113 protein-coding genes, 1 tRNA gene and 1 other RNA gene (2 of these 115 running past the window's edge) are annotated in these 113,678 nt (G+C 61.6%); 69 read left to right on the top strand and 46 right to left on the bottom strand.

Going from position 1 to position 113,678, the window contains the following annotated elements:
* The 3 genes from FFI94_RS01550 to FFI94_RS01560 all read right to left on the bottom strand — a co-directional run.
* Window positions 1–1,197, bottom strand: the 5' portion of a protein-coding gene (locus FFI94_RS01550; RefSeq protein ID WP_138871437.1) for a cytochrome P450. Its footprint begins 87 nt before the window's first position; the window shows 1,197 of its 1,284 coding nt (coding positions 1–1,197); the start codon lies at window positions 1,195–1,197; its stop codon lies off the left edge, out of view.
* A gap of 96 nt (window positions 1,198–1,293) precedes the next feature.
* Window positions 1,294–2,451 carry a thiolase C-terminal domain-containing protein gene (locus tag FFI94_RS01555; RefSeq protein ID WP_138871438.1) on the bottom strand — a complete coding sequence of 386 codons (1,158 nt, stop codon included), beginning with the start codon at window positions 2,449–2,451 and terminating at the stop codon, window positions 1,294–1,296.
* The gene (locus FFI94_RS01560; RefSeq protein WP_260683798.1) at window positions 2,448–2,861 is read right to left on the bottom strand and encodes a Zn-ribbon domain-containing OB-fold protein; all 414 of its coding nucleotides are present in this window, start codon (window positions 2,859–2,861) and stop codon (window positions 2,448–2,450) included. The genes FFI94_RS01555 and FFI94_RS01560 overlap by 4 nt, the downstream gene beginning before the upstream one ends.
* Window positions 2,862–3,305: 444 nt before the next feature.
* Between FFI94_RS01560 and FFI94_RS01565 the strand changes: the two genes are divergently transcribed.
* The 4 genes from FFI94_RS01565 to FFI94_RS01575 all read left to right on the top strand — a co-directional run bounded on the left by FFI94_RS01565 (window position 3,306) and on the right by FFI94_RS01575 (window position 5,935).
* On the top strand, window positions 3,306–3,863 hold the full coding sequence (locus tag FFI94_RS01565) for a MaoC family dehydratase N-terminal domain-containing protein (RefSeq protein WP_221937733.1): 558 nt from the start codon (window positions 3,306–3,308) through the stop codon (window positions 3,861–3,863).
* Window positions 3,844–4,155, top strand: coding sequence for a MaoC/PaaZ C-terminal domain-containing protein (locus tag FFI94_RS34000; RefSeq protein ID WP_260684451.1), 312 nt, complete (start codon window positions 3,844–3,846; stop codon window positions 4,153–4,155). Before FFI94_RS01565 ends, FFI94_RS34000 begins: the two co-directional genes overlap by 20 nt.
* Before the next feature lie 84 nt (window positions 4,156–4,239).
* Window positions 4,240–5,151, top strand: a complete 912-nt coding sequence (locus FFI94_RS01570) for an SDR family NAD(P)-dependent oxidoreductase (RefSeq protein WP_138871440.1) — start codon at window positions 4,240–4,242, stop codon at window positions 5,149–5,151.
* Window positions 5,152–5,275: 124 nt separating this feature from the next.
* On the top strand, window positions 5,276–5,935 hold the full coding sequence (locus FFI94_RS01575) for a TetR/AcrR family transcriptional regulator (RefSeq protein ID WP_185993106.1): 660 nt from the start codon (window positions 5,276–5,278) through the stop codon (window positions 5,933–5,935).
* A gap of 175 nt (window positions 5,936–6,110) precedes the next feature.
* Here the strand turns inward: FFI94_RS01575 and FFI94_RS01580 are convergent, their stop codons facing one another.
* Window positions 6,111–6,539, bottom strand: coding sequence for a MarR family winged helix-turn-helix transcriptional regulator (locus FFI94_RS01580; protein WP_138871442.1), 429 nt, complete (start codon window positions 6,537–6,539; stop codon window positions 6,111–6,113).
* A gap of 61 nt (window positions 6,540–6,600) precedes the next feature.
* Between FFI94_RS01580 and FFI94_RS01585 the strand changes: the two genes are divergently transcribed.
* From FFI94_RS01585 to FFI94_RS01600, 4 genes are all read left to right on the top strand, one after another.
* Window positions 6,601–6,972, top strand: a complete 372-nt coding sequence (locus FFI94_RS01585) for a VOC family protein (RefSeq protein ID WP_221937735.1) — start codon at window positions 6,601–6,603, stop codon at window positions 6,970–6,972.
* Window positions 6,973–7,116: 144 nt separating this feature from the next.
* A complete protein-coding gene (locus tag FFI94_RS01590; RefSeq protein ID WP_138871443.1) occupies window positions 7,117–7,800 on the top strand; it encodes a YceI family protein in 684 nt (227 codons plus the stop codon).
* A 110-nt stretch (window positions 7,801–7,910) separates the two neighbouring features.
* Window positions 7,911–8,261: a YidH family protein gene (locus tag FFI94_RS01595; RefSeq protein WP_138871444.1), complete on the top strand. Its 351-nt coding sequence runs from the start codon at window positions 7,911–7,913 to the stop codon at window positions 8,259–8,261.
* Between the two features lies 1 nt (window position 8,262).
* Window positions 8,263–8,625, top strand: coding sequence for a DUF202 domain-containing protein (locus FFI94_RS01600; RefSeq protein WP_138871445.1), 363 nt, complete (start codon window positions 8,263–8,265; stop codon window positions 8,623–8,625).
* Here the strand turns inward: FFI94_RS01600 and FFI94_RS01605 are convergent.
* Window positions 8,597–9,532 (bottom strand): sterol desaturase family protein, encoded by a 936-nt coding sequence (locus tag FFI94_RS01605; protein ID WP_138871446.1) that lies wholly within the window; start codon window positions 9,530–9,532, stop codon window positions 8,597–8,599. The two genes, FFI94_RS01600 and FFI94_RS01605, sit on opposite strands and share 29 nt — an antisense overlap.
* A gap of 111 nt (window positions 9,533–9,643) precedes the next feature.
* Here FFI94_RS01605 and FFI94_RS01610 point away from each other — a divergent pair, with 111 nt between their 5' ends.
* Window positions 9,644–10,099 (top strand): Rrf2 family transcriptional regulator, encoded by a 456-nt coding sequence (locus tag FFI94_RS01610; RefSeq protein WP_138871447.1) that lies wholly within the window; start codon window positions 9,644–9,646, stop codon window positions 10,097–10,099.
* Between the two features lie 59 nt (window positions 10,100–10,158).
* On the opposite strand, the gene FFI94_RS01615 is transcribed toward FFI94_RS01610, so the two are convergent.
* Entirely contained in the window at window positions 10,159–11,271 is a 1,113-nt protein-coding gene (locus tag FFI94_RS01615) for a GGDEF domain-containing protein (RefSeq protein ID WP_138871448.1), read from the bottom strand.
* Between the two features lie 242 nt (window positions 11,272–11,513).
* Between FFI94_RS01615 and FFI94_RS01620 the strand changes: the two genes are divergently transcribed.
* The 5 genes from FFI94_RS01620 to FFI94_RS01640 all read left to right on the top strand — a co-directional run bounded on the left by FFI94_RS01620 (window position 11,514) and on the right by FFI94_RS01640 (window position 19,139).
* Window positions 11,514–12,128 (top strand): TetR/AcrR family transcriptional regulator, encoded by a 615-nt coding sequence (locus FFI94_RS01620; RefSeq protein ID WP_138871449.1) that lies wholly within the window; start codon window positions 11,514–11,516, stop codon window positions 12,126–12,128.
* Between the two features lie 55 nt (window positions 12,129–12,183).
* A complete protein-coding gene (locus tag FFI94_RS01625; RefSeq protein ID WP_138871450.1) occupies window positions 12,184–14,532 on the top strand; it encodes an MMPL family transporter in 2,349 nt (782 codons plus the stop codon).
* A 131-nt stretch (window positions 14,533–14,663) separates the two neighbouring features.
* Window positions 14,664–16,397, top strand: a complete 1,734-nt coding sequence (locus tag FFI94_RS01630) for an ABC transporter ATP-binding protein (protein ID WP_138871451.1) — start codon at window positions 14,664–14,666, stop codon at window positions 16,395–16,397.
* A complete protein-coding gene (locus tag FFI94_RS01635; RefSeq protein ID WP_138871452.1) occupies window positions 16,394–18,325 on the top strand; it encodes an ABC transporter ATP-binding protein in 1,932 nt (643 codons plus the stop codon). Before FFI94_RS01630 ends, FFI94_RS01635 begins: the two co-directional genes overlap by 4 nt.
* 70 nt (window positions 18,326–18,395) lie before the next feature.
* Window positions 18,396–19,139: an IclR family transcriptional regulator gene (locus FFI94_RS01640; RefSeq protein WP_138871453.1), complete on the top strand. Its 744-nt coding sequence runs from the start codon at window positions 18,396–18,398 to the stop codon at window positions 19,137–19,139.
* Window positions 19,140–19,144: 5 nt separating this feature from the next.
* Here the strand turns inward: FFI94_RS01640 and FFI94_RS01645 are convergent, their stop codons facing one another.
* Window positions 19,145–20,326 (bottom strand): multidrug effflux MFS transporter, encoded by a 1,182-nt coding sequence (locus FFI94_RS01645; protein ID WP_138871454.1) that lies wholly within the window; start codon window positions 20,324–20,326, stop codon window positions 19,145–19,147.
* Window positions 20,327–20,333: 7 nt separating this feature from the next.
* On the bottom strand, window positions 20,334–21,185 hold the full coding sequence (locus FFI94_RS01650; protein WP_021342530.1) for an alpha/beta fold hydrolase: 852 nt from the start codon (window positions 21,183–21,185) through the stop codon (window positions 20,334–20,336).
* A gap of 101 nt (window positions 21,186–21,286) precedes the next feature.
* On the opposite strand from FFI94_RS01650, the gene FFI94_RS01655 reads away from it, so the two are divergent.
* From FFI94_RS01655 to FFI94_RS01725, 15 genes are all read left to right on the top strand, one after another.
* A complete protein-coding gene (locus FFI94_RS01655; protein WP_007731639.1) occupies window positions 21,287–21,772 on the top strand; it encodes a MaoC family dehydratase N-terminal domain-containing protein in 486 nt (161 codons plus the stop codon).
* Window positions 21,769–22,167, top strand: coding sequence for an acyl dehydratase (locus FFI94_RS01660; protein WP_138871455.1), 399 nt, complete (start codon window positions 21,769–21,771; stop codon window positions 22,165–22,167). Before FFI94_RS01655 ends, FFI94_RS01660 begins: the two co-directional genes overlap by 4 nt.
* Before the next feature lie 81 nt (window positions 22,168–22,248).
* Window positions 22,249–23,538 carry an aromatic ring-hydroxylating dioxygenase subunit alpha gene (locus FFI94_RS01665; RefSeq protein ID WP_138871456.1) on the top strand — a complete coding sequence of 430 codons (1,290 nt, stop codon included), beginning with the start codon at window positions 22,249–22,251 and terminating at the stop codon, window positions 23,536–23,538.
* A 122-nt stretch (window positions 23,539–23,660) separates the two neighbouring features.
* Window positions 23,661–25,004, top strand: coding sequence for a M20 family metallopeptidase (locus FFI94_RS01670; RefSeq protein WP_138871457.1), 1,344 nt, complete (start codon window positions 23,661–23,663; stop codon window positions 25,002–25,004).
* Window positions 25,004–25,960 (top strand): catechol 1,2-dioxygenase, encoded by a 957-nt coding sequence (locus FFI94_RS01675; protein ID WP_138871458.1) that lies wholly within the window; start codon window positions 25,004–25,006, stop codon window positions 25,958–25,960. The genes FFI94_RS01670 and FFI94_RS01675 overlap by 1 nt, the downstream gene beginning before the upstream one ends.
* A gap of 30 nt (window positions 25,961–25,990) precedes the next feature.
* Window positions 25,991–26,863, top strand: a complete 873-nt coding sequence (locus FFI94_RS01680) for an alpha/beta fold hydrolase (protein ID WP_019746500.1) — start codon at window positions 25,991–25,993, stop codon at window positions 26,861–26,863.
* Window positions 26,864–26,972: 109 nt separating this feature from the next.
* The gene (locus FFI94_RS01685) at window positions 26,973–27,929 is read left to right on the top strand and encodes an NAD(P)-dependent oxidoreductase (protein WP_138871459.1); all 957 of its coding nucleotides are present in this window, start codon (window positions 26,973–26,975) and stop codon (window positions 27,927–27,929) included.
* Between the two features lie 204 nt (window positions 27,930–28,133).
* Window positions 28,134–29,117 (top strand): ABC transporter substrate-binding protein, encoded by a 984-nt coding sequence (locus tag FFI94_RS01690; RefSeq protein WP_138871460.1) that lies wholly within the window; start codon window positions 28,134–28,136, stop codon window positions 29,115–29,117.
* Window positions 29,114–29,977 (top strand): ABC transporter ATP-binding protein, encoded by an 864-nt coding sequence (locus FFI94_RS01695; RefSeq protein ID WP_221937736.1) that lies wholly within the window; start codon window positions 29,114–29,116, stop codon window positions 29,975–29,977. The genes FFI94_RS01690 and FFI94_RS01695 overlap by 4 nt, the downstream gene beginning before the upstream one ends.
* Window positions 29,974–30,810: an ABC transporter permease gene (locus FFI94_RS01700; protein ID WP_138871461.1), complete on the top strand. Its 837-nt coding sequence runs from the start codon at window positions 29,974–29,976 to the stop codon at window positions 30,808–30,810. The genes FFI94_RS01695 and FFI94_RS01700 overlap by 4 nt, the downstream gene beginning before the upstream one ends.
* Before the next feature lie 13 nt (window positions 30,811–30,823).
* Entirely contained in the window at window positions 30,824–31,609 is a 786-nt protein-coding gene (locus FFI94_RS01705) for a class II aldolase/adducin family protein (RefSeq protein WP_138871462.1), read from the top strand.
* Between the two features lie 150 nt (window positions 31,610–31,759).
* A complete protein-coding gene (locus tag FFI94_RS01710) occupies window positions 31,760–32,770 on the top strand; it encodes an NAD(P)/FAD-dependent oxidoreductase (RefSeq protein WP_138871463.1) in 1,011 nt (336 codons plus the stop codon).
* Window positions 32,771–32,773: 3 nt separating this feature from the next.
* Window positions 32,774–33,094: a DUF362 domain-containing protein gene (locus tag FFI94_RS01715; protein ID WP_138871464.1), complete on the top strand. Its 321-nt coding sequence runs from the start codon at window positions 32,774–32,776 to the stop codon at window positions 33,092–33,094.
* On the top strand, window positions 33,094–33,918 hold the full coding sequence (locus tag FFI94_RS01720) for an alpha/beta fold hydrolase (RefSeq protein ID WP_138871465.1): 825 nt from the start codon (window positions 33,094–33,096) through the stop codon (window positions 33,916–33,918). Before FFI94_RS01715 ends, FFI94_RS01720 begins: the two co-directional genes overlap by 1 nt.
* Before the next feature lie 166 nt (window positions 33,919–34,084).
* On the top strand, window positions 34,085–35,002 hold the full coding sequence (locus FFI94_RS01725) for an IclR family transcriptional regulator (protein WP_138871466.1): 918 nt from the start codon (window positions 34,085–34,087) through the stop codon (window positions 35,000–35,002).
* Between the two features lie 11 nt (window positions 35,003–35,013).
* Here the strand turns inward: FFI94_RS01725 and FFI94_RS01730 are convergent, their stop codons facing one another.
* The 5 genes from FFI94_RS01730 to FFI94_RS01750 form a co-directional block, all read right to left on the bottom strand.
* On the bottom strand, window positions 35,014–36,537 hold the full coding sequence (locus FFI94_RS01730) for an AMP-binding protein (protein ID WP_138871467.1): 1,524 nt from the start codon (window positions 36,535–36,537) through the stop codon (window positions 35,014–35,016).
* Between the two features lie 15 nt (window positions 36,538–36,552).
* Window positions 36,553–37,500, bottom strand: coding sequence for a zinc-binding alcohol dehydrogenase family protein (locus FFI94_RS01735; RefSeq protein WP_138871468.1), 948 nt, complete (start codon window positions 37,498–37,500; stop codon window positions 36,553–36,555).
* A 50-nt stretch (window positions 37,501–37,550) separates the two neighbouring features.
* On the bottom strand, window positions 37,551–39,887 hold the full coding sequence (locus FFI94_RS01740; protein WP_260683806.1) for a CoA transferase: 2,337 nt from the start codon (window positions 39,885–39,887) through the stop codon (window positions 37,551–37,553).
* Window positions 39,888–40,005: 118 nt separating this feature from the next.
* Window positions 40,006–40,977, bottom strand: a complete 972-nt coding sequence (locus FFI94_RS01745; RefSeq protein ID WP_007731596.1) for an ABC transporter substrate-binding protein — start codon at window positions 40,975–40,977, stop codon at window positions 40,006–40,008.
* Between the two features lie 27 nt (window positions 40,978–41,004).
* On the bottom strand, window positions 41,005–41,796 hold the full coding sequence (locus tag FFI94_RS01750; protein ID WP_138871470.1) for an enoyl-CoA hydratase/isomerase family protein: 792 nt from the start codon (window positions 41,794–41,796) through the stop codon (window positions 41,005–41,007).
* A 213-nt stretch (window positions 41,797–42,009) separates the two neighbouring features.
* Here FFI94_RS01750 and tgt point away from each other — a divergent pair, with 213 nt between their 5' ends.
* Window positions 42,010–43,299: a tRNA guanosine(34) transglycosylase Tgt gene (tgt, locus tag FFI94_RS01755; protein WP_138871471.1), complete on the top strand. Its 1,290-nt coding sequence runs from the start codon at window positions 42,010–42,012 to the stop codon at window positions 43,297–43,299.
* On the opposite strand, the gene FFI94_RS01760 is transcribed toward tgt, so the two are convergent.
* Window positions 43,290–44,015 (bottom strand): queuosine precursor transporter, encoded by a 726-nt coding sequence (locus tag FFI94_RS01760; protein WP_138871472.1) that lies wholly within the window; start codon window positions 44,013–44,015, stop codon window positions 43,290–43,292. The genes tgt and FFI94_RS01760 overlap by 10 nt on opposite strands.
* A 125-nt stretch (window positions 44,016–44,140) precedes the next feature.
* Complete coding sequence (locus FFI94_RS01765) at window positions 44,141–45,136, bottom strand: hypothetical protein (protein ID WP_138871473.1); 996 nt, start codon at window positions 45,134–45,136, stop codon at window positions 44,141–44,143.
* Window positions 45,137–45,269: 133 nt separating this feature from the next.
* Between FFI94_RS01765 and FFI94_RS01770 the strand changes: the two genes are divergently transcribed.
* On the top strand, window positions 45,270–45,836 hold the full coding sequence (locus FFI94_RS01770) for a DUF4190 domain-containing protein (protein ID WP_138871474.1): 567 nt from the start codon (window positions 45,270–45,272) through the stop codon (window positions 45,834–45,836).
* On the opposite strand, the gene FFI94_RS01775 is transcribed toward FFI94_RS01770, so the two are convergent.
* The 6 genes from FFI94_RS01775 to FFI94_RS01800 form a co-directional block, all read right to left on the bottom strand.
* Complete coding sequence (locus FFI94_RS01775; RefSeq protein WP_138871475.1) at window positions 45,833–46,624, bottom strand: EAL domain-containing protein; 792 nt, start codon at window positions 46,622–46,624, stop codon at window positions 45,833–45,835. The two genes, FFI94_RS01770 and FFI94_RS01775, sit on opposite strands and share 4 nt — an antisense overlap.
* A 177-nt stretch (window positions 46,625–46,801) precedes the next feature.
* Window positions 46,802–47,755, bottom strand: coding sequence for a tRNA glutamyl-Q(34) synthetase GluQRS (gluQRS, locus tag FFI94_RS01780; protein WP_138871476.1), 954 nt, complete (start codon window positions 47,753–47,755; stop codon window positions 46,802–46,804).
* Window positions 47,733–48,338: a TetR/AcrR family transcriptional regulator gene (locus tag FFI94_RS01785; protein ID WP_138871477.1), complete on the bottom strand. Its 606-nt coding sequence runs from the start codon at window positions 48,336–48,338 to the stop codon at window positions 47,733–47,735. Before FFI94_RS01785 ends, gluQRS begins: the two co-directional genes overlap by 23 nt.
* A 52-nt stretch (window positions 48,339–48,390) precedes the next feature.
* Window positions 48,391–48,951 (bottom strand): TIGR03086 family metal-binding protein, encoded by a 561-nt coding sequence (locus FFI94_RS01790; protein WP_138871478.1) that lies wholly within the window; start codon window positions 48,949–48,951, stop codon window positions 48,391–48,393.
* Entirely contained in the window at window positions 48,948–49,766 is an 819-nt protein-coding gene (locus tag FFI94_RS01795; protein ID WP_138871479.1) for a helix-turn-helix domain-containing protein, read from the bottom strand. Before FFI94_RS01795 ends, FFI94_RS01790 begins: the two co-directional genes overlap by 4 nt.
* Window positions 49,767–49,816: 50 nt before the next feature.
* Window positions 49,817–50,491: a response regulator transcription factor gene (locus FFI94_RS01800; protein ID WP_138871480.1), complete on the bottom strand. Its 675-nt coding sequence runs from the start codon at window positions 50,489–50,491 to the stop codon at window positions 49,817–49,819.
* A gap of 152 nt (window positions 50,492–50,643) precedes the next feature.
* On the opposite strand from FFI94_RS01800, the gene FFI94_RS01805 reads away from it, so the two are divergent.
* Both FFI94_RS01805 and FFI94_RS33530 read left to right on the top strand, forming a co-directional pair.
* Complete coding sequence (locus FFI94_RS01805; protein ID WP_138871481.1) at window positions 50,644–50,949, top strand: DUF6191 domain-containing protein; 306 nt, start codon at window positions 50,644–50,646, stop codon at window positions 50,947–50,949.
* 400 nt (window positions 50,950–51,349) lie between these two features.
* Window positions 51,350–51,517 carry a hypothetical protein gene (locus FFI94_RS33530; protein ID WP_185993107.1) on the top strand — a complete coding sequence of 56 codons (168 nt, stop codon included), beginning with the start codon at window positions 51,350–51,352 and terminating at the stop codon, window positions 51,515–51,517.
* 150 nt (window positions 51,518–51,667) lie between these two features.
* Here the strand turns inward: FFI94_RS33530 and FFI94_RS01810 are convergent, their stop codons facing one another.
* From FFI94_RS01810 to FFI94_RS01855, 10 genes are all read right to left on the bottom strand, one after another.
* Window positions 51,668–53,167 carry a terminase large subunit domain-containing protein gene (locus tag FFI94_RS01810; RefSeq protein WP_138871482.1) on the bottom strand — a complete coding sequence of 500 codons (1,500 nt, stop codon included), beginning with the start codon at window positions 53,165–53,167 and terminating at the stop codon, window positions 51,668–51,670.
* Window positions 53,164–53,679, bottom strand: coding sequence for a hypothetical protein (locus tag FFI94_RS01815; RefSeq protein ID WP_260683808.1), 516 nt, complete (start codon window positions 53,677–53,679; stop codon window positions 53,164–53,166). Before FFI94_RS01815 ends, FFI94_RS01810 begins: the two co-directional genes overlap by 4 nt.
* 2 nt (window positions 53,680–53,681) lie before the next feature.
* Window positions 53,682–54,563, bottom strand: a complete 882-nt coding sequence (locus tag FFI94_RS01820) for a phage major capsid protein (RefSeq protein ID WP_138871483.1) — start codon at window positions 54,561–54,563, stop codon at window positions 53,682–53,684.
* Between the two features lie 283 nt (window positions 54,564–54,846).
* Complete coding sequence (locus tag FFI94_RS01825; RefSeq protein ID WP_138871484.1) at window positions 54,847–55,308, bottom strand: hypothetical protein; 462 nt, start codon at window positions 55,306–55,308, stop codon at window positions 54,847–54,849.
* Window positions 55,301–55,489 (bottom strand): hypothetical protein, encoded by a 189-nt coding sequence (locus tag FFI94_RS01830; RefSeq protein WP_138871485.1) that lies wholly within the window; start codon window positions 55,487–55,489, stop codon window positions 55,301–55,303. Before FFI94_RS01830 ends, FFI94_RS01825 begins: the two co-directional genes overlap by 8 nt.
* On the bottom strand, window positions 55,486–55,671 hold the full coding sequence (locus FFI94_RS01835) for a hypothetical protein (RefSeq protein WP_138871486.1): 186 nt from the start codon (window positions 55,669–55,671) through the stop codon (window positions 55,486–55,488). Before FFI94_RS01835 ends, FFI94_RS01830 begins: the two co-directional genes overlap by 4 nt.
* Window positions 55,668–56,192, bottom strand: a complete 525-nt coding sequence (locus FFI94_RS01840; RefSeq protein WP_138871487.1) for a hypothetical protein — start codon at window positions 56,190–56,192, stop codon at window positions 55,668–55,670. Before FFI94_RS01840 ends, FFI94_RS01835 begins: the two co-directional genes overlap by 4 nt.
* Entirely contained in the window at window positions 56,189–57,337 is a 1,149-nt protein-coding gene (locus FFI94_RS01845) for an AAA family ATPase (protein WP_138871488.1), read from the bottom strand. The genes FFI94_RS01840 and FFI94_RS01845 overlap by 4 nt, the downstream gene beginning before the upstream one ends.
* A 277-nt stretch (window positions 57,338–57,614) precedes the next feature.
* Complete coding sequence (locus tag FFI94_RS01850; RefSeq protein ID WP_138871489.1) at window positions 57,615–58,028, bottom strand: hypothetical protein; 414 nt, start codon at window positions 58,026–58,028, stop codon at window positions 57,615–57,617.
* A gap of 76 nt (window positions 58,029–58,104) precedes the next feature.
* A complete protein-coding gene (locus tag FFI94_RS01855; protein ID WP_138871490.1) occupies window positions 58,105–58,311 on the bottom strand; it encodes a helix-turn-helix domain-containing protein in 207 nt (68 codons plus the stop codon).
* 103 nt (window positions 58,312–58,414) lie between these two features.
* Between FFI94_RS01855 and FFI94_RS01860 the strand changes: the two genes are divergently transcribed.
* Together FFI94_RS01860 and FFI94_RS01865 are read left to right on the top strand one after the other, a co-directional pair.
* Entirely contained in the window at window positions 58,415–58,819 is a 405-nt protein-coding gene (locus tag FFI94_RS01860; RefSeq protein WP_138871491.1) for a helix-turn-helix domain-containing protein, read from the top strand.
* Window positions 58,806–60,023: a tyrosine-type recombinase/integrase gene (locus FFI94_RS01865; protein WP_138871492.1), complete on the top strand. Its 1,218-nt coding sequence runs from the start codon at window positions 58,806–58,808 to the stop codon at window positions 60,021–60,023. Before FFI94_RS01860 ends, FFI94_RS01865 begins: the two co-directional genes overlap by 14 nt.
* An 80-nt stretch (window positions 60,024–60,103) precedes the next feature.
* On the opposite strand, the gene FFI94_RS01870 is transcribed toward FFI94_RS01865, so the two are convergent.
* Window positions 60,104–60,191 (bottom strand) — tRNA-Ser (locus tag FFI94_RS01870).
* Window positions 60,192–60,326: 135 nt separating this feature from the next.
* On the opposite strand from FFI94_RS01870, the gene ffs reads away from it, so the two are divergent.
* The 4 genes from ffs (at window position 60,327) to FFI94_RS01890 (ending at window position 63,798) form a co-directional block, all read left to right on the top strand.
* Window positions 60,327–60,426: signal recognition particle sRNA small type (gene ffs / locus FFI94_RS01875), an RNA gene on the top strand.
* Between the two features lie 42 nt (window positions 60,427–60,468).
* Complete coding sequence (locus FFI94_RS01880; RefSeq protein WP_138871493.1) at window positions 60,469–61,761, top strand: aminotransferase class I/II-fold pyridoxal phosphate-dependent enzyme; 1,293 nt, start codon at window positions 60,469–60,471, stop codon at window positions 61,759–61,761.
* Between the two features lie 99 nt (window positions 61,762–61,860).
* Window positions 61,861–63,204: a glycosyltransferase 87 family protein gene (locus FFI94_RS01885; protein WP_138871494.1), complete on the top strand. Its 1,344-nt coding sequence runs from the start codon at window positions 61,861–61,863 to the stop codon at window positions 63,202–63,204.
* An 18-nt stretch (window positions 63,205–63,222) separates the two neighbouring features.
* Window positions 63,223–63,798 carry an HhH-GPD-type base excision DNA repair protein gene (locus tag FFI94_RS01890; RefSeq protein WP_138871495.1) on the top strand — a complete coding sequence of 192 codons (576 nt, stop codon included), beginning with the start codon at window positions 63,223–63,225 and terminating at the stop codon, window positions 63,796–63,798.
* Here the strand turns inward: FFI94_RS01890 and FFI94_RS01895 are convergent, their stop codons facing one another.
* Window positions 63,799–64,707, bottom strand: a complete 909-nt coding sequence (locus tag FFI94_RS01895) for a LysR family transcriptional regulator (protein WP_138871496.1) — start codon at window positions 64,705–64,707, stop codon at window positions 63,799–63,801.
* A 101-nt stretch (window positions 64,708–64,808) separates the two neighbouring features.
* On the opposite strand from FFI94_RS01895, the gene FFI94_RS01900 reads away from it, so the two are divergent.
* Entirely contained in the window at window positions 64,809–65,861 is a 1,053-nt protein-coding gene (locus tag FFI94_RS01900; RefSeq protein WP_138871497.1) for a YeiH family protein, read from the top strand.
* A 6-nt stretch (window positions 65,862–65,867) separates the two neighbouring features.
* On the opposite strand, the gene FFI94_RS01905 is transcribed toward FFI94_RS01900, so the two are convergent.
* Complete coding sequence (locus FFI94_RS01905) at window positions 65,868–66,896, bottom strand: AraC family transcriptional regulator (protein ID WP_138871498.1); 1,029 nt, start codon at window positions 66,894–66,896, stop codon at window positions 65,868–65,870.
* A 204-nt stretch (window positions 66,897–67,100) separates the two neighbouring features.
* Here FFI94_RS01905 and FFI94_RS01910 point away from each other — a divergent pair, with 204 nt between their 5' ends.
* From FFI94_RS01910 to FFI94_RS01930, 5 genes are all read left to right on the top strand, one after another.
* Window positions 67,101–68,075, top strand: a complete 975-nt coding sequence (locus tag FFI94_RS01910) for a quinone oxidoreductase (protein WP_138871499.1) — start codon at window positions 67,101–67,103, stop codon at window positions 68,073–68,075.
* Window positions 68,076–68,101: 26 nt separating this feature from the next.
* Window positions 68,102–68,992 (top strand): TauD/TfdA family dioxygenase, encoded by an 891-nt coding sequence (locus FFI94_RS01915; RefSeq protein WP_138871500.1) that lies wholly within the window; start codon window positions 68,102–68,104, stop codon window positions 68,990–68,992.
* Window positions 68,993–69,048: 56 nt separating this feature from the next.
* Window positions 69,049–70,101: a 3-keto-5-aminohexanoate cleavage protein gene (locus FFI94_RS01920; protein ID WP_138871501.1), complete on the top strand. Its 1,053-nt coding sequence runs from the start codon at window positions 69,049–69,051 to the stop codon at window positions 70,099–70,101.
* Window positions 70,102–70,270: 169 nt separating this feature from the next.
* Entirely contained in the window at window positions 70,271–71,617 is a 1,347-nt protein-coding gene (locus tag FFI94_RS01925; RefSeq protein WP_138871502.1) for an MFS transporter, read from the top strand.
* A complete protein-coding gene (locus tag FFI94_RS01930; protein WP_138871503.1) occupies window positions 71,614–72,189 on the top strand; it encodes an alpha/beta hydrolase in 576 nt (191 codons plus the stop codon). Before FFI94_RS01925 ends, FFI94_RS01930 begins: the two co-directional genes overlap by 4 nt.
* Window positions 72,190–72,458: 269 nt before the next feature.
* Here the strand turns inward: FFI94_RS01930 and FFI94_RS01935 are convergent, their stop codons facing one another.
* Window positions 72,459–73,403: an alpha/beta fold hydrolase gene (locus tag FFI94_RS01935; RefSeq protein ID WP_138871504.1), complete on the bottom strand. Its 945-nt coding sequence runs from the start codon at window positions 73,401–73,403 to the stop codon at window positions 72,459–72,461.
* Between the two features lie 117 nt (window positions 73,404–73,520).
* On the opposite strand from FFI94_RS01935, the gene FFI94_RS01940 reads away from it, so the two are divergent.
* Window positions 73,521–74,120 (top strand): TetR/AcrR family transcriptional regulator, encoded by a 600-nt coding sequence (locus tag FFI94_RS01940; protein WP_138871505.1) that lies wholly within the window; start codon window positions 73,521–73,523, stop codon window positions 74,118–74,120.
* 128 nt (window positions 74,121–74,248) lie between these two features.
* Here the strand turns inward: FFI94_RS01940 and FFI94_RS01945 are convergent, their stop codons facing one another.
* Window positions 74,249–75,556 (bottom strand): ammonium transporter, encoded by a 1,308-nt coding sequence (locus tag FFI94_RS01945; RefSeq protein ID WP_185993108.1) that lies wholly within the window; start codon window positions 75,554–75,556, stop codon window positions 74,249–74,251.
* 163 nt (window positions 75,557–75,719) lie between these two features.
* Between FFI94_RS01945 and FFI94_RS01950 the strand changes: the two genes are divergently transcribed.
* The 4 genes from FFI94_RS01950 (at window position 75,720) to FFI94_RS01965 (ending at window position 83,451) form a co-directional block, all read left to right on the top strand.
* Window positions 75,720–77,942 carry a DNA polymerase III subunit gamma and tau gene (locus FFI94_RS01950; protein ID WP_138871507.1) on the top strand — a complete coding sequence of 741 codons (2,223 nt, stop codon included), beginning with the start codon at window positions 75,720–75,722 and terminating at the stop codon, window positions 77,940–77,942.
* Between the two features lie 68 nt (window positions 77,943–78,010).
* Window positions 78,011–79,732 carry a glycoside hydrolase family 5 protein gene (locus tag FFI94_RS01955; protein WP_185993109.1) on the top strand — a complete coding sequence of 574 codons (1,722 nt, stop codon included), beginning with the start codon at window positions 78,011–78,013 and terminating at the stop codon, window positions 79,730–79,732.
* A gap of 336 nt (window positions 79,733–80,068) precedes the next feature.
* A complete protein-coding gene (locus FFI94_RS01960; protein ID WP_138871509.1) occupies window positions 80,069–81,283 on the top strand; it encodes an acetyl-CoA C-acetyltransferase in 1,215 nt (404 codons plus the stop codon).
* A gap of 44 nt (window positions 81,284–81,327) precedes the next feature.
* On the top strand, window positions 81,328–83,451 hold the full coding sequence (locus tag FFI94_RS01965; RefSeq protein ID WP_138873553.1) for a 3-hydroxyacyl-CoA dehydrogenase NAD-binding domain-containing protein: 2,124 nt from the start codon (window positions 81,328–81,330) through the stop codon (window positions 83,449–83,451).
* A gap of 95 nt (window positions 83,452–83,546) precedes the next feature.
* On the opposite strand, the gene FFI94_RS01970 is transcribed toward FFI94_RS01965, so the two are convergent.
* Window positions 83,547–84,848: a class I SAM-dependent methyltransferase gene (locus FFI94_RS01970; protein WP_138871510.1), complete on the bottom strand. Its 1,302-nt coding sequence runs from the start codon at window positions 84,846–84,848 to the stop codon at window positions 83,547–83,549.
* A complete protein-coding gene (locus FFI94_RS01975; protein WP_138873554.1) occupies window positions 84,845–86,290 on the bottom strand; it encodes an FAD-binding oxidoreductase in 1,446 nt (481 codons plus the stop codon). Before FFI94_RS01975 ends, FFI94_RS01970 begins: the two co-directional genes overlap by 4 nt.
* A 261-nt stretch (window positions 86,291–86,551) precedes the next feature.
* Here FFI94_RS01975 and FFI94_RS01980 point away from each other — a divergent pair, with 261 nt between their 5' ends.
* A complete protein-coding gene (locus FFI94_RS01980; RefSeq protein ID WP_092805784.1) occupies window positions 86,552–86,986 on the top strand; it encodes an SRPBCC family protein in 435 nt (144 codons plus the stop codon).
* Window positions 86,987–86,994: 8 nt separating this feature from the next.
* Here FFI94_RS01980 and FFI94_RS01985 read toward each other — a convergent pair whose 3' ends face one another.
* From FFI94_RS01985 to FFI94_RS01995, 3 genes are all read right to left on the bottom strand, one after another.
* The gene (locus tag FFI94_RS01985) at window positions 86,995–88,473 is read right to left on the bottom strand and encodes an alpha/beta hydrolase (RefSeq protein WP_138871511.1); all 1,479 of its coding nucleotides are present in this window, start codon (window positions 88,471–88,473) and stop codon (window positions 86,995–86,997) included.
* A 6-nt stretch (window positions 88,474–88,479) separates the two neighbouring features.
* The gene (locus FFI94_RS01990; RefSeq protein ID WP_138871512.1) at window positions 88,480–88,704 is read right to left on the bottom strand and encodes a hypothetical protein; all 225 of its coding nucleotides are present in this window, start codon (window positions 88,702–88,704) and stop codon (window positions 88,480–88,482) included.
* An 84-nt stretch (window positions 88,705–88,788) separates the two neighbouring features.
* Window positions 88,789–89,550 (bottom strand): Rv3717 family N-acetylmuramoyl-L-alanine amidase, encoded by a 762-nt coding sequence (locus FFI94_RS01995; RefSeq protein ID WP_260683809.1) that lies wholly within the window; start codon window positions 89,548–89,550, stop codon window positions 88,789–88,791.
* Window positions 89,551–89,671: 121 nt separating this feature from the next.
* Here FFI94_RS01995 and FFI94_RS02000 point away from each other — a divergent pair, with 121 nt between their 5' ends.
* From FFI94_RS02000 to FFI94_RS02015, 4 genes are all read left to right on the top strand, one after another.
* Entirely contained in the window at window positions 89,672–90,010 is a 339-nt protein-coding gene (locus tag FFI94_RS02000; RefSeq protein WP_033235869.1) for a YbaB/EbfC family nucleoid-associated protein, read from the top strand.
* Between the two features lie 12 nt (window positions 90,011–90,022).
* Window positions 90,023–90,643: a recombination mediator RecR gene (recR, locus tag FFI94_RS02005; RefSeq protein ID WP_033235870.1), complete on the top strand. Its 621-nt coding sequence runs from the start codon at window positions 90,023–90,025 to the stop codon at window positions 90,641–90,643.
* A complete protein-coding gene (locus tag FFI94_RS02010; protein ID WP_138871513.1) occupies window positions 90,643–91,203 on the top strand; it encodes a TetR/AcrR family transcriptional regulator in 561 nt (186 codons plus the stop codon). The genes recR and FFI94_RS02010 overlap by 1 nt, the downstream gene beginning before the upstream one ends.
* A gap of 85 nt (window positions 91,204–91,288) precedes the next feature.
* Window positions 91,289–92,731 carry an MFS transporter gene (locus FFI94_RS02015; protein WP_138871514.1) on the top strand — a complete coding sequence of 481 codons (1,443 nt, stop codon included), beginning with the start codon at window positions 91,289–91,291 and terminating at the stop codon, window positions 92,729–92,731.
* Here FFI94_RS02015 and FFI94_RS02020 read toward each other — a convergent pair.
* Window positions 92,721–93,311 (bottom strand): TetR/AcrR family transcriptional regulator, encoded by a 591-nt coding sequence (locus FFI94_RS02020; protein WP_138871515.1) that lies wholly within the window; start codon window positions 93,309–93,311, stop codon window positions 92,721–92,723. The genes FFI94_RS02015 and FFI94_RS02020 overlap by 11 nt on opposite strands.
* Window positions 93,312–93,490: 179 nt before the next feature.
* Here FFI94_RS02020 and FFI94_RS02025 point away from each other — a divergent pair, with 179 nt between their 5' ends.
* Genes FFI94_RS02025 through FFI94_RS02085 form a run of 13 tightly spaced genes read left to right on the top strand, consistent with a single transcriptional unit; the run spans window position 93,491 to window position 107,633 of the window.
* Window positions 93,491–94,045: a MaoC family dehydratase N-terminal domain-containing protein gene (locus FFI94_RS02025; RefSeq protein WP_138871516.1), complete on the top strand. Its 555-nt coding sequence runs from the start codon at window positions 93,491–93,493 to the stop codon at window positions 94,043–94,045.
* The gene (locus FFI94_RS02030) at window positions 94,042–94,506 is read left to right on the top strand and encodes a Zn-ribbon domain-containing OB-fold protein (RefSeq protein ID WP_260683810.1); all 465 of its coding nucleotides are present in this window, start codon (window positions 94,042–94,044) and stop codon (window positions 94,504–94,506) included. The genes FFI94_RS02025 and FFI94_RS02030 overlap by 4 nt, the downstream gene beginning before the upstream one ends.
* Before the next feature lie 2 nt (window positions 94,507–94,508).
* Window positions 94,509–94,919, top strand: coding sequence for a MaoC/PaaZ C-terminal domain-containing protein (locus tag FFI94_RS02035; RefSeq protein ID WP_138871517.1), 411 nt, complete (start codon window positions 94,509–94,511; stop codon window positions 94,917–94,919).
* Complete coding sequence (locus FFI94_RS02040) at window positions 94,916–96,097, top strand: lipid-transfer protein (protein ID WP_138871518.1); 1,182 nt, start codon at window positions 94,916–94,918, stop codon at window positions 96,095–96,097. The genes FFI94_RS02035 and FFI94_RS02040 overlap by 4 nt, the downstream gene beginning before the upstream one ends.
* A 32-nt stretch (window positions 96,098–96,129) precedes the next feature.
* Window positions 96,130–97,338 (top strand): DegT/DnrJ/EryC1/StrS aminotransferase family protein, encoded by a 1,209-nt coding sequence (locus tag FFI94_RS02045; protein ID WP_138871519.1) that lies wholly within the window; start codon window positions 96,130–96,132, stop codon window positions 97,336–97,338.
* Window position 97,339: 1 nt separating this feature from the next.
* Window positions 97,340–98,194, top strand: a complete 855-nt coding sequence (locus FFI94_RS02050; RefSeq protein WP_138871520.1) for an SDR family NAD(P)-dependent oxidoreductase — start codon at window positions 97,340–97,342, stop codon at window positions 98,192–98,194.
* Complete coding sequence (locus tag FFI94_RS02055; protein WP_138871521.1) at window positions 98,191–99,321, top strand: steroid 3-ketoacyl-CoA thiolase; 1,131 nt, start codon at window positions 98,191–98,193, stop codon at window positions 99,319–99,321. Before FFI94_RS02050 ends, FFI94_RS02055 begins: the two co-directional genes overlap by 4 nt.
* Window positions 99,322–99,356: 35 nt before the next feature.
* Window positions 99,357–101,564, top strand: a complete 2,208-nt coding sequence (locus tag FFI94_RS02060; protein WP_138871522.1) for an acyl-CoA dehydrogenase — start codon at window positions 99,357–99,359, stop codon at window positions 101,562–101,564.
* 23 nt (window positions 101,565–101,587) lie between these two features.
* On the top strand, window positions 101,588–102,793 hold the full coding sequence (locus FFI94_RS02065) for an acyl-CoA dehydrogenase family protein (protein ID WP_138871523.1): 1,206 nt from the start codon (window positions 101,588–101,590) through the stop codon (window positions 102,791–102,793).
* A gap of 1 nt (window position 102,794) precedes the next feature.
* Window positions 102,795–103,916, top strand: a complete 1,122-nt coding sequence (locus tag FFI94_RS02070; RefSeq protein WP_138871524.1) for an acyl-CoA dehydrogenase family protein — start codon at window positions 102,795–102,797, stop codon at window positions 103,914–103,916.
* Window positions 103,913–104,983: an NADP-dependent oxidoreductase gene (locus FFI94_RS02075; protein WP_138871525.1), complete on the top strand. Its 1,071-nt coding sequence runs from the start codon at window positions 103,913–103,915 to the stop codon at window positions 104,981–104,983. The genes FFI94_RS02070 and FFI94_RS02075 overlap by 4 nt, the downstream gene beginning before the upstream one ends.
* A 57-nt stretch (window positions 104,984–105,040) precedes the next feature.
* Window positions 105,041–105,964, top strand: coding sequence for an SDR family NAD(P)-dependent oxidoreductase (locus FFI94_RS02080; RefSeq protein ID WP_138871526.1), 924 nt, complete (start codon window positions 105,041–105,043; stop codon window positions 105,962–105,964).
* Window positions 105,965–105,974: 10 nt separating this feature from the next.
* Entirely contained in the window at window positions 105,975–107,633 is a 1,659-nt protein-coding gene (locus FFI94_RS02085; RefSeq protein WP_138871527.1) for an AMP-binding protein, read from the top strand.
* A 51-nt stretch (window positions 107,634–107,684) separates the two neighbouring features.
* Here the strand turns inward: FFI94_RS02085 and FFI94_RS02090 are convergent, their stop codons facing one another.
* On the bottom strand, window positions 107,685–108,620 hold the full coding sequence (locus FFI94_RS02090) for a 3-oxoacyl-ACP reductase (protein WP_138871528.1): 936 nt from the start codon (window positions 108,618–108,620) through the stop codon (window positions 107,685–107,687).
* A complete protein-coding gene (locus FFI94_RS02095; RefSeq protein ID WP_138871529.1) occupies window positions 108,613–110,760 on the bottom strand; it encodes an acyl-CoA dehydrogenase in 2,148 nt (715 codons plus the stop codon). The genes FFI94_RS02090 and FFI94_RS02095 overlap by 8 nt, the downstream gene beginning before the upstream one ends.
* Before the next feature lie 170 nt (window positions 110,761–110,930).
* On the opposite strand from FFI94_RS02095, the gene FFI94_RS02100 reads away from it, so the two are divergent.
* The gene (locus FFI94_RS02100) at window positions 110,931–112,094 is read left to right on the top strand and encodes a low temperature requirement protein A (protein ID WP_138871530.1); all 1,164 of its coding nucleotides are present in this window, start codon (window positions 110,931–110,933) and stop codon (window positions 112,092–112,094) included.
* A gap of 21 nt (window positions 112,095–112,115) precedes the next feature.
* On the opposite strand, the gene FFI94_RS02105 is transcribed toward FFI94_RS02100, so the two are convergent.
* Together FFI94_RS02105 and FFI94_RS02110 are read right to left on the bottom strand one after the other, a co-directional pair.
* Window positions 112,116–112,829, bottom strand: a complete 714-nt coding sequence (locus FFI94_RS02105; protein WP_138871531.1) for a type 1 glutamine amidotransferase — start codon at window positions 112,827–112,829, stop codon at window positions 112,116–112,118.
* Window positions 112,822–113,678: the 3' portion of a Mur ligase family protein gene (locus FFI94_RS02110; protein WP_138871532.1), read on the bottom strand. The gene runs 397 nt beyond the window's last position; the window shows 857 of its 1,254 coding nt (coding positions 398–1,254); the start codon falls outside the window, past its right edge — the gene reads right to left on this strand; the stop codon is at window positions 112,822–112,824. The genes FFI94_RS02105 and FFI94_RS02110 overlap by 8 nt, the downstream gene beginning before the upstream one ends.

Below are 113,678 nucleotides of genomic sequence, written 5' to 3' on the forward strand. Positions count from 1 at the left end.
GGTGAGAATCTGCGAGTACAGTGCTCGCAGTTGGGCTTTGGCGACCATGTGGCCGAGGCAGTAGTGGACACCGCCGCCACCGAAGGCAACATGGTTGTTGTTGGGGCTGCGCTGCAGGTCGAACCGATGAGGATCGTCGAAGGTGTCCTCGTCACGGTTTCCTGAGCAGTAGAACATGACGACCTTGTCGCCCCTGGCGATCTGGGTTCCACCCAGTTCGATGTCCGCAGTTGCTGTTCGCGCAAATTCCTGGACGGGCGAGGCGTGGCGAATGAACTCCTCGATCGACTGGGCGATGCGGCCGTCGAAGTCTTCGGTCAGCCATCGCTTCTGGTCCGGATTCTTGGCCAGTGACATGGCGGTGTGGCTGGTGGTCTGCTTGGTGGTGTCGTTTCCGGCGACACTGAGCAGGAGCATCATGGCAGTGACGTCCGACTCGGAGAGCGGTTTGCCGTCGAATTCGGTGTTGGCCAATGCCGTGGCGATGTCGTTGGCCGGGTTTTTGCGACGGAAATCGACCAGGTCGTTGCCGATCTGCGCCAAGATCTCGATCTGCTGCACGGTGAACTCGACCGGTGACATCCCCTCGGGGCACACGTCGGGGTCAGCGGCACCGACAAGGTTGTCGCCGGCCTTCGCGAAGTCTTGGACCAAGCTCTCGGGGACGCCGACGAGATCGGCGATCGTGAGCATCGGCAGCTTCGACGCGACTTCGGTGACAAAGTCGAACTCGCCCGCGCCGACTACTCGGTCGACGATTTGTTCGGCACGTTCTTCGATCTTGTCGCGCAGACGCTTGACTGCCTTCGGCGTGAACCCGGAGCTGATGATCTGGCGGAATCGAGTGTGATCGGGCGGATCCATCATCACGAAGTTCTGTCCCCCGTACATTTCCGGATCTTTTGGCGCGAACCCCACCCCCCGCCACTTGAGCTGATCGGAGCTGAAGATTTCGTGGTTCTGACTGACGAACGCGATATCTGCACTCTTGACCACTGCCCAGAACCCTGGCTCGCCGTGGTCGGGTTTGAAATGCGGGCGGTCCAGAGGCTTGTGCCAGCTCACCTGAGCATTCTTGCGCAGCCATTCGAATGTCTTGTCCCGCTCGGCAAATGGCCGACTCCAGAACTCGACGCTGGTGATATCGATGTCCGGCGCCGTCAGCGGGTGCTCGGTGGATGGAATTGAGGTGGTCATCCAGGTGCCTTTCTGTGGCTCCAGCGGGGGGTGGGTTGTTCAGTCGACGAAGTTCCTACTCGTCAGGGTGCAGCAGTCGGCTAGCCGAAGATCGCTCTACGGACGTCGGTTCGAGAGAACCAAACTGCCGGCGGCGCCGAAGTAGTACCCGACTCCCTGAACGAAGCTGATTTCGACTCCCGGAACCTGCTCACACGCTTCCCCGCGTAGTTGGCGCACCGCCTCCTGGATGGCGAACATCCCGTACATACCGCTGTGGCTGTAGGACATTCCACCGCCGTTGGTGTTCATCGGAAGTCGGCCGCCCTTGGACGTATGTCCTTCGGCGACAAAGTCTCCCGATTCGCCGAAGCCGACAAACCCGAGATCCTCGAGCATGTACAGCGGGACGTGGGCGAAGGCGTCGTACGCCATCAGATGGTCGACGTCGTCATGGGTGATTCCCGCGGTTGCGAAGGCCTCGGCGCCCGCGCGACGGAATCCACCGAACGATCCGGGGTCTTGCATCTGTGAAACCAATGTAGATTCGGAGGCTTCACCGGATCCGAGAAGGTAGAGATGCCGATCGGATCCCGGCATGTCTGCTGCCCGTTCTGCACTGGTGAGGATCAAGGCGCCGCCGCCGTCGGTTTGCACACAGCACATGTCGCGGGTGAACGGGTACGCCACGCGTGGAGCAGCCAGCACTTCGTCCACCGACATTGGCTTGCGGCGGAAAGCCCGGGGATTGTCGAGCGCCCAGTTGCGCTGCGAAACGACCAGTTCAGCCATGTGCTCGACGGTCATTCCGCGCTCGTGTAGAAAGCGCAGGGCCGGAAGCGTGAAGGTTGAATACGGCATGGTTGCGCCGTAGACAGTCTCGAACTGACCGGTCATGGAGTTCAAACCCAGCGGCCATGGTGGTACGCCGATGCGGGACCTGCCGGACTCTCCGTGTGTCACGAGAATAACGTCAGCGGCTCCCGAAGCAATGGCGGCTGCGGCGTGACGTACATGAAGCATGAAACTGCAGCCGCCGACGCCTGTTCCGTCCAGCCAGCGAGGGGTTATACCGAGATGGTGAGTGACCTCGAAGGGTCCTAGTCCGGTGGTGGCGACGCCGTCGATGTCCGCGGGTGTGAGGCCGGCGTCGGCCATTGCGTTGCGGGCGGCGTTGGCATGTAGATCGAGGACAGACATGTCCGGCAAGACGCCAATGTCGGTGGTCTCCGACGCGCCGACGATCGCAATGTTTCCGTTGTGCATTGATGTCATCGGGCCGACTCCTGCAACGGCGTGAACATTGGGAGTTTCAGGTCTCCACGTTCGACGAACGTGACTTCGAGCTGTAGGTCGAGCGGAAGGTTCTCCGGGGTGGGATCCACGCCGATCACGTTGCTCATCAGGTGGGGTCCCTCCTCGAGTTCGACCAGGGCGACGACGATGGGAGTCTCGGCGTCGAATGGTGGAGTCGGTCGATAGTTGATCACGTACGACAGCAGTCGGCCTCGGCCACTGACCGGGGTCCACACCACGTCATCGGAGTTGCAATACGGACAGAAGGGGCGTGGATAGAAGTAGTGCTGGGTGCACGACTGGCATTGTTGAATGGTGAGTTCCTCCCGCTGTGCACCCTCCCAATAGGGAGTGGTGGCTGGGGTCGGAACCGGTACAGGCCCTGTCAAGGGACAGTCCTTTCGTCGGGTGGCTCTGCGATGGGTCATCAAGGCTCTCAACGGGATACGTTCCGTTAAGTTCGTTTTGACGGATATGTTCCGTAACGTTCTTTTGAAAGGAACGCGTTCCGTTGCGTTGCTTCAACGGAATACCTTCCGTTACGTCTTTTTTTGACCCGAACGAGTTCTGGGTAGTTCGCTTAAACGGAACGCGTTCTGTCACGATCAGAGTGATCCAGTTCATGTCGGATGTCAAGGTCTGGTCAAAAAGTCTGAAAAATCCGATTAATGACTTTCGGTACGAGGCTTGCCAACTACATACGTAACGTGTTCTCTTTAAGTGTAGTAAGTTGTTGGACAAGGCTTTCCGCCTGTCGAGCGGAATTGCGCAAACCGTCCGGTAACCCCGCTTCGCTCCCGCAAATATCTACTTGGATGGAATTGAGGTCCTACATGCCGATCGATAGCTCACTCGTCGGGCTCACCAGCAAGCCTGTTTGGAAGACGTGGACGTCGACAGACGCACTGCTGTACGCCCTGGGCGTCGGAGCCGGTCAGGCCGACCCGCTCGACGAGCTGGAGTTCACCACGGAAAACAGTGAGGGCATTGCGCAGAAGGTTCTCCCGACGTTCGCCAATGTCGTGTTCTCCGGCGGCGGAGACGGACCCGCACTGCCCGACGATGTCGACTACAGCAAGCTCCTGCATGCGTCGCAGTCGTTCAACCTGACGGGCCCGCTCCCGACCGACGGTCGCGTGGAAACCACTCGCACGATCACCGGCGTATACGACAAGGGATCCGGTGCCTTGCTCACGATGGAAATCGTCGCCCGCGACTCTGCCGGCCAGGTAGTGGGAACCCATCGAGTCCGGGTCGTTCTTCCGAGGTTACGGAGGGTTCGGCGGCGATCGCGGGCCGTCAACCACCTGGGAACTGCCGACCCACAAGCCGGATCACGTTGTCACGCAAACAACTCGACCGGACCAGGCGCTGCTCTACCGACTCAGTGACGACCGGAATCCCCTGCATTCGGACCCGACCTTCAGCGCGCGCGGCGGGTTTTCCACCCCGATCCTGCACGGCATGTGCACCTATGGCTACGTCGGTCGGGCACTCCTGCACGCTGTGGCCGATTCGGATCCGACACGTTTCACGGGGATGTCGGGGCGGTTCACCAAGCCTCTGTTGCCCGGACAGACAATCACGACCTCGATCTGGGTTGACGGTAGCGGTGTTCGGTTCCGGACGGTCGACGACATCGGCGACGTGATCATCGACCACGGCACCGCCACCATCCACTGACGGCACCGTCTTAATCCAACTAACACCCAACCCCGTTACAGACTCGCCGCGATGTTTGTCGTGGCATGAACAAAGGAAAGATTCATGGGTTCACTCGAAGGTCGCGTAGCGATCGTGACCGGCGGCGGCCGCGGCATCGGCGCGTCGATCAGCAGATTGTTCGCCGCCGAAGGCGCAAAACTTGTCATCAACGACCTCGGCTCGTCTACAGACGGTCATGGCGGGGACCAAGGGCCGGCGCGTGATATCGCTGCCGAAATCGTTGCCGGCGGCGGCGAAGCCGTTTCGGACGGCGGCGACATCGCCGATGTCGCGACCGGTCAACGCCTGGTCGATCTCGCTCTGGAGCACTACGGCAAGCTGGACATCGTTGTCAACGTCGCGGGAATTTTGCGTGACAAGATGATCTTCAACCTCCCGGAAGAAGACTGGGATGCAGTCATCCGAGTCCATCTGCGTGGACACTTCAGCACCATCAAGCCGGCGGCAGCCTATTGGCGAGCGCAGCGAAACCCGGAAGGCCAGTACCGCATCATCAACTTCACCTCCGATTCCGCGTTGCAAGGGTCGCCGGGCCAGCCGAACTACGCCGCAGCCAAGATGGGCATTATCGGCTTGACTGCGTCCACGGCCAACGCTCTCGCGCGATACGGCGTTACGGTCAACGCTATCGCTCCGGGCGCCGTCACCCGTCTGACGCAAACCGTGCCCGAGGAGAAGAGTATGGGCGGTGGCCTCGACGACTCCGTCTCGCCGGACAACATCGCGCCCATCGTCGCGTACCTTGCCGGTACGAGTTCCGATTGGCTGTCGGGCCGCACGATCGGCGCCATGGGCTACGACGTCAAACTGTGGAACAACCCCGAGATCGTCTCCACGGTCACCTCCGACGGACCGTGGAACCTCGACGACCTGGCCGCAAAGGTGGAGAAGGACTTCCGTCCGCTGGCTGACGGTCTGCACCCGTCCATCTTCATGGCACAGGTCCCGTCCTGACTCGTGAGTGCCGGATGAAGGGGAAGACGCTGCCCTGAGGGCGTGCCCTGCTGTCGATGCAGGGACGATATCGTGGAGGCTGACGGGACCGCGTCAGTTTCGGTACACGATGGGGGAAGCCTGGATGGCCGCAGTGAAAGTGAATGGCCGCACAGCTGAGGCCAAGGCATTCCGTGTCGAGCGCGTCGTGAAAGCGACTCGTGAGTTGGCAACTGCAGGTGGCTACGACGCCGTGCAGATGCGGGAGGTCGCTCGCGTTGCGCAAACCGCCCTGTCGACGCTGTACAAGTACTACGCGTCCAAAGACGAGCTGATCACTGCAGCCATTCAGTCGGAACTGCATTCCCTGGCTGATGACCTACTCCGCCGTCCGCCGCGGCAGCGGACGGCGGAGGGGCGGGCCGGAGAGGTCTTCGTCCGGGCATTCTTGGGGATGGTCCGAGATCCGGGGTTCGCCCACGCTGCGATGTCCGTGCACAAAACGCTGCGCGAGTACGACCCCGATCGCGGCGAGCGTCCCACGGAAGGTGACCAGATAGCGCAATGGTCTATGCCCTTCACCCGTATTGCTGCGGCTCAGGCATGGGGCCCCGATCATCGTTCCACGCCGATGCAGTCACGCACACTGAGCATGTTGGAGAACCTGTGGGGCGCCAGCGTTGTCGGGTGGCTGAATGGGGACACGTCAGTCGACGAAGTGAAGCGGCGTCTTCGTTTAGCCGCGAAGCGCTTGCTTATCTCGGATCCTGCTGTCCCGAACGGTAATTCGTCAGAGAGTAACTGATCGTCCCCCGGCTTCACTCGAAGTCGGATTTCGGAAGTCGTTGCAACGCAGATGGTTCAGTTCGGGGACTGAAGATCACGCAGGCGCTCGGCTGGGGTATCCCAGCCGAGCGCCTTTCTTTATCTGTAGGCGGGAGTTCAGTTGCGGACCCGAGTGCCGACGAAGTGGCGTTCGGCTAGTCCAGTTCGGCAAGTGCGCGCGTCATGGCATCGAGGTCCTTTCGCAATGCGTTTCGTCGTTGGGTGCTCAACGCGCTCAGCATTCGCTCCTCGATCGACGCGACAGCCTCGGACGCGTCGGTCAAGCGCCGGACCCCTACCCCGGTCAGCGTGAGGCGTTGGTCGCGACCAGTCCCGGTGACCTCGACCAGGTTCGCCTCCTTCAACCCCGCCAACAGTTGATGGGTTGCCTGACGGCTGACGAATACGCCCCGGGCAAGGTCGGCGTTCGACAATCCCGGCCGTTGGGCGAGTAGCTCGAGGCTCGCGTACTGGGAGACGGTCAGGTTATGTGCTCGTAGCTGTGCGTCCATAGCTGCTCGTAGGGCCGAGGTCACTCGCTTGAGCGAGTAACCGATCGATGTTTCGACGTCCACTTGACTCATGTCAATATCTTGACATACCTTAAACATTGTCAAGATATTGACGAGCGAATGGAGAAACGACATGATGAATCCCACGGTGAGCGGTCCGAGCTTTCTGGCTCTTCAGGTACGAGACATCGATGCCGCTGCCGAGTTCTACGAGTCGAAGTTGGGCCTGGTTCGCGCCCCGCAATCCCCGCCAGGCGCGGTTGTGTTCGCGACGACGCCGGTTGCGTTCGCAGTCCGAAATCCACTGCCGGGTACCGACCTCGACAGTGGCCAGCCAGGTTTGGGCGTGGCGCTGTGGCTCGCGTGCGACGACGCGGAGGGTTTGCATGCCCGACTTGCGGCCGACGGCGTCAGTATCCTGACCGAACCGTTCGACGGCCCGTTCGGGCGAACTTTCGTCTTTCGCGATCCCGAGGGTTATGCCGTCACGATCCACAACAGTTGATGTCATTCACCGCGAGCACGTCCCCGGGCTCGACAGTTCGCGCATATCCGTCGGCACCTTTGCAGGCAGTGCGGAGCGCATTCACAGAGTTCCCACAGCGCGCAACCCCTGACATCCGTTGAAGCTGCAACTATCGTCGAACGTATGAAAAAGATGTGGTGGATCGGCGGAGCAGTAGTCGTGGTCGTGCTTGCCCTGCTCGTGGGGCCGTGGGCGTACGGGAAGTTCATCGCAGAAGATGACGCTCCCGCAGCCGTGGTGTCTACGGAAGGTGCCGAGGCGGCGTCCGGGTCGATCGACGGTGCTTGGACCGTCGTCGCAGGACAAGGGGACAATCAGACAGCAGCCGGGTACACCGTGCACGAGATTCTCAACGGATCGAGTGTCACTGTCGTAGGTACCACGGGAGAGGTGAGTGGCAATGCGACGATCGACGGTGAAAAGCTCACGGCCGGCGAAGTAACCGTGCAGGTAGCAAGCATCAAGACCGACTCGGATCGACGTGACAGCCAGTTCACGGGCAACGTGATGGACACCAGTACTTACCCGACGGCGACGTTCACGATGGACTCGCCGGTGGATCTGTCGTCGGTGCCGACGGATGGGACAACCGCGACGGTGACGGTGCCTGGCACCCTGACGCTCAAGGGTCAGTCCAAGCCGGTGTCCGTGGACATGACGGTTCTGCACTCCGGTGACTCACTGATCGCGTCGGGTTCCATCCCGGTGACGTGGACCGACTTCGGTGTGGAGCCGCCGTCCCTCGGATTCGTGACTGTCGACGGCAGTGGCAGCGTGGACTTCCTGGTATCGCTCGACCAGTCCTGATCAAACCCGGATGGCGGTACATTTCCGCTACCGGGGAAGATTAAGGACATGAACTTGAATTCGCGGTGCGTGCTCGGGTACGAGTGTTGTCTCGGTGGGCGGTCCCACTAATGCGATTGTGGAAGCCGTTCCGGTCAGGTGAAGACCCGGATCCACGGTTCACGCTCGCGAACGAGCGGACGTATCTGGCTTGGGTACGCACCGCGACGGCGTTCATCGCGTCGGGCGTCGGCCTGGAGGCTTTTGGCGGCGACATCCTGAACGAGAACGTCCGCGCCGGTTTGGCGGCGCTGCTCCTCGTCGGCGGAGCGCTGATCGCCGTCACATCTTTTGTCCACTGGATCAGTGCGGAGCGCGCATTACGTGCCGAACGCTCACTACCGGTGCCTCTCATGGCGCCGGTAGTGGGAATCGTTCTGGTGATCTGCGCGACCGTCCTCGTGGTCGAGGTTGTGAACTAGTTTGACCACCGTAGAGCCGTCCGACGGATTCAGTCCTGCGGACACGGGCGCATTCAGTCCTCCGGACAAGGGATTACAGTCCGAACGCACATCGCTCTCATTCGTACGAACCAGCCTGTCCATTCTCGGGGTGGCCGTGGCGTGCCTGCGCTGGTTGCCGCCGTTCGGTTCGGTGGCGCTGATCGGTCCGGCAATCGCGGCCGTGCTGATTGTTGCGGTCACGATCTACGAGCGACGGTCGAGGTCCGCGCGGCTCGAGCTCTTCGCGCAGGAAAAAGCAACGCCCGCATTGGGTATGGGGGCCGTGCTGGCGGTGAGCCTACTGCTTCTCGCGGCTAGTGGCTTGTGGATTCTGGTGAGCTGAGTTCAGCTTTCGGCGACCACCCGGGCGGCCCGAAAACGTAGCCTGCGCGATCGCGCCACGATGTCGACGCTTTCCAATCTCGGGCAATGGCAGCGTATTCGCGCGTTTGCAGCTTCCAGATGTTGTAGGTGCCGACCGGTGTGGTGAGTCCGTATGTCGGCCGTTGTTTTTCAGCGGTAAAGCTACCGAACATCCGATCCCAGATGATGAGGATTCCGCCGTAGTTGCGGTCTAGATATTCGGCGTCGGATCCGTGGTGAACACGGTGGTGTGATGGCGTGTTGAAGATGAATTCGATGGGGCGCCAGAGTTTTCCGACTCGCTCGGTGTGTACGAAGAACTGGTAGACCAGGCTGACGGAGAAGCCGACGAAGACCATCCACGGCGGAATTCCGAGGAATGGCAACGGTAGCCACATGATGATTTCGCCGCTGTTGTTCCACTTCTGTCGCAGGGCGGTGCTGAAGTTGAAGTATTCGCTCGAGTGATGCGCTTGGTGTGTTGCCCAGATAACTCGAACGCGGTGTGCGATGCGGTGATATGCGTAGTAGAGGACATCGATTCCGAGCAGCAGGATCACCCAGGTGTACCAGGCGCTCGGTGAGAGATGCCACGGTGCGAGATATACCCAGATGGCGGAGTATCCGATCAGGGCAAGCACTTTCCAGAAGGTGCTGGTCGCGATGGAGACCACTCCGAGCAGGACGCTGGTGCGGGCGTCGACGGCGCGGTAGCCGCCCTTCGCGGGGTGCGCTCGGCCATCGGCATGGTCGGGATGATCCTCGAGTGTGCGTGCTGCTGCCCATTCGATCGCCAGGAAGAGGACAAACGCGGGGATGGCCAGGGTCACCGGGTCATGAAGTGGTTCCAGGAGAGACTTCCAAGATTCGAGGAGGGTGTCCCACACGCTATTTGTCCTGTCACTCACGGGTTTGTCGTTACATTATGCATGAGTGTGTAACGATAGGGAAGGTGCATGCTCTTGCACCTTTCCATAGAGGAATGGTAGGAATTCTCGGTGCACATCACCGCGAAGGTGGACTACGCCGTGCGAACGTTGGCGGAACTCGCAGCAGCTGGTCCAGGCCCGGCCAAAGCTGAGTTTCTCGCAACGTCGCAGGTGATCCCCCATAAGTTCCTGGAAGCAGTTCTGTCGGATCTACGACGCGGCGGCCTCGTGATCAGCAAGCGTGGCCCGGAGGGTGGTTACTGGCTTGCCCGTCCCGCGTCGGAGATCACGATCGCCGACGTTATCCGCGCGGTGGAAGGGCCGTTGGCGTCGATCCGCGGCGAGCGGCCCGAGGATGTCGACTACACAGGTCCGGCGTCGCAGCTCAAGGACGTCTGGATAGCGGTCCGCGTCAATCTTCGGGCGGTGCTCGAGAACGTCACGATGGCGGATGTGGCAGACGGCACGCTTCCGGACTTCGTGAATGAGTTGACGGCGGATCCGGGAGCCTGGAAGCGGCGCTGACGTTAGGTGCTGGAAGCGGCGCTGACGTTAGGTGCTGGAAGATGCTAGGTGCCGGCGTCTCATTGCATTCGGTCGGAGCGTGTCATGTCGAGTGGGGCGGTATTGGCGGAGTTCCCGCCGGATGATTTTGCTTCGTACATCAGATGATCGGCATGGACGATCGCGCGTGAGAATGCGGTGTAGTCGAATTGCTCCAGGTGTGGAGTGAACGGCATCGTGGAGGCGCCGATGCTGACTGTCGCCAGGGGTGCGTCTGTTGCTTCGACAACTGCGCGGGGGAGTGTCGCGATGCGTTTGCGTAGTCCGTAGGGGGTTCCGATCATGACGAGCGTGAATTCTTCTCCGCCGGTGCGTGCTGCATATCCGAAGCCGTTGACGTGTTGTTGGAGCCGGTTGCCGGTTCTGATGATGACGGTGTCGCCGACTTCGTGTCCGTAGGCGTCGTTGACGGCTTTGAATTTGTCGATGTCCACGACAGCGACCGCAACGTCGACGCGGTTGGTGTGTGAGATCGACCAGACTCGTTCGGCCATGTCCCACAGTCCGCGCCGGTTGAGGAGGCCGGTTAATGCGTCGACTTTCGATCCGGTGGCGCGGGCGAGTAGTTGTCGCCAGGCGAATTGGATGGTGGCGGGGATGAAGATGACGGCGCACAGGATGACGTCGGTGCGGGCGATGACACCGGCAGCGGGGAGTGTCCCACGAGTGACGGCGAGGATCGCCAGGGAAATGATGAACGTGCAGGAGAAGGCAAGGTGGAAGGCGAGCCATCGAAAGTTGAGGAAGTACGTGAAGTAGGCGCCGGATGCCACGAAGAGCACCGCGCCGAAGAGTGCTGCATCGTGGCTGATGAAGGTGATGATGACGGAAGCAGTTCCGAGATCTGCCCAGATTCCGAAGAGTTTCAGAGCCCGTGACCCGCGAACCTTTCCGAAAAACCAGAGAATTGTGGGGACGAGGTTTGCCGTCGCGAATGCGATGAGCCAGGTGCGGGTGAACTGCCGGTCGGGGCCTTCGCCGCTGATCAGGAACAGATACGCAACCAACGAAAAATTGAGTGAGCAGAACCCGATGGTGAAGTTGACGAGCCGCAGCATTGAACCGGGGCCGTTCTTCGATCCCCACAGCATGGCCGAGGGCGGCACCGGCCAGGTGTGTAGGAGTGAGTCCATGAAATTCCTCAGTCGCTGAATATCGGGTGGTTGATCCGTAGTTGGTTAATCGATGGCAACCGTACTGATCATTGTCTGGTGTGTGCGTGACTTTTGTCGAGGCGGCCCCGAAGTGGGGGTGCGGGCGCTCAGGTGGCCAGATGTGATCTATCGGGCATTGGCGCTCTTGCTGTGTCGCAATCCACAAATCTGCACGACTCTGCAAACTTGCAGAAGTCTGCAAGTTCCGTAACGTGGTTGGAGTGACTACTGAGCCAGGTCTTCGAGACCGCAAGAAGGCGGCGACTCGTTGTGCCCTCAGCAATGCGGCGGCACGACTCGCTCGAGCTCTCGGAATCGAGTGCGTCACCGCCGACGCGATTGCCGCCGAGGCAGGCGTGTCGACGAGGACATTCCACAACTACTTCTCCAGCAAGGAGGAGGCAGTCCTCGCCAGTTTCGAGGAGTCGATCGCCTTGTGGATCGAAGCGCTTGCAGCCCGGCCCGCTGACGAACCCATTCTCGACGTGCTCGAGAACCTTGTGGTCGAAATCGTGAGCGATTCGAGCCCGGGTGTGGAAGAAAAAGTAAACATCTGGATGCTGTCGGATTCCAGTCCTGCTCTCTATCGGGATGCGGCAGAGATGCACCAGCGGATCAACCGTGCGGTCACTCAGGCATTGGCCGAACGTACCGGCACGGATGCCGAACGGGATCTGTACCCGACCCTCCTCCTCGGGGTGGTGGCCGGGGCCTGTAAATCGGTGATGGACATCTGGGCCGGAGGAAAGTCGGAGGCTTCCGGCCCGGAAGAACTTGTCCACGACGCTTTTCGCCAAATTCGAGCAGGAATGCCCGCGCCGCCACCGCGTCGTTAGAGCTCACACGTAATACCTGTCCACGTACACGCACCGAAACAGCAAGGAGCCCGTCGTGGCCACCTATCTTTATCGGATCGGCAAGTTCGCCTACCGGCGAAAAGGCGCGGTCCTGAGCGTTTGGTTGATAATCCTGGTTCTGATGGGCGTCGGGGCTGCGACCCTGTCCGGCCCCACCAAGGACTCCTTCAACATTCCGGGTACTCCCGCGCAGCAGGCTCAAGACCTGATGGCGGAGCGTTTCCCGGACGCCCCCAACGCGATGGAATCGTTGAGTGCCCGATTTGTCCTTCAGGCGCCTGCGGGTACGACGCTGGCCGATCCGGCAAACGTCAAGGCCATGGACGACATGCTCGATCAGATCCGCAAGATCGACACGGTCGCCGACGCGGCCAAGGTCGATCCGGCGACGGCGACTCCGGAACAGGCCGCGAAGGCATTGGTCAATCCGGTTGCCGCCAACGATTCGATGACGGCAATGTTCCAGGAGAAGGCCACTGCTGCCGGCACATCCGAGGCAAAGGCAAGTTCCGACGCCGCCGCACTGTCTCCGCTCAGCGCGGACGGCACGGTCGGATACATCGAGGTGCCCTTTGTCGGTGCTGTCACGGATGCCGATGAGGCGATGCGTGATTCGATCAATGCCGCGGCTGATGTGGCGCGGGCTGAAGGACTCAACGTTCAGGTCAGTGGTACTGCGGCCCAGGAAGCGGAGATGCCCGGTGGGCTCACCGAGTTGATCGGCATTGCGGTCGCTGCTGTTGTTCTTGCCATCACGTTCGGTTCGCTTGTGGCCGCTGGACTTCCGCTGATCACCGCGATCATCGGCATCGCGATCGGCAGCCTCGGCATTACCGTCGCTACGGGCTTCATGGACCTCGGGTCCATGACACCGACGTTGGCGATCATGATCGGTCTGGCAGTGGCGATCGACTACTCGCTGTTCATCATGTCCAGGTTCCGGCATGAATTGACCCTGACCGACGACCGGTCGGAAGCGGCCGGACGAGCAGTGGGAACCGCTGGTTCCGCAGTGGTATTCGCCGGTTTGACGGTCATCATCGCCCTCGTGGCGTTGCGTGTCGTCGGCATTCCGTTCCTCTCGGATATGGGTGCAGCAGCGGCATTTACAGTTCTCATCGCAGTTCTCATCGCATTGACGCTGTTGCCCGCGATCCTGGGTATCTTCGGCCGCAAGGCTTTTGCCGGCAAGATTCCGTTCCTCGGTAAAAAGGCTGAGGAATCCGACGATTCGGGTAAGCCCACGCTGGCTCTGCGCTACATCAGCGCCATCGTGCGACGCCCCCTCGTTCCGCTGATCGGCGGCGTTGTACTTCTGGGTGCTTTGGCTTTGCCGGCAACGGGATTGAGCCTGTCACTGCCGTCGGAGGCGACGGGTGATCCGGCAACAAGTTCACGTCAGGCATACGACTTGATCGACCAGGGCTTCGGCGGCGGTAAGAACGGTCCGCTGCTCGGTGTCATCGACGCGAAGGATGCAGACGTTCCGGCCGGCGAGGCCTTCGAGAAGGTTGTCTCCACGATCTCGGGACTGAATGGCGTTCAGAACGCACAGATTGTCGCCGTCAACACCGCAGGCGATACCGCGCAGATGTTGATCACCCCGACAACCGGTCCTACTGATCCGGCCACCATGGAATTGGTGAGCAGTCTCCGCAGTGCCGAAGCCGGACTGGCCGATTCGATCGGTGTGAGTTACGGAATCACAGGTCAGACTGCGCTAGAGGGCGATATCTCGGATACCTTGCAGGACGCATTGGTGCCCTACCTTGCCGTAGTGGTCGGTCTTGCATTCATCTTGCTGCTCTTGGTGTTCCGCTCGATCCTGGTTCCGCTGACCGCGACGTTGGGCTTCCTGCTCAGTGTGCTCGCGACATTCGGTGCCACGGTCGCGATCTTCCAGCACGGCTGGTTGGGAATTATCTCGAACCCGCAACCGCTCGTGAGTTTCATGCCGATCTTCCTGATCGGTGTGGTGTTCGGCCTCGCGATGGACTACCAGGTGTTCCTCGTGACGCGTATGCGTGAGGAGTACGTCCACGGAGCTAGTGCCAAGCAGGCCGTGACTATCGGCTTCAATCACGGTGCCCGTGTGGTCAGCGCTGCTGCGATCATCATGATCTCCGTGTTCGGCGCCTTCATCGCAGAGCCGAACTCGTTCATCAAGTCGATCGGTTTTGCGCTCGCTGCCGCTGTCTTCTTCGACGCCTTCATCGTTCGTATGGTGATCATCCCGTCGGTCATGGCGCTGCTGGGCGACAAGGCATGGTGGTTGCCGAAGTGGCTCGACAAAATTCTGCCGAACGTCGACATCGAGGGTGAGAAGCTCAGCAAGGCCCTCCGCGACGAGAAGGAAGCGGAACTGCAGTCCACATCCGCTTAGTCAGGTAAGGCTTACCCGCGCGTGCCGCAATCGATTTCAGGTCGGTTGCGGCACGCGCGTTTTCGTGTAATTCCCGTCGACCGAAATAACCAGCGGCACTTGTCGGCAGAGATTGGTAACCTTCGCTCACTATGCTGATCAGGCTGCTGCGCACTTATCTCGAGCCGTATCGTGGCGAACTCACGGGCGTTGTCGTCCTACAGTTTATTTCGACTATGGCTGCCCTTTACCTTCCAAGTCTGAACGCCGACATCATCGACAACGGCGTGACAAAGGGGGATACGGGCTACATCCTGTCCACGGGCGGGGTGATGCTCCTCGTGACGTTGACGCAGATCCTGTGCTCCGTGGGAGCGGTGTACTTCGGCGCTCGTGTTGCCATGGGTATCGGACGCGATCTACGCGCGTCGGTGTTGCATCAGGTCGGCACGTTCTCGGCCCGCGAGGTCGGCTATTTCGGTGCGCCGTCCCTGATCACCAGAAATACCAACGACGTCCAGCAAGTGCAGATGATGGTGGTGATGAGCTGCACCATCCTGGTGATGGCTCCGATCATGTGCGTCGGCGGCATCATCATGGCGCTGCGTCAGGATCTGAACCTGTCCTGGATTCTGGGTATCAGCGTTCCGTTGCTGGCGATTTCGATGGGCTTCCTGATCGCGCGGATGGTTCCCGGATTCCGGCTCATGCAGGGCCGTCTCGACGCGGTCAACCGCGTTCTACGCGAGCAGATCACCGGTATCCGGGTGGTCCGCGCGTTTGTTCGCGAGCCGTCCGAGGTGAAGCGCTTCGGTGTGGCCAACGACGAACTGACCGAAACGGCACTCGGTGTCGGAAAACTGATGGCGGTGATGTTCCCGCTGGTGATGCTGATCAGCAACATCACCAGCGTCGCGGTCATCTGGTTCGGTGGGCATCAGATCGACAGTGGCGCCATGGAGATCGGCTCGCTCACCGCGATGCTCAGCTACATCATGCAGATCCTGATGGCCGTCATGATGGCTACATTCATGGCTGTCATGCTGCCGCGCGCGTCGGTCTGCGCAGAACGTATTTCCGAGGTTCTCGATACCGCGTCCTCGGTCATTCCTCCGGAAAATTCGATTCGGGAACTGAAAACCCCGGGTGTCGTAGAGCTTCGCGGCGCGCAGTTCCAGTTCCCCGGCGCCGAGGAACCGGTATTGCGCGACATCACCTTCCGTGCCGAGCCAGGCAAGACCACTGCGATCATCGGCGGCACCGGATCCGGTAAGACCACGTTGCTCAATCTGATCCCACGACTCATCGACGCCACGTCAGGTTCGGTATCTGTCGGTGGTGTCGACGTCCGCGACATCGACACCGACTTGCTGTGTTCCGTCATCGGACTGGTACCGCAGAGGCCATACCTGTTCTCGGGAACCGTCGCGACCAACCTTCGCTACGGAAACCCCGACGCCACCGATGAGTGGCTGTGGGAATGCCTCGAGGTCGCTCAGGCTGCAGACTTCGTCCGCGCGATGCCGGAAGGCCTGGACACTCCGGTATCTCAGGGCGGTACGACGGTTTCCGGTGGCCAGCGTCAGCGTCTCGCCATTGCGCGGGCTCTGGTGCGTAAGCCGCAGATCTATCTGTTCGACGATTCGTTCTCGGCCCTGGACCTCACAACGGACGCGAGATTGAGGGCGGCGCTGCAGCCCGTTACCCGAGATGCCTGCATTATCGTTGTGGCGCAACGCATTTCCACCATTGTCGAAGCCGATCAGATCATCGTGCTCGACGACGGTGCCATTGTCGGTGTCGGTACCCATGACGAACTGCAAGTCAGTTGTCCCACTTACGGCGAAATTGTCGCCTCTCAGCTAGCCGTACAGGACGCATCATGAGTAATCGACCGAGTTCCTCGCCTCCGATCGGGCCTCCTGGTGGTGGTGATCCCACCAAGAAAGCCATGAATTTCGGCCCGTCGCTGAAGCGTCTGCTTTCTCGGCTCAGCCCAGACAAGCCGGCTGTCATCCTGATTTTTGCACTGGTCACGGTCAGTGTGGTGCTGTCGTCGATCGCCCCGAAGATCCTGGGTAATGCCACCAACCTCATCTTCGACGGGATTATCGGTAAACAGCTTCCCGCCGGAATCACCAAGGACCAAGCCGTGGCTGGTCTGCGCGAGCAGGGCCAGAATCAGTTCGCGGACATGGTGTCCGGCATGAATGTTGTGCCTGGCACCGGGATCGATTTTTCCGAAGTCGGCCGAGTGCTGATGATCGTGCTGCTGCTGTTCGTCTGCGCGTCGCTGTTCAGTTGGTTGCAGGCGTACCTGCTCAACATCGTGGTGCAGCGCACGGTTCGCCGCCTCCGTGAGGACGTCGAGCAGAAGATTCATCGACTTCCGCTGCGCTACTTCGACACTCATGCGCGTGGCGATGTTCTCTCGCGTGTGACCAATGACATCGACAATGTGGCGCAGAGCCTTCAGCAGACTCTCAGTCAGCTGGTGACATCCGTGATGACGGTAATCGCGATCCTCGTGATGATGCTGGTCATCTCGCCGATTCTGGCTTTGATCGCGATCGCGACGGTTCCGCTGTCGATCATCGTCACGGCCGTCATCGCCAAGCGCTCGCAGAAACACTTCGTTGCGCAGTGGAAGAGCACTGGTGGCATCAACGCGCAGGTCGAAGAAGCGTTCACCGGACACGAGTTGGTCAAGGTGTTCGGCCGGCAGAACGAGGTCGAAGAGCGCTTCCGCACGCAGAACGAGAAGCTCTACCAGTCGAGCTTCAAAGCGCAGTTCATCTCCGGTCTGGTCATGCCTGCTGTCATGTTCCTCGGCAATCTGAACTACGTTGCCATCGCTGTCGTCGGCGGTATGCGGGTGGCGTCCGGCACCATGACGCTCGGCGACGTGCAGGCGTTCATCCAGTACTCACGCCAGTTCACCCAACCGCTCACACAGATCGCGTCGATGACCAATCTGCTGCAGTCCGGTGTTGCATCCGCCGAGCGGGTGTTTGCTCTACTCGACCAGGAAGAGCAGTCTGTCGATCCGGCTGACGCTCAGTCGCCGGTCGTGTCCAAGGGCCGGGTCGCATTCGAGGACGTCGCGTTCAGTTACAAGCCGGAACAGCCTCTTATCGAGGATTTGTCGTTGGTGGCCGAGCCCGGTCAGATGGTTGCCATCGTCGGCCCCACCGGTGCTGGTAAGACCACGCTCGTCAACCTGATTCTGCGGTTCTACGAACTCAATTCGGGCCGCATCACTCTCGACGGTATCGATATCGCCAAGATGACGCGCGACGATCTGCGTTCGCGTATCGGCATGGTTCTGCAGGATGCCTGGCTGTTCGGCGGCACGATCCGGGAGAACATCGCGTACGGCAAGCCGGGCGCCACCGAAGAGGAAATTCAGCGCGCCGCCAAGATGAGCTACGTCGACAAGTTCGTGCATTCCCTGCCCGAGGGATACGACACCGTCATCGACGAAGAGGGCAACAACATCAGTGCCGGTGAAAAACAGCTCATCACCATCGCGCGAGCGTTCATCGCGCAACCGGCCATCCTGATCCTCGACGAGGCCACCAGTTCTGTCGACACACGAACGGAGCTGCTGGTTCAGAGTGCCACCGCGGTTCTGCGCAGTGACCGCACAAGTTTTGTCATCGCACACCGTCTTTCGACAATTCGTGATGCAAACCTGATCGTGGTCATGGAAGCCGGCCGCATCGTTGAGCAGGGCAGTCACGAGGAGTTGCTGCTCTCACGTGGTGCGTACTACCGGCTGTACAACAGTCAGTTCGTGGGCGCGGAGATCTAGCGCCTTAGTACACTTGAGCAGACTTGGTCCGCTGGGTGGACCACAATCTGTGTACTGGAGGCGCTCGGCGATGCATTCGTTGCTGGGGAAAGCGCGCCTGATACTCGATTCCTTCGATGCGGATTCGGGTGCGCTGTCGCTGACCGAACTTGCGAATCGAAGTGGTGTTGCGAAGGCGACGGTGCATCGAATAGCCGGTGAACTGGTGTCTCTCGGCCTACTGGAACGGGTCGGCACCAAGTACCGGTTGGGGTTACGGCTCTTCGAACTGGGGCAGTTGGTTCCTCGTCAACGGATTCTGCGCGAGGTGTCCTTGACGTATGTGCAGGATCTTCACGCGGCGACCCGGGAGACGGTTCACCTCGCGATTCGCGACGGCCTCGATGTTCTGTACATCGACAAGATCTCCGGTCATCACGGGGTGGACCTGCCGTCGCGGGTGGCCGGCCGGCTGCCGATGTATGCCACGGCAACCGGCAAGGCGATACTCGCGTACTCACCGGATTCTGTTTTTCGAGCGGTGACAGGCAACGGTTTTGTCGAGTTCACCGATCGGACGGTGAACTCGGAAGACGGGTTACGCAGGCAACTCGACGCTGTTCGTTCGCAGCAGTTGGCGGTCGAGACCGAAGAGGTTCGCCTGGGAACATCGAGTATCGCTGCCCCGATCTTCGGTGGACACGGCGAAGCAGTTGCCGCGATCGGTGTGTCGAGTCCGCGGTACCGAATGGATACCAAGCGTTTTGCGGAACCGTTACGCGCGGCGGCCGAAGGAATCAGCCGGAAGGTATCGGTTCTCGAACGCACGGCCTAACCGTTTTATCGACGCACACAGAGCAGTGCGATCACGCCGAGAACCGAAGCCCCGGTCATGGAGATGGCCACGGCAAGACTGGTGTTGCCGAGAAGGCCGACGATGGGCGCAACCACAGCGGCAGCGCCGAACTGCGCAAATCCGATCAGCGCGGCTGCTGAGCCTGCGGCTTCTCCGTGACGGGACAGTGCAACCGCCGGTGCGTTGGGCATGACAAAACCCGTTGCGCAGAGCATCAGCAGGATGGGGACGGCAAACCCGACGAATCCCCACGAGTCGGTCGCGGCAACAACAACAAACGCAGCGCCGACGGCACTACTGCCCCACATTGCCCAGATCGTGATGGAATTCGGCGACCACCGGCCGAGAAGCACGACGTTGAGCTGGGACGAACCGATCAGAACGACGGCGCCGCCGGCAAAGGCAAATCCGTACGCTGTGGCGCTCAGTCCGAACTGTTCCTGCATCACGTAGGACGACGCGGCGATGTACGACCACAAAACGCCGCGGCCGAGACCGCACACGAGCACCAACACCATGAAGTGGGCATCCTTGCCGAGCGCAATGTAGTTTCGCGCGATGGCGCCGATGCCCTTGCCCGACCGATTCTCGGATGGAAGTGTTTCCGGCAGCGATACTGCCGCGAGTGCGATCATCGCGATGCCCAGGATGAAGAGAGCGAGAAAGACTCCGCGCCACTGTGTTACGGACATCAGTGCCCCGCCGATGGAGGGTGCCAGGATGGGCGCTACGCCCATGACCAACATCAGTCGCGAAAGTACAACTGCCGCATCGTGTCCGGTGAAGAGATCACGAACGATTGCCATCGCGATCACGCCCGTCGCGGCGGCGCCAAAACCTTGAAGGGTTCGCAGCGCAGTGAGGACTTCGATGGACGGAGCAAAGAAGCAGGCCAACGACGCGCCGACGTGAATTACTGTGCCCACGAGCAGGGGACGTCGACGTCCGTAGATGTCGGACAGTGGGCCGATGAGCAACTGGCCGAAAGCCAGACCCAGCAGTGTGCCCGTCAGGGTCAGCTGAACCATCGTGTCCGACGTGCCGAATTCCTGCGTGATCTGTGGCAGCGCAGGAAGATACATGTCGACGGTGAACGGCCCGAGGGCGGTGAGAATTCCGAGAAGCAGTACCAATCGGATCCGTGCACCGCCCGTCGGGGCGATCACCGTTCGTTCAGTTGTGCTGTTGGTCAAGGAAACCCGAAACTACACTGTAGTAGTCGTATGGTCGTTCTTCCTGAAGATGATGCGACGCCTTGTCCATGATGTAGAGATGGCCATGGGGAATCATCCGCGCCAGCATGAGCGGGTAGTCCGGGGTGAGGAATGCGTCGTGCATGCCCCAGGCGAAGAGCGTCGGCGCCTGGATCTGGCCGAGTTCAGCTGTGAGATCCTGCCAATCGCCACGAGGTGAGTCCGCCGAGGCAGCCAGGGCCATTTCTTCGGGGTCGAGACTTTGCTCGTATCGCATCTGGAGAGTTTCGGCGGGCAACTTCGATCCGTCGAACCATTCGAGGCTGGTGATCAAGGTGCGGAGTTTTTCGAGGGTGGGGCCGGTGCCGCCGTAGTAGACGTCGCGGGCGTTGCGGCCACGACGGCCGTCCTCGGGGAGCGGCGCGAGTGGTCCGTAGAAGACGGGCATGCTGCCCGTGATCACCAGGGAGCGAACGCGTTCCGGGTACTTTGCCGCAAGATTGAGCGCTATGGTGCCGCCCCACGAGTTGCAGACGAAGTCTGCGCGTTCGATTCCGAGCTCGTCGAGCAGGGCAACCATCTTGGCGGCGTGGAAGTCCCACATTGGGCCGGTGATGGTGCACTTGTCGGACCGACCGTATTGCAGGAGATCAACGAGAATCGCTCGTCGATCCGAGGCGAAGAGCGGTGCCACCGGCCCGAAGTCGGACCACGCAGTGCAGCCGGGGCCGCCTCCGTGCAGGAAAATCGTGGGGTCGCCCTCGCCGAGGTCGTAGTAATGGAATGTGACGCCATCTGCTTTGGCGTACAAGCTCTTCGGTTGATCAGCCATGGCTATACCTGACCTCGAGGTGAGCGGTATGGGAAGTATCGCGGTCCGGCAGGCGAACCCGGTTCGTGGCTGTGAGACTTCCGAATGCCTAGCGTGCTGGCATGAGAACAGAACTCGAGCACGCGCGTGATCGCGCGGAGGCGATGATTGGTACGCGGGAAACGCGAGAGTTGGGAACGGTGCGTCCGGCGGAGTCGGTTGCGTTTGCGGTTGCCACCGCCGAGACGGACCCCCGGTTTCTCGACCCGGAGCACCCGGCATTTGCCGTCCATCCGATGTATCTGCCTTCGCTTTTGCGAGGACCGCAAGGTGGCTCCGATCGAGAGTACCGAGCAGACGGCATGTTCCGTGACGAAGTGCCGGGCACAGACGGTATCGACGTGCGCTTGATGGCCGGCGGGCAGAGTGTGACGTTCTTGCGACCGGCCCCGCTGGGTGAGGCTGTCGTCGTAGGGCGAGTACTCGATACCGTGACGACCAAGGGCCGGGCTCCGGACGAGTTTCTGCTGCTCTCGGTCACCAAGACTTACCGGGGTGCGCAGTCCGGCGCATTTGCCGAGGTCGTCGAGAAGTTCATCGTCCGATGACCGAAACAGTAGTCGTGGGCACGCCGATCGAATCGGTGACCTTGGTCTGCGATCCGGTTCGGATCCTTCGATTCGGGGCGTCGACGCACAATTCGCACCGTATTCACTACGACGCCTCCTATGCGCAGACGGAGGGGTTGTCCGCACCGGTGGTCATGGCCCAGTTGCAGGGCACGCTGTTCTTTCGTGCCGCGTCACAATTTGCCGGTGGATACGAAGGAGTTGTGTCCGTCTCCTGGCAGAATCGTGCGCCCGCGCCCGTCGGAACCACACTCGAGGTGTCGGGTGAAGTGTCCCAAATCGACAGTGACCAACTAACTTTGGCGTTGCGGGAGCATTCGGACAATGGCGTGCTGTGTGCCGTCGGAACCGCTGTGGTGGTCCGGGTCTGCTGAGCGAACCGAATCCGTTGGCGTAGACCGCAATCTCACCCAAGATCTGTTTCATTCAAACGTTCAGTGTCGAGAGGACTTCACATGACTGGTGTCGAGGCGTCGGAAGCCACGTTCGCGCTGCCCGAGCGGCCACGAGCGGCCGGTCGGCAGGATTGGACGGCATGGCCGGGTTACAACGCAGCCGGCAGCGGATACCGCGGTTACTGGTACCCGGTCACGTGGTCGAACCACATCACCAAAGACCCCAAGAGCTTTACCATCTGTGGTGAAAAGCTGGCGATCATCCGCGACGCAGGCAAGGCATATGCCCTGCACGATCGGTGCCCGCACCGCGGCGTTCCGCTGTCCGAGGGCGATCAGCAGTTCCCGGGAACCGTCAGCTGCCCGTACCACGGCTGGACGTACCAGCTCACCGACGGCAAGCTGGCTGCGGTCATCACCGACGGTCCGGATTCCAAGATCTGCGGCAAGCTGAACGTCCAGACCTATGCGATCGAGGAGCGACTCGGTCTGGTGTGGGTGTACATCCCGATCGCCAACGAGCCGGCGCCGTCCATCGACGACCAGTTGCCGCGTGAGCTGGTGGAGAACAAGGGTATCGTCGGTGGTCGGATTCAGCCCCGAGAAGGCAACTGGCGCTTCGCATGTGAGAACGGTTTCGACGAGGGACATGCGAAGTACCTGCACCGCACCGCATTGTGGCGTCTGTTCAAGCCGATGCCGACGTGGAACATCACGAGCATCGTTCCGGAGGGACGCTGGATTTACCGCGTGCAGGAAGAGGTGTACTGGGAGGCGGAATTCCCGGGCGTGGGAACCTGGACGAACAAGCGGTGGTGGAAGAAGAAGCCGGACGAGACCCAGATTTCGCAGATCGGAAACGTCGGCGCCGGCCTGGATGTCAATCCTGTGATCGCAGCTCAGAACTTCCCCGGTTTTGCTTCACTGTCCATGCCGGGTGTCCTGCGCATCGCGTACCCCAAGTTCATTCACTACGAGTTCTACGTCCCGGTGGACGAAGACAACCACAAGTACGTCGGCCTCATGGTCAACTTTGTTTCCGGCGCAGCAAAATTGGGCTTCTACGCCAAGTACCTCGGCGCGATCCGCTGGCTGTTCCACGGTCAGTTTTCGGGTCAGGATGCGTGGATGGTCGAGGTCACCGACGCGCCGCCGGAGAAGCTGTACCGACCGGACGTGTCGCTGACGACGTGGCGAAATCTGGCAGAGGAAGAGTACGCCGAGAAGATCGCCGACGCGGCCAAGCACACCCCCAAGGCGCCGGTCAGGCCCACCCGAGAGCGCCGGACGCCAACGCCCCGCTCGGCCCCGGTCGCCGACGCTCAGATTCCCACCGGCACCAGCGAATAGGAGAGATACATGTTCAAGATTCTGACGGCTGTCGCTATCGGTGCCGCTGTTGCAGTGGCAGTTCCCAAGCTGTGGCAGATGGCCGGCGAGCGCAGCAATACTCAGGTACATCAGGTCAATCCATGACCACTGCGAGGGCCGACGCTCTCGCAGGCCTAGGCGGCGAGCGCCGGGAATGGGTCGAGCGAGCCTACGCCCATGTCGATCGTGCGCGATTGCGGGATCTCGCCACTTCGGTGGTGAACATTCCCAGCCCGACGGGTGACGAAGCACCGCTGGCCCGCCACATCACGGCGGTCCTGGCAGCGTCGGGCATCGAGGCCCACACAATGGATCTCGATGATCGGCAAGCGAACTCGTGGGGAAGGCTCCGCGGTGACGGGTCCGGACCGGACCTGTTGCTGTATGCGCCGATCGACACCGTCACGACGGGCGATCCGGCGGAAGACCTGCCGTGGGTGGGAAACGAGTTGCGAGCGGATCTGACGCCGCACGCTCAGTTCGACGAGAACTACGTGATCGGATTGGGTGCGTCGAACCCCAAAGGCCACGCCGTCTGCATCGTCGCGGCGGCCGAAGCAATTGCCGCAGCGGGTATTCCGCTCCGCGGCGACCTGGTGCTCGGATTCGGCGCCGGCGGTATGCCGACCAATGCCCGCCCCGGTGTCGGAAACCCCCGACGCAACACCGGCCAGGGCGTCGGCTGCTCGTTCCTCCTGGAACAGGGAGTGTGGGCGGACTGCGCGCTGATCGCCAAGCCCGGCTGGACGGTTTCCTGGGAAGAAGTGGGACTGGCCTGGTTCGAGATCACGGTGCACGGTCTGCACACCTACGTCGGCTCGCGCCACCGGTTGCCGTACCGCAACGCGATTACCGCCGCCGGCGAGGTGGTCGCCAAGTTGGAGGAATGGTTCCCGAAGTACTCGGCGGCGCATCAGGACGGTTTGGTTGCGCCTCAGGGGATCGTTGCCAACATCCGCGGCGGGTGGGAGCGAACAGCGTCGTTCACCCCCGAGCAGGTGCGCCTTACCGTTGATCTGCGGCTCAGCCCGCGGACGACGCCTACCGCAGCCAAGCGTGAACTCAAAGCTGTCGTGGCGGAGATCGCACAATCGCTGGATCTGCAGATCGACGTCGAACAGGTTCTTGCCATCCCCGGTGAGGGTTCCGACCCTCGAATGTGGTTGCGCCGTGCCGCAGTCGACGCGTGGGAGGCTGCCGAAGGAGAGCCGCATCAGGACTTCTTCGACGCCAGTGGAGCCACCGACGCAAACATCCTGCGCAGCCGCGGCATCCCGACGATTCGGGTGGGTATGCCCAAGGTGGTCGACGCACCGTTCGAGGTGGACTTCGCGATGGGGATGAACACTGTGGATCTCGCTGCGGCGGAGAGATTTACGAAGTATCTGATCCGAGTGGCCCTCGACACCGTCACCCGCTCGCTCGAGGAAGTAGGAATCGACTGATGGCGAAGATAGTTCTGGGTATCGGTGCCTCCCACAGCACCTTGATGAACACCCATTGGGAAGAGACGACGCACAAGGCGGAGGCCGAACGCTTCCGGGACGCGCTGTATCTGAGCCGGGAGAAGATCGCGGCGTCGAAACCCGATGTTGTCTTGATTCTCGGCTCCAACCATTTTCGCGGTTTCTGGCTGGATCTGATTCCGGCGTTCACTCTCGGAGTCGGAGAGTGCATTTCCAGTGGCGAGTCAGGAACACCCAAGGGGCCGCAACGGGTCGACGTGGAGTTCGCCAGGCACCTTGCAAACGAGCTGATCGAAGGTGGCCGGTTCGATCTTGCCTACTCGGCGCGATTGCAGATCGATCATGGTCAGTCTCACGCGATTCAGTACCTTCTCGACGGAATCGACGTTCCGATAGTTCCGTTGGTGGTCAACGTATTCGCGCCGCCTCTCCCCACATTCAAGCGATGTGAGGAAGTGGCGAAGGCCCTGCGGGATGCCGTTGCGTCGTATCCGGCGGATACCCGCGTCGTGGTGATCGCGTCCGGCGGATTGTCTCATCGTCTGCCCTGGCCGGACTGGCGTGATCCGCACGGTGAGGACGAGGATTTCATGGTTCAAGCCTGGCTGGACGGCCGGGAGAACTGGTCCGACTACGACGTCCGGCGACGCCAGATCATCCGCGCGGCCGATGCCGCGATCACTCCGGAGTTCGATGACCGAATTCTTGATCTGTTTGCCAGCGGCAAGGCAAGTGAGCTTGCCGAGTTCACGACGCAGCAGATCGAAGACGAGGCGGGCAACGGTGCGCAGGAGTTGCGGACCTGGCTCATGATGGCCGCGATGCTCGACTACGTTCCGGGTGAACGCCTTGCCTACGAAGCGATTCCCGAGTGGCTCACCGGTATGGGTGTCACGATTCTCGATCCAGCTGGAACAGCCAGCGCAACAACATAATCTGCACCTTCAGTAAAGGAAGTTTCTCTGATGACAATCTGGAACGAACTTGCCGGGCTCGATTTCGAGTTGACGACCGTCGACGCCGGCGGTGTGCCCACGCGCTCTCTGCAGGCAGGATCCGGTGACGAGGCCGTGATCTTCCTGCACGGCACCAGCGGACACCTCGAGGCATTTGCACGCAATATTGCACCGCACGCCGAGTCTTACCGGGTTCACGCGATCGACATGCTCGGCCATGGTTACACCGGCAAGCCTGACTACCCGTACGAGATTCCGCGCTACGTCGAGCATTTGGTGAACTACCTCGACGCGGTCGGACTGGACCGTGTGCACTTGGTGGGCGAAAGCCTCGGTGGTTGGGTCGCTGCCTACCTGGCCAGCGAGCAGCCCGAACGTGTTCTGTCGCTGCAGTTGCTGGCAGCAGGTGGAACAGTCGCGAACCCGGTAGTCATGGAGCGCATCAAGACGTCGACCGCGAAGGCCGTCCAGAGCGACGACATCGAATTGACCCGCGCACGTATGCAGTTGCTCATGCATGATCCCGCCGATGCAACCGAGGAGTTGGTTCAGGCTCGTCACCGGATCTACCATCAGCCTGATTTTGTCGCCAACATCCACAACCTTCTTTCCTTGCAGGAGATGGAGGTTCGCCAGCGGAATCTGCTGCGTCCGGATCGAATGGCACTCATCAAGGCGCCGACTCTTGTGGTCTGGGGCCAGGAAAATCCGTTCGGTGATGTTCCGGAAGCGAAGAAGATGGCCGAGGATATTCCGGGCGCTCAGCTCGAACTCTACTCGGAGTGCGGTCACTGGCCGCAGCACGAGCAGGCAGCGAAGTACAACCCGCTGAGCCTCGAGTTCTTGGCAAAGGCATCAGCCAGTGCGAAGGCAGCTATCTGAGAAGTTCCTGCCAAATATACTGCTGCGTAATGGAGCCGGCCTCTCGATCGGGAGGCCGGCTTCCGCGTTTCCGAAGGTAGAGTCATCGTTTTACCGCGAAGGAGTTCTCGTGAAGAAAGTACTTCTGCTGACGGCCGACGCCGACAACGGACTCGGTACCGCAATCCGTGACGCCGTCGGAGGTGAGGCGGAGGTAGTTCGATTATCTGAGCGCACCACGGGGGCGCTCCGTGCGGAGTTGCCGACGTGCGACGTCGTGGTGGGGGACTGGAGTGGTGATCTGCCACTGGGCAAGAAGGAAGCAGAGCTCGGCCGGAATGTGCTCCTTATCCAACAGCCCGGTGCCGGAACCAATTTCATCGATGCGGAAGCCTGGCGCGCCGCCGGAGTTCCGGTGGCGAATACCCCCGGTGCAAACGCGAATTCGGTTGCGGAGTGGGCAGTGCTGGCGGCAGGTGCGTTGTGCCGCTCCATGTTCTGGGCGCACAACGAGGTTACCGATGGTCGGTGGCCACAGGAATCCATCCTGACGCGCGATTGCCGCGATCTGGCGCAGCGCCGGGTCGGCGTCGTAGGTGTCGGTTCGATCGGCCGCCGGTGTGCAGAATTGTTTGCCGCCTTCGGTTGCGACGTCTACGTCACCGCGCGTTCGAGACCGCGTGACACTGTGGCTGCGACGTTCGTGTCACTCGACGAGTTACTGCCTCTCGCGGATGTCCTGGTGCTGGCCGTCCCGCTTACGGAATCAACTCGGGGACTGATCAATTCCCATCGAGTTGCGCAGTTGCCCACCGGAGCGATCGTGGTCAATGTGGCGCGCGGCGCTGTCGTCGACGACGCGGCATTGGCGCGTGCCTTGCGTTCCAGGCATGTCGGCGGCGCTGCCCTCGATGTGTTCGACGTTGAACCACTACCGATTTCGAGCCCGCTCCGTGGATTCGATTCGACCCTCCTGAGCCCGCACGTCGCCGGCGGCAGCGCCGGAGCGCGTGCGTCGATCTACTCGATGACGGCGCAGAATGTCGCCAGTGCGCTGCGCTCGCAGACAATTCGGTGGACATTGTGATTCGGTGGACATTGTGATCGAGGGCCGTGTTACCGCAGTATTTCGGTCCGCACGTTCCTCCAGGTGCAGTGTTTCGCCGAGGTAAGTTCCTGTCCCCGGTCCGCACGGTGGACCCGGTTGGTTCTCGGGTGTAGGTACGCACGGCTAGGTTTGCTCTCCACGACCCGCAACTGCGGCACAGATCACAAACAAAGGTGTGAGTAGATGGCCTCGCTGTCAAAGTTTGGAAGGACTGCTCTTGTTTCGGCTGCGCTGCTGCTGACCGTTGCAACCGGCGCATGCAGCCGCCCGGCGACGCAAAGCACAGCTGATTCCGCCGGAAGTGGACCACTGCGAATCGCAGTCGGAATCGATGCTTCCTACGCTCCGTTCTTCGTGGCGGATCAGGAAGGCATGTTCGACGCCGCCGGTCTGGACGTCGAACTCGTCCAGTTCGGTCGTGGTGGCGAGGCCGTCGACGCACTCTCGACCGGGCAGGTCCAGATCGCCGGTAGCTCCGATACGACAACGATCGCCCAGTTGCGTCAGAATCCGTCGTTGCGTGCGATGTACTCGTACGAGGCGTCCGGTGACTACATCAAGGTCGTGCTGCGTAACGGTGTCGACTCACCGGCTGCGATCAAGAAGATGGGCATCGTCCCGGGTCTCAGCCAGATTTCGACGGACAAGTACCTCGCTGCCAACTCCATTGCCCCCGGTTCGGTCGAGATGATCTCGGCGACCCCGACGGACATGCCCGCACTGCTCAGCCGCGGCGACATCGACGGGTTTGTCCTGTGGGAGCCGTGGCCGGCCACCGCCCTGGATCAGGGGACCGGCCACGTAGTGGCAGTAACCGGAGACTACGGCTGGTTCTATCATCATTGGGCGATCACGACGGCTCCGTGGTTGTCGGCCAACGAAGAGACAGCGCGAACCGTCGCGAAGGTGCTCGACGAGGCAACGCGCAAGGTCGAGTCGGATCCGGGCGTGGCAGCGTCCGCGACCAAGGCGGCTGTGAACGTCAGCGAGGATCAAACTATTGCCGCGGTGGACGAGATCGACTTCGCCGTGGTGAATCTCGAAGCTGCGGATGTCGAGTCGGCACAGTCGATCGTAGATTTCTACAAGTCGATCGGTGTACTCAGCGAACAGCCGGATCTCGAATCGGCAATGCTTCTGGATTGGTACAAGGATGGTGCACAGTGAGTATCGCAACAAGTAATTCAACGTCTAGCTCGGCAAATAGCGCGGGCGCAGGTGGTCCAGGCAAAAAGAACACCGGTGTTGCCATCGACGTGGTCGACCTCGGAATCAGCTTCGGCGCGGCGGAGATCGTCGCCGGAATCGACATGCACGTGCAGCCAGGTGAATTCGTCTGTCTGCTCGGTCCGAGCGGCTGCGGCAAGTCGACGCTGCTGTCGTCCATGGCCGGCTTCGTGGAACCCAGCGCCGGCGAGATCGTGTGCGACGGAGATGTCGTCGACGGTAGTAACCGGCACGCAGGCATGGTGTTTCAGAGCTCCGAAGCGTTGTTCGAATGGATGACCGTGAGCCAGAACGTGGCCTACGGCCCCAGGATGCGTGGAGCGAACCGCAGCGAGCAGGCCGGTATTGCGGCCGAGTACCTCGCGATGGTCGGCTTGCCCCACGCGGGTGCGAAGTTCCCCTCGCAGCTGTCCGGCGGTATGCGGCAACGTGTTCAGATCGCACGAGTTCTTGCCAACCAGCCGTCGTTGGTTCTCATGGACGAGCCGTTCGGTGCGTTGGACGCTCAGACTCGTCAAGTTCTGCAGACCGAACTCGACCGTATCTGGCGGCACACCCGCTGCACCGTGGTATTCGTGACTCACGATATCGACGAGGCGCTGACGTTGGCTGACCGTGTGATCGTGATGTCGGCCGGCCCGCGGGCCCGGATCAAGAGCGTCTACGAGGTCAATGCGGCTCGTCCGCGAGACCGCAACGATCCCGAGGTGATCGAGCTCTACGAGAAGCTGCGAGACGACATTCGGGCAGAAGTGGTTGCGTCGCTGCGGAACCAAGGCATTGAGGAGGACGAGCTGTGACGGCTGTAGTGACCGGTGGTTCAGCCGGCGTGAGAACAGCGAAGGTGGCGCAGACAAAAAAGCGTTCGTCTGCGCGGCGATCCAAGATTGTCAAAGCGACGCTGATGTATGCAGCCTCAGCGGCAATCGGATTGGGCATCTGGTCGTTCCTGGCGTGGTGGTACGGGCCGACCACCATTGCATCACCGGCCGAAGTATGGTCGGCGGCACAGGAACTGTGGGAGAGCGGCGTTCTGTGGTCGTCGATCACCGCATCGGGTCAGCGAATTCTCATCGGCTGGTTCCTGGGTGTCGTGATCGGTGCTCCTGTCGGAATTCTGATGGGCCGCATTGCCATCGTGCGACAGCTCCTCGATCCGTACATCGAGTTCTTCCGGTTCATTCCGCCTATTGCGTTTGTCACTCTCGCCGTCGTGTGGTTCGGCATCGGTGAGACGTCGAAGGTTGTTCTGATCTTCTACACCTCGGTATTCATCGTTACGGTCAGCACGATTGCCGCGACTGTTGCGATCAGCGAGAACAAACTGCAGGCAGCGGCAAATCTTGGTGCCAACAAACTTCAGATCATGAAGACGGTGGTCCTGCCCTCGTCGATCCCCGGCATCGTCACCGGCGCTCGCCTGGCAATGGGCAACAGCTTCCTCACCATCGTGTCGGCGGAGATCGTCGCCGCCGACCAGGGTATCGGTTCGATGATCTGGCAGGCTCGAAACTACGGCCGGATCGACTGGACGTTCGTCGGCATCATCGTCCTGGGCATCATGGGCTTCATCTTCGACCGGATCCTCCGCATTCTGTCCTCACGGTACCTCGCCCGTTACGGCGTCAAATAGTCAGGAGCGCAGCATGAATCACCCGCTGAGCATTGCCGAGCAGGCCGGAATTCCGGGACCGCCCGAGTTCGCCGATATCGAGAGTGAGCGGCGTCGACGCAAGACCGCCGTCATCGGCGGGTATCGGATCCTGTCGAAATTCGGTTTGGACGAGGGAATCTCGGGACATATCACCGCCCGAGACCCGGAAGATCCGGAGACTTTCTGGACTGCGCCGTTCGGGCGGCACTTCTCCCAGGTTCAGCCGGAGGAATTGCTGCATGTGGCGTCGGACGGCACGGTCATTTCCGGAGACGGACCGCTCAACCGGGCAGCGTTTGTCATCCACAGCAAGGTTCACGAGGCTCGTCCCGACGTCATCGGAGCTGTTCACGCTCACGGTTTGAACGGTAAGGCGTTCTCCTCGCTGCACACCCGTCTCACGCCGATCACTCAGGACGCGTGCGCCTTTCACGAGGATCACTCGATCTACGAGGAGTATCACGGGGTGGCGCTGGACGAAGAGGAGGGGATTCGCATCGCGGATGCCCTCGGATCGAACAAGGCCGTGATCCTCACCAACCACGGCCATCTGACCGTCGGAACTTCCGTGGAGAGCGCAGTGTGGTGGTATGTGTCGATGGAGCGGTCGATGCAGGCGGAGCTGACAGCGCGAGCCGCCGGTGATCCGGTTGTCCTGCACGAGAAGATCGCGGCGCAGACCTACGAGGCAGTCGGCACCGAGAAGGTGGGGTGGTTTGCGTACTCGACCATCATCCAGAAGATCGCAGCAGACGAACCCGAGGTATTCGCGCACTGAATTCTTCGCGCACCGAATTCTTGCGAGCATTGGGCCCGTCGACCGAGAGGTCGGCGGGCCCTTTTCGTGGTGTCCCGCAACTGTTACCGAGGTCTGTTGAGCGGACCGGTTTCATTTGCGGGAGTCCGTCGGCGCAATACCGTATCGAGTGTGAACACAACGTCTTCCACGGCGACCGACAACGAGATCGGCGTCGATATTCTGATCATTGGTGCCGGCCCCGCCGGGCTATACGGCGCGTACTACGCAGGCTTCCGCGGCCTCTCGGTTGCCGTGATCGATGCCCTTGCGGAACCGGGGGGACAGGTCAGTGCGATGTACCCGGAGAAGGCGATCCTCGACATCGCAGGATTCCCTTCGGTCAAGGGACGCAACCTCATCGAGGGTTTGATAGCGCAGGCTGCCCCGTTCGATCCGGTGTACCTTCTGGGCATGCAGGCTCGTGAGCTGTCGCATGACGACGACGGCCGGGTGCGCATCACCACCAGCACGGGCCAGGTAGTGGTGGCCGGCGCGGTTGTCATCACCGGCGGCATCGGAACCTTCACCCCACGTCCGTTGGCGAAGGGTTCGGAGTTCATGGATCGGGGGCTGAGTTACTTCGTCCCGGATCTGTCGGCGCACACCGGGAAAGACGTTGTCATCGTCGGTGGCGGCGACAGCGCGTTCGACTGGGCCGTTCACCTGGAACCGATTGCCAAGTCCGTCACCCTGGTTCACCGGCGAGATCGTTTCCGCGCGCACAAATCCACAGTTGCCAAGGTGCAGGAAAGCAGTGTCCAGGTTCTCGTCAACGCCGATGTCTCGGCGGTACGTGGAAACGGGTGGATCGGCGAGGTCGACATCACCCACAAACAAGACAAGAGCACGTCCACGCTACCCGCTCAATCCGTCATCGCAGCATTGGGATTCACGGCCGACCTCGGTCCGATGATGGAGTGGGGAATCGAGATCGACAATCGCCACATCGCGGTGAATACACGGATGGAGACGAATGTTCCGCGTGTGTATGCCGCCGGGGACATCACGGATTATCCCGGCAAGGTCCGCTTGATTGCCGTCGGTTTCGGTGAAGCCGCTACTGCGGTGAACAACGCTGCGGCAGTGCTGGATCCGGAAGCGGAGATCTTCCCTGGACACTCCACCGAACAGGAGGGTTAGGCCATGGCATTTGTCATCGGTGAAGCATGCATCGACTACACGGACCGATCGTGCATGGAAGAATGCCCCGTGGATTGCATCTACGAGGGTGATCGCAAGCTCTACATCAACCCGAACGAATGCATCGACTGCGGCGCTTGCGAATTGGCCTGCCCAGTGGAGGCGATCACCGTCGACCGGAAAGCAGACGCGGATTTCAAGGAAGACAACAAGCGCTTCTTCCTCGAGATCTTGCCTACCCGTAGCGAACCCGTCGGAAATCCGGGTGGTTCGGCAAAGATCGACATCGTCGGCGTCGATACCCCGATGGTTGCGGCGTTCTGATGGCTGACGGCCTGCGACTCGGATACGTGGATTCGTCCTTCGGGCAATTGCATTACGCGCAGCAAGGTTCGGGTGAGGCGATTCTCCTGCTTCATCAGGCGCCCCGGTCGTGGGACGAGTTCCGCGAGCTCATTCCACTCCTTGCCGACGACTTCCGCGTTGTCGCGATGGACATGCCGGGGTACGGCAACAGTGCTCCGGTGCCCGGCCCGCAGACCATCGAGACCTATGCGCGAGGCGCGTGGGAATTGCTCGACACCCTGGGTGTCGATCGAGTCACGGTCATCGGTCACCACACCGGTGCGGCAGTGGCGCTCGAGATGGCGGCATCACGCCCCGAGAGGGTGCACGCTGCCGTGCTCTCGTCGTGCCCGTGGACTGACCGCAACTACCGCGAGGGGCATTCGGGACCCGGTGGGATCGACTGCGTCGACCGGGCCGCAGACGGTAGCCATCTCACCAGGCTGTGGGAGATGCGTCGCCCCTACTACCCCGAACCAGGCACCGCGCTGCTCGACAGGTTCATCCGAGACGCGCTTGCCTACCGGGTAGATCCGGCGGAGGGGCACAAAGCCTGCGCCCGCTATGTCATGGAGGCGAGAATCGGTTCGGTGACTGCGCCGGTTTTGCTGATCGGCGCGCAGAAGGATCCCTTCTCGATGCCTAACGTTGCGCCGTTGCGTGCACACCTGACGGGTGCGCCAGTGGTGGAAACGGAGATCGTCGAATCGGGGACCGTCGCGCTCGTCGAGGAGCACGCTCCGCAGATTGCATCCGCCGTCCGCATGTTTCTGGAGAATTACGCAGGTAGACGCCCCGTGTAAATTCTGCGGGACGGGTTCACTGAGCGGACCGTGTGGCGTGCGTCTCATCGTATGATCACCATAGTGTCGGTTCCGAAAGCACCTGCACCCATCGAGCACCCCGACTGATTCGGTCGCTGTGGCGCTCGGACTGGCAGGCTGTCACAGATCGTTCAGGAGGACACTCATGGCCGCTCCACAACAATCCGTCGGGTTCGGATCAGTTCTGCCCATCGCGCCCAGAACTGCTGCGCCGATCACGGCTGCACCGGCGCAGCCCGCCGGGGAGCTGTCCTCGGTTCTGGGCAAGGCTCGAATGATCTTGGACGCTTTCGACACCGACCACAGTGACCTGTCTCTGACGGAGCTCACTCGGCGCAGTGGGGTCGCGAAAGCGACGGTTCACCGGTTGGCCGGCGAGCTGGTCGAGTGGGGATTGCTCGAGCGCGCAGGAACCAAGTACCGGCTCGGCCTGCGATTGTTCGAGCTGGGCCAATTGGTGCCGCGTCAGCGGATTCTGCGCGACGCGGCGCTGCCGTACATGGAGGACCTGCTGCTGGCGACGCAGGAGACGGTTCACTTTGCGGTTCGTGACGGCATCGACGTCCTCTACATCGAGAAGATCATCGGACACCGCGGGCTCAATCAGCAGTCGCGGGTGGCCGGTCGGCTCCCGCTGTACTGCACCGCCACGGGCAAGATCATCCTTGCCTTCTCCCCGCAATCGGTCTTCGACGAGGTAGTCGAGCAGGGTTTCACCGCCTTGACCAGTCGAACGACGATGTCCGTCAGCGTGCTGCGCCAGCAAACCGAGCGGATGCGTAAGGAACAACTCGCCGTGGAGGTCGAGGAGACACGGCTCGGGTACATGAGCGTCGCAGTGCCGGTGTTCAGCGGCCCGCGCACTCTGGCCGGCGCGTTGTCTGTGACAGCGCCGACGGCTCGCCTCAACGTCAGCCGCATCACCGGGGCCCTGCGTACTGCCGGCGCCGGAATCACCCGAAAACTTCATGCCATGAAGTGCACACATTCACCGAGCGACCCGCTGGCTCTGCGCACGATCTGCAGTCCGGTGATGTGTTCGTTCAACGGTTGCGGCAAGTAGCGAGGCGCGGTCTATCGCCGGGCGCGGAACACGCTCTTCTCGCAGTCCCAGGTGCGTGGGCCGACGCCCCTCTCACGTAGCACTGCTTTCTGTACCTTCCCGGTTTCGGTGAGTGGCAACGTGTCCACGACGTCGATGTACCGGGGAAGTGCAAAGTACGGCAGCTGTTGCTGGGAGAACTCCAGAATCGAAATGGGGTCGAAAGATACTCCGGGGCGCAGTATTACAGCTGCCATGACGTCATCCTCGGCGAGATCCGACGGTACCGGGAAGACGGCAACCTGGCCGACGGACGGATGCAGCGCCAGAACGGTTTCCACTTCGGCGCCGGATATGTTTTCACCGCGGCGCCGAATCACGTCTTTGATGCGATCGACAAATCGGAACCAGCCGTCTGCTTCCCGAATCGCTCTGTCGCCGGTGTGTATCCAACTCTCCGGCGCCGGAATCTCCTCGCCCAGATAGCCCAGTGAACAGGCGCCGGGGATCGTGCTGCGGACCACCAGTTCGCCGGGCTCCCCGTCTGCGGCAGCAGTACCGTCGTTGACGACTGCGGCGTCGTAGCCGCTCATCACCCGGCCCATGTACCCGGCCCGCCGATCTCCCGGAAGCGTGCCGATCACGAGATTGGTTTCGGTACTTCCGAATCCGTCCACGAGTTCAACACCGAATCTCTGGGCAAACGGTTCGATCAGATGAGCCGGCGTTGCGGGGGCAAGTGCCACGTGGGCGCTGTGGTCTCGGTCTTGCGGCGAGGGGTCCGCGTTCATCAACATAGCCACCATCGCGCCCAGCAGGTAGTCGACAGTTGCGCCGATCTCGCGAACTTCGCGCCAATGATTGCGGACCGAAAATCGTTGTCCCAGGACAAAAGTAGACCCGGCCCAGAGGGACTGAACGAAGGCATTGAGAGCATTGGTGTGAAACAGCGGCAGGCAGTTGTACAGCACATCGTCCCCGGTGAGCCCGAGTGAGGCGCCGACGCCTTTGCCCCACTGCAGGAACTGCGCGTGCGGGCATCGGACGCCTCGGGGCAGACCGGTGGTGCCGGAGGTGAAGAGTATCGCGGCCAGGTCGAGCGGATCGAGGGTCTCGGGCTCACAGCCCGGATGCGAACCGGCAGTGGGGACGTATTGTTCACCCATGACCCACACGGTGCCGTCGAATCCGGCTACAGCGCCAGAGTATTCGGGTGAAACCAGGATCCGTTGTACACCAGCCTGTTCGAGTGCGCTGGCAACACTGTCGGCTCGGAGGGCAGTATTGAGTGGGACGACAACCGCACCGATCCACGCGCATCCGAGAACAAGGTCTGCCAGTTCGATCCTGTTGCCGGACAGTGCCGCCACGCGCTCCCCACGGCCGACACCGTGGTTACGGAGATCCGCCCCCATCGACGCTGCACGATCCCGCAATTCGCGGTAGGTGACCGTGATCCCGTCGACGACGAGGGCCGGATGATCCGGACGCTCCAGAGTTCGCTTCCGGATCAAATCCGGAAGCGAGCGCGGAATGGCATGTGCGTCGTGGGGCATGGGTAATTGTATCCCTCAGGGTACGACGACGGCCCGGCCGGCAACCTTGCCCTCACCCATCAACTGCAGTGCCGTTGCGATGTCATCCAGCGGAAACTCCTGCACTGCAACGGAAATCTTGCCTTCGATGAGCAGCCGGATCATTTCAGGTGCCAGTTCGGCTTGCCGGGCAGTCTTGCGAATCATGTTGACGGGCAGGATCCGGACATCGCTGAGCAACCAGTTCGGCAAGTCCAGGGTGAGGCTCTTACCCAAGGTATATCCGATCAGGGCAGCCCGGCCACCGGGGACAACACTCGCCAGAAGGTGCGGCAAGCCGTCGCCGCCAAGCGTGTCGATCACGGCGTCGACGGAAGGCTCGGATCCCAGCACTCCGGCAAGTTCGTCGCCTTGCCCGACGACGGGATGCACACCCTCCGGAAGCAAGGCAGCCTGATCTTCGCGCGGTACAACACCGATTACCTCGGACGCTCCGGCAAGCAGAGCGAACTGTGCTGCCATCGATCCGACAGCGCCGGATGCTCCGGCGACAACAACTCGTTCGCCGGGAGCGACGGCTGCAATGTCGTTGACGGCAACATAGCCGGTTGTGCTGGGCAGGAAGAAGGTTGCGGCGACGGCCGGCGACAGTGCGGGATCAAAGGGTGTGAACGCCTTGTCTGCCGCTACCAGATACTCAGCCCAGCAACCGTTCTTGAACAGGCCGACTCCGCCGCCTCGGACCAGAAGGCGGGTGCCAGGCTCATAGGTGTCGGATTCGATTACCGTCGCCGCTCCGTCTGTTCCACCGATATGTGGCAGGTTCGGCTTGACTCCGAAGTTTCCGCTTGCGACGGTGATGTCGAGATGGCCGAGCGCGGCAGCGTCGATGCGCACGAGCGTCTGACCGGATTCACGTGTGGGAATGTCGATGTCGTCGATGACCGGTGAAGTGCCGAACTGATGGAGTCGGGCCGCGCGCATTGTGTCTCCTAGTAGCGATCTGTGAATGGATGTACTGAATATGAGTGCGGTCAGGACAGGATCGACTGGTCGCGAAGTCCGGCGATCAGTTCGTCGCTGTATCCGAGCACCGACTCGAGGACGTCGTCGGTGTCCGCGCCCAGCACCGGCGCAGCGCGTCGGATCGAGCCGGGTTCGGAGTTCCGGCGAACGGGGATGCCTTCGTGGAGGAATGTTCCGGCGAGGGGATGTTCCTGTGCCGAATAGAAACTGCGTGCCCGAAGATGTGGATCGCTCTCGACCAGGTCGCGTCCGTCCTGGACGGTGCCGGCCGCGATACCCGCCGATTGCAAGCGTTCCATGACGGTTTCGGGTGACAGAGTCCTGGTCCAGTCGGCGATGGCGTCGTCGATACGTTCGTGATCGGCTTGGCGGCTTTCTGCACTCGCGAAGTCAGGATTGCCGATCCATTTCTCTGCTCCGATGATGCGGCACAATGCATTCCATTCCGTGGTATCGCGAACGGCAATCGAGCACCACCGGTCGCTGCCGAGGCACGGGTACACGCCGTGTGGTGCCAGTTCGTGATGGCTGTTGCCGATCGGATCGGGGGACTGTGACCGGGCGGCTCGGAGAACGCTGGTACCCATGTGCGCTGCCATGGCTTCGAGTTGTGACAGGTCTACGTGCTGTCCCCGGCCGGTCCGGTCGCGGTAGTCGAGGGCTGCCAGCATCGCGACGCCGGCTTGCAGTCCGGCGACGATGTCGCCATGGCCGTAGATGACTCCGACAACGTCATCGGCGTTCCAGCCGGTCAGTGCGGTCAAACCGGTACTTGCCGAAACGATGTCGGCATACGACACCCAGTCCTTACGAGGACCGGTGTGACCCATCCCGGACATCGACACGTAGATGATGTCCGGGTTGAGCTCCCGCAGTTGTTCGTAGCCGAGCCCCATCTTGTCCATGACCGACGAGCTGAAATTCTCGACCACGACGTCGGAGTTCCTGATCAGGTCGCGCAGTACCGAAAGGCCCTCTGCGGATCGGGTATCGAGTGTGATGCTGCGCTTGTTGCGGTTGACGTCGTTGAAGTACCCGCTGGTGTTCGGATTGTCGTGCGGTCCACGCGAGAGATGCATGAACGGTGCAAAGCGAGTCGGGTCCGGGCGTCCGATCGATTCGACCTTGATGACCTCGGCGCCGTGGTCGGCAAGGATTCTGGTGCCGTACGGGCCCGCCAACACCCACGTGAGATCCAGGACGCGGACACCTTCGAGGCTGGGCGTGCTGCCACCGCTGAACTCGTGGGTTTCGTTCACTGCCACAGGCGAGGTGGCCTTCAAGAGTTCCTGATGCTGGCCCAACCGGGCAGCCTCGAGCGTTCCGATGCGCCGGCCTTCGGGGAAAGCGAAGCCGAACCCGAGATCGCGGTAGGTACCGTGATCTCCGGTCACGTCGGTGAAGAAGTCCCGGTCGTTGAGTTGCGGGTTACGCAGCAGTTCTTCGGGCCGGTCGACCGCTGCCCACGGCAACTTGCGTGACTGCGCGCTGACCGCGAATTCTTCCTTCGGCCACTTCGCGATGAAGGCGGACAGAACGTCGAAAATGTGTTCCTGATGCGTCTTTCGGTAGACCGCGTCGGACCACTCCGGTTGATCGAGATCGTCCTGAGCATCGTTGTCGATCAGCCAGGCCAACATGCCGTCCCACATGCGGGGGCTACCGCCGAGGCCGCCACCGACATAACCGTCGGCGGCCTGAAACAGTCCGTGCGGAACGAGCGGATGTACCCGGCCCGGACGCGGCGGGACGCGGTCCTCGTGAATGTAGGCAAGAGTGCCCGCTTCCAGCGCGGCGGCAACACATTCCTGAGCGCTGATCTCCAGCAACGGGTTGTGGCCCTTGGATCGCGAACGCAGTCCGAGAAGCACGCCGATTGCGGCATTGATTCCGGCGAGCTGCTCAGCCTGGAGTTCGGGGAGCAGCAGTGGAGGGTGCTCGGGATCGCCGACCTGGGCCATCATCCCGCCGAGTGCCGCGACGGTCAGATTTGTTGCCTTCCAGTCACTTCGCGGTCCGGTAGTGCCGAAGGGTGTCACTCGTACGTGAACGAGAGATCCTCGGTTGTCGCGTAGAGCGCCGGCCGGGCTGCCGTCGAGCAGGACGTCGGCACTGCGCAGCAGTGCTTCGAAAGCGAGGCGATCGTTGCTGTCGTCGATATCGAGGACAACGGACTTCTTGCCCGCATGCCAATGCAAGTACGAATCACCCTGGGACTCGGTGCGACTGGGGTCACCGGTGGGTGGTTCTACCAGAATGACCTCGAAACCCAGCCCGACCAGGATGCGCCCGGCGAATCGCGCAAACGGACTGGAAATCTCTACGACCCGTACCGGGGGATGCACCACAACTACTCCGTTTCAATCGAAAGATATCGCCGAACCGACTGGTGTCGAACGTAGTTCTGCGGGCCGGTGGGCGACATGATTTCGGTCTGCCCACCGGACCCGTTCTCACTCTCGCTCAGGCGGCGTTCTGCTCGAACCATCCCGAGAGGAGGACAGCGGACGGATCGATGTCCGCGGAGATCTTGCCCTGCTCGCGGAAGAATGCAACAAGTTCGTTTGCGCGCTCCACGTCGTCCTCGGTGAATCCGCGTCCACCGAAATCGATTTGGGTCACCCGGTCTGCGGCCTCGGCCGGGTCCATCTGGATAGACGCGGCAATTGCGGTTGCAGCCCGATCCGGATCCGAGTTCACGATTGCCGACGCTTCCGAGATCACCTTGAACACCTTGCCTGCGGTTTCTTCGTTCGCGGACAACCAGTTGTCCGAAGCGATGATCCATTGGGCGTACTTGGCGCCGAAGTCGCCGGTCGTGGCAACAACGCGCCCACCGGTATTGACACTCTGCGTCACCCAGGGGTCGAAGGACAGGAAGCCGTCGATGTCACCGCGCGCCAGCAAAGCAGGCTGTTCGGGCGGGCTTGTGCTCACGAGTGTGACCGTCGTGGGGTCGATGCCGAGACTGGCCAGGTACTGGTTCGTGAAGTAGAGACCGATGCCGGGGAAGACGCCCATGGTCTTGATCGACTTCGGTTCGACGCCGTTCCTCAGTACAACCTGGAAGTACCGGTCGGATTCCTGAAATACGCCCAGCGCCCGCAGGCTCGGATTGGCGGCCATGACGGACAGTGCCGTCGAGTCGGCATTGCCGGAGAGTTCCGAGGTTCCGGCTACGACGTTCTGGGCGCCTGCTGCCCCGCCTTCGGTCTGGATGACCTGGACGTCGAGGCCGGCGGCCTCGAACATGCCCTCGTGGTCGGCGAGGAAAATCGGGGCGTACGACGGGTCTACACCTACCGCGATCCGTACCAGGCCACCACTTTCGGCGGAGTTGTCGGTAGCGGGGCGGGTGCATCCGCTGACGGCGATCGTCAGGGCGGCGAGAGAAGCGACTGCGCCCACCCATTTCTTCTGAAATTTGTTGAGCATGATGGCCTCTCGGTAAAAGGGGAGCTGTCAGTGTCCGGTGAAGGTGGGGGACCGCTTGTCGAGGAATGACTGAAGTCCCTCAGCGGCGTCGTCCGTCTTGATCAGTTCGAGCACGGCTTCGAATTCGAGGTCCAGCGCTTGACCGAGTGGCAACGACATGCCTTCGTCGACAATGCGTTTGATCATTCCGATGGTGGCAGTGGGTTTCGACGCGAGTTCGAGTGCGAGGTCAGCGCAATGTGCATCGAGGTCGGCGTCCGCAACGACGGTGTCGACCAGGCCGATATCGAGTGCATGCTCGGCGCTGAGCCGCTTGCCTTCGATCATGAGCACTTTGGCTCGGTGAGCACCGATGAGGCGTGGAAGTCGTTGGCTGCCACCGGCACCCGGAAATAGCCCAAGTCCGATCTCGGGGAAGCCGATGGTCGCCGACTGCGCCATGATGCGGAAGTCGCAGGCCAACGTCAGTTCTGCTCCGCCGCCGAGTGCGTGCCCGTTGATCTTCGCGACAACAGGTTTGGGAGCCGTCTCGAGGATCCGCTGTACGTCGACCCACGGGCGCATCGCGCGCTGAGTTTCTTCCGTCAGCTCACGCATCACGGTGATGTCCGCACCGGCGACGAAGAACCGTCCCGTGCCTGTCATGACAATGGCGCGGACGGTCTGGTCCGACGCGAGTACCGGCAGTATCTCCAGGAGCTCGGCGATCAGGCTGGGGTTGAACGCGTTGGCTGGAGGTTTGTCGATAGTCACGGTGGCAATCGAGTCTGTGACGTCGACCGTGACGAAGTTGTAGGTCTGGCCGGTCTGTCTCGTCAAGTGAGCTCCTGTCAGCGGGTTGGAGGGGTACAGCGGTCGAGCCGGGGGATGTGTAGGGGGAAGTATGGTGTGGGACTCTCACGTGGCGATACCGCTCGGGTTCGGTCAGTAGACCAGGGCCGGATCGAGCCTCGTGGATTCGGTTGGTGACCGCACGGGATAATTCTTTGCTGTGATCACGGCGATTTTTTCTCCTGTGACAGGATTGAGTCCGTGACTTCTGCAGTTCCGACCCAGCCCGAACCCGCTGTCGACAAGCGTCCCGAGTCGATCTTCACCATAGGGACCAGGCTCGAGGACCGACTCGGACGTACCGGCACCATCCACACACCGCACGGCGACATCGCAACGCCGTCGTTCGTGGCCGTCGGAACCAAGGCGACGGTCAAGGCTGTGCTGCCCGAGTCCATGAAGGAACTCGGCGCGCAGTCGGTGCTCGCCAACGCGTACCACCTGTACCTGCAGCCGGGACCCGACATCGTCGACGAGGCCGGTGGACTGGGCAAGTTCATGAACTGGGACGGACCCACCTTCACGGACAGTGGCGGCTTCCAGGTCATGTCGCTGGGCGTCGGATTCAAGAAGGTACTCGCGATGGAGGCCGTCGGCGTGCAGTCCGACGACGTGATCGCGAAGGGCAAAGAGCGCCTTGCGACGGTCGACGACGAGGGCGTCACGTTCAAATCGCACCTCGACGGCAGCAAGCATCGCTTCACCCCCGAGGTGTCGATGCAGATCCAGCATCAGCTCGGCGCCGACATCATGTTCGCGTTCGACGAACTCACCACGCTGCTCAACACCCGCGGCTACCAGGAGCGATCGGTCGAGCGCACACAGGCGTGGGCGATCCGCTGCATCAACGAACACGAGAAGCTCACCGCCGAACGCGCCGACAAGCCCTACCAGGCTCTCTTCGGCGTGATCCAAGGTGCGCAGTACGAAGATCTGCGTCGCCAAGCCTGCCGCGGCCTCGAATCGATCGAGGGCGAGAACGGCTACGGATTCGACGGTTACGGCATCGGCGGTGCACTCGAGAAGCAGAACCTCGGCACGATTGTGCGTTGGTGCAACGAGGAACTCCCCGAGCACAAGCCGCGTCACATGCTCGGAATCAGCGAACCTGACGACTTCTTCGTCGCAATCGAGAACGGCGCAGACACCTTCGACTGCGTCAATCCGTCGCGTGTCGCGCGCAATGCCGCGATCTACGTCCGCTCCGGCCGGTTCAACATCAACACCAGCCGATTCCGTCGTGACTTCACACCCATCGACGACGAGTGCGACTGCTACACCTGCGCCAACTACACCCGCGCATACATCCATCACCTCTTCAAGGCGAAGGAAATGCTCGCGTCGACGCTCTGCACCATCCACAACGAGCGATTCACCGTGAAGTTGGTCGACGACATCCGAGCCAGCATCGAAGGCGGGTACTTCCACGACTTCAAAGCCGACATGCTCGGAAAGTTCTACGGCCCGAAGGCCCCGCAAACTCAGGTGTAAGTCGGTTCGCGCTTCTTCACGTAGGCGATGACGCGGTAGGTGATCGGCATGACCAGAACCTCGACAAGGGTCTTCCACAAGAAGCCGACCAGCACGTAGTTGATGAAGTCTTCCCACGTACTGATACCGATGACGCCGGCCGCGATGGAACAGAAGATGAGCGTGTCGGCGAATTCACCGACGACGGTCGAGCCGATCAGCCGCGCCCACAGGTGCTTTTCCTGCATGCGCTTCTTCATCATGACCAGAACCAGGGAGTTCAGCAGCTGTCCGACAAGGTAGGCGGCCAAGCCGGCGACCAGGAGTCGGGGAATGACACCGACGACGGTTTCGAGGGCGGCCTGGTTCTCGTAGAACTCCGCCGACGGCAGTTGCACAGCGATCCAGAAACATGCGGCAGCAAGAATCAGTGCACCGAAGCCGAGATAGATCGCGCGCCTTGTGGCTTTGAAGCCGTAGACCTCACTGAGGACGTCACCGAGAACGTACGCGAGTGGGAAGAGGAAGAACCCGCCGTCGGTGATGACGGGCAGAACCTGCAATGGCCCGAGCGAGAACTCGGAATCCGCGAAGAAAGCGACCCCTTTGGTCGCCGCCACATTCGAGATCAGCAGCGTGGCGGTGAACAACGCAACAATCGTCGGGTAGTAACCCGTGCTGACGTGCGCAAATTTGGTCTCTTGAGTCGATGAGTCTTGCTGATCCTGAGCTGTCACGTCCGCAATCCAAGCATCTCAGGGCATCTTGAAGCGAGTTGGCGACCGTCCAGTTGCCCAGAACACAGCAGAAAGCCCGGCGGTTCGACGAGGAACCACCGGGCTTTGCTGTCTTGGTATTGCGATCAGATCGGAGCGACGAACCGGCCCGTGATAACGCGATATGCATAGGTTCCGGCGATCAACGAGATCGGTCCGGTGACGAGCAAGCCCAGTCCGCACAGCAGGGCGCCGACGATGTTGATTCCGATCAGCGTGAGTGTGAGGAGGAGCAGCGGTCCCACATTCTTCGAGATGACACTGGCACTCGACTTAATTGCGGTGACCGGGTCCTGGTTCTGATCGATCACGAATTGCAGAGTGAAATAGGTCAGGAACGCAACGATAATTCCTGGGATGATCAGCAGCACAAAACCGATTCCCGTTGCAATGCTGACCAGAATGCTCGCGAGGATAACCGCGCCCACATTCGAGAACTGGAAAAACGATCCGATGACCGGCTTGTTGCCGTCAACTTCGTGAAGCGCTCCGCGGACGAACGCGGCCTGAATCAGGATGCCGACCACCAGAGAAACAAATGCTCCGATGATGGATAGCGCCGATACGGAGGTCGTCGTGTCGGTGCTGAATCCACCGAACAGCAAATTGATGCCGATCGAGATGACTGCCGCGATCAGTGTGATCCCGACCCAGACCAGCGCGTTGTTCTTGAAGCGCTCCCAGCCGTAGGTCAATGCTGCACCGACAGAAAGCTGGGGTCCACCGAACCCGGCGCCGTAGTCGTTTGCCGGCGGCGGGGGGAAGTATCCACCCTGCGGCGGGACGTTGCCGGGAGGCGGCGGATATCCGCCGGGCGGCGGGTAATTTCCCTGCGGCGGGGGATAGTTGCCCTGCGGGGGCGGGTAATTCCCCTGCGGAGGCGGGTAGTTGCCGGGCGGCGGGTAATTCCCCGGAGGCGGACCGGCAGGAGAGCCTCCCGTCGGCTGGTATCCACCACCGGGAGGTGTGACGGGCGGCGGGTAACTACCAGGCGGCGGTGATTGCGGCTGACTGTACGGATCTTGTGGTGATTTTTTTCCGTCATCCGGATTTTGGTTGGGGTCGTAACCGCCGGTTGTCATTGTTTCCCCTCAGTCGTGAAAAAGGCGCGCTCGAGTGTGACAGTGATTACGACCTTAACTGCCGTGGGCAGCAGATGTTGGTGTCACTTGCGCACTCGTGTGTCGTTGTCACCCGTGGTTTAGGCTGCGTTTCATGACGAGTTCCGGGGAGAACGGCGAGATATCTCCAGATGAATACGTGACAAAACCCGGATATGGCGAGTTTCCCAGCCTCCCGCCAGAAGGCTACGGAGATTCCGCCGGGCAACCGCAGTCGTATTGGGAGGCTCCGGCGACGCCATTGCCCACCGAGCAGTACCCGGGCTACCCACCACCGTCGTACACCCCGACCCCAGAGCCACCAGTGCAGTATCAACAACCGCAGTATCAACAACCAGTGCCATATCAGCAGTTCCAGCAGCCACCGCAATACCAGCAGCCACCGCAGTACGGACCACCCAATCAGTTCGGCGGGTACGTGCAGCCGGTGGGAACGAACGGGTTAGCGATCGCCTCGCTGGTGACGGGGATAGTGGGTGGCTGCTTTTACGGTCTCGGCGCAATTGTCGCGATTATTCTGGGCATCGTCGCGCTCAATCAGATTAAACAAACAGGCCAGCAGGGGCGCGGGCTCGCGATTGCCGGTATTGCGATCGGTGCCTCGATTATCGCCATGTGGGTGATATTCGTGATTTTTATGGTGGCGGTTAATTCCGTCTAACGCCAGCGCCGATGTTGCGCTGGCGATGCGACTGCCAGCGGTGGTTCCTGAATTGCCGTGGTGTGAGCGTCGGCTGGGAGTGGTTTGCCGAAATAGTAGCCCTGGCCTGTAGTGCACCCCGCGCGAATGACGGCTGCGGCTTGGTCGGCAGTCTCGACGCCTTCGGCGATGGACTCCATTCCGAGTTTGTCGGCGATCGCGGCGATGGATTCCATCACGATGAATGCCCGCTCGGACGAGTGCTCCGAATCACTGAGAGCCCAGGTGAGGCTCTGATCGATCTTCAAAATATCGAGTGGCAGTTCCGACAGCGCCGCAAAGGAGGCAAAGCCGGCTCCGAAATCGTCGAGCGCTATCCGGATACCCTCTTTATGCAGCGTCGCCAGCGTCGCGGCGGCATTCTGGCCGACGACGCCGAGTTCGGTGACTTCTACGATGACTTTGTTGTGCGGTGTGCCGGATCGGTCCAGGGTGTCGAGTATTTCTCGCGCAGCTTCGTTGGTCGACAGCTGGCGCGGCGAGAAATTCACCGCAATATTCAACTGGTCATCCCAGTGGGAGATGTGTGCACAGATCAAGTCGAGGGTTTGCAATCCGATGGGAATGATCAAGCCGGACAGTTCGGCCGATCGCATGAAATCTTGCGGTTCGATGACTCCGCGAAGGGGATGGCGCCAGCGGAGGAGGGCTTCGTAGCCGGTGATAATCGAGGTTTCCAGGTGCACCTGGGGTTGGTACAGCACTTCGAATTGATGGTCGTCGAGTGCCTCGCGAAGCTCGCGAACCATGCGGATTCCTTTTCGTTCTGTTCCCGCCCACCGCACTGCTGTGCGGTTGCCCCCAACGGGTGCTTTGGTCATGTCGAGGGCAAGCCCCCGCTTGTAACATGCCCAGGGCTAGCCGTCCTGGTTCCCTTCACCTATGCCGAAACGGTACTTCACTCGGAAGCAATTGCCAATGATTAACTATTGTCCGGATTGCCTGACGGGGTCCACGGGATCTGCACTTGTGAAGATCCAAGGGTCACGCGGAACCTTCTGCGGATCGAAACGATCAGCTAGTTCCATCGGTGAAACCACTTCGCCGGGTTCGGCTAATCCGACGCTCGACGCAATCAGAGTCAGAACTTCGGCTGGGGTGCGGCCGAGGTCGCGTTGATCGGAGAGGGTGACCGCCCCATCCCGTTTGGCCAGACGCTTGCCTTCGGAGTTGAGTGCGAGGGGGACGTGGGCGTAGATCGGCGGTGTGACGCCGAGGAGTGTTGCCAGGTAGGCCTGGCGCGGTGCTGATGTCAGAAGGTCGTCGCCGCGGACAACCTGATCGACATTCTGGGCGCCGTCGTCGACCACTACTGCCAAATTGTAGGCGGGAACTCCGTCGCCGCGGAGTAACACCACATCGTCAACAATTCCGGATACGTTGCCGTGCAACATGTCTCGAACGGTGAATGACGTCGTCTCGGCGCGCAGGCGCAGTGCCGGTTTTCGGCCGGAGGTCAGCTTGTCGGCTTGCTCGGAATGTGTGAGATTCCGGCACGTTCCTGGGTAAGCCCCATCCGGCGCATGGGGTGCGGACGGCGCCTGCTGAATTTCCTTGCGCGTGCAGAAGCAGGGATACGTCAGCCCGCGATCGGTCAATGCGGTGATCGCGTCTGCGTACCGCGGCAGTCGGTGCGACTGTTTGACTACGTCGCCGTCCCAGTCGATGCCGAGCGCTCGCAGATCATCCAGTTGGCGTTCCATGGCTCCTGGCCGCACACGATCCAGATCTTCGACGCGAATGAGAAAATCGCGACCGGTCGTCCGGGCAAACAGCCAGGCAAGGAGGGCTGTACGGAGGTTCCCCAGATGCAGATCGCCGGAAGGGCTCGGTGCAAATCGTCCTGCTCCTGGCACGTCAGCCCACAGATCCGAGAGCATCGTGAATTTCCATGTCGTGGAGGGTGAGCTTTATCTGACTCTCCAGGGCGTACTCGAGATAATGCGGCGGGTACATTCCGGGATTGCCTATCGCGTCGAGTGCCAGTCCGTCGACGGTCGCGAGGAGAAGCGCCGCGCGGGTTTCGGCTTCAGGCAACCTGATTCCGATCAGAACTGCGCAGATGCCGGTGCGAATAGTGAACAGCATTGTCCGGCGAATGTCCGCCAACGATTCGCTGGTGACAGCCCGGATGGCAAATGCGGCCAGAACATGTGCTTCGCGGGTGCGCTGCTCGTCCAAGGGAAGCAACTGTGACAAAGCCTGGAAAAGCACAACGTGAGGATCGGTGCCGGCGGGAGGTCGAGTGAGTCGGCTCAGTATTCGATCGGCCAGAGTGCGCAGAGCGAAGGTGAGCATCTCGTCCTTGGTCGAGAAGTGGTGCTGCACGGCACCGATCGAGACGTCGGCGCGTTTTGCCACCTCGCGGACACTCGCATTCTCGAGTCCCGATTCAGCTGCAACGTCGAAAAGTGCCGTGGCCAGCAAGTCCGGGTTGGTGGCTGATTTCCGACGTTCAGGCATGCGACGGACATTACCCGCGTAACGAAACAATTCGCACGTCAGGGGAGGTTTTTCAGGCGGTTCGACCGAGATATGCAAGGAGTTTGGTTGCCTTGTCGGCATCATCGGCCACCGAAATCTCGGGGCCGCAGACTCCTTGCATACGAATCGAATCGCCTAGGCCGGCGGCAACCTGCGATACCCACTCAACGTCCCTTTCCGGAATCGAGGTGTCGGTGCCGGTCGCGGCTGCGAGGTCCCAGCCGTGCACGACCAGATCGAAGCACAGAAAACCGTCGACGGTGGCTCCGAGGTTGGTTCGGCCGAAATGGCCGTCGTATTCGAGGGTCGACTTTTCCGGATCGTCGAGAATTGCCTGCATCGAATCGCGCACTGCAGCCCAGGCGGCGGACGGGTTGTCGTCGACGGACGGTCCTGGCGCCAGTTCGAGGCCGACGACCTTGACCATGTCGCGTTCGCTGTCGATCACGTGCCGGACCACGTCGCGAGCCGTCCACCCTTCGCACGGAGAGTTGTTGTCCCACCGGTCCTCAGGTACTGCGTCGATCCGCTGGGTGAAACCGGCGGCGAGGTCACGGTAGCGATCTGCGGGGGAGATATCGGCTGTAGTCATGTCACTGATTCTTCAGGATGACGCCGGGACCGCGATTGATTATTTCGGACATTCTCCGAAAACGTGACCACCGAGCCTGGGCCGTGCCAGTCGGGAGCTTCACTACGCAGTAGTTCTGCGGGTGTCATCGACGAAATGCGGCGGCAATCGCGCGAAAGGTGAGCCTGGTCGCTGTATCCCGCGAGGGCGGCGAGTCCGGCGAGGGGAATCGAAGAGCGTCGGCGCGCGAGCGTCATGAACCGCTGCAGTCGCAGGATGGCTCGTAGTGTTGCTGGTCCGTATCCGAATGCGTCATTGCATCGACGCTGCAGCTGCCGGGAAGTGAGGGCTGCATGGTCGGCAAGAGCGTCGACGCTCCACGAGTGGTGAGCCAGCGCTGCGCTGACGGCGGACGCCACCGGATCCGGCGATCGAGTGCTCCGGTTCCAGGACCTGACCATGTCTTCGAGGACGATCACACGCTGAGTGGCTGGAGTATTTTCCAAGCGGTCCAACAGGATTCGTGACGTTCGGCTGCCGGTCAGATCGCTCAGTTCGGCTCGGGCGTTGCGTAGATCCGACGCCGGAATTCTCAGAAGTGGAGCTGCAGAACCCGGGCGGAATCGAACGCCGACCGATTCGGTTCCGGGCGGAAGCGTGAACGACCAAGCCGAGGTTTCGGGGCCGCACACACGGATCCCCACTCCACGAATCCACAGGATGTCCATGCACGCGTCGGGGACAAGAAGGTGTTCGCCCTCGGCGCGGGCAGTCCATCCGCAGACAAGTACGTCAGCCAAGTCCGTCGCGGCGGCTTGTGGCAGGTACCAGCTCATTTCGCGAGCCTAACCAGGACCACCGACACGTCGGATTTCGATGGTTCTTGTCAGTCGATCGGACCGAACCTGTATCCGAATCCGCGCACGGTCTTGATGTACTGGGGATTGGCCGGGTCGGATTCGAGTTTCGAACGCAAACTTTGAATATTGGCGTCGACGGCGCGAGTCTTGCTTGAACTCGTTTCACCCCACACCTTCGCGAGAAGCTGAGGTCGGGAGTAGAGGTGGCCGGGGTGCGTCGACATTTCGAGGAGCAGGCGCAATTCGGTTCGCGTGAGGTCGAGACGTCGACGTCGGATGGTGGCGGTCATGGATCGGCGGTCGATCGTCAACTCGCCGTGGCGCTCTCGCTTGTCCGTCTGTGGGGTGGGTGTACTGCGGAGGAGGCTGGTTATCCGAGAATCGAGGCTACGAGCGTCGAGTGGGTTGATGGCGAAGTCCGACGCGACCTGTGGTGGGGCATCGTCGATGTCTTCCGGGGACTCGACAATCATGATGATCGGAATCTCGCTGCGGAGCCGGATCTGGCGGGCTACTTCGAAGCCGTCGATGTCCGGGAGTGAAAGATCGAGAACCGCAACATCGAAGTTGTCGGTGCCGAGTGCGTCGAGGCTGTTTCTTCCGGACGCGAACAGGTGAACGGTGTGGCCGACGCGCTCGAGTTCGACGCCGAAGGTCTCGGCCAGCGCAGGCTGATTCGTCGCCGCGAGAATCACGCTCATGTATTGCCACCCTGTTGCTAGTCGTCTCGGTAACCCGTCAATCCCGACGTCAGCCAGTGTTGCAGATCACCATTGACCCGGCCACTTCGACAACCTCGCCGACCGCGATTGTTCTCTACCGGCAGTATCGGTGTCCTCGGTAAACTCGCAGGATGGGCACACTCTTTGCGATGTCACTGCCGGGACTGCTGGTGCTTCTGGTTCTGTGTGCGTTCGTGGAAACGCTGTGGAATCGGATTACCGGGGGTCGTGCGTTGCCGTGGACTAAGCGCAGAACCTCGCGCCCAGTGGCCGCCACCGGATTCGAGGAAGTCGCTGCGCTGTTCCAAGGCGGAAAGCACCACGAATTCGAGCAACGGCAAACGACGTTGATGCATCGCGAGGACGGGGCAGAAGGCGAACCTGCGTGGGTTGCCGTCGATACCGATACGAACACCGTTGTCCTGCGAGCGCAATAGTCGTCGAGGAATCAAGTGTGCTGGGAGATTTGCCGGCCCGCGCCAAAGCAGTGGGTGCAGTCTCTCCACCAGGTTTGTCGAGGTCGGCAGCGCGGGCTTCAAACGGAGAATGGCATAAAAAAGTCCCCGACCAGATGTCTGGTCGGGGACTTCCCTGGCGGAGGATAGGGGATTTGAACTCCTGACACCACACAAACATGTGGATACAAGCGAGGACAGGAAACAACCTCTGACCTGCTGCTTACCTCGTCACTGACCTATCAAACAAGCATCCAGATACATGCTCATGCAATAGCGGTATTGCATGGACTGTTGCATGGGCCTCTCGCACACGCGGGGAACTATCAAACAAACCGACCAAGCGGGACAGACCAGCACGCGTTCAGTACTGTCGTCGGGTATGACACTCAATGATCGGCTAGAGCAGCAGAGCAAGCAGGTTGCGACGAAGGAAGTCCTGTTGGATTTGGTTGTGGAGTCTGCGGGCAAGGTGAACCCTGGGAATGCTGAGGCTGTGCGTGCGCTTGCTGAGGCGTACTCGTTGGTGATTCACGGCCCCAAGGCTTAGTTCGGTTGGGTTGGTTGGCCCCACTTGCCTCGTCGGGCGGTGGGGCCTTTCCATCCAGTTCTATGCATAATTATCCAGTTGATTGGATATTCATAGGTCGAGTCTATGAGTTGGCAAGGCTGTGAGGTACGAGCAGGCGCGGCAGTGTCTTTACCAGCCGTCTCCCTTGTTCCTTCCTCGTGATCGTTGGAGTGCGTGTTCGACGTTGAGGCAGCTGGGTTGTTTGGGGATGCGGACGCCTGTGCCTGTGGTGATGAGGTCGCGGTGGTTAGCTCGGGGGTTGTCTGGTCGGTAGGCGTAAACGCTGCCGTCTGCGGTGGATATGGCTTGGCATAGGGCCATGGCTATGTCGTCGTGTCCGGCTGCTTCGGGGACTCGGATGCGGAGTTGGCCGGTGTCGGTTTGTTCGTATTCGAGGTTGTGGAGTTGGCGGAGTAGGTCGGGGTGGTTGGGGAGGATGAGCCGGCCTTGTTGGAGGAGGAGTTTGATGCCTCCGAATCCTGATGCTTTGTATCGGTTGTCGGTGTTGACGGGGATGACTCGGGTGGGCCAGCGCGCTTTGTCGAGTCGTTTGGATTGCTTGGTGCGTTGCATGGTGTTGCGGAGGACTTCGGTGGGCATGGCCCCGACACCGTTGGTTTCGGACACGACGGACATCAGTTGGTAGGTGCGGCCGATCTCTTCGATGCGGTTGACGAACCAGCTGTACGGCTTCTTGTGGTGCGATTCGAGCCAGGGGATGAAGTAGATGAGGTCGTCACCGACTACGGCTTGGTTCAGTTCTTGGTCGTCGAGGACTGCGAGAGCAACGAACGCATGGGCATCGGAGAAGCCCCAGTCGAGGCCTGCGGTGATGAGTTGTCCGTGGGCGTCTTTGGGGTCGAGTAGGTCATAGTCGGCTACGGCGTTGTCGAGTTCTTCCATGGTGAAGTAGGCGCCGGCCTCGTTGACCCATTCGGCGAGGACTTCGGTGGTGAACTTGATGGTCGACCAGGTGCGTCGCCAGTCTTCGATGAGGTCGAGGTCGGCGAGGGGTGATGCGGTGGTGGGCCAGTGCCAGGATTGGAGTTTGGCACTGGGGGATGTCATGCCCTCGTTGTACTTCTGTCGGAAGAAGTGGTCGTTCTTTCCCCAAGGGGTGGATGCGAGGATGACGCGGCTGCCGGGGCGGGCGACGATGGCGGGTTCTGCGGCTTGCCACAGGCTCATGCTGATGAATCCAGCCTCGTCGACGATGAGTAGGTCGATGGAGTCGCCGCGGGCTCGGGCTTCGGATGCGGGGATGGATTGGATGGTGGATCCGTTGCCGAGGGTGAGGAGTTGTTTCTTGTCGTCGAGGACTGCGGCGTTGAGTATGGGGCTGTTGCGGGCGAGGTGTGCGCAGTCTGCGAGGACTCGGAGGGAGGAGTCTTCACCGTTGGAGATGACGAGGACGCGGACGTTGGCGCGGATGTAGGCGGTGTGGAGGGCGACGACTGCGAGGACGCGTGACTTGCCTACCTGCCGGCCGGCGCACATGACGCGGTAGCGGGCCGGGGATCGGGCGAAGTCGGCTTGGTAGTCCCACAGGGGTACGCCGATGGCGTGTTCGGCGAAGTAGGCGGGGTCGTCGATGAGTTGTTGGATGTCGAGGTTGACGGTGGGTGTCATGGGGTGGCCTTTTCTCGTGCGGCGTTGGCCTGTGAGAGGAGGATTGAGTAGTCGATTTGTGCTGCGGCAGAGTCTTTTTGGAGTTTTGCGCGGCTGATGGGGTCCATGCCCAACGTTGCGCGGAGTGCTGCGGCTCTGCCTTCGTAGGTGGGGAGAAGTTTCGCCGCGGGTGTTGCTTGACCGACCTCGTCGATGAGTCCGTGGATGCCTTGGTCGTCGATCCAGTCGTGCAGCAGATCGCACTTGGCTTCGAAGCGTGCCCATGCGAGGAGGGCAGGTTCGTAGGACGGGTCTCGGAGGTAGGGGGCTTGTTCGAGTGCTGTCTTGACCCAGGCTTCGGCGAGGGGTGCGAGGGAGCGTTCGGAGTGCGCGCCGTGCTTGAGGGAGAGGGTGTTGTTTTTCTCGAAGGGTGGGCGTTGGCCTTCGAACTCTTGCCCGGGGAAAGCAGGCGTGAAGGGGGTGACCTCCACGCCTGCTTTCTTGCGGGCGCGCCGGATGGGTGCGCCTGCCATGACTACGCCGTGAGCTTCACACCGCGCAGGACGACGATGCCCTTGGGATTGACGGGTGCGGCGTCGTAGCGGCAGACAACGCGGATGGCCTGCTGGTCGTAGTCACCGAAAGTCTGGTCCAGCAGGGTGACCGTGGGGGCCATGTCGCGGGCGACGGTGATCATCGACATGTCAGCGAGAACGATGGACGATTCGTTGGTGCCGGTGCCACCGTTGACGGGGATGCGGTTGGTGACAACGACCTGATGCCCGAGCAGCTGGTACGCGCCGGACTGGGTGATGTCGGGCTGGACGATGTAGCGGCCCGCGGTGTCCTTGATCTTGCGGATTGCCACAAAGTCTCGGGAGTGCATAAACCAGCGCAGGCGAGTCGGGTCGATTTCGACACCGAGCGCCAACCCTTCGGCGTCGTGCAGATCGTCGAGGACGGGCACACCAACTGCGGCCATTTCCTGAGTGCCGGTGTAGTTCAGCATCCCCTTCGGCTGGGTTCCACCCGCGCCGGTGCCGGCGATGAAGGTGTCGTCGATCTTGCCGGCGACGTCGGTGATCATGCGCTGCTGGATTGCGCCGATGGTCTCGGTGATCGATTGACGGGCAAGCTCGTTGGAGTAGCGGTGCAGGGACTTGATGGACTCGATCTTCGGATCGAGTAGCAGCACCTCGGAGAAGGTGGGTTCCACCTCGTCGATGAGTTCGTTCTCGCCGTGCCAGGACGGGGAAGTCGAGCCGGTGTACGTCGGGATTCGGACGGGGCCGTGGGCGTCGATGATTGTGGGTCCGGATGCGAGGAACACCGAAGCCTTCTGCAAGGGAACGGTGACGATGTTGGTGATCTGCTCGGCGGAGAGGACAGATCCAGCGCCGGAAGTGGAGAGTGCCATGGGAGGCTCCTGGGTAAGTCAGGGCCGGGATCGGATGCGAGTGCCCGGCAAGGGAATGGCGTTGTACGCCAAGGGAATTGACTGCGAGCGTCAAGCTCTAGCAGTCGTACGTTTGAGGTGCCGGACCTCGGGGGTGGTGGCGAGAAAGGTTCCCGATTGGAAACCTTGCCCGCTCATACACCGGGGGTGTGACATCTCGGCGCCAGGCCGATCCGTCACAGTGACAATAGCAGATACCCCCACCAGGTATCTAGAACCGGGTGGGGGTATCCGAATCTGTTGTCTAGCTTGCGCCTTGCACCAGGCTCACGAAGTCGGCGGTACCGGCAGCGATCTGCGCGGCGGGGTCCGCGACTCGAGGGGTGTGGGTGCGTCCACCGGTGACCTCGACACCGGACTTACCTGCTGTGCGCGGCGCGGGGATACCGAGATGCGGGCGTTCGGAGATGAGGGTCTGCGCGGCCTCGGTGTACTTGCCGGGATCAGGCTTACCGTCGTCACCGAGCAGGGTGGTGGTGTCGACGTACCGGGCGAGGTCTTCAGGGTCCGCGAGGATTCCTGTCAGTCCGTCGAGGGCGGTCTTGGATGCGATTCCTGTCAGCTCGTCGCGGTAGGTGTCGCGTTCGGTCTGCGCGTCGGCGGCGGCCTTGCGGTTGGTGGCCGCTTCGGTGCGGAGGTCACCGATCATCTTCTGGGCCCACGAGGGCAGGGAGTCAACGGTTTCGGGTGCGAAGTTTTCAGACATTCTGGTTCTCCTGTGCGCGGATGATGGACGATTTGCGGGCGAACTCGTCGAGCAGTGAGTTCAAGAGTGTGAGCTGTTCGGGTTCGAATTTCACTGCGATGTTGGCGAGTGACTTCAGTCGGCGGCGCGTCTGGACGCGTGCCAAACCGAGCAGATCGCCGGTGCGGATTTCGTTGGTCATGAGTTGTTCTCCTCGATGAGTTTGAATGCTGTGGCAGCGAATGCGATGGCGGAGAATAGGACTCCGGTTCGTTCGGCGTCGGACATTGACGTCAACACGGTGTGGATTTCTTCGAACTCCTCGTCTGTGGCGAGAGCGATGAGGTTGAGTGTCGAAGAGATGGACTCAATATGTGGGGTCATGCTGACTCCTGGGGAATTCCGAGATGGACAGGGACTCGAAACCTAAGCGCGAGCGCATCCTTGAGCTGTTCGATATCTGCGCCGACGCCAGGTAGCCACAACTCCCGTATGCGGGCGTACTGGACCCTGAGTTCGGGTACGTCGGTGTTGTGCGGGAGGCGGTCGATAACCTTCCCAGACACTCGGATGGTTCCAACAACAACAAGTGGTCGCGTGTTGAAGTGGAAACGGTCGACAGTCCTTTTCTCAGCGAATGAACACAGCAGGGCATACCGGGTCATCACGTCAGACAATTCAGGTATCGCACCGATGCCACACGCGCAGTTCTCAAATGGCGCTTCGTGATGGCGATTCCATTGCAGGTGTGGATTGGCATTGATGGCGCACTCGGCATGCTTACTGGCCTTCGACCAACGAGCAATCGGCATATCCTTCACTGCCTTCGAGCGCATCGGAGAGAACAGCTCGTCACTGTGGCCGGGATATGCGTGCCACAGCCTCCACGCCAACTGCCGAGTCATGCGATTTCCTCACTGTCTGCGAACAGAGAAGTGTCTGAAGTGTGTGAAGCGTCTGAAACTGAAGGTTCTCCCTGGTCGGCATGACCTGCTGATTCATACCGTTCAGACACTTCAGACGGTTCAGACACAGGTGAGTAAGTGCCGCGTCGAGGTTTGTTGATGTGACCGGCCTCGTGAAGGCGACGAAGGTAAGTGCCGGCATCGTTGTTGTTGATATCGGTGAACTCGGCTTCGACATCCTTCGCTGTGGTCTCCGGGCGCGAGGACACGAACCGAAGAATCTCCATGGACCTGTCAGCGAGTGCCGTTTTCTGCTGCCTGTTCTCAACGGTGGCAGCCGCATCCGTCAGATCCATACCGTCGAGTGACCACCGACCATCAGAGGTTGTGAGGGCGTACTCGTTCTCGGGCACGTCACGACCTGTCACAGCAAGCACCGCATCGTCGGACTTACGCTTGCGCGCCAACACAAGAATGAAGTCAGCAGATCCGGCGATGCCCTGCGTGCCCGACACCGCATCAACGAAGTCCGACGACTCCGCTTTGCGTGTGTGGTGCACCACCAACAGGCTCGAACCCGACACCGCGTCAACGAGGTCTTTGAGCTTCGTTCCGATCGCATAGTCGGCGGTGTACGCATCTTCCCCAGCGCGCTTGGGGGGCTTCACCTTCCCGAGCGTGTCCAGGATGATCAACGGTGCCTTGGATGCATGACGATCCAAGAACTCGGAGATCATCGCCACAACAGCGAGCGGTTGAGCCTTGACGATGACGTGCAGATCCTTCGGGATCGGCACACCCTCACCGAGGATCTGCCGGAACCTGCCCTGCAAGCGTCGATGCCCATCCTCCAAAGCCATGTATAGCACCGGACGCCGTGACACCGATATCTTCCCGAGCGCGAGACCACCTGTGGCGCAGGCGAGACCGATACCCGCAACGAACCACGACTTACCGGCCTTCGGTGGCGCAACGATCAACCCGAAGCCCTCCGGGACGATGCCCTGCACGCTCCACTGCAATGGTGGGAAGTGTTGCGCGTCAAGCCAAGCACCGTCCACCATCCCATCGAGAACATGCGGTTCAGGCTCTGTATGCCGTTGACTGATTTCGATCACCTCCGCGGGTGAGTTGATAACTCTCATATGTTGATGCCTCCGCACCTGTTGATTCGTTCGGCGAGACGGGCATCAGCGCCGCCACGTCTCCACAGGGCGCGCCCTGCTTCTGCGTTGAAACCGAGTCCCGGGCCACCGGTCGCGGCGAACAGATGCTCGGCGACGACCTTCACCAGCTCGGGATCGGTACTTACACTTCTGTTTTCGTGGCATGTGCAAGTCCATGTATCGACGCACCCGCAAGTGAGTCGTTCCATTCGGTGGCACGTTGCGCGTCGGCGGCGCAGCTCGGTGACTATGGTCATCACGCCACCTCTGCCCGTCGCGCCATCTCGCGCACAACCTCTTGCAGCTGGTCGATGAGAAGATGCACATCGTCTACCGACGCGCCACCTTCGGACGCTGCGAGGCGAGTGGCAGCCATGACAACCGCCGTGCCGAATGCCAACGCATCGGAGGCGGTCAGATGCTCCTCACCCAAGTTGACGACCACGCTTGCTTCGCCGACAGTCAGGTCTTCTGCGGTTGCCTCGTCGTACCGGAACAAGCTCACGGCACCTACGGGTGTTTCGTAGAAACGCTCGAACGGACGGAGTGCCGTGCCTGCCCATTCCGTCTCGAACTCGCGATGAGGGCCGTTGTACCAAGCCGGTGGATTCGTGTTGCCGAACTGCTCATTTGCGCGGTTGATGATGGTTTCGGTTACGCTAACGTTCATTGGATCTGCTCCTGTGAGGGGGATGGATTCTGTGAAGCCCTTGGTCGATAGGCGTGGCGACGCCTGACCTGGGGCTTTACTCATTTGCGCCGAAGAGCGCGAGGAACGGCAGGCGGGGGATGAGAACTCGCCGCCCAAGCTGCACTGACGGAATCGTGCCGTTCTTAATGCTGGCCGTGACTGTGCGTGGATCAATCCCGAGTGCTGAAGCGACTGCTGTACGAGTGATCGCTACATCGTCGGACTCCCGCAAGTCCTTGATGGTGACGGTGGCTTCTGCCATGGTGGCAACCTTCCCGAATGGATGAAACTTTCGATTATCGAAAGTCGAACATCCCTGAAGGTACACGTTGCGCCATTACCATGCAAGAAGTAACCTTCGATTTATGAAGGAAGCGAATGATGACTCAGCCCCAGGAACCTACGGAGACCGAGATCCAGGCGGAGGGCCCTGGATCGAGAAGCATCAACTGAGGGAGTGGTTCTATCCCGAAGCCAGTGCGATGTTCGCGGACACTCTGAGGTTCAAGCGGCAAATGATCGGAATCACGCAGGCTGAACTTGCGGAACGGATGACCGCCGCGGGTATCCCCTTCTATGACTCGACTGTCGCGAAGATCGAGAAGCGTCAGCGGCGAGTTCACCTTGACGAAGCGCAACTGATTGCGCGCATCCTGGGGGTGGACATTGCGTATATGACCGGGACTGATTACCCCGAAGATGTTCGTGAGTGGCTTAACGAGCAGCATCGACAGCAACTGAACGTCAGGAGATCCAGTGGCAAGGCGTAGCCGGCGAGCAGGCAAAGGCAGCATCACCAGCTACAAAACGAACGCCGGCGTCCGATGGCGCTACCAAATATGGGTACCCATCGACCCTGAACGTCCCGACGACGGCGAACGGCAAACCGGCAAAGCAGGATTCGCAACAGCCGAAGATGCCGACAACGCACTTACTGACGCCAAAAATCAGCTCAAAAACCAGATCAAATTCGTTCGCACCGCACCCACAGTCGCAACCTTCATCGACCAATGGATCGCAGGCCTCCAGCTCGAAGCATCCACCATCGCCGGATACAAGCGCATCGCCAACAACCACATCAAACCTGAACTCGGGAAACTGCCACTCGACAAGCTCACAGCTACCCGACTCGCAGCCCACTACAAGCACCTACTCCACAGCGGACGCAAAGACGGCAAGAACAAAGGGAAGCCCCTATCGGCCAACTCCGTCAACAAAGTGCACGTCTGCCTCGGAGCCATGCTCGACGCCGCCAAAGACGACGGATACATCGCAGTCAACCCGGCCCGCAAACGAGGCGTAGTCAAAGCCCCCACCGGCCGCCAAATCAAAGCTCAGGCCCCAGAACAGTCCACCTGGACAGCCGGGCAACTGACAACGTTCCTGGCATGGAACAGGGACATCCTCGACGATGAACTGTTTCCCCTGTGGCAGACGGTGGCAATGACCGGGGTCCGACGATCCGAAGCACTCGCGTTGCAGTGGGCAGACCTGGACCTCACCAACTCCCGGCTCAGCATCCGCCGCGCATTGGACACCACCGCACGAGACACAGTGAAGCTCACCAAGACGGGCGGTGCACGAGTGATCGACCTGGACGACGAGACGATCGCAGCTCTCAAAGCGTGGCGGGTGCAGCGTGGTGGCGTGTCCCTTCAGCTCACAGGTGCGCGCAGCTTCGTGTTTGGGAACCTCGACGGTGGCACTCGTAGTCCGAACGAGATCTCACGGCGTTTCCGGTTGCGGGTGGTGAAGGCTCAGGCAGCGTTGGGGGAGGATGCCATGCCGGCTATGACACTGAAGGGCTTGCGCCACACCCATGCGACCCTGCTCCTGGAGGCTGGTGTGCATCCCAAGGTGGTGCAGGAGCGTCTGGGGCACTCGACCATCACCACGACGATGAACGTGTACAGCCATGTGACGCCAACGATGCAGCGTGCAGCCGTGGACACCCTGAGTCGGATTCTGGGGTAGCTATTGCATATCTCGTTGCATGAGGGCAAAAAAGAACCCCCTGTGAACCGCTTCTCAGCAGTTCACAGGGGGTTTCCCTTTGGCGGAGGATAGGGGATTTGAACCCCTGAGGGCGTTAACCCAACCCGCGTTCCAGGCGAGCGCCATAGGCCACTAGGCGAATCCTCCGTGGAGAAGCATACCGAAGAGAAGACCCGAAGCGTTAAACGGGTGTCTGATCTGCGGTTATGTGGCGGAAATCGGTCTGCTGGCCGAAACGCGGCGGGTGGTGTCCCATGGTTCCGGAAGGCCGTCTACACTGTTCATTGGATCCCGCGCGGCGCGCATCCTGTGAACTCCCCCAGGGCCGGAAGGCAGCAAGGGTCAACGGGCTCTGCCGGGTGCGCGGGGTCCTCTATTTTTTCACATATCCCGACTCCGCCTCGTCGGTGAAAGGCCGCTCCGGATGCCTATCCAAACCCAGATCGGGTTGATGAGCCATGAAGAACTCACCTCCGAGCATGAGAGCCAGAGCGCGAAGTACTCGCAGCTCCAGGCCGAGAAGCTCGTCCTCGATCTGACTCGCGGTAAGCCTTCGCCGGAGCAACTCGACCTTTCCGCAGCGTTGTTGGCGCTGCCGGGCGACGGTGATTTCCGGGACGGTAGTGGCACAGACTGCCGCAACTACGGTGGCCTGACGGGTCTGCCGGAATTGCGAGCGATTTTCGGTGAGCTGCTGGGCATTCCTGTTGCGAACCTTCTCGCAGGCAACAATGCGAGCCTCGAGATCATGCACGACAACGTGGTGTTCTCCTTGCTTCACGGCACTCCCGATTCGGCTCAGCCGTGGGCACGCGAAGAGAAGATCAAGTTCCTCTGCCCGGCTCCCGGTTACGACCGCCACTTTGCGATCACCGAGTCGTTGGGCATCGAGATGATCACGATCCCGATGAACCACGACGGTCCTGACGTTGCGAAGATTGCGGAATTGGTTGCGGCTGATCCGCAGATCAAGGGCATGTGGGTTGTTCCGGTGTACGCCAACCCGACCGGCGCGGTGTACTCGGAAGATATCGTTCGTGAGCTGGCGTCAATGCCGGCGGCTGCCCCTGATTTCCGTTTGTACTGGGACAACGCGTACGCGGTTCACCCACTGTTCGGTGAGATCGCACCGTCGTACGACGTTCTGACGATGGCTGCAGAAGCCGGACATCCCAACCGTCCGCTGGTGTTCGCGTCGACGTCCAAGATCACCTTTGCCGGTGCCGGTGTCAGTTTCTTCGGCGGCTCCGCCGAGAACCTCGCGTGGTACCAGAAGCACCTCGGTAAGAAGAGCATTGGACCGGACAAGGTCAATCAGCTCCGTCACTTGCGGTTCTTCGGTGACGCGGATGGTGTTCGCGCGCACATGGAGAAGCATCGCGAATTGCTCGCGCCCAAGTTCGAATTGGTTCTGAAGATCCTCGAGGACCGGTTGGGTGCGTCGAAGGTCGCGTCGTGGACCGAGCCGAAGGGCGGCTACTTCATCAGCCTCGACGTGGTCGACGGCACGGCAAAGCGCGTCATCGAACTCGCGAAGAATGCCGGTATCGCGCTCACTGCTGCTGGCTCGGCCTTCCCGTACAGCACGGATCCGGATGATCGGAACATCCGTCTTGCCCCGAGCTTCCCGTCACTCGGGGATCTCGAGGTTGCCATGGACGGCGTTGCGACGTGTGTCCTGTTGGCGGCAACAGAATCGCGTCTCACCGAGAGCTGAACCACCGGGCGGCGGCGTGCCCAGTCTGCGCCTGCGGTCGTCCTCTTGTAGCGTTCGATTCGCGAGTTGACGACATCGGCGCACATCCGGAGGTTGTAAGTGACGGGCGCGATCAATGCTTCGGGAAGTGCTGCGGTCGAGATGAGTCCAGAGGAAGCCGAATTGCCGGGGGAGACTCCGCAGCGAAAGCTGCGGGTCGGTGTGATCGGATTTGTCGTACTCGCTGCGCTTGCGGTCGCTTCTGTCCTGATGCTCCTGTTCGGTGTGCCGATGGACGTGATCTATTGGGGCATTTTCCACAACTTCCTTGATCTCGACGTCTACCGCCATGGCGGCAGTTTTGTGGTGCAGGGACTGCCGTTGTACGACGGTCCGGTTCTGCAGGGAATGATGTTCACGTACACCCCGTTTGCAGGGATCCTGTTCACGGTCTGGGCGGTGCTCACGTTTCAACAGGCGATCGTGGTGTGGACAGTTCTCAACGTTCTCGCACTTTGTGCGGTGGTCGTGCTGTGCTGGAAATATCTCGGCTATCGCCTGGACGTCAAGACATATGCAGTAAGCGCGTTGGCTACGGTCATTTTCCTGTTCATGGAACCGGTGCGCACGACGCTGTGGCTCGGGCAGATCAACATTTTTCTGTTGCTGTTGATCGTATGGGATCTGGGCCGGGACGAGAAAAGTCGTCTTCGGGGTATCGGCGCCGGGATCGCGGCGGGGGTCAAACTGACTCCGGCGTTCTTCTGGGCGTACCTGTTCATCACGAAGCAGTGGCGCGCCCTGGTGACTGCGGTGATCACGTTCGCGGCGACGGTGGCTCTGGGATTCATCGTTATGTACAACGATGCGTTGACGTACTGGACAGGCACACTCTTCGACAGTGACCGCGTGGGACGAACCGATTCACCGAGTAATCAGTCGGTGTCGGGGTTGATTGCTCAGTTGACGCATACACCGACGCCGTCGAAGGTGCTGGTTCTCGGGTGCAGCGTGGTGGCCGTGTGTCTCGGACTGGGAGCTGCGTGGATTGCTCACCGTAACGGGCAGAAGTTGCTCGGCCTGACCATGACCGGGCTCACCGCCACAACCGTGTCCCCCTTCTCGTGGGGGCACCACTGGGTGTGGTTTGTTCCGTTGGTGATTCTGGCTTCTCACTACGCGATGGCGTCGAAGAAGATCTGGGTCTGGGTCGTGCCGATCGTGTTTCTTCTTCCCGTCCTGAACTGGTCGCACACGTGGCCGATACCCGCGGCGGATATGCCGGGCACCGACCGCTTCATCGGCATGGGCATGTTCATGTTGCCCTCTCCCGATTACTTGCGAATCGCCATGGTGTCGGTCTATCTGTGGGTGTTTGTCGTGGCCGCTGCCATGACGCTGATCGTGTTCGGCTGGAAGAAATGGACAGTGCCGAATCTGGAAGCTGCAGACGCACCGGCCTGACATGGCAGGATCGGACGTATGGCACTTCATCTGAACCTCGTCGGTGACCCCGAAGCGGATGCTCTCCTCTCCGAGGACCCGTTGGCCTTGTTGCTCGGAATGTTGCTCGATCAACAGGTACCGATGGAGACGGCATTTCTCGGGCCGAAGAAGCTCGCGGATCGGATGGGTGGTCTCGACGTCCGTCGTATCGCGGACATGGACACGGACGCATTCATCGAGATTTGCGCGCAGACTCCGGCAGTCCATCGTTTCCCGAAGTCGATGGGCGAACGCATCCAATCCGTGTGCCAGTTCATCGTCGAAAAGTACGACGGTGACACCGCTGCGATCTGGACGTCGGGTGATCCGAACGGCAAGGAAGTGCTCAAACGGCTCAAGGCGCTGCCCGGCTACGGCGATCAGAAGGCCCGAATCTTCTTGGCGCTCCTGGGCAAACAAATCGGCGTGCAGCCTGACGGTTGGCGCGAAGCAGCGGGGGATTACGGACTCGAAGGGTCACGGCGGTCCATTGCCGACGTGGTCGACGAGCAGACGCTCCTCGAGGTCCGCGAGTTCAAGAAAGCAGCCAAGGCCGCAGCAAAGGCAAAATAGTCAGTCCAGCGCGGTACCGCTCGTCCGCACCAGTTTCACCAAGTCGCCTGCCGGCCCTTCGAGTTGCCGCGGCGGCCGCCATACGGCTCGTAAGGTGCGGGCGAGGTCGAGGCCGTCCACCTCGATAACCCGCAGGTCGCCCGATTTCACCTGTTCTCTGACTGCAAGAGTGCTCAGCACCGCCGGCCCGACACCACCGAGGACGCTGGTGCGGATCGCGGCCGAGCTGCCGAGTTCGAGGAGCGGTGTCGCACGCTCGTACTCGGCAAGCGCGACATCGAGAGTTGTCCGAGTGCCCGATCCGGGCTCGCGGACCAGCAACGGCGTCATGGCCAGTTCGCCGATGGTGAGTGGTTTACGCCGACGGGCCCACGCGTGGTCGGGGTCGACGACAACAACGAGTGAGTCGCGAGCGACGGTGATGCTGTGTAGGTGCCTGGGCACAGTCGGGGATTCGACAAATCCGAGATCGCACATTCCCACGTCGATTGCTTCGATGACGCGCGTCGAGTTGTACACCTGGAGATGCACGGTCACGTCGGGGTGTAGTCCGCGAAAAGTGCCCAGCCACGCCGGAATCAGGTGTTCGGCCACGGTCATGCTGGCGCAGACCGTCAACTCCGCTGATCGTTCGGTCCGCATTCCTTCGGCTACGTCGAGTAGCTGTGTCGAATTGGCCAGGACACGCCGGGCCCAGTGAACGATCACGGTGCCTTGTGGTGTCAACGTTGCCCCGGTTGATTTTCGGTGGATCAGGGGCATGCCGAGTTGGCGTTCCAGTGCTTTGATCGCACGGGTGGCATTGGGCTGAGCTATATGTGCGAGACGGCTTGCAGCGCTGAGGCTTCCGTGATCATCGACGCCGATCAGTAGCTCGAGTGTGGTGAGGTCCGGCCAGCGTCGGGTCATGCGTTCAGGCTATACCTAAGCGATTGCGCATATCGTATTGATATGTCGTGATAGTAGAAATCGTGCTACCGCGCTGTCGATATCTGACGGACTCTGAACGAGTGAACTGTGATGTGAAGTCCGTGGTCGACAAACTGGCCGTTGCCTCGCCGGTGCCTGTGCGGCGGTGGGCGAGTATCACTGCGCTTGTGCCCGGGGTGGCGCTGTGCGCCTTCGGCGCGGCGATCGCGCTGGGGATCGGGCGACTCTTTTCTGCTGTAAGCCCGTTGCTGATTGCCATCGTCGCCGGCGCGATCGTGGCGAATCTTGTTGCCCTTCCCGCGAAATTTCAGCCGGGACTGACGTTTTCGTCCAAACGGCTGCTGCGCATCGGTATCGCATTGCTCGGTCTTCAGTTGATGTTCAGTGACATTGTCGGTCTGGGTTGGGGTGTGATCGGTGTTGTCGTGGCCATCGTTGTTTTCGGTATCGCCGGAACAATGTATGCCGGAAAACTTTTGGGTCTGTCGTGGACTCAGCGACTACTGATTGCCTGCGGTTTCTCGATCTGTGGCGCTGCGGCGGTGGCCGCCGCCGATGGCGTGGTGAATGCAAAAGAGGAAGAGCTACTGACCGCGGTTGCGCTGGTCGTGATATTTGGTACGTTGATGATTCCGACCATTCCGTTGTTGGCCAATACCTTCGGGCTCAGTGATGTCAGTGCTGGAATGTGGGCCGGTGGGTCGATTCACGAGGTCGCGCAGGTTGTTGCCGCCGGCAGTGCTCTTGGCGCCACCGCTATGGGTGTTGCGACTATCGTGAAACTCGCGCGAGTGCTGATGCTTGCGCCGGTCATGGCATTCTTGAGTATTCGTCAACGCGCTATGTCCGATAATGCGAATCCGCATACGAAGCGGCCACCACTGGTGCCCCTGTTTACCCTGGCGTTCATCGGATTCATGGGACTTCGTTCAACTGGGATTCTCCCGGAAGATCTTCTCGGCATTGCCAAGACGGTACAGACGGCATTGTTGGCCGCCGCGATGTTTGCACTCGGGCTCGGAGTTCGATTGAGTGTGATCCGCGGAGTCGGCGTGCGCCCATTCGTTTTGGCTGCACTGTCGACGGTCTGGGTGGCTCTGATCGCCTTGGTGGGAGTGGTACTGGTCAGCTGATCGGTTTCACCTGCGGCGTTGGTCTTTCCATTCGCTGGGGCTCATCGAAAACTGAGTGCGAAACCACCTCGAGAAACTGCCTTGTGTAGAGAATCCGAGGTGTACGGCAACATCGGTCAACGAATAGCGTGGGTTCGACACCAAACGTTGCGCAAGGCGCCCGCGCACCGAATTGAGAACGGCTGTGAAGGTCTCGCCCGATTCTGCTAGATGGCGGTGCAGGGTTCGGCGATCGAAGCCGAGGCTTCGGGCCACCTGCTCGACGGAGCATCTTCCGGTGGGGAGTAAAACTTCGATCAATTCCCTTGTGCGGCTCAGGGTATCGGAGGAATCTGCGGCGGGAAGCGAGTCGAGGAATGTGCGTGCGTACGGGCGCAGTAACTCGTCGGCCAGTTCGTTACGGGCATCCAGATCGCTCGCATAGAACACGATCCCGGTGAAGTCGTGATCGAAGTCCACGGCATTGCCGAGAATTCGTCGATGGGTACTGGTGTCGTGCGGGGCATTGTGAGTGAATCCGACGCTCACAGGTTGCCAGGCCGGCCCGAGGAAGCTCCGCAGGATCTGCACGGTTGCGCCGACGGCGAGTTCGACGGTCTGCCTGGTGTTGACGGAGTCGGCGGTAGTCCTCGTATTGGCGGGGTCGCCGACCTCCAGGCCGATGCGCAGGGTTGCCAACCCGCTGATCTCGGTCAGGCGGATGCGAAGCGCCTCGTTGTAGGTGTGCTCGTACCGGATCAGGACATCCAGTGCGCTCCTGACGTCGGGTTCCTCCCTGATGACCAGGCTGAGGGGCCCGAGATTGGACAACCTCCGGAGTTCGGCAAGGAGGAGACCGAAATCCTCATGCCCGGATTCCGCTGCGGACAATTCGAGGAGTGCGGCAATCGAGGCGGCCGGTACCCACTGATCGGGGTTGGCGAGACTCGCGGGAACGAGGCCGACGCTCCGCATCAGGTCAACGGCATCGATGTTGACCGAACGGCACAGGTCGACGTAGCGGTTGAGCGAGGCATAGCGCGCAAGTGGCTTCACTCGGTCTCCTTAAATTTCTTGACCTAATGTCCCGAAATGTTGTGTCTCGTGTCTCGTACAGTTAAGCATGTGAGCGGGATCTCACCTAGTGTTGTTCTCATCAGATCGCGACCCCCGAAGCTGAATGTGACTTCTGGAAGTTGTTGCGTACGAACATCGCTCGACCGGTTCGGGTCGAGTATGCCCACAGAATTGGAGAGCATCGTGGCACACGCCATTCGATTCCATGAAATTGGTACCCCGTCTGTCATGCGTTGGGAAGAGGTCGAGGTAGGTCAGCCCGGTGCCGGTGAAGTCCGGATTCGCCATGGAGCCGTCGGCCTCAACTTCGCGGACACGTACTTCAGAAGTGGCCTCTATCCTGCGCAATTGCCTGCCGGTATGGGCGTCGAGGGTGCCGGCACCGTTGAGGCGATCGGTGACGGCGTTGTCGATTTCAGTGTGGGGGATCGCGTGACCTACACCGGTAGTCCTCTCGGGGCGTACAGCACCGAGCGCATCATGCCTGCCGCCGACCTGATTGCGCTGCCCGACGGCATCGATTTCGAGACTGCAGCCGCGATGACCATGCGCGGTCTCACAGCTGCCTACCTTCTGCGTCGCATCCACCCCCTGAAGGCAGGGGATACCGTTCTGCTTCATGCTGCGGCGGGTGGAGTTGGATTGATCTTCACGCAGTGGGCAAAGCTGCTGGGAATCAAGGTGATCGGCACGGTGTCCACTGACGAGAAGGCAGCTGTTGCCCTGGCGCACGGGTGCGACGAGGTCATCATCTACACCCGCGAAGATGTTGTTGCGCGGGTTAGGGAAATCACCGGTGGCGTCGGTGTACCGGTTGTCTACGACAGCATCGGGCAGTCCACATTCGAGGTCTCACTCGATTCGCTGGCGCGCCGCGGACTGCTGGTGTGCTTCGGCACGGCATCGGGTCCGACCCCGCCGATCAATGCAATGCAGTTGGCGGTCAAGGGATCTCTTTTTGTCACCCGACCGGCCCTGGCCGACTACATCGCCGATCCCGCGGAGCGCGCCGAATTGGCTGCCGAACTCTTCTCTCACGTCGAAGAGGGGCGGATCAAAATCGGAATCAACCAGCGGTACGCACTCGAGGATGCGGTGCGCGCGCACCACGATTTGGAATCCGGCCGCAGCATCGGTTCCTCCGTCTTCACCGTCTGACGCCAGCCGTCGAAAGAGGAATCGCCATGAATAGCACTGCAACACTTGTTGATACGGCTACCAGTTCGATCACTGTCGAGAAGCTGACCTGTTCCATCGGTGCAGAACTGTCCGGAGTGGATCTCGGCGTCGTGGCTCGCGACGATGCGTTGTTCGCCGAACTCAAATCGCTCTTGCTCGAGCACAAGGTTCTGTTCTTCCGTGACCAGGGTTTCAGCCGGGCGCAGCACGTCGAACTTGCACAACGTTTCGGCGAACTCGAGGATCATCCTGCTCTGGGTAGCGATCCTGACCATCCCGGACTGGTTCGCATCTACAAAGATCTCGACAGCCCGCCGGAGCATTTCGAGAATGCCTATCACTGCGACGCGACGTGGCGCGTGAATCCGCCCATGGGATGTGTACTCCGTTGTGTGGAAACACCTCCTGTCGGAGGTGACACGATCTGGGTGAATATGGCGATGGCATACGACAACCTGCCTGCCGGCGTGAAGGAACAGATCAAGGACCTCAAAGCTCGGCACAGCATCGAATCGAGTTTCGGTGCCAGGATGCCGATAGACCAGCGTCATCAACTCAAGGAACGCTTTCCCGACGCGGAACATCCCGTTGTGCGAACGCATCCCGAGACCGGCGAGAAGATTCTTTTTGTCAATTCGTTTGCCACGCACCTCGTTAATTACCACACGCCGGAGAACATTCGATACGGCATCGACTTCGCTCCGGGGTCGAGTAACCTGCTCAACTACCTCGCAAGCCAGGCCCAGATCCCCGAGTATCAGGTTCGGTGGCGCTGGACCGAGAACAGTGTTGCCATCTGGGACAACCGTTCAACGCAACACTATGCAGTGCAGGACTATTGGCCTGCAGTTCGAAAGATGGAACGCGCCGGAATAGTCGGTGACGCACCGTTCTGATCGTCCACCCTTCTGTCAGCCCCTAACTGTCAGCCCATATTCGATTGGAGTTTGTTATGCATTTTCACGATGACGCCTTGTTCCCGGAGGTTCAGGAGAAGCTTGTGATTACGGTGGCGCCGTATGGTCCGGAGTGGGAGCCGGATGATTTTGCGGAGGATCTGCCGTTGACGATGGACGAGCATGTTCAGACTGCGGTGGATTGCTATAACGCGGGTGCGACGGTGCTGCATATTCATGTTCGTGAGCTTGACGGTAAGGGTTCGAAGCGGCTTTCGAAGTTCAACGAGTTGCTCGGGCGTTTGCGTGAGGCGGTGCCGGAGATGATTCTGCAGGTGGGTGGTTCGATTTCGTTTGCGCCGGAAGGTGAAGGGGCGGATGCGAAGTGGCTTTCCGATGATGTGCGGCATATGTTGGCGACGTTGGATCCGGCTCCGGATCAGGTGACGATTGCGATCAACACGTCGCAGATGAACATCATGGAGTTGATGTCTGCGGATGATATTGCGGGGACGTCGATGGAGCGTCCGGAGTTGGCGAATACGTATCGGGAGATGACGGTTCCGGCGGGTCCGGAGTGGGTGGCGGAGCATTTGCGTCGGTTGCAGGAGGCGGGGATTCAGCCGCATTTCCAGTTGTCGAGTATTCCGCAGCTCGAGACGGTGGAGCGGTTGATTCGGCGTGGGATCTATACGGGTCCGGTGAATTTGACGTGGGTGGCTATCGGTGGTGGGTTCGACGGTCCGAATCCGTACAACATGATGAATTTCGTTTCGCGGGTTCCTGATGGTGCGTGTCTGACGCTCGAGACGTTGATGCGCAGTGTGTTGCCGGTGAACACGATGGCGATTGCGATGGGGTTGCATGCGCGGTGTGGCAACGAGGACACGATCTGGGGTCGTCAGGGCGAGAAGATGACGTCGGTGCAGCAGATCGAGCAGTTGGTGCGTATTGCGGGTGAGTTGGGTCGTGAGGTGGCGACGGGTAAGGAAGCGCGCGATATTTATCGGATCGGTGAGAGGTATGCCGATACGGAGGAAACGTTGGCGAAGTTGGGGTATGCGCCGAATCGTCGTCCGGGTCAGTTGGGTTTCACCCACCACGCCTGACCGTAATTCTCCGGGGGCATGAGCTGTGAACAGTTCATGCCCCCGTTTCATCCCCAGAACTTGTTGTACTGATCTCCGAACCTTCTGTCCATCAGGCGATTTCCGGACACTATTTCCTTGACCAGGGTTCCGTCGTCGTCTCCCTTCTTCGAGTGCTCCTAGGAGAGTCATGGGTTTACCAGCTACGTCCACACTGAGCGTGGACACCGCACGCAGAAGCGGCGGACGACGAAGTATCTACCCCTGGATCGTTTTTGCGTTGGCCTTCGGCCTCTTGCTCTCGGACTACATGTCGAGGCAGGTCCTCAGTGCGGTTTTTCCGATCCTGAAAGCGGATTGGGATCTCTCCGACTCGCACTTGGCGTCGTTGAGCAGTGTTGTTGCGCTGATGGTCGGGTTGCTGACCTTCCCGCTCTCACTCCTGGCCGACCGGTGGGGGCGTGTCAAGAGTCTTATCCTGATGGCGGTGTTGTGGAGCATCGCCACTCTGCTGTGCGCGATAGCCCAGTCCTATGAACAGATGCTCGGTGCGCGTTTCCTTGTCGGCGTCGGTGAAGCCGCATACGGCAGTGTTGGTATTGCCGTGGTGCTCAGTGTGTTTGCTCCGCGGGTGCACGCAATGCTGGCCGGTGCCTTCATGGCCGGCGGTTCGTTCGGCTCGGTGATCGGTGTTGCGATCGGTGGGTTCATCGCCGTTCAGTTCAGTTGGCGGTGGTCCTTCGCGGCAATGGCGATCTTCGGTCTCATCCTCGTCGCGCTGTTCCGAGCGCTGGTTACCGAGAAGAAGTTGGCGGCGTATGCCGTCGAGGGTTCGAATGGCGCAGTGATGGAACCGGACGGATTCCGGGCGCCGGTATCGACACTGTTCACCAATCCGGCAGTGCTGTTCGCCTACATCGGTGGTGGGCTTCAGATGTTCACTGCCGCTGTGCTTCTGGCCTGGCTGCCGAGCTTCTTCAACCGCTACTACGACCTGGCTCCGGACAAGGCCGGTGTCATGGCCTCCGTGTTCGTTCTCCTGGTCGGTAGCGGCATGGTGGTGTGCGGATTCATCACCGACCGGTTCAGCCGTGACAACTCGGCAACGAAGTGGACCACGGCAATTGTCTACTGCATGATTTCACTGGTGTCCTTGGGCGTCGGTCTGCGGTTAGGCACGGGCACAGCGCAACTCGCACTTCTGGGTATCGGCGCATTCTTCTCCGCCGGCTGTTCGGGCCCGACAGCGGCGATGGTTGCCAATCTCACGCATCATTCGATCCGTGCATCGGCCATGGGAACTCTCACCGTGGCCAACAATCTTCTCGGGTTGGCACTCGGTCCTTTTGTCATCGGCATTCTTGCCGATCATCTGGGACTTCTACGAGCATTGCAGCTTTCGCCCCTGGTCTACATTGCCGCTGTGGTTGCCCTTGTTGCGGGCAAGCGCGCCTATCCAGCCGGTATGCGCCGCTTGGAGAATCTGCAGAAGCACGGACAGTCGACCGCAATGAATGATGCGAGGAGATCCTCATGAGCGAATCACCCACGGTAGTACTGGTTCCGGGCCTTCGTGACCACGTCGAAGACCATTGGCAGACGTATCTCGAGAAGGAACTTGACAAGGTGCGATCGGTTCCGCCCCTCGAGCAGAACAAGCTCAGCCGTCAAGCTCGGGTGGCCGCTCTGGACGAGGTGTTGACGGATATCTCCGGACCCGTTGTCCTGGTGGCGCACAGCGCCGGCGTCATGATTACGGTCCAGTGGGCTCGTGAGTACAGTCGACCGATTGCCGCTGCACTTCTCGTCACGCCACCGGATTTCGACTTTCCCTTGTCGGGGCCGTACCCGACACCCGAAGAGTTGGAGCGGAACGGCTGGTTGCCGATTCCGCGGCAGCGATTACCCTTCCCCAGCATTGTTGCGGCAAGCAGGAATGATCCACTGGCCGGTTATCGTCGAGTGGCGGGCCTGGCAGAGGGGTGGGGGAGCCAGTTGCTTGATCTCGGTGAGGTGGGTCATCTCAACCCGGCTGCGGGGTACGGCTACTGGCCGCTCGCGGAGGAATTGGTGCAGGACCTGATCGAGAACTCGATGGTCGATCAGTGACCGGAACAGCCGAGCGTCGGGCCGCACCAAGTGCTGTGCCAAGCGTCGAAAAGTGTGTAGCCTCCGATCCGCTGACGTGAATAGACATGCTCAATCTCGCTGTGCTGCTGGAAGATTCCGCCTGGCGGCATCGTGTCGACCCCCTCGAGCCATCACGCTTTCACCTGGTCATCAGTCAGTACTGGCTGTTCGGTCGCCAACGGGGCGGCCAGCCAGCCCCCTAGTCGTCCTCGGCTGGAATACGTGGCGGGAGGTCCTGCCGTTTTACGTTACTTACTGTCGACGTGGCCGATCGGATCTGTGCTGTCGCTGAATTCGGCGCGGGCAGCGGGCCAGCTGGTCTCGTCGACGTGCAAGACGGTTCGAAGGTAGGCAGTGCTCATCCGCTGGATGACGGCGACCCGCTCCGGATTCTCGTCGGTGGTTTCGGCAACTTCGTATCCGACGATCCCGCCAAGCGCATGCTCGGCGCCGTAGAAGGTCAAGAGGTCGGTGGCTCCGGGGCTGTACGTGTAGGCATCGGTGAACCAATCCGGTCCGCGGCTCGACATCTTGGACTGGTCGTGGTCGCCGGCGACGACGAGTGTCGGCGTGGTCAGTTCCTGGAAGGAGGGGCGCATGAACGGGAAGTTCGCCTGCGCGAACGGATGCAGGTCCTCGCCGCCGACGCCAGTTGCAGCGAACAGGATGCCCGCGGTGACCCGGCTGTCGGACATGTCCTCGCCGACCTGACCCGTCTCATCGAAAATCCGTGCACCGAGGAGCGACTGAGCGGTCTGCCCACCCCAGGAATGACCGGTGGCGGCAATTCGACTGCGATCGATGCGGCCGGCAAGTCCGGGCACGGCGCCTTCGATGGTGTCGAGCTGGTCGAGGATGCGTGTGAGATCCGAGATCCGCTCGGTCCAGATCGTCGGGAACACCGGGTGATCGAACCCGAAACCGTTCCGGCGTGAGTCCAGGTGCGTGGGCTGGATTACCACGAAGCCGTGGGAGGCCCAGAACGACGTGAGTGGCGCGTATCCGTCGAGGTTCCACCCGTTGCCGTGGGAGAACACCACGACGGGGAGGTTCGTGCCGGTTGCCGGGGCAGACACTCGCACTTCCAGCGGGACTGGTCGATCGGGGGCGAACAACTCGATGGGAGCAACGGAGACGACCGGAGCGCCGGCGCCAATGACGGCGTCCAGTGTGTCGATCAATGATGAGGTCATCGCAAGTTCCTTGCTGAGGCTGCGCTCTGCGATACTGATTATCGGAGCGTCGTTCCGCAACATTACGGAACGATGTTCCGTAATGCAAACATTGTCGTGAATTAGTAAGGGGGGCACATGGCTGATGCCCAGGGTGAGGCGCCGCGCGCCGCGCGGTCCAAGCAGGTAGGTCGTCCACGTCGAAGCGAGCAGGAACTACTCGACGCAGCGGCAGCGGTGTTCGTACAGTCCGGGGTCGACGCTCCGGTTCGGGAGATTGCGGCGCGGGCCGGCGTCGGCATGGGGACGATCTACCGTCACTTCCCGACGCGTCCGGAGCTCGTGGTCGCGGTGTACCGGCACCAGGTCGAGGCGTGTGCGGACGCCGGCCCGCGGCTGCTCGCGGAGAGCCCTACGTCCGAGGCGGCCTTGCGGGCATGGGTGGCATTGTTCGTGGAGTTTCTGGTCACCAAGCATGGGCTTGCCGGCGCACTGCACGGAGATAGTGCCGGGTCCGACGCTCTGCATACCTACTTCGTTGACCGTCTCGTTCCGGTATGTGGCTCGCTCCTTGATGCAGCGCTCGAGTCTGTTGGCGCAGCTTCGCCGGTCGATGCGTACAACGTGCTTAAAGGTATCGGGAACCTTTGTATCGGTGCAGCGGCCGACGCGCAGTACGACGCCGATGTTCTCGTGCAACTACTCATCTCGGGCGTACTTGCCCGAGGAGTTCACTGACGCGCTGCTCAATTCAGATTCGCTGCCCCGCATGTCATCCCAGGGGAAAGGCTTGCTCGGCGCGCTCGACTCCGGTGTGGTGGATGTCGAGAAGATTGCAGGCGCAAGCGATTTCCGGCGGTTCCGCATTACCTGTCGAGGTCGCGTTCTTCGCGTGATCGCTGAAGGAACGGACTGGGGTTCTGGCCGCCGATAGGGCCGTGGCCGAGGACGCCGTGCTCGTAGGCCGACTCCGCGTGCATGGCGACGTCGATTCCGCGAGCCTCGTCCTCGCGCGAGATTCGGAAGCCGAAGGTTCGATCGATCAGCTTGCCGAGTCCGTAGGTGACCCCGAAGGCATAGAGCGCGACTACGACAACACCGACAAACTGCTTGCCGAGCTGAGTAAGACCGCCACCGAAGAACAGTCCCTCCGGGCCGCCGGTCATGACGGCCGTCGCGAAGAGCCCGATCAGCAGGGAGCCGATGATGCCGCCGACGAGGTGCACGCCGACCACGTCGAGGGAGTCGTCGTAGCCGAGCTTGTGCTTCCAGCCCACGGCGTAGGAGCAGACAATGCCGGCGATCAGTCCGATGATCACTGCCCCGAACATATTGACGGTTCCGCAGGACGGCGTGATGGCGACAAGGCCGGCGACGACGCCTGACGCGGCGCCGAATGTCGTGGGATGACCGTCGCGGTTCTGCTCGACGAACAGCCAGCCCAACAGGCCGGTGCAGCCGGCGACGAGGGTGTTGAGGAAGATCTGCGCGGCCATACCGTCGGCGGCAAGAGCGGAACCGGCGTTGAAACCGAACCACCCGAACCACAGCAGGCCGACGCCGAGCAGGACGAAGGGAAGGTTGTGCGGGCGCATCGACTCCGCTTTGAAGCCCATTCGCTGACCGAGGACCAGGGCCAGAGCGAGGCCGGACGCGCCGGAGACGATCTCGACGACCAAGCCGCCCGCGTAGTCGAGGGCTCCCATTCGAGCCAGCCAACCGTCCGGGTTCCACACCCAGTGCGCGACGGGCGCGTAGACGAGGAGAGACCAGATCGGCACGAAGATCATCCATGCGGAGAACTTGGCGCGGTCTGCGATGGCGCCACTGATCAGTGCTGCGGTGAGAATGGCGAAAGTCAGTTGGAAGGTCGCGAACAGTACTTCCGGAACGTTCCCGTGCACGGTCGACGGATCGATGCCTGCCATCCCTAGGTGTTCGAGGCCGCCGATGATGCCGCCGTGATCGTCACCGAATACGAGGCTGTAGCCCACGAACAGCCAGGCCACGGTGACAAGTGCGATGGAGACGAAGCTCATCATGATCATGTTCAGTACGCCGGTCGAGCGGACCATACCGCCGTAGAACAGGGCAAGGCCTGGGGTCATCAGTAGAACGAGTGCGGTACTGACGAGCAACCAGGCGGTTGCTCCGGCGTCGATGGTGGCGGGCACAGTTTTCTCCTCCCACATGCGGACCTGTCCGCATGCTCGGCATCCACGATGGGCGCGTGTGGTTTCCACTGCGCTGCGACCATGTTGCAAACATGTTTCGTGTAGGTCTGTGCGTTGCACCCGCACCGGGCGAGCTGTCGTACCTCGCCGGTAGTCTTTGCGCGTGGCCCTGTACCGGAAGTATCGACCGGCGTCCTTCGCCGAGGTGGTGGGGCAGGAACATGTCACCGCACCACTGAGCACCGCCCTCGACGCAGGGCGAATCAACCATGCCTACCTGTTCTCCGGCCCCCGTGGCTGTGGAAAGACGTCGTCGGCTCGCATTCTCGCGCGATCGCTGAACTGCAAGGAAGGCCCGACGTCGACGCCGTGTGGGGTGTGTAACTCCTGCATCGCGCTCGGTCCCGGTGGTTCCGGCAACGTCGATGTCACCGAACTCGACGCCGCGAGTCACGGTGGTGTCGACGACACCCGTGAGCTTCGCGACAAAGCCTTTTATGCGCCCGCCGAGTCGAACTACCGCATCTTCATCATCGACGAGGCCCACATGGTCACGGCGGCCGGCTTCAACGCCCTCCTCAAGATCGTGGAAGAGCCGCCGGAGCATCTCATATTCGTCTTCGCGACCACGGAACCGGAAAAGGTCCTTCCGACCATTCGGTCGCGTACGCACCACTATCCGTTCCGGCTTCTTGCGCCGTCCACGATGCGCGGGCTTCTAGAGAACGTGTGCGCGCAAGAGAACGTCGCCGTCGAGCCGGCTGTCTATCCGTTGGTCATCAAGGCCGGTGGCGGATCGCCGCGTGACTCCCTCAGCGTTCTCGATCAGCTCCTTGCCGGAGCCGGCGACGAAGGCGTCACCTACCCGCGGGCTCTCTCACTCCTGGGCGTCACCGACGTTGCCCTCATCGACGAGGCCGTGGACGCGCTGTCCGCCAGTAACGGTGCCGCGCTTTTCGGAACAGTCGAACGCGTCATGGACGCCGGCCATGATCCCCGCAGATTTGCCCTGGACCTTCTCGAACGCCTTCGCGATCTCATCCTGATGCAGGCAGTTCCCGACGCCGCCGAAACGGGATTGGTCGACGCACCCGAAGCTGAACTGGTCACCATGCGTGAACAGATTCAGAAGGTCGGACCGGCTACTCTGACGCGTTTTGCCGAGACCGTGCACGCCGGGCTCGGCGAGATGCGCGGCGCTACCGCGCCGCGTCTGCTGCTCGAAGTCATGTGTGCACGAATGCTGCTGCCCTCGGCGTCGGATTCGGAATCTGCACTGCTCCAACGGTTGGAAAAAGTCGAAAGAGGTATCCCGGCAGGAGGTTTCGCGCCAGTTGCTGCCGGCGTCGTGGCTTCCAGTGCTGCCGCTCCGCAGGCTGTGCATGCTGCGCCGACGGCACCCCCGGAGCCGGTTGTCGAGTCCAAATTCCAGCGTCCGTCGCAGCGTAAAGCGGAACCGGAGGTTGTGCCGCCCGCGCCGGTAGTCGAGCGCGCGCCTGAACCTGCGCCTGTGCCGGTGGTCGAGGCTGCGCCTGTTGTCGAGGCCGCGCCCGAACCTGTGCCCGCGCCGGTTGTCGAGAGTGTGCCGGAACCTGTGCCCGCGCCGGTTGTCGAGAGTGTGCCGGAACCTGTGCCTGCGTCTGCGCCTGCGCCGGTGGTTGAGGCTGCACCGGAACCTGAGCCAGAACCGGCGCCGGTTGTCGAAGTCGAGCCCGAACCCACTCCGGTTGCGGAAGAGGTGCCGGTCGCTGCTCCTGCTTCGGCAGGCCCGACCGTCGAAACAATGCGCGAGGCGTGGAACACGTTGCGCAACAAGGTGGGTGAACGAAACAAGGTCCTGCCGGCGATGCTGTCGGCCGCGACGGTTCATGATGTGCGTGGCCAGGTGTTGGTGATTGCGCATGTCACGCCGGTGCTCGGTGCGCGTGTCACGTCGCCGCACAATGCGGCGGTTATCTGTGAAGTGCTTTCCGAAATGTTCGGTGGTACTTGGCAAGTGGAGTACCAGGAGGGCGCACCGGTTGTCCCGGCCGGTTCGGGCCCGTCGGCCAAGACGGCTGATGCTCCCGCCCGACCCGCGGCAGCGCCACGGTTCTCGCGGCCGAGTCAGGAGCGCGCGGCCAAGGCTCCTGCGACACCGCGGCCGCAGGGCACGGACCGCGGTTCCGACGACATTCCGCCGCCCGAGGCTCCGGATTACCCGGACGACCCTGGACCGGCCCCCGAGGTCGACTACGAAGCGACACCTGCCGCGGCAACGCCGGAAGAAGAGAAGCAGATGTTCGCGGAGGCCGCGCAACCTGCCGATCCGACAACCCGTCGCGACCCGGAGGAAGTGGCAAAGGAACTGCTCAAGGATGTGCTGGGGGCACGCAAACTCGAGTAGCGCTGCGACTGTGGGCATTGATCGATTGCCGCTGATCAATGTCCTCAAAGCGCTCCCGTATTGGACACATGACCAATACGATCGATGCCGGTGATGGCTCTGCCGTCGATCGTTTGTGTCGAGGTGAGGTGAGTGTTTTGCGGATGCTGTCCGGGGTGCGCGGGAAAGCGACGACAGTGCTGGCGGCCGCGTGCGCCGCAGTCGTCTGTGCGGGAGCAGTGAGCGTCGGCGGAGTAGTGGGCATCGGTGGAGCAGTGGGCGCAGGTATTGCAGCCGCGGAGTCGACGCTCGATTCGACCCTCGATTCAACTCCGGCACGGTTGTCCACGAGTGCGGACGGGCAAGCGCGCATCGTCGACGATCAGGGGCGCACCGTCGTCCTGCGGGGTGTCAACGTCAACGGTCTCGGCGAGTACTACCAGGAGTTTCCCGACCTCGACTCGACGATCCCTCTGACGGAAGCCGATTTTGCGGGGATCGCCGCCAAGGGCTTCAACGTGGTTCGGCTGATCATGACGTGGTCACGGATCGAGCCCCAGCGCGGGGTCTTCGACCAGGCGTACCTCGACGAGATCGCCGAAGCTGTGAACTGGGCGAAGAAGCACGACATCGGCGTCATTCTGGACATGCATCAGGATGCCTGGGGTCCTGCGGTCAATACTCCCGACGGAACTGTGTGCCCGAGTTTCATGAAGCCAGCCGTCGGCTGGGACGGTGCGCCCGCCTGGGCGACTGCGGTGACGGACCCGGTGATGACGTGTCGGCTGGAAGATTCTCGTGAGGTGTCGGTAGCAGTTCAGACGTCGTTCGAGGATTTCTACAACGACCTGAACGGGATTCAAGGGGAGTTCGTCAAATCCTGGGAGTTCGTGGTTCGGCGGTTCGCCACTGAACCGGCCGTCGTCGGATACGACCTGCTGAACGAGCCCAATCCTGGCCTTGCTGTCGGTTTCAACGATTACGTGCGTCTGGGCCAGATGTACGACCGACTTGTTCCGGCTATCCGGGCGGCTGAAGCATCGGTTCCGGGTGGTTTCAGCCATACGGTGTACTTCGAGCCGGGGGTCGTGTCGAGCATCCTGCCGACGCCCGGGCCGGCGACGGGTAGCGCAGATTCTTCGGGCAGCGCTGGTTCTACGGGCTCGGCGTCTTCGGGCCCGTCCGGATTCACGTCGGATTCCAACCTCGTCTACGCGCCGCACATCTACAACGAGTCGCTGCCGCTGGCGATCGGCACCATCGAGCAAGGCTTTGCCAACGCGCAGAAGGCGGCCGACAACTACGGGACGCCGTTCTTCTCGGGTGAATGGGGATTCTTCGGTAAGCCGGCCGATGATGCACCCAAGCTGGCCCGATATGCCGCGGCCGAGGATTCTTACCGGATCGGTGGAACATGGTGGCAGTGGAAGCAGGCCTGCGGCGATCCGCACAATATTCAGGTCCGTGGCGAGCGTCCGGATTGCCAGGCCGGTGAATTCGGTGGTCTGGCTGGTTTTCCTGCCGAAGATCCGCTTTTGCCGATTCTGACCAGAGCGTATCCACGCGCAGTGCCCGGTGAGTTGACGGACATCCGGGCTGACGTGCCGAGCGGCGCACTCGAGGTCGAGGGTGTCGCGGACCGGGCGGGGGTCTCGGCAGACTTGTGGGTGCCGCAGCGCTGCGGAAGTCCGGAGGTGTCCGGAACCAATGTCGGAACTGCCGCTGTTCGCTCGGTCGACGGGGGCTATCGGGTTTCGGTACTGGTGACCGCAGTCGGTGTGTATCAAGTCGATGTGGTGTGCGCAGGCTGAAGAACAACGGAGGATCGCTCTTTTGTGAACAGCAGACAGCTGCTGTCCGACGTTCCGGCGACACCCTCGACGCGTAGGTGTGGGGGGTGTCGCCGAACTCGTTCGTAGGGCAGGATCGGGCAGGTAGGAACCGGTGGTGACCGTGCCTGGTAGGCATCGTGATCGCCTCGGTCATGGAGCAGGATCGCTTCAGTCCTTCCCCTATTTCTGGAACGCGTTCTAGAGTGGGAGGGCTGAGGTTTGTACCGGCCGAGCGCTGTATCCACGGACTCGGCCGAGGCAGACCGGTTCGATGCACACACAGGGTCGACGCATACATGGAAGGAACACCTCACAGTGACCACAGAGGCATTCATTTATGAAGCCATCCGCACCCCGCGAGGCCGCGGCAAGAAGACCGGTTCATTGCACTCGGTCAAGCCGATCTCGCTGGTCACGGGTCTGATCCAGGAACTGCGCGTGCGCTTCCCCGATCTCGACGAAGACCGGATCTCCGATCTCATCCTGGGGATCGTCGGACCGGTGGGCGATCAGGGTGCAGACTTGGCGCGCATCGCTGTCAACGACGCCAAGCTGCCTGACACAGTCGGTGGCGTGCAGATCAACCGCTTCTGCGCTTCGGGCCTGGAAGCTGTGAACATGGCAGCCCAGAAGGTTCGTTCCGGTTGGGACGAGATGGTGATCGCCGGTGGCGTCGAGTCCATGTCCCGGGTGCCGATGGGCTCGGACGGCGGACCGTGGGCGCTGGACCCGGCCACCAACTACGACAATTACTTCGTTCCACAGGGCGTCGGCGCAGACCTCATCGCCACCATCGAGGGTTTCTCGCGTGACGACGTCGACGCGTACGCCGTCCGCTCGCAGGATCTGGCCGCCAAGGCGTGGACCGGCGGATACTTCGCCAAGTCCGTCGTCCCGGTGAAGGACATCAACGGCATCACCGTTCTCGACCACGACGAGCACATGCGTCCGGGAACCACGGCGGAAAACCTTGCCGGACTTGCACCCGCATTCAGTGTCGTCGGTGAAGTGGGCGGCTTCGACGCGGTAGCGCTGCAGAAGTACCACTGGGTCGAGAAGATCAACCACGTTCACCACGGTGGTAACAGCTCGGGAATCGTCGACGGTGCCGCACTGGTGCTCGTGGGCTCCGAGAGTGCCGGTCAGGCAATGAATTTGACCCCGCGTGCCCGCGTCGTCGCCACGGCGACCAGCGGTGCCGATTCCACGATCATGCTCACCGGCCCGACGCCGGCAACGAAGAAGGTTCTGGCTGCGGCCGGCCTGACGGTCGACGACATCGACTTGTTCGAGATCAACGAGGCCTTTGCCTCCGTCGTCCTGAAGTTCCAGAAGGACCTCAACATTCCGGACGAGAAACTCAACGTCAACGGCGGCGCGATCGCCATGGGACACCCTCTCGGCGCCACTGGCGCAATGATTCTCGGCACGATGGTCGACGAACTCGAGCGTCGCGGTGGCAAGCGTGCACTACTCACGCTGTGCATCGGCGGCGGTATGGGCGTTGCCACCATCATCGAGCGCGTCTGACGCGACCGGACTACAGGAGACGAATCAGCGTGACCGAGAACAACATGATCAACTGGGAGCAGGACTCCGACGGCATCGTCCTGCTCACCATGGACGACCCCAACCAGGGTGCCAACACCATGAACGACCTGTACAAGGCGTCGATGCAGGCGACTGTCGACCGCTTGTACGAGGAGAAGGACTCCATCACCGGAGTTGTCCTCACCTCGGCGAAGAAGACGTTCTTCGCCGGCGGTGACCTCAAGAACATGATCAAGGTGGGGCCCGAGCAGGCTCCCGACATCTTCGCCGAGGTCGGGACCATCAAGGCAGCGTTGCGTCGCCTCGAGACCCTCGGCAAGCCCGTCGTCTCTGCGATCAACGGTGCAGCACTCGGCGGTGGCCTCGAGATTGCTCTCGCGACGCATTACCGCATTGCTGCTGACGTCAAGGGTGTCAAGATCGGTCTGCCCGAGGTCACCCTCGGACTGCTTCCCGGCGGCGGTGGCATCGTGCGCACCGTCCGTCTGCTCGGCCTGCAGAACGCTCTCCTGAATCTTCTCCTTCAGGGCCAGCAGCGCGGACCGGTCGAGGCCAAGGAAGTTGGCATCGTCGACGAGGTTGTCGGTTCCGTCGAGGAACTGGTTCCGGCCGCGAAGGCATGGATCAAGGCCAATCCCGAAGGCGGCGTTCAGCCTTGGGACAAGAAGGGATACAAGATCCCCGGCGGAACTCCGTCCACCCCTGCCTTTGCTGCCAACCTTCCGGCGTTCCCGGCGAACCTGCGTAAGCAGCTCAAGGGTGCTCCGATGCCCGCTCCGCGTGCCATCATGGCCGCAGCGGTCGAGGGCTCGCAGGTCGACATCGACAACGCGATGCTCATCGAGGCTCGTTACTTCACGTCCCTCGTGACGGGACTTGTTGCGAAGAACATGATCCAGGCGTTCTTCTTCGACCTGCAGGCCATCAACGGCGGCGGCTCACGTCCCGCCGGCATCGGTAAGACTCCGATCACCAAGGTCGGCGTTCTCGGTGCAGGCATGATGGGCGCAGGCATTGCCTACGTTTCCGCGAAGGCGGGCTTCGAAGTCGTCCTCAAGGACGTCACCATCGAAGCTGCCAACAAGGGCAAGGCATACTCAGAAGCCATTGAAGCCAAGGCACTTTCGCGTGGCAAGACCACGCAGGAGAAGTCCGACGCACTCCTGGCCAAGATCACCCCGACGGCTGACCCGGCAGATTTTGCCGGCGTCGACTTCGTCATCGAGGCAGTGTTCGAGAGCCAGGAACTCAAGCACAAGGTGTTCCAGGAGATCGAGGACATCGTTGCACCCAACGCGCTACTGGGTTCCAACACCTCGACGCTTCCCATCACGGGTCTCGCGACCGGTGTGAAGCGCCAGGAAGATTTCATCGGCATCCACTTCTTCTCGCCTGTCGACAAGATGCCGCTGGTGGAGATCATCCGCGGCGAGAAGACGTCAGATGAGGCGCTGGCCCGCGTATTCGACTACGTCCAGGCCATCCGCAAGACGCCGATCGTGGTCAACGACTCGCGTGGATTCTTCACCTCGCGCGTCATCGGCACCTTCATCAACGAGGCCATCGGCATGCTGGCCGAGGGGATCGAACCGGCCACCATCGAGCAGGCCGGTATGCAGGCGGGCTACCCCGCTGCGCCGCTGCAGCTTTCGGACGAGCTCAACCTCACTCTGATGCAGAAGATCCGCAAGGAAAGCGCGGATGCAGCCAAGGCGGAGGGCAAGGAACTGCCGGCAGATCCGGCAGGCGACGTCATCAACACCCTCGTCGAGGGCGGTCGCACCGGTCGTCTCGGCGGCGGCGGATTCTACGAGTACGCCGATGGCAAGCGCACCGGCCTGTGGCCCGGTCTGCGCGAGACCTTCAAGTCGGGTCCGACGGACGCTCCGCTCCAGGATCTCATCGACCGCATGCTGTTCATCGAGGCCATCGAGACCGTCAAGTGCTTCGACGAAGGTGTTCTCATGACCACAGCCGACGCCAACATCGGCTCCATCATGGGTATCGGCTACCCGGCTTGGACGGGTGGCGTCAGCCAGTTCGTCACCGGGTACGAGGGTGGCAAGGCTGGATTTGTCGCTCGCGCTGAAGAATTGGCAGCCAAGTACGGTGAGCGGTTCACGCCGCCGGCGTCGCTGAAGGGCTGATGTAGGCCCACCTGAAAAGAGCGAACGTACCTTTCGGCGCATCTAACGCGCTGAAAGGTACGTTCGCTCAGTTCTGGGGAGAGAAGGGGAGGCCCCTACCCCTTCCACCACGGGCGCAACGGCACATGTGCCTCACCCTTGGGGCCGAGCTTGACGGCCAGAACCTGGTGCAGCTGAACGACATTGCGCTCGAAGCCCAGGCGTGAACCGGCCATGTAGAGACCCCATACACGAGCGGTTCCTTCGCCGACCTCCGCGACGCAGGCGTCCCAGTTGTCGACGAGGTTCTGGCACCATGCCGCAAGGGTCAGTGCGTAGTGCTCGCGGATGTTTTCCTCGTGCCGCACTTCGAGTCCCACGTTCTGGATTTCGGAGATGATGCGGCCGGATCCGGTGAGCTCGCCGTCGGGGAAGACGTACCGGTCGATGAAGCCGCCGGCCTTTGCGCTGCTGCGATTGTCCGGGCGGGTGATGCAGTGGTTGAGCAGGCGCCCACCCTCGCGGAGTTTGCCCTTGAGGAATTCGAAGTACGCCGGGTAGTTCCCGACGCCGATGTGTTCGGTCAGTCCGATGGAAGAGATTGCGTCGAAACCTGATTCGGCTACGTCGCGGTAGTCGGAGAAACGGACCTGGGCGAGGTCGGCGAGCCCCTCGTCCTCGATGGCTTTCTGCGCCCAGTCGGCTTGTTCGCGGGAGAGGGTCACGCCGATCACCTTGACGCCGCGGCGGGCGGCGTAGCGGACCATCGAACCCCAGCCGCAGCCGATGTCGAGGAGGCGGTCACCTTCTTGGAGTCCGAGCTTCTCGAACACCAAGCGGTACTTGTTCTCCTGGGCTTCTTCGAGTGTCTGTTCGGCGTTCCCGTAAGTGGCGCAGGTGTAGGTCATCGAGGGGCCGAGGACGTACTCGTAGAAAGTGTTGGAGACGTCGTAGTGGTGATGGATGACTTCGGCGTCACGAGATTTGGAGTGCCGCAGTCCTTCTGCGACGCGGCGCCAGCGGGGAAGGTGTTCCTGCGGCGGCGGCGCGATGGGGCGCAACAAATCCCAGCCGAGGGAGCGGGTGATGCTGGCAAGCGTCAGTGCGGACGGTCGCTTGAGGTGAAGCTCGTCGCCCATCACTCGGAGGATCTCGTACGGGTCGCCGGGATGAACACCCTCGGCTTCGAGGTCGCCGGAGACGTAGGCGCGTGCCATGCCGAGGTCGCCGGGAGCTGTTGCAAGATAGGTGGTTCCGCGGGTCGACTTGAGGTGGAGGCCGTAGTCGGCGTCCTCAGGTCCGGCGGAGCTGCCGTCGTAGGCGGTGAATCGAAGCGGCAGCATACCGTCGGAAAGCGTCTCGAGAATTTCTGCGATGGAGAGCTTTTCTTGGTTCTTGGAATCCTTGAACGTGGTCATTTACGTTGCACCGCCTTAGAAAATAGGTCCAATAAACGTGAATTGGGGTCGTAGCGATCCTTGAGGTGCTGGTAGCGGTCGCCGCCGTAGTACTGCGCCTCGAAATCTTCCTTCGAGTAATAGGAATCGGAGTAGAGGGACTTGTGTCCGTCGAAGTCGCCGACCTTGTCCTCGATCAATCTGTTTGCTGTACCCTCGCGCTCACCGGGAACGATCGGCACCGAAGACCAGAATCCGATGTTGACGTAGGTGCGCTTGGGTTCGAGAGGGTACAGCGGCCACGGCCGTGCTGCGGAGGCTCCGGCGGGACTGGGCTCGCGAAGACGCAACGGGCACAACCACAGCGGTTCGATCGGGATCTCCGCGAGGAACCAGGAGACAAAATCCGCGGTTCGCTCGATGGGCACCTCGACGTCCTGGACGACGCGTTCGCGTGGGGGCTTCCCCTTGCGCTTTTCCAGGCGATCGCCGATGTCGTACTTGTGGTCGAGGGCGATCAGCTTCCAGTAGAAGCTGCTGCGGAGGTACTGCTTGGGCCAGAACCGCCGGATCTTGGGGTTCTGGGCTCCGAACGCCCGCGAGCACCAGAACCAGTCGGTGTCCCAGCGCCACAGGTAGTCCCGGATGGTGAGGCGGTCGGTCTTGGGATGCACCAGCGACGGATGCTGGATCGAACGGTAGAAGATGTTCTGCCCGGTGTAGTCGCTGACCGGCCCTTCGTCGTCGGTCTGAACGCCGAGCGTGAGGTAGCTCTCGGTATCGGTAAAGACCACACCGTCGAGGTAATCGACTGCGACGCCGTCGTACTCCCGGTCGGTGACGATGCTGTCCATCGTCGTCTCGAGTGTCTTCAGCGAATCGAAACGCAGATGGCGTAGGGCTACATACTTTTTCACCGGTTCGAGAGTGATCTTGAGCCGGGTGGAATAGCCGAGAGTGCCGTAGGAATTGGGGAAACCGAAGAACAGTTCGGCGTGTTCACCGTCAGGCGTGGCGGTGATGATCTCGCCGTTTCCGGTGAGGATGTCGATCTCCAGGACGGATTCGTGCGGCAATCCGTTTCGGAAGGACGTGGATTCGATTCCCAACCCGGTGACGGCGCCACCGAGCGTGATGGTCTTGAGTTGCGGCACTACGAGTGGCGCCAGCCCGTACGCAAGCGTGGCGTCGACAAGATCCTCGTACGTGCACATGCCGGCGACGTCTGCCGTGCGCGCCACCGGGTCAACGGCGATCACACCGGTGAGCCCGCTGACGTCGAGGCCGGGAGTCGAGGACTTGGCGCGGGCACGGAACAGGTTGGAGGTTTTCTTCGCCAGTCGAACCGAACCATCAGGGGGTATCGCGTGATACGACGCGAGTAGTCGCGCAACACCTTCCCGGTGCTGCGCAAAACCGGTTTCGCGCGCGCCGTCGGAACCCGGACGATTACCTGTCCGGATCCTGGAAAACTTCGGAACTACCCCATTGAACGAGAGAGTCACAACCTCGACGCTATCCCTAGCGGTTGCTGGGGGCCATCGGTAGGGGTCGATTTGCGGGAATTTGATCGAGTTGTTGCAAACGGCCGCGGATTTGCGGCACCGATAGTGAACCAGCTCACATGATCTGGTCGATAGTCGAGATACCGGGCCGGAACAGGCAGTATGGAAAGAAGTGTCTGTGCAGCATGCAGGTAGTCAACTCGAGGAGTAGTACGGGTAATGGGTCAGGTCAACGCAATGAGTTCGACGGTCGTTCCACATGCACCGGAGCAGGTGCTCGCGGCACTCTCCGACTACGAGACGGTGCGCCCGCGCATTCTGTCGGAGCAGTACCTCGACTACAAGGTGCTCAGTGGTGGCCAGGGCAACGGAACAGTTGCAGAGTGGACCCTCAAGGCGACGGAAAAGCGTTCGCGCAACGTCAAGGCGACGGTCACGGTCGAGGGCAACGTCATCACGGAGAAGGATGCCAATTCCAGCATGGTGACCACGTGGACCGTGGCACCCAACGGTACGGGCACCACGGTGACGACGCTGACGCAGTGGCAGGGCGCTACGGGTATCGGCGGATTCTTCGAGCGGACCTTTGCCCCCAAGGGCTTGCAGCGCATTCAGGCCACCGTTCTCGACAACCTCAAGCGTGAACTCGGCTAGTTCCTCTTTTACTTCCCGCTGATGATCCGGCCCAGAGTTTTCAGGGCCGGATTTTCTGCATTCCAGTAGTCGCTGTGCACGGCTAACCCCGGTGAACCCGGCGCACTCGCGAATACCTGGGCGCCGAACGTGGGGTCGGCCGGATCGAATCCGTGTATCCCGAGTGCTCGCGGTATCAGTTGCACGGGATCCCAGAATGCTGTTGTTGCGTAGACGTGTTCACCCATGTCGGCTTCCGCCGTCGTATCCAGTCGCAATTCACTGACGCGTTCGGCATCGACGCCTGGGCTCGCGACAAAGACCAGATCGTCGACGTTCAGCGAACCTCCGTCGGTGGTGGCGGCACCGATGACGGTGCTGCCGTATGAATGCCCGATGACCACGTTGTGAGAGGCCGGGCCGTCGTGGGACGCACGTAAGCCGTCCTGGAATGCGTCCAGCGCGGGCGCGGCAGCGTCGGCGTAACGGTCGAACCCAGCTTCGGCAATGGTCGGCGGAGAATCGTATCCGGACCAGAGAATGACCGAGTTGGCAGATCCGGGTGAGACTACGCGGGCCGCGTCGTACATCGCTCTGGTTCTCTGAAGGTCGCCGCCGATTCCGGCGACGGTGGTCCCGGTTCCGGGAACCAGTGTTGCGACATTGTCTGCGGTATCAGGATTTCCGAGCGCGATGGCGGTGTGCCCATCGGGGCTCAGCGTTAGGAGGAACATGTCCGGTTGTAACTCTGCGGCGACGCTGGCGTAAGTGCTTGGCGCTGATTCGCGCAGTGTCTCCAGATATCGCCGGTTGTAGTAGTCGCGGTCCAGCGCCGGGAGTCCGTCCCGATTTCCGAGGGCCGGATATCGCAGGGCCAGCGCGTCTTTTTCGCTGGGGGAGAGGCTGTTCCAGTATTTACTCAGTTCGGCGGGGTTGTCCGGCAGGTTGACGGGATCGTTGACCACGGCGACGGGAGGGCCGAGAAGCTCGGCGAGTTGGCCGAATGCCGTTGCCAATGCCTGGGCGGCAGTGTTGTCGACGCGCTCCACTGCGTCGAGGGCTTCGGAAACTCTGATGCCGAAAGTTGCTGCAGCTTCGGCATAGTGGTCGTTTTGCAGGATGTCTGCCAGACTTCCCGGTGACGTAGGCGCAGGCGGAAAGACCTCACCGCTGTCGGTGACGGTCAGACCGTGCGCGAGAGTCGCGTCGTCGACGATCAGGCTGACAGCGCGGTACGCCTGGCTGAGCGTATTTGCCGCTCCGGCATAACAGTCCGCCACATTTCGCACGGCAATGGATATGCGACCGGACGTGCGGAGCGTGTCCGAGAGTTCGGCAGAGGCTGCCGCAGCGGCCTCGCCTTTCCAGGCGTCGAATTCGCGCTCTACCGAGCGGCGGGCCGCGTCGAGTATGCCCTCGGCCCGCCGATCTGCCTCGATCAGTTGGGAACTCGTGGTCCGCAGCGGCTCAGGCGAGAAGGCGCGGACGTCGGAGATGGTCGGACGCATCGTAACTCAGATCCCGTGAAGTACGGCAGCGAAGTCACGGTCTGCGGCGTCGAGTAGGTGCGCGGTCTGGGCGGTCGCGTCGGCCAATGCCGAGATGCGTCCGGACAGGTAGCGATAGGCGTCGGCGACCGGTGCGAGGGTATCGACGTCGGCAACCTCGCCGGCCTGAGTGTGGAGAACCGTCGAAAGAAGCTGCAGTGCTTCGATATCTGCTTGAAGGAACGTGCCCATGCCGGAACGGTAGCGGCTGCGGAGACGCTGTGGTGCTCGCGAAATCGCCCTGTGGATAACCCGTTGTTATCCACAGAAAGTCAATTACCCGGTTGTCAGGTACGCCTGCACGCCATTCGAGATCGCCGACGCATAGTCGGCTTGTCCGGTGGGGCTGCTCATCCGGGCGGCTTCGTCGGCGTTACGCATGTTTCCCAGTTCCACGAGAATCGACGGGCGCTGCGCCAGATTGAGTCCGGTGAGGTCTGCGCGTGGTGACAGGCCGTTCTCGCCGATGTACGTCGACGGTGTGAGTCCGGCGCCGGTCAAGGCGTCGCGCATGGTTTCGGCCAGCGTCACGGAAGGTCCGGCCTGAACGGGGTTGAGGGGCGGCGCGGAGTAGCAGACGTGAAAGCCTTCGGCGCTCGCGTCGGCGCCGTCGGCGTGAATGCTGACCACGATGTCGGCGCCGGAGGCGTTGGCTGCCTCGGCTCGGGCATCGACGCAGGATCCGACGCTCGTGTCGTCGGGCCGGCTCAGCAGGACTGTGGCGCCTTCGGCTTCGAGTTCACTTTTGACCAGGCTCGTGACTTCCCAGTTGAAGGTGTGTTCGGGAAATCCGGCGTCGGTGTTGGTGCCGGTGGTCTGGCAGTTCTTGGTGCCGCCGCGGCCGGTGGGGACCTGAGTGTTGATGGTGTCGTCGTTTGCGCCGTTGTGTCCGGGATCGAGGAAGACGACTTTGCCTGCGAGTGGTTCGACGGCGGGCGCAGATGCCGGCGCAGCCGCGGGTGTGACGGCAGCGGCGCTCTCGGTGGTGCCTGTCGGGATAGTGCATCCAGCCGTGATCAAGGCAGCTGCGAAAGCCACACCGAGCGTGAGGCTACGGCGATTAGGCAGTTTTGTGATCTCTGACGGGTTTCGGCGCACCCGCTCACGGTAGCGCGCACCGACTACGCTGGTGGGGATAACTCTGGAGAAAGGACCGCACGTGCAACCAGGTGGAGCACCCGATATGTCGGCATTGCTGGCTCAGGCTCAGCAAATGCAGCAGCAATTGATGGCTGCGCAGCAGGAAATGGCACAGGCGGAGGTGACCGGCCAGGCCGGTGGCGGACTGGTCATTGCCACGGTCAAGGGCACCGGTGAGGTGGTCGGTCTGCAGATCGATCCCAAGGTCGTAGACCCCGACGACGTCGAAACCTTGCAGGATCTTGTGATCGGCGCCATTGAAGACGCGTCGCGCAAGGCTCAGGACGTCGCAGCAGAGAAGCTCGGCCCCTTGGCCGGCGGACTCGGCGGAGGCCTTCCCGGTCTCCCCGGTTTCTAGAAAAGAGCCCGCGTGTACGAAGGTCCCGTTCAGGATCTGATCGACGAACTCGGGAAACTTCCCGGGGTCGGTCCCAAGAGCGCTCAGCGCATCGCCTTTCATCTTCTCTCGGTTGAACCGCCGGAGATCGACAGGTTGAAGAATGCGCTGCAGCGCATCCGCGACGGCGTTCAGTTCTGCACGGTGTGCGGAACTGTGTCCGATCAGGAGAAGTGCAGGATCTGCGCGGATTCTCGTCGCGACCGAACGGTGATCTGCGTCGTAGAAGAGCCGAAAGACGTTCAGGCGGTGGAGCGGACAAGGGAGTTCAAGGGGCGCTACCACGTTCTCGGCGGGGCGCTCAATCCGTTGTCCGGCGTCGGGCCGGATCAGCTCCGCATTCGGGAGTTGTTGGCTCGCATCGCAAACCAAGAGGACGGCGTGGACGTGTCCGAGGTGATCATCGCGACCGATCCCAACACCGAGGGTGAGGCAACGGCGACGTATCTGGTTCGGATGATGCGCGATATTCCAGGTTTGACGGTGTCGCGCTTGGCTTCCGGTCTGCCGATGGGTGGCGATCTCGAATTCGCGGACGAGTTGACCTTGGGTAGGGCATTGTCCGGACGCCGCGAATTGTCCAGGAACGCCTGATGACAAGCACGCGGTCGGGGCGTCGTAGTTCGGAGGAGACGCGCACGCAGATCTTGGCGTCCGCTGGCAAGGCCTTCGCTACGCGTCCTTATCGAGAGATCACGCTCAAGGACATCGCCGAAGATGTCGGAGTCAGCGCGCCGCTCATCATCAAGTACTTCGGTTCGAAAGAGCAGTTGTACGACGAGTTGGTCGACTTCCGGGCGGCAGCGCTCGCGGTTTTCGATGCGCCCAACGAGGAACTCGGCGAGCGGATGGTATCGCTGTTCACCAAACCGCAGGAGCCGTACAAGCCACTGTCGGTGAGCCTGCTCTTCATGAGTGGGGTGAGTGAGGAAAGCAACCGCAAACTGCGCGAGAACTATTCGACGCAGATGATCGACGCTCTGGCAGCGCGGTTGCCTGGCCCGGATGCGCGACTGCGTGCTGAATTGGCGATGTCGATGGTGGCCGGGGTGGCCGTCATGCGTCGACGGATGTTGGCCGGTCATGCGACGGGCACGCAGGCCGAGGTTGTCGCGATGTATGCGCCGTTGGTGCAGAAGCTTCTCGACGGGTGATAGTGGCCACTGCACTTGCGTGGTAAATATCCGTTCACCTAATGTAGGTGAACGGATATTTACTACTCAGAACAGGTGGCGCAGGTTGACGACGCTCGACCGTGCACCAGTAGTCCCACCGGTTGTCGAGCGCTCGCGTTTCCTGTTCCCCATTGTTTCCGCGGCCGCTGTGTTTCAGGCAGTGCTGCAAACCGTCATCGTTCCGCTGCTTCCCGAACTCCCGCACTTCACCGGAGCGAGTCGTACCGCGGTGTCCTGGCTTGTCACGGTGACGCTTCTGGTCGGCGCCGTCGTCACGCCCATTTTCGGGCGTCTGGCCGACATGTTCGGCAAGAAGAAAATGCTGCTGGTCGCATTCTTCTTGATGACGCTCGGATCCTTGCTGTGCGCGGTGTCCTCGAATATCTCCGTGCTCATCTTCGCGCGAGCTCTCCAAGGCGCAGGCGCCGCTGTCATCCCCATCGGAATTTCTCTGCTCCGCGACGAACTACCGCGGAACAAGGTCAACGGCGCTGTCGCCATGATGAGTTCGACGCTCGGAGTTGGCACTGCCCTGGGCATTCCGTTCTCGGCGATGATCGCTCAATACTCGAATTGGCATGTGCTGTTCTGGATCACGACGGCAATCGGGTTGTCGGTCACGCTTGCCGCCGTGTTGTTCATCCGTGAGTCGGAAGCCAGTCCGACGGGCCGCTTCGACGGGGTCGGTGCGGTAGGACTCAGCGCCGCGCTCGTCTTGTTGCTTGTCCCGATGACGCAGGGCAGCAGTTGGGGATGGGCGAGCGGTTCGGTGATCTCGATGCTGTCGGCGTCGGCGGTTCTCTTCACGCTCTGGGTATTCCAGCAACGGCGCAACGTCAATCCTCTGGTGGATGTTCGGGCCCTGGTCAAGCGCGCGGTGCTGATCCCGCACATCGCAGCGCTTCTTGTCGGCTTCGCGTTCTTCGGCAACACGCTGATCACGACTCAGCTGTTGCAGGGCACAAAGGGTCCTGGAGCCGGATATGGATTGACCATCATCTCCGCGGCACTGTGTCAGATTCCCGCCAGTGTCGCGATGGTTCTGTTCTCACCGGTAGCGGTGCGCATCACCGATCGATTCGGTTCGCGTACGGCGATGTTGACCGGTGCTGCCTTTCTTGCCGGCGGTTACGGAATTCACGCTGTTGCGGGTAAACCCCTGTGGGGAGTGGTTGTCGCATTGGGTATTACGGCTATCGGAACCGCGATTGTCTACAGCACGCTCTCGCTGCTCATTCTCGTAGCGGTGCCGCGGCAGCGCCTTGCGGCGGCAAACGGGGTCAACTCGTTGTTGCGCACGTCCGGCAGCACCCTCTGCAGTGCGACGGTGGCAACCATTCTGGCTGCGTTTGTTGTCGCCGGCAGTGAACATTCGACGTCGTGGGCAGGTTTTGCCGTCGCCTATCTGGTGTGCGCTGCGTGCGCGGTGGTTGTCTTCGCAGTGTCTTTCCTACTCCCGCAAGGCCGCACCCCGAGAGACCTCGAACTGCCGGAACTCAAGATTTAGGCGGGATTCGGAAACCGGAGAGGAAGAGCGTGATCATGAGATCGGCAAACTCTTCGGTGGTGTACTTCTGGCGGTCCGGCCAATGGTTTGTCGACCACAAGGTGTCGCGTACCGACCGATAGAAGATCTCGGGGGCGATGTCCTTGCGGAAGATCCCCTGTTCTACGCCTTCCGCAATGGCCTTGAGCCAATGCTCGCGGACTTCACGTGACGGGCCGTCGACGGACTGCAGAAGATCGTTGTCGCGAAGGTACGTCCGCTCGTTCTGGTAGATCGCGGTCGGGTGTGGGTGAAGTTCGATCACGATCAACGTCTCCCGGATGAGGCCGCGCAATACGTCCTCGGGCCCGTCGGCGGAGCGCTCGACCTGGTTGAACCGCTCCTGAATATCCGTCATGAAGACACGGAGCAGTTCCGCGACAATCGCGTTCTTGGATTTGAAGTAGTGGTACAGGCTGCCGGAGAACACGCCGGCTGATTCGCCGATGTCGCGGACCGTCGTGGATGCGACGCCTTTCTTCGCGAACAGTTCGGCCGAGCTTTCCAAGATTGTGTCTCGACGATCGGGTGTGGCTGCCACATGCTCTCCGCTGCTGATCTGTCCCGTTTCGGGCAGGTGTTCTCTTTCGATCAATCCTGCCTGACGGCCTGAGTTCGAACCCGATCAGGTGTGATCCGGCGCCGTATTTCAACTTTCCGACTCCTATGCTAACTTCAGGATCAAGCGCTTGATCAACTCTAACCCTACTGGAGGTTTCAGTGCAGAGCTTGGAGGCACAGTTCCCGCAATTCATCGGGACGGAGGCCGAACCGCCGCGCGTCGCGCGGTACGCCGTCAACGAGGCGATGATTCGCAACTGGGTGGAAGCACACGAGGACGACAACCCGGTCTACGTCGACGCGGACGCGGCGCGCGCGAGCGGCCGACGCGACGTCATCTGCCCGCCCGCGATGATCTCGACCTGGGTGATGGCCGGGTATCGCCGCTATCGCGAGGTTCAGCAGCTTCGCGCCGACGGCGTCACCGAGGACTTTTCCTACTCACGACTCCTCTCGCTGCTCGACGCGGCCGGCTACACCTCGGTTGTTGCGACCAACGTGGAGCAGGAGTATTTCGCGGAACTGTATCCGGGCGATCACGTCACCGCTCACTTCACGATCGAGTCCATTTCACCGTTCAAGCAGACCGGACTCGGGCACGGCTGTTTCATCACGTTGTTCAAGAACTACGTCAACGGTAACGGGAAGACCTTGGTGGAAGAGCGATTTCGGATATTGAGGTTCAACCCCGACACGCAGGAGGTGCCCGCATGAGCGCGGCTGAAACATCGACCAACACCGAAACATCGACCAACGCAGTACCGGTTCCGCGGACCTCGGTGCCGGGACTGACCGTCACCGGCGACAACGACTTCTTCTTCGAGGCAGCCAAGGAAGGCCGCCTCGAGATTCAGCGTTGCGCCGACTGCAAGACGCTACGCCACCCACCTGCGCCCGCCTGCCCGTCGTGCCGCTCGTTCAGTTGGGACACAGTCGAATCCACGCGCCGCTGCACCCTGCACAGTTTCACGGTTATTCACCACCCCAAGGACCCCGCGTTCGAGTACCCGCTGGCCGTCGGGTTGGTCGATCTGGAAGAAGGTACCCGTCTGGTTGCGGATATCGCCGGAATCGACCACGACGACTTGGCATTCGGTATGGAACTCGAAGTCGGTTTCTCCGAGCACGCTCATGGTGAGATCCTGCCGCAGCTTCGTCGCCGCGGGGAGGCGTAGACATGACCTTCCCCCAGGTAGAAGTGGGCTCGAATCTTCCCACGCTCGAACTGCCGTTGGACCGGACACTCATTGTCGCAGCGGCAGTCTCGTCGCAGGATTTCGAGGACGTGCACCACGATCCGGGCAAGGCCCAGGAACGTGGCACCCCGGACATTTTCATGAGTATCAACTCCACGAACGGGTTCATCGACCGGTACATCACCGATTGGTCCGGCCCGAGCTCGAGAATCGTCAAAACATCACTGAGGCTGGGTGTTCCCAACTTTCCCGGTGACACGATGACCTTCACCGGCGAGGTAGTCGAAAAAGACGGCTCGGCCGTCACGGTCGCCGTGGTCGGGCGCAACGAACGAGGAACACACGTCAGTGCCAAGGTGACCGTGGCACCGGTAGAAGGAGTATCGGCATGAGTCGAGGATTTTCCGGAGCAGCAGCAATCGCCGGCATCGGAGCCACGGAGTTCTCCAAGAATTCCGGGCGCAGCGAATGGCAGTTGGCGTGCGAATCGGTGATGGCGGCGCTCGACGACGCTCAGATCGAGGCGGAAGAGGTGAACGGTTTTGCCCTGTTCACCATGGAGAACAACCCCGAGATCGCCGTTGCACGTGCACTCGGTATCCCCGAACTGACCTTCTTCAGCCGGATTCCTCACGGCGGCGGTGGTGCGTGTGCACCCGTTCAGCAGGCGGCGCTTGCCGTCTCCAGTGGTGTTGCCGACGTTGTGGTCGTCTACCGCGCCTTCAACGAACGGTCGGGTCACCGATTCGGCGCCGGCCCACCACCTTTTGCGTACAACCAGTCGACGGATCAGGAATACCGGAACTGGATCAACCCGTACGGATTGCTGACTCCCGCTCAGCAGGAAGCGTTCCTGGCCAAGCTGTACATGCACAAGTACGGTGCAACCAGTGCGGATTTCGGGCAGATCTCGGTTCTCTCACGCAAGCACGCTGCCAACAACCCCAAAGCCTGGTTCTACGAGCGTCCCATCACCATCGAGGATCATCAGAACTCGCGCATGATCGCCGATCCGATCCGTCTGCTGGACTGCTGCCAGGAAAGCGACGGCGGGCAGGCGTTGGTCATCGTCAGTGCGGAGCGGGCCCGCGATCTGCCGCACAAGCCGGCCATCATCACCGGAGCGGCACAAGGTGTTGGTCCACAACAGATTTCGATGAGCAGCTACTACCGTGACGACATCGACAGCATGCCAGAGGTCGACCTGGTCGCTCGTCAGTTGTGGAACCAGGCCGGTATCGGCCCCGACGACATCGACGCCGCGATTCTCTACGACGCCTTCACTCCGATGGTGCTGCTGCAGCTCGAGGAGTACGGCTTCTGTGGACGCGGTGAGGCCAAGGATTTCATCGCGGACGGCAATCTCGAGCTGGGCGGCCGACTCCCGATCAACACACACGGTGGCCAGCTCGGCGAGGGATACATCCACGGGGTCAACGGCATTGCCGAAGGCGTTCGCCTGATCCGGGGAACCTCCACGAACCAACCTACGAAAACTCTGGACAACGTACTCGTGACCGGCGGTTCGCCCGTCCCGCACAGTGCGCTCGTCCTCTCCGCGGATCGCTGAATCCGCAGACCACTTTACGAAAGCAGGAACACATGAGTGATCGGATCACCTACGCGCGGGCTACCCACGGTGAAGAGGAAATCCAGGCAGTAGTCGACGTCTTGCGAAGCGGCCACCAGGGCTTGCGTATCGGCAAGAACGTCTTCGAGATGGAAGAACGCATTGCAGCCCTGGCGGGCAAGAAGTTCGGCGTCATGTGCAACTCGGGCTCCTCGGGTCTGTACTTGGCAGTCGAGCTGCTCGGACTCCCCGCCGGTAGCGAGGTCATCACATCGCCGTTGACGTTCTCCACCGACATCGCCCCGATCGTGCGAGCCGGCCTCGTGCCGGTGTTCGTGGACGTCGAACCCAACACCTTCAACGTCGACGTCACCAAGATCGAGGCCATGGTCACCGAGAAGACCGGTGCCATCCTGATCCCGAACCTGGCAGGCAACTGCCCGGACTGGGATGTCATTCGTGACATCGCAGACCGCCACGGACTCAAGGTGATCGAAGATTCGTGTGACGCGATCGGCGCCACGCTCCGCGGCACTCCGACGGGCTCGCGCGCGGACATCGTCGTCACCAGTTTTTCGATGGCACACATCATCACGTGTGCGGGAACCGGCGGGATGGTGTGCGTCGACGACGAAGCCAGCCGCGACAAGGCTCTGCTGCTCCGTCGCTGGGGCCGTCGTAGCGAGCCGAACCTGTTCGGCAGCAACAAGTCCGGCCGGGTCTTTCGTGAAGAACTCGACGGGGTCGACTACGACAACGATTTCATCTTCGAGCTCATGTCGTGGAACTTCGAGCCCTCCGAGCTCGGCGCAGCCTACGGCGTCGTCCAGCTCGACAAGCTGGAAGACAACTACAAGACACGTAAGGCCACGTTTGCGGCCTTCACCGCGGCATACGGCGCGCACCCCGAATTCTTCACGACACCCGTGGAACTCGACGGGCTCGACACCGCCTGGCTGTGCTACCCGGTGATGATCAACGAAGACGCACCCTTCACGCGCAGCGACATGCAGGAAGCCATCGAGGCCGACGGCATCGACACACGAACCGTGTGGAGCGGCAACGTCACTCGTCACCCGATGATGAACAACATCGAGTACCGTCAGCCGGCCGAAGGACTGCCGGAAGCCGACGCGGTTTTCGCCCGCGGCATGACGCTCGGCATGAGCCATGGCCTGCGCGACGACGAAGTTGTTCGGATTGCGGAGAGCATCAATCGTTTTGCCTCGAAGTGGAAGTAGCATGACCGATCGCTTCGAAGGACGCCGAGCGCTTGTCACCGGTTCCAGCCGCGGAATCGGTGCAGGCGTTGCAGAGAGGCTGGCAGCGGAAGGCGCTGACGTCGCTCTCGTGGCCCGGACGCTCGGTGCACACGCAACCCTGCCTGGCAGTCTCGAGGAAACGGCCGCTCGAATTGCGAAGTACGGAAACAAGGTCGAGATCATTGTTGCGGATCTGACGGACGAGCAGCAGCGCGACACCGTTGTGCCGGCGGCAATCGAGAAGCTCGGCGGGACGATCGACATCCTGGTGAACAACGCGGCAGCAGCGATCTATCAACCGCTGTCGGATTACCCACTGCGTCGGCGACGTCTGATGTTCGAGGCTAATGTCCACGCACCGCTGGATCTGATGCAAGCCGTGGTGCCGGGGATGGTGGCAAACGGATACGGCTGGATCGTGAACGTGTCCAGTGGCACCGTCAAACCGTGGCAGGGCCCGCCGTTCACGTGGGTCGAACCGGGAACTGCCATGACCGTGTACGGCGCGTCCAAAGCAGCGCTCAACAGGATGAGCAATGGCATGGGCGTGGAACTCTACGGCCAGGGGGTGCGCGTCAACACGGTTCAACCGCGGGCAGCGGTGCTCAGTGAGGGCGCAAGAGTCCTGGTCGGTGAGACTATCCGGCCGGATCAGGTCGAATCTATGGAAGAAATGGTGGAAGCGGTCACCGCGCTGTGTGATTGCGACACCGAGTTCACTGCTCGCTCGTGCGTCAGCTTGAACCTGATCGACGAATGGGCCCTGACCGTGCGTGGTCTGGACGGCACAGCATTACCGGAGACAGCAGCATTACGAACCGAGGAGTTGGCATGAAGCCCGTCATCGTGGACGCAGCACGAACGCCGTTCGGTAAGCGTGAGGGTTGGCTGTCCGGAGTCCATGCGGCCGAACTGTTGGGATATGCGCAGTCCGGTGTCCTGGATCGGGTGGGAGTCGATCCGAATGCGGTTGACCAGGTCATCGGCGGCTGTGTCACGCCGCTCGGCGAACAGTTCGGCAATATCGTTCGCACATCCTGGATGCATGCCGGCCTTCCCCTGAAGGCGGGTTGCACCACGATCGACGCTCAGTGCGGAACAGCGCAGCAGTCGGTGCAGTTGATGGCGGGTCAGATCGCCATCGGCGCCGTCGACGTGGGCGTTGCCTGCGGTGTGGAACTGATGTCGCGGGCACCGCTCACCTACAAGGTGGGTACCGGCCTCGGAACGCCGCGGCCGGAGTCGTGGTCACTCGATACCGTCGATCAGTACACCGCAGCAGACCGTATTGCCGTCAAACGTGGTTTCAGCCGCGAGGATCTTGATGCCTTCGGGTTGCGCTCGCAGCAGCGGGCCGCGGCAGCGTGGGACGCCGGCCGATTCGACTCGCACATCATCGACGTGTCGACCCCGGACTCGGATGTGGTGGTTCACCGAGATCAGGGACTTCGTGAGTCGAGCCTGGAAGGTCTCGCGAAACTGCGCACCGTTCAAGAGGGTGGACTACACACCGCTGGAACGTCTTCGCAGGTCTCGGACGGTGCGAGTGCGGCACTGCTGATGTCGGCAACTCGCGCTGAGGCGCTGGGCGTGCGCCCGCGGGCGCGGATTCTGGCGCAGTGCGTCATCGGCGGCGACACCGAGTTCATGCTCGACGGTCCCGTGGACGCAGCGTCCATCGTGTTGGAACGCACAGGCTTGACGATCGCCGATATCGATCTCTTCGAGGTCAACGAAGCGTTTGCCTCCGTGCCCATGTCCTTTGCACAAGTACACGGCGTCGACCCCGACTTGCTGAACGTCAACGGTGGAGCCATTGCGCTCGGTCACCCGGCCGGGGCAACCGGTATTCGTCTGCTGGCCAATGCGATCGACGAATTGGAACGACGCGACAAGTCCATCGCTCTCATTGCGATCTGCGCGTCGGCCGCCACCACCTGCCTGATTCTCGAACGTATCTGACGCCTAAGTAGAAACCGAAGATTGAGGAACCCGTCATGGCACTGTCCCTGCTCGAAGACCACCGTGATCTCGCCGAAGCGGTAGCCGCATTTGCGGCCCGCAACAGCGGAATTTCTGATACCCGAGCCAATTTCGCGCGCTATGCCGCCGGTGAACAGCCGGATTCCTGGAAGGCGTTGGTCAGCCAGGGTTTGCATGCGGTGCATCTGCCGGAGGAATACGGTGGTGACGGCGCGGGGCTCGCAGAACTTGCGGTGGTAGTCGAGCAATTGGGAATGGCGCTCTATCCCGGATCGTATGTTCCGACTGTCGTCGCAGGCGGAATCCTGGCAACCGGTTCCGGCAGCGCGGCGGCAACGATGCTGGGCGAGTTGGGAAATGGTGCAACCGGTGCCGTCTGCAGCGGTTCGCTGGTTGCGGAGCGCTCGGCCGCCGGGTGGACTGTCAGTGGTACAGCCGACCCCGCCCTGGGTCTGCCAGGTGCAGATGTTGTTCTCGTACAGGCTCGTAGCAGCGAAGGCCCACTGTGGTTTCGGCTTGCGCCGGCAGCCACCGCGGCAGTCGCGGTCGAGGACGGAATCGACCTGACACGCTCCGTCGGCACGCTGACGCTGACCGAGCATCAGGTGCCGGACGCGGAGATCGTGGAATCTCTGTTGCCGCATCGGGTCGAGTTGATCGTCAATACCGTGTACGCCGCGGAGGCCAGTGGACTGGCCGCGTGGGCGCTGCGCACAGCGGTCGAGTACGTCAAGACTCGTGTTCAGTTCGGTAGCCCGGTCGGTAGCTTCCAGGCAGTGCAGCACAAAGCGGCCATGATGCTGGTTCGTTCCGAAATTGCTTGTGCAGCAGCATGGGACGCAGCACGGTCCGAAGACCACGACGTAAATCAGCAGACGCTTGTTTCCGCCCAGGCGGCGCTGGCGGCATTGCCGATCGGGATCGAGAACGCGCTCGAATGTGTCACGCTGCTCGGCGGCGTCGGCTTCACCTGGGAGCACGACGCGCATCTGTACTGGCGTCGCGCACTCAGCATCGCGGCTGTGGTCGGAGCTGAGGAGAGGTGGGCACACACACTGGGTGAGCGCTCGGCGGACTCGGTTCGCGACTTCTCGTTCGTCGATCCCGACATGCTGCCGGAATTGCGGGCGGAAGTACGTCGGGTATTTGCCGACGTCGAACTGCTGCCGGACGACGGAACCACCAACGCGAGTTGGGCTCCGGCCAAGGGAAGTGCCAGGCGTGCTCGTTTTGCCGAGGCAAAACTGGTTGCCCCGCATTACCGCGAACCCTACGGTTTGGGCGCAGGTCCCCAGGAACAGGCAGTCATCGCCCACGAGTTCGCCACGCGTGGATGGGCGCAACCGTCCACAGTGATCGGCGAATGGGTGCTTCCGACAATTCTCGAGCACGGCAACGCCGAGCAGCAGGACAGGTTCGTCGATCCGACTCTGCGCGCAGACATCATCTGGTGCCAACTCTTCAGCGAGCCCGGAGCCGGCTCCGACCTGGCCGGACTGAGCACCAAGGCACGCAAGGTCGACGGCGGCTGGGTCATTTCAGGGCAGAAGGTATGGAACTCGGGTGCGCACGAGGCGGATTGGGGCGTCTGCCTCGCTCGTACCGACGCGGATGCTCCGAAACACCGCGGGTTGTCGTACTTCCTGGTCGACATGACATCGGCGGGCATCGACGTTCGGCCGCTCAAGCAGTCAACGGGTAAGTCGGAGTTCAACGAGGTGTTCCTGGACGACGTGTTCGTCCCGGACGAGTGCCTGGTTGCCGAACCGGGACAGGGCTGGAAGCTTGCAGCGACCACACTGTCGAACGAACGTCTGAGCATGGGTTCCCATCTGCATCACGGTTCGAGTGATCAGTTCCGCCAGGTTATCGCCGATGGCAGCCACGACTGCTCACGCGAGGATGCCGTGGAAGGGCTGGGACGCAGTATTTCTCGCGAACTGGCACTCTCCGCCATGAACTTGCGCGGTGTTTCTGCTCGGCTGGCCGGTCAAGAACCCGGAGCCGAGATCAGCGTCTCCAAGGTGTACAACGCACTGGCCCAGCGCGAGGGTTCGCGAGATCTGCTCCGTCTGTTGGGACCACGTGCGGCAGTGGTCGATCCCCGCGCCGATTACGGCATCGACCACATCGGTCTGCCATCGATTCTGTTCGGCGGCGGAACCGTCGAAATTCAACTCAATGTCATCGCGCAGCGCGTTCTCGGCCTGCCGCGCTCTTAGCTTCCTTCTCGAGGAGTTTCACCATGTACCTGGATTTGTCAGAGGAGTCGAAGACTCTGCGCAAGGAATTGCGCACGTACTTCGCGGAAATCATCAACGACGAGGATCGCCGCGCGCTGGTCGACCAGACCGAGGGCGGTCCCGTCTTCGATCGCATCCTGCGCCAGATGGGCAAGGACGGCTGGTTGGGCCTGGGGTGGCCGGAGGAATTCGGCGGCCGGGGTGAGAACCCCGAAGCTCTGTACGTGTTCTACGACGAGGTGATTCGCGCCAATGCGCCGCTGTCACTGGTCACACTGAACACCGTTGGTCCCGCGCTGATCAAGCACGGAACGCAGGCGCAGAAGGACTTCTTCCTGCGTCCGATTCTGGCCGGCGAGTTGATCTTTGCCATCGGCTACACCGAGCCCAACGCCGGTACCGACCTCGCTGCTCTCGAAACGCGAGCTCGCATCGAGGGCGACGAGCTTGTCATCAACGGCAACAAGATCTTCACGAGCGCCGGCGTCTTTGCCGACTGGGTCTGGCTGGCCGTGCGCACCGATCCGGATGCACCGACGCATCAGGGCATTTCGGTGGTACTGGTACCGACTAGCGCACCCGGATTCTCCGTGACCGAAATTCACACCGTGGGCGGAATCAGCACCTCGGCAACCTATTACGAAGATGTGCGGGTGCCGCTCACCAACGTTGTCGGTGAACTCAATCAGGGTTGGAAGCTCATCACCAACCAGCTCAACCACGAGCGGGTTGCCTTGGCAGCCCGCGGTGGTATCGCCAACGAGCTCTTCGCCGAGGTGGTCGAGTGGGCAAAGGCAGAACCTGCCGGTGACGGCCACGTCTACGACATTCCGTGGGTTCGCGAGAAGCTCGCAGAGATCTACGCGCTGCTCAGTGCGGCCGATCTGATGAACCTGCGACTGGTTGCCGACGTTGCCGCGAACACCCTGGGCGGCGGTGATTCCGCTGCCGCCAAGATCTTCGGCACCGAAGCCGTCGTGAACACGTACGGAATGCTGCAGGAAGTGCTCGGTGCCAAGGGATTGTTGCGTCCGGGAACGCCAGGTGCGGTGCTCGAGGGCCGCGTCGAGAACCTGGGCCGACGCGCTCAGAACAACACCTTCGGTGGTGGCACCAACGAAGTCATGCGTGAAATTGTCGCAGCGAAGTGCCTGGGTATGGCGCTTGCTGCCCGCCGCCGGCCCGCTGCACAGAACGAGAAGAGCTGACATGGAATTCGAATTCGACGACAACCTGTCCGCAGTGCGGGATCTGAGTGAATCGATCTTCGCTGCAAAATCCGGGGTCGACCGACTACGTGAGGTCGAGAGCGCCGGCGGTTTCGACGCGGACTTGTGGAAGCTGTTGGCCGACTCCGATGTTCTCGGAATCGCCCTCCCCGAAGAGGTGGGTGGAGCAGGTCTCGGAATGCTCGGGCTCGCTGCCGTTCTCGAGCAGCAGGGCCGACGCGTCGCGCAGGTGCCGTTGTGGTCGGTCGTCGCGACAGCGGCGCTGCCGATAGCCGAGTTCGGCAGTGCGGAGCAGAAAGCGTCGTGGCTTCCCGGCCTGCTCGACGGTTCCGTGATTGTCGCGGGCGCATTCGACATCGGCCACGGAACCAACCTGCCCGTGCGGGCCGAGGCAACGGGTGACGGATGGACTCTGCGCGGAACCGTCGATTCGGTGTCCGCTGCTGATGTTGCCGACGCACTGGTTGTTCCGGTGGCCATGCCGGACGGCGGAACGAACGTGATGATCGTCCCGACCGAACGACTCGTGCGCACCACCCTGAATGTGACGAACCGTGAAAGTAACAGCGCGGTGCAGTTCGACGGCGCTACCGTCAGTGCCGGGGACGTTCTGCCCGGCGACGGCACTGCCGTTTACGAGTGGACGCTGCGCCGAGCGCGGGTTGCTCTGGCAGCCTTGGCTGTTGGTGTGTGCGAAGAGGCGCTGGCCATGACAGCGAAGTACACGTCGGAGCGCATCCAGTTCGGTCGACCGATCTCCACCAACCAGGCCGTCTCCGTCCGGGCCGCCGACGCGTATCTCGACACGGAGAGCATCCGGCTGACCACGCACCGTGCAGCCTGGCTGATGGACACCGGAGTGGAGAGCGAAGCGGAAGCCGCTGCGCTGGTTGCCAAGTGGTGGGCATCGCGCGGCGGACTTCGGGTAGTTCAGGCAACTCAGCATCTGCACGGCGGAATCGGCGCAGATGTCGACTACCCGATCCATCGCTACTTCCTGTGGGGGCGTCAGATCGCCTTCTCTCTGGGGAGCGCAGGCACGATCGGGATGGAACTGGGCAATGTCCTGGAGAAGGGTGCTTCGATCGGCGCACCTGTATGAGCATGCGGGAGAACCTGGCGGTGCGCGTGCTGCGCGCACCGCAGGGACTTCCACAGGCAGAGGACTTTTCGGTCGAGAAGGTTTCGGTTCGGCAGCCGCGAGACGGTGAAGTGCTGTTCCGGGCTTGCTACCTGGCTATCGACCCCAGCGCCCGTCGGCGGCTACCCGCCGCCGACGGGCGGCCTGGTCCGCTCGGCGCGGTGGCCGGGATCGGCGACATCGTGCTGGCGGGCGTGAGTCCGCCTCAGGCCGGACTCGACGGTGCGTTGGTGGGTGAGGTTGTCGCGTCGCGTCACCCGGATTTTGCGCCGGGCGACTTGGTCCGTGGCGGAAATACGTGGCAGATTTTTCACACGGTTCGAGGCGAGTTTCTGGACTTGTTGGAGCCGCGTTCGGGATTTCGCTTGGAAGCGGAACTGGGGGTACTCGGTAGGCCGGGATTCGTGGCGTACTGCGGACTGCACTTCGCGTCGACGCTCGAAGCCGGTATGACGGTGGTGATCTCGGCCGCCGGCGGCGCCGTCGGGATGGTGGCCGGACAACTGGCCGCGCTGGCCGGCGCTCGCGTCGTCGGAATAGCAAGTGGTGACAAGGTCGCCTATGTCGTGAACGAGCTCGGGTTTTCCGAGTGCATCGATCGGACGAACGAGACGATCGCGGCGGGATTGGCGAGGACCTGCCCGAATGGTGTCGACCTGTACTTCGACAACGTCGGCGGTGAGACGCTGGCCGCAGTGTTCGAGCAGCTCAACAACTTCGGGCAGGTTGTCGTGTGCGGCATGGCAAGTGAGTACAACGGTGCCGAAGCCGACTTCGGCCCACCACTGCGCCCCGTTCTTCGTAAACGCCTGAAAATTCAAGGCTTTGTGGTGTATGACCATTACGAGCATTATCCGCGCTACCGCGAGTGGGCAATCGAACAACTCGACGCACAGCGGTTGCGCTACCGCGAAGACGTCGTAGACGGGTTGGCAAATGCTCCGCAGGCGTTGGCCAACGTTCTGACGGGCCGCAGCCGTGGCCGTCAACTCGTGCAACTCGGTCCGGCGCCACACATTCTGCGGTAGCGGCGCGTCAAGGAACCCAGCCCGACACGGTGGTCGGGGAAATGGAAGGTGTATCGCATGACAAATGACAGCACCACGTCGACAGGCCTCGCGGTTGTCACGGGAGCCAGCCGAGGAATCGGCCGGGCGATCGCGAGACGCATTGCAGCAGAGGGAATACCCGTTGCAGCGGTCTCGCGCACATTGCGGGCGGGCGACGGAAGCCTCCAAGGCTCGCTCGAGGAAACCGTCGAATTGATCACTGCGGCAGGGGGAACGGCACAGAGCTTTGCTGTCGATCTGGGGGATCCCGAACTCGATCGCGCCGCCCTGATCGCCAGGATCGAGGACAGCTTCGGACGACCGGTGAGCATCCTCGTCAACAACGTGGCTGCGTCTCGGCGCTACGAGACACTTTTTGCGGACATGCCGCGCGAGTGGTTCTACGACTCCGTCGAAACGAACGTGTGGAACACCTGGGACCTGATGAAGGCGGTCATCCCGAGCATGCGCGCGAACGGCGCTGGGTGGATCGTCAACATCTCGTCCCGGCAGGCCGGGCCACGCGTCGGGCCGCCTTTTGCGCCGCATCCACTGGCCGGTTCGGTCTTGTACGGCGGAACGAAGGCGATGCTCGACCGCATCAGCACGGGATCCGCGATGGAGTTGCACGCCGACAATATCGCCGTGAATTCCCTTGCCCCCAATCGCGGCGTCGCAACCGAGCACGCTGCCGCGGCGGTTCCGGGATGGCCGTCCGAACCCGAGGACACGATGGCCGAAGCGGCACTGCTGCTCTGTACGGCCGATCCGTCCGAGGTAACCGGCCGAGTGGCGTTCAGCCTGCCGCTGCTGAAGGAATTCGGACGCTCGGTTCGCGCACTCGACGGCAGCGGACTGCTGGACGGTTGGCAGCCGGATGATCTCGACGCGGACGGTTTCCCGGGGCACTACCTCACCTTCAACCCACCGGCCGCCGTGCCGGCCGAACTGCTGAAGTAAGGAGCTTGACGTGGACACGTACGCAGAAATCATTCGAATCCGCGCCGAGGACGACAAGATTGGTCTTCGGTACGAGGATAATTCGTGGTCGTGGCGTGAGGTCGTGCAGGAAAGTGCCGATCGCGCAGCGGCATTGACGTCCCTGGTACCGCGGCCGAACGACCGCCAGATTCATGTTGGCGTCTTGCTCGAGAATGTCCCGGACTTCGTATTCTGGCTCGGCGCCGGACCTTTGGCGGGTGCGGCCGTAGTCGGTATCAACGCCAGTCGAAGTGGCGCGGAGCTGGCACACGACATCAGACACGGGGACGTGGACATCGTCATCACCGAGAATGCCTTGGCACATCTTGTCGACGGTACGGGCCACGGTCTGCCGCCCGAGCGCATCCTGAACATCGACAGCCCCGACTATGCCGAGTTCCTGGCACCGTTCCGCGGAGCACCACTGCCGGAGACTGTGCCGGCACCGGAAGAAAAAGCGTTGCTGCTCTTCAGCTCCGGTTCGACGGGAGCCCCGAAGGCCGTGATCGTCGGGCAGGGTCGGTTGGCGCGGTTGACCGCAGCCATGGTCGATCGGGTGTCGATGCGGCGAGATTCGGTGACGTACCTGTGCATGCCGCTCTTCCACGGCAACGCGGTGATGCTCAACCTGGCTCCGGCGATGTGCGTCGGCGCGACGGTTGCGATGACAAGGAAGTTCTCGGCCAGCAAGTTCGGTCCGGACATTCATCGCTACGGTGTCACGTACGTCAACTACGTCGGCCGGGCGCTGTCGTACACGTTGAGCAGCCCCGAAGATCCGCGGGATGCGCACAGCACGCTGGAGTTGGCCTTCGGGACCGAAGCGTCGGAAACCGACGTCCGGAAATTCTCCGAGCGGTACGGGTGCACGGTGATGGAGGGCTACGGGCTCAGTGAAGGGGTGTTCCGGATCGGGCGCACACCACAGACGCCCAAGGACTCTCTCGGTGTTCCGCAGAATGGCCTTGACATCCGGGTCCTCGACGAAGCAACCGGCGTCGAATGCCCGCCGGCGGAATTCGACAGAGACGGTCGTCTGATCAATGCCGAAGCGATCGGTGAGATGGTGGCAATCGGCCTGGCCCACACGTTCGAGGGGTACTACAAGAACCCCGGGGCGATGGCTGATCGTGTCAAGGGCGCCGATTTCTGGTCCGGCGACCTGGCCTACCGCGATGCGGACGGCTACTTCTACTTTGCCGGACGGTCTTCCGACTGGTTGCGCGTGGACAGCGAGAACTTCTCGGCCGCACCGGTTGAGCGTGTCTTGCAGCGGGTTCCGGGAGTGTCTGCCGCCCCGATCTTTGCGGTGCCGGATCCGCGGACCGGCGATCAGGTCATGGTTGTGGTGGAGATGGAAGACGGCGTGAACTTCGACCCGAAGAGCTTCGGCGATTTCCTCGGCGAACAGCCCGACATGGGCGCAAAGTGGTGGCCACGGTTCGTTCGCGTCATCGATCGGATGCCCCTGACCGGAAGCAACAAGGTCAACAAGACTCCGTTGCGTCGCACCGCCTGGGCCACAGACGATTCCGTGTACACCAGGGTGGGAAGAACCCGTGAGTACGTCCTACTCGACGATGCCGGGCGCGACGCCATCGAGGCGGAATTTCGCACACACGGCCGGTTGGCGATGTTACCGAGCTAGCGTGCTGTGCGCCTTTATCAACCGCGGGCGGTTGATAAAGGCGCACTGTCATTAGGTGCCGGTTGTGTCCAGTTCGATGATGCTGCTTGCTGAGTAGCTCTGCCCCGCAGGTAGTTCGGCGACATACGGCACCAACTGATCCGCGAATTCCTCCACCGTGAAGACCCCGTCTGCGGCGACAAACTTCTGTTGCACCGTGGGCGGGGCCATCAACGCCACCATGTCGCCGTAGACGACAAACACCTGGCCGTTGATCGTCTGCGCCGCCGGAGTGGCCAGGAACGCCACGAAGGTGGCAACGCGTTCGGGTGCCATGATGTCGAGCCCTGTATCCGGTTCACCGTCGGCAAAGACGCCGGCCGTCATCTCGGTGCGGGCACGCGGGCAGATCGCATTCGCGGTGACACCGTACTTCGCCAGGCCACGTGAGGTGGAGAGGGTCAGCGCAACGATGCCGGCCTTGGCCGCAGCGTAATTCGCTTGACCGGCGCCGCCGAGAAGAAATGCTTCGGACGCTGTGTTGATGACGCGCCCGTACACCGGGCCACCGGCAGCCTTGCCCGCTGCCCGCCAATGCACTGCAGCCGAGCGAGACAGCGCCGCATGGCCTTTGAGGTGAATCGAAATGACGTCGTCCCACTGCTTCTCGCTCATGTTGAACAGCATCGCGTCGCGGGTGATGCCCGCGTTGTTGACCACGATATCGAGGCTGCCGAAGGTATCGACCGCTGCTTCGACAAGGCGATCTCCCAGCGACCAGTCGCTGACGTCGCCGGTCACCGCAATAGCCCGGGATCCGAGAGCCTCGATTTCGCGCACGACATCGTCTGCGGCAGAACCGATGTCGTTCACCACGACGCTGGCGCCCCGCGAGGCCAGTGCGAGGGCCTCGGTGCGGCCCAAGCCGGCCCCGGCGCCGGTGACGATCGCGGTGCGGCCGGTGAGATCGGTGAGTTCGGTGGGCGAGGTGTTGAATGTGTCAGGCAAGAGCTGGCTCCCTGGGTAGTCCGAGAATGAGTTCGCCGATCTGATTGCGGAGGATTTCCGACGTACCACCGGCGATGGTCTGGAAGCGCACTTCCAGAAGACTGTGATGGACAGGTGTTTTCAGCTCGCAGCCGGCCGGTAAGAACCCGGAGAGCAGCAGTCCGGCGTCGGCAAGTCGCTGTCCGTGCTCGCTGCCGACCAGTTTCAGAACTGCGCCCTCGGGGCCAGGTCCGGCGCCGAGGACCGCGAGTTCCGCGATACGGGTGGTCAGCGCGCGTAGGGAAAGATCCTCCGCCACCAGATCGGCCACCGTGGCGTCCATGCCGGAGTTCTCTGCGCGCACCACGATGAACAGATCGTGGATGCTGTACGTGACGCCCAGCCCGAGCCTGTCCCGGCCGATGGTGACACGTTCGTTTCCGAGAGCGGATCGCGCAACTCCCCAGCCGCCGTTGACTTCACCGAGCACATCGGCGTCCGGAACAAACACGTCGTCGAGGAAAACCTCGGAGAAATGCGAATCGCCCGTGATCTGCTTGATCGGGCGTACCTGCACTCCATCCGCAGACATGTCGATCAGCATCATGGTGATGCCCTTGTGCTTTCGCGCCTCCGGGTCGGTGCGAACAGTTGCCATACCGTGCGTGGAGGTCACTCCGCCGCTGGTCCAGGTCTTCTGGCCGTTGACAATCCAGCCGCCGTCGACGCGCCGCGCTTTGGTCGTGATGCCCGCCGCATCGGAACCGGCGCCGGGTTCGCTGAACAGCTGGCACCATTTCACGGTGCCCATGAGGCTGGCGTCGACAAAGCGTTCGTGTTGCTCCGCGGTGCCGTGTCCGACAACGGTGAGGAGCACCCATTCGCCGATTCCATACTGCGGCAACTCGAGTGCCGACAGTTCCTCTTCCAGAACCAATTGCTCGACGGCGCCGGCCCCACGGCCCCACGGCTTCGGCCAATGGGGAACCGCGTAACCCGAGTCGACGAGTAGGCGGCGCAGTTGATCAGCGGGAGCGGCGAGGGCTTCCTTCACGAATGCACGTGCCTGCGTGCGGTACTCGTCGGCCTCGGCGGGCAGTTCGATGCTCGATTCGCGTCGGACCCCGGCGGCGGTGGCGTCGGCGATGTCGGCGCGGGCGACAACGGGGGAGAAGACAGCGTTCACTGCGCCGGCGCGACGCAGGTACAGGTGAGCGTCGTGCTCCCACGTGTACCCGATTCCACCGTGCACCTGGATGCACTTCTGGGCAACTCGCATGGCCGCGGGGAGTGCGGTCACCACGGCAACAGCCGCTGCGAGGGCGCTTTGATCCTCGTTATCGGATGCTGCCTGGGCGGCATCCCACGCAGCAGCGGTGGACATTTCGCGGTCCACGAGCATATTGGCGAGGATGTGCTTGACCGACTGGAACGAACCGATTGCGCGACCGAAAGCAAAGCGGGCCTTGGCATACTCGACAGCCAGGTTAGTGGCTGCGGTGATCACGCCCGCGGCTTCGGCAGCGGCCAGGGTGCGCCCGATCGACACTGCGAGCACTCTCGCGCCGGGCAGAACCGCGACGGCGTCGACGCTGCCGTCGGTCGTTACCGCCGCGAGGGGACGCGTCGGATCGAGCGTCGGCGCGTCGGTGATCTGTACCTGCTCGCGTCGTAGTACGACAACGTCTTCGCCGATCAAGACCAGAAGAATGTCGGCTATTGCCGCGCAGAGAATCTCGACGGGTTCCGCGATGTCGACGCTGGAACCCGAGAGTGCGGCAGTCGTGGCTATTCCGACTGCTCCGACGACCGTTCCGTCGATCAGACCGGGAAGGAGCGCCGCTTGTTGTTCGGCGGTGCCCGCTGCCGCGATCACAGCGGATGCCCACACCGTCGGAAGCAGCGGTCCGGGAGTGACGGCGGCCCCCAATTCCTCCACCACTACCGACAATTCAGGCAAGCCGAAGCCGGCGCCACCGTATTCTTCCGGCAGGTGGACGCTTAACCAGCCAAGTTCGGCGAAAGTCGACCACCCCGACGGCAATTCGTGCGTCGGATTGTCGAGACTCTCGCGAGCCTCGGCGAGTGGGTTCGCTCGGGAGATGTAACTGCGAACCGATTGCGCAAGAGCGCGCTGGTCTTCGGAAAGTGCAATAGACATGGAGAACTACCTCGTTACGCGACTGAGCCCGCAGGCTGATTGTCACTGCCGCGGGACCACCGCAGGCAGGAGTTGTTCCCTCTACACGTATCACGACAAACCCAGCCGTAGCGGGCAATCTCGCTCAGTGGGTCCAGCGCGTCCGCGATCGGAGCGCTACTCTGCCAACCGTGAGTCGTATCAATTCGTTCATCCGGCCGTTGGTTCCCCGTGATCCGCACGAGGCGCATCGAGTAGCCACACCACTCGAACTACTGACGGACCTGTGCTTTGTCGTGGCAGTGGCCCAGGCCGCCACGGGCCTTCACCATGCGATCAGTGAGGGGCACGCGGCCTCGGGCGTCGGGCACTTCGCGATGGCGTTCTTCGCGATCTGGTGGACGTGGCTGAACTTCACGTGGTTCACCTCGGCGTACGACAACGACGACGGAATTGCCCGGCTGCTGACGATCTTCCAGATCCTCGGTTCGCTGGTCCTTGCCGCCGGTGTCGTCCGCTTCTTCAACGACGACGCCCTACTCATCATCGTCGGCTACGTCATCATGCGAATAGCCTTGGTGATCCAATGGCTCAGGGTCTCGCGCAACGACCCCGAACACGCGCTGACGGCCCGTCGATACGCTCTCGGAATCGTGTTGGTCCAGATCGGTTGGATCGGTTTCTACTTCGTGCCGTCCGCCATCTACGTTCCGACGTTCCTCGTGTTGGTACTGTGCGAGTTCGCAGTGCCGGTCTGGTCCGAGAAGCCGGGGATGACGCCGTGGCATCCGCATCACATCGCCGAGCGGTACTCGTTGTTCTTCATCATCGTTCTCGGCGAGACGATCCTCTCGACCACTCTCGCAATTCAGGATGCAGTGGACGGCGAGCATCCGGCAGCGCAGGTCACCTACGTCGTCATCGGCGGAATCCTGATCGTTTTCAGCCTGTGGTGGCTGTACTTCCAACGCAGCGCTGGCGATGTCATCGGCAACGGCGACGCCTCACCCTTCGTGTGGGGATTCGGGCACTACTTCATCTTCGCGGCCGCTGCCGCCATCGGTGCGGGATTGGCGTCCCGCGTCGACTTCTGGACGCACCACGGCGACGGCAGTGCGTTGGTGACGGGCGCCGCCGTAACCGTTCCGGTCGCGGTCATCCTCGCGGCGCTGTGGTTCATCCACATCAGGCTCCACGATTCCTCGCTTCGCACGTTGGCGCCGTTCTCGGTCGCGATAGTCGCAGTTCTCGCGGGCACCTACACCCCGGTGCCCGAGTTGGTGGCCGGTCTGGTCTGCGCAGCGCTGCTGGCAGTGGAATTGGTCCTCACCGAGGGTAAAACCGAAGCCGTCTGAACCGAAGCTGCCTGAGCCGAATCAGCGAACCGCGAGCCGTTCCTTGCGGAGCTTGTCGACCTCGGGCAGGTGCAGCGGCTCGAGTTCGGTCACACCCAGTGCCCGCATGATCAGCAGGTCTGCGAGTTCCGGGTTACGCGCCAAGGCAGGTCCGTGCATGTACGTCCCGATCACCGAACCCTGTACGACGCCTTCGAACCCGTCGCCGACGCCGTTGCCGACGCCATGGGTGACCCTGGCGAATCCTGAGGCTGCGCTGCCCAGAGTTGTTCCGCCGCGGTGATTCTCGAACCCGGAAAGGGGTGCGGTGAGTCCGTCGATCAGCGGCTTCGTGATGACTTCACCGATCGAGCGCTTCTCTTGCGGCGAGGTGGTGACGTCGAGCATCGAGACGCCGTCGACTCTTTCGCCGCTTGACGTCTCGTACCAGTTACCCAGAACCTGGATGGCCGCGCAGATTGCGAGGACGGGTGCGCCGCGTTCGGCTGCGCGCTGCAAGCCGGGGTATTTCGCGAGATGTCGGGTAGCGAGGCGCTGCGCGGAATCCTCCGCGCCGCCAAGGGTGTAGACCTCGAGTGAATCCGGCACCGGGTCGTTGAGCGTGATGTCGACGATCTCGGCGTCGTAGCCGCGCATGCGCAGGCGCTGACGCAGGATCAGGGCGTTACCACCGTCGCCGTAGGTTCCCATGACGTCGGGGAGGACAAGCCCGATGCGCACTGTCGAATCAGACATCGCGGGTCTCCTTGGCGATTGCGGTGTTCAGATCGCGAAATGCCGTGTAGTTGGCAAGAACTTCGACGCGACCGGGCGGGCAGGAAGCGATGGCGCGCAAGGGATCCGGCTCCAGGGTGTGCTCGACGCCGGCGTAGGTGAGGCGCACGGCGAGGTCGGTTCCCCGCTCACCGGCAGCGACTACTTTGACGCCTTCGAAGTGTTCGAACTTCACGTCCCACAGCCAGGAGAGATCCTCGCCGTCGGGGACCTGCCCATTCACTGCAATGACCAGACCGTCGACGGACGGATCGATCATCGACAGAGCTTCCTGCCAGCCGGCGGGATTCTTCGCGAGAAGCATGTGGACGGAATGCGAGCCCACCTGGACAGTGCTGTAGCGCCCGGCAACTTCCTGGACCGTCGACGCGGCGGCAACCGCGCCGACCGGATCTGCGCCCAGGGCAACTGCAGCAGCGACGGCCTGAGCTGCGTTGCCGCGGTTGGCTTTTCCGGGAAGTGTCAACGTCATCGGGATTTTCAGGCCGTCAGGGCCGTAGAGGTTGTCGTCGTCGAGCCACCAGGACGGCTCGGGTCGCGCGAAGTCCGAACCGGTACTGCGCCAGTGCTTTCCCTCCCAGACGATGGGTTCGCCGGTACGTGGGCAGCTGACGGAATCGCCGGCCCACCCGCCGCCGGCGGCAACCCACACGACGTTGGGGGCGTCGTAGGCCACGGAGGTGACCAGTACGTCGTCGCAGTTGGCGACGATGACCGCATTCGGGTGCGCGTTGACGCAGGCTCGCAGTTTGCGTTCGATCATGTTGATCTCGCCGACCCGGTCGAGTTGGTCGCGGCTCAGATTCAGGA

Origin of the sequence: Rhodococcus sp. KBS0724, assembly GCF_005938745.2 — a bacterium.
Lineage (GTDB): Bacteria > Actinomycetota > Actinomycetes > Mycobacteriales > Mycobacteriaceae > Rhodococcus_F.

Excerpts from the sequence above, each read along its gene's own strand:
- FFI94_RS01935 (WP_138871504.1), bottom strand. The coding sequence starts at position 73,403 with ATGACCTCATCATTGATCGACACACTGGACGCCGTCATTGGCGCCGGC.
- FFI94_RS01665 (WP_138871456.1), top strand. The coding sequence starts at position 22,249 with ATGACTGGTGTCGAGGCGTCGGAAGCCACGTTCGCGCTGCCCGAGCGG.
- FFI94_RS02070 (WP_138871524.1), top strand. The coding sequence starts at position 102,795 with ATGGAATTCGAATTCGACGACAACCTGTCCGCAGTGCGGGATCTGAGT.
- FFI94_RS02055 (WP_138871521.1), top strand. The coding sequence starts at position 98,191 with ATGAAGCCCGTCATCGTGGACGCAGCACGAACGCCGTTCGGTAAGCGT.
- FFI94_RS01835 (WP_138871486.1), bottom strand. The coding sequence starts at position 55,671 with ATGACCCCACATATTGAGTCCATCTCTTCGACACTCAACCTCATCGCT.
- FFI94_RS01590 (WP_138871443.1), top strand. The coding sequence starts at position 7,117 with ATGAAAAAGATGTGGTGGATCGGCGGAGCAGTAGTCGTGGTCGTGCTT.
- gluQRS (WP_138871476.1), bottom strand. The coding sequence starts at position 47,755 with ATGCTCTCGGATCTGTGGGCTGACGTGCCAGGAGCAGGACGATTTGCA.
- FFI94_RS01820 (WP_138871483.1), bottom strand. The coding sequence starts at position 54,563 with ATGGCACTCTCCACTTCCGGCGCTGGATCTGTCCTCTCCGCCGAGCAG.
- FFI94_RS01845 (WP_138871488.1), bottom strand. The coding sequence starts at position 57,337 with ATGAGAGTTATCAACTCACCCGCGGAGGTGATCGAAATCAGTCAACGG.
- FFI94_RS01915 (WP_138871500.1), top strand. The coding sequence starts at position 68,102 with ATGAATAGCACTGCAACACTTGTTGATACGGCTACCAGTTCGATCACT.
- FFI94_RS01985 (WP_138871511.1), bottom strand. The coding sequence starts at position 88,473 with ATGCGTCCGACCATCTCCGACGTCCGCGCCTTCTCGCCTGAGCCGCTG.
- FFI94_RS02080 (WP_138871526.1), top strand. The coding sequence starts at position 105,041 with ATGACAAATGACAGCACCACGTCGACAGGCCTCGCGGTTGTCACGGGA.
- FFI94_RS02050 (WP_138871520.1), top strand. The coding sequence starts at position 97,340 with ATGACCGATCGCTTCGAAGGACGCCGAGCGCTTGTCACCGGTTCCAGC.
- FFI94_RS01670 (WP_138871457.1), top strand. The coding sequence starts at position 23,661 with ATGACCACTGCGAGGGCCGACGCTCTCGCAGGCCTAGGCGGCGAGCGC.
- FFI94_RS01630 (WP_138871451.1), top strand. The coding sequence starts at position 14,664 with ATGCTGATCAGGCTGCTGCGCACTTATCTCGAGCCGTATCGTGGCGAA.
- FFI94_RS01745 (WP_007731596.1), bottom strand. The coding sequence starts at position 40,977 with ATGCTCAACAAATTTCAGAAGAAATGGGTGGGCGCAGTCGCTTCTCTC.
- FFI94_RS01565 (WP_221937733.1), top strand. The coding sequence starts at position 3,306 with ATGCCGATCGATAGCTCACTCGTCGGGCTCACCAGCAAGCCTGTTTGG.
- FFI94_RS01830 (WP_138871485.1), bottom strand. The coding sequence starts at position 55,489 with ATGACCAACGAAATCCGCACCGGCGATCTGCTCGGTTTGGCACGCGTC.
- FFI94_RS02010 (WP_138871513.1), top strand. The coding sequence starts at position 90,643 with ATGACAAGCACGCGGTCGGGGCGTCGTAGTTCGGAGGAGACGCGCACG.
- FFI94_RS01725 (WP_138871466.1), top strand. The coding sequence starts at position 34,085 with ATGGCCGCTCCACAACAATCCGTCGGGTTCGGATCAGTTCTGCCCATC.
- FFI94_RS01580 (WP_138871442.1), bottom strand. The coding sequence starts at position 6,539 with ATGAGTCAAGTGGACGTCGAAACATCGATCGGTTACTCGCTCAAGCGA.
- FFI94_RS01930 (WP_138871503.1), top strand. The coding sequence starts at position 71,614 with ATGAGCGAATCACCCACGGTAGTACTGGTTCCGGGCCTTCGTGACCAC.
- FFI94_RS01890 (WP_138871495.1), top strand. The coding sequence starts at position 63,223 with ATGGCACTTCATCTGAACCTCGTCGGTGACCCCGAAGCGGATGCTCTC.
- FFI94_RS01570 (WP_138871440.1), top strand. The coding sequence starts at position 4,240 with ATGGGTTCACTCGAAGGTCGCGTAGCGATCGTGACCGGCGGCGGCCGC.
- FFI94_RS01840 (WP_138871487.1), bottom strand. The coding sequence starts at position 56,192 with ATGACTCGGCAGTTGGCGTGGAGGCTGTGGCACGCATATCCCGGCCAC.
- FFI94_RS01555 (WP_138871438.1), bottom strand. The coding sequence starts at position 2,451 with ATGACATCAATGCACAACGGAAACATTGCGATCGTCGGCGCGTCGGAG.
- FFI94_RS01805 (WP_138871481.1), top strand. The coding sequence starts at position 50,644 with ATGGGCACACTCTTTGCGATGTCACTGCCGGGACTGCTGGTGCTTCTG.
- FFI94_RS01800 (WP_138871480.1), bottom strand. The coding sequence starts at position 50,491 with ATGAGCGTGATTCTCGCGGCGACGAATCAGCCTGCGCTGGCCGAGACC.
- FFI94_RS01925 (WP_138871502.1), top strand. The coding sequence starts at position 70,271 with ATGGGTTTACCAGCTACGTCCACACTGAGCGTGGACACCGCACGCAGA.
- FFI94_RS01810 (WP_138871482.1), bottom strand. The coding sequence starts at position 53,167 with ATGACACCCACCGTCAACCTCGACATCCAACAACTCATCGACGACCCC.
- FFI94_RS02045 (WP_138871519.1), top strand. The coding sequence starts at position 96,130 with ATGAGTGATCGGATCACCTACGCGCGGGCTACCCACGGTGAAGAGGAA.
- FFI94_RS02065 (WP_138871523.1), top strand. The coding sequence starts at position 101,588 with ATGTACCTGGATTTGTCAGAGGAGTCGAAGACTCTGCGCAAGGAATTG.
- FFI94_RS02060 (WP_138871522.1), top strand. The coding sequence starts at position 99,357 with ATGGCACTGTCCCTGCTCGAAGACCACCGTGATCTCGCCGAAGCGGTA.
- FFI94_RS01615 (WP_138871448.1), bottom strand. The coding sequence starts at position 11,271 with ATGGACTCACTCCTACACACCTGGCCGGTGCCGCCCTCGGCCATGCTG.
- FFI94_RS01650 (WP_021342530.1), bottom strand. The coding sequence starts at position 21,185 with ATGGCTGATCAACCGAAGAGCTTGTACGCCAAAGCAGATGGCGTCACA.
- FFI94_RS02095 (WP_138871529.1), bottom strand. The coding sequence starts at position 110,760 with ATGTCTATTGCACTTTCCGAAGACCAGCGCGCTCTTGCGCAATCGGTT.
- FFI94_RS01785 (WP_138871477.1), bottom strand. The coding sequence starts at position 48,338 with ATGCCTGAACGTCGGAAATCAGCCACCAACCCGGACTTGCTGGCCACG.
- FFI94_RS01690 (WP_138871460.1), top strand. The coding sequence starts at position 28,134 with ATGGCCTCGCTGTCAAAGTTTGGAAGGACTGCTCTTGTTTCGGCTGCG.
- FFI94_RS01655 (WP_007731639.1), top strand. The coding sequence starts at position 21,287 with ATGAGAACAGAACTCGAGCACGCGCGTGATCGCGCGGAGGCGATGATT.
- FFI94_RS01940 (WP_138871505.1), top strand. The coding sequence starts at position 73,521 with ATGGCTGATGCCCAGGGTGAGGCGCCGCGCGCCGCGCGGTCCAAGCAG.
- FFI94_RS01970 (WP_138871510.1), bottom strand. The coding sequence starts at position 84,848 with ATGACCACGTTCAAGGATTCCAAGAACCAAGAAAAGCTCTCCATCGCA.
- FFI94_RS01675 (WP_138871458.1), top strand. The coding sequence starts at position 25,004 with ATGGCGAAGATAGTTCTGGGTATCGGTGCCTCCCACAGCACCTTGATG.
- FFI94_RS01640 (WP_138871453.1), top strand. The coding sequence starts at position 18,396 with ATGCATTCGTTGCTGGGGAAAGCGCGCCTGATACTCGATTCCTTCGAT.
- FFI94_RS01735 (WP_138871468.1), bottom strand. The coding sequence starts at position 37,500 with ATGCGCGCGGCCCGACTCCATCAGTTCGGCACTTCACCGGTCATCGAC.
- FFI94_RS01990 (WP_138871512.1), bottom strand. The coding sequence starts at position 88,704 with ATGGGCACGTTCCTTCAAGCAGATATCGAAGCACTGCAGCTTCTTTCG.
- FFI94_RS01720 (WP_138871465.1), top strand. The coding sequence starts at position 33,094 with ATGGCTGACGGCCTGCGACTCGGATACGTGGATTCGTCCTTCGGGCAA.
- FFI94_RS02040 (WP_138871518.1), top strand. The coding sequence starts at position 94,916 with ATGAGTCGAGGATTTTCCGGAGCAGCAGCAATCGCCGGCATCGGAGCC.
- FFI94_RS01775 (WP_138871475.1), bottom strand. The coding sequence starts at position 46,624 with ATGGTTCGCGAGCTTCGCGAGGCACTCGACGACCATCAATTCGAAGTG.
- FFI94_RS01860 (WP_138871491.1), top strand. The coding sequence starts at position 58,415 with ATGAAGGAAGCGAATGATGACTCAGCCCCAGGAACCTACGGAGACCGA.
- FFI94_RS01880 (WP_138871493.1), top strand. The coding sequence starts at position 60,469 with ATGCCTATCCAAACCCAGATCGGGTTGATGAGCCATGAAGAACTCACC.
- FFI94_RS01635 (WP_138871452.1), top strand. The coding sequence starts at position 16,394 with ATGAGTAATCGACCGAGTTCCTCGCCTCCGATCGGGCCTCCTGGTGGT.
- FFI94_RS02105 (WP_138871531.1), bottom strand. The coding sequence starts at position 112,829 with ATGTCTGATTCGACAGTGCGCATCGGGCTTGTCCTCCCCGACGTCATG.
- FFI94_RS02035 (WP_138871517.1), top strand. The coding sequence starts at position 94,509 with ATGACCTTCCCCCAGGTAGAAGTGGGCTCGAATCTTCCCACGCTCGAA.
- FFI94_RS33530 (WP_185993107.1), top strand. The coding sequence starts at position 51,350 with ATGACACTCAATGATCGGCTAGAGCAGCAGAGCAAGCAGGTTGCGACG.
- FFI94_RS01595 (WP_138871444.1), top strand. The coding sequence starts at position 7,911 with ATGCGATTGTGGAAGCCGTTCCGGTCAGGTGAAGACCCGGATCCACGG.
- FFI94_RS01850 (WP_138871489.1), bottom strand. The coding sequence starts at position 58,028 with ATGAACGTTAGCGTAACCGAAACCATCATCAACCGCGCAAATGAGCAG.
- FFI94_RS01770 (WP_138871474.1), top strand. The coding sequence starts at position 45,270 with ATGACGAGTTCCGGGGAGAACGGCGAGATATCTCCAGATGAATACGTG.
- FFI94_RS01895 (WP_138871496.1), bottom strand. The coding sequence starts at position 64,707 with ATGACCCGACGCTGGCCGGACCTCACCACACTCGAGCTACTGATCGGC.
- FFI94_RS01680 (WP_019746500.1), top strand. The coding sequence starts at position 25,991 with ATGACAATCTGGAACGAACTTGCCGGGCTCGATTTCGAGTTGACGACC.
- FFI94_RS01575 (WP_185993106.1), top strand. The coding sequence starts at position 5,276 with ATGGCCGCAGTGAAAGTGAATGGCCGCACAGCTGAGGCCAAGGCATTC.
- FFI94_RS01660 (WP_138871455.1), top strand. The coding sequence starts at position 21,769 with ATGACCGAAACAGTAGTCGTGGGCACGCCGATCGAATCGGTGACCTTG.
- FFI94_RS02075 (WP_138871525.1), top strand. The coding sequence starts at position 103,913 with ATGAGCATGCGGGAGAACCTGGCGGTGCGCGTGCTGCGCGCACCGCAG.
- FFI94_RS02030 (WP_260683810.1), top strand. The coding sequence starts at position 94,042 with ATGAGCGCGGCTGAAACATCGACCAACACCGAAACATCGACCAACGCA.
- FFI94_RS01980 (WP_092805784.1), top strand. The coding sequence starts at position 86,552 with ATGGGTCAGGTCAACGCAATGAGTTCGACGGTCGTTCCACATGCACCG.
- FFI94_RS01705 (WP_138871462.1), top strand. The coding sequence starts at position 30,824 with ATGAATCACCCGCTGAGCATTGCCGAGCAGGCCGGAATTCCGGGACCG.
- FFI94_RS01730 (WP_138871467.1), bottom strand. The coding sequence starts at position 36,537 with ATGCCCCACGACGCACATGCCATTCCGCGCTCGCTTCCGGATTTGATC.
- FFI94_RS01765 (WP_138871473.1), bottom strand. The coding sequence starts at position 45,136 with ATGACAACCGGCGGTTACGACCCCAACCAAAATCCGGATGACGGAAAA.
- FFI94_RS01955 (WP_185993109.1), top strand. The coding sequence starts at position 78,011 with ATGACCAATACGATCGATGCCGGTGATGGCTCTGCCGTCGATCGTTTG.
- FFI94_RS01715 (WP_138871464.1), top strand. The coding sequence starts at position 32,774 with ATGGCATTTGTCATCGGTGAAGCATGCATCGACTACACGGACCGATCG.
- FFI94_RS01855 (WP_138871490.1), bottom strand. The coding sequence starts at position 58,311 with ATGGCAGAAGCCACCGTCACCATCAAGGACTTGCGGGAGTCCGACGAT.
- FFI94_RS01825 (WP_138871484.1), bottom strand. The coding sequence starts at position 55,308 with ATGTCTGAAAACTTCGCACCCGAAACCGTTGACTCCCTGCCCTCGTGG.
- FFI94_RS01965 (WP_138873553.1), top strand. The coding sequence starts at position 81,328 with ATGATCAACTGGGAGCAGGACTCCGACGGCATCGTCCTGCTCACCATG.
- FFI94_RS01920 (WP_138871501.1), top strand. The coding sequence starts at position 69,049 with ATGCATTTTCACGATGACGCCTTGTTCCCGGAGGTTCAGGAGAAGCTT.
- FFI94_RS01790 (WP_138871478.1), bottom strand. The coding sequence starts at position 48,951 with ATGACTACAGCCGATATCTCCCCCGCAGATCGCTACCGTGACCTCGCC.
- FFI94_RS01795 (WP_138871479.1), bottom strand. The coding sequence starts at position 49,766 with ATGAGCTGGTACCTGCCACAAGCCGCCGCGACGGACTTGGCTGACGTA.
- FFI94_RS01585 (WP_221937735.1), top strand. The coding sequence starts at position 6,601 with ATGATGAATCCCACGGTGAGCGGTCCGAGCTTTCTGGCTCTTCAGGTA.
- FFI94_RS01815 (WP_260683808.1), bottom strand. The coding sequence starts at position 53,679 with ATGGCAGGCGCACCCATCCGGCGCGCCCGCAAGAAAGCAGGCGTGGAG.